Source organism: Erythrobacter sp. QSSC1-22B, assembly GCF_001678665.1.
Taxonomy (GTDB): domain Bacteria; phylum Pseudomonadota; class Alphaproteobacteria; order Sphingomonadales; family Sphingomonadaceae; genus Qipengyuania.
This window is the reverse complement of record NZ_LZRP01000003.1, coordinates 225,512-336,098: the sequence shown is the minus strand read 5'-3', so window position 1 is coordinate 336,098 and position 110,587 is coordinate 225,512. Positions and strand designations below refer to the sequence as shown.

The following is a 110,587-nucleotide window of genomic DNA, read 5'->3' as shown; positions in this document are numbered from 1 at the left end:
CTGGGCACAAGCGTGACAGCGAGCGCAGGCATCGCCCAGTTGCACGACGGCGAATCGCTCGCCAGTGCGATGAAACGCGCCGACCGGGCCCTTTACGCAGCGAAGGATGCAGGGCGCGACCGCTCGCTGGCGATGATCCCCTTCGACGGCTCTCCCTCGGGTGCCAGCGCACCACCTCCCTTGCGCGCCATCGGCTGAACCATCGCTCCAGTAGCGTGGCAAATACAGCCACCTTGTGCACCGAATCCCTTGGCGCACAGGCGCGATCCGCTATGCAGGCCGCAACCAATCGGGAGTTACTCTATGCCGCTATCGCTTCACGCCGCCTTCATCCCCAGCGCCCTGCAGATCATCGACAGCACCAGGGGTCTGGTCGATCGCGGCGAGAGCTGGTGCAGCGAGCAGGAGCACGATCCCGCACATGTCCTTTCGGCCCGTATCTATGAGGACATGCTTCCCTTCACCTATCAAGTGGCGAGTGTGGCCGGGCATACGGCCGGAGCGCTCGCAGGCTTGACGAACGGCGTGTTCCAGCCCGACCTGTCGCCGCCGCCCGAGAGCTTCGACGGCCTGCGCGACAAATTGGCCGGGGCGCGCGACGCGCTCGAGCAGGTTTCCGAGGACGATCTAGAGCAGGCAATCGGGCGCGACATGCGGTTCGAATTCCGCGCCTACAAGCTGGAGTTTACGGCCGACGAATTCCTGCTGAGCTTCAGCCAGCCCAATTTCTACTTCCATGCCGCCACCGCCTACGACATCCTGCGGATGCTGGGCGTTCCGATCGGCAAGCGGGATTTCAACGGTCGGATGCGGCTCAAGCAGGGCTGAAGCTGCCCGCGCCCGTCACGATGCCCGCGCGAACCAGATCGTGTGGTACGGACCCTTGTTGTTGGGCCGCGCGCGGACCCGGCGCTCCTCGACCTCGAAACCGGCATCCTTCAAACGCCCGCGAAACTTCAGATCGGGACCGGCGGACCACACCGCCAGGACTCCGCCTGGTTTGAGCGCATCGCGCGAGCGGGCGATACCGGTACGGGTGTAGAGCCGCTCGTTGCCATCGCGCACGATGCCGTCGGGCCCATTGTCGACATCGAGCAGGATCGCATCGAATTTCGGGCTGGTGCCGTCATTGGCATCGTCGATCAGCGCCGCGACATCGCACAGCACGACTTCGCCGCGCGGATCGTCGAGCGTCGACCCGGTGAGATGCGCCAGCGGGCCGCGCGCCCAGGCGAGGATTTCGGGCACTACCTCGGCGACCACCACCCGGCCAGCCGCCGGGATCGCCGCCAGCGCGGCGCGATAGGTGAAGCCCATGCCGTAGCCGCCGATCAGCACTCGCGGCGCGGGGCCTGTGATCTGCTCGAGCGTTAGCTCGGCGAGCTGCTCCTCGCTGAACTGCATCCGCGTCCCCATCAGCTCGTCGCGGCCGAGCATGATGATGTGATCACGCCCATGGCTGACCAGGGTTAGCGTGTCGCCGCCGGGGATCTCGGCGGTGGCAAGGGTTTCGCGCGGCAGCATCAGGTTCTCCAAACGAAAGGGGCCGCGAATGGATCGCGGCCCCGGTCTTATCGTGAATTCAGCCGGGCTTGAACCCGGTTGAGATGTCGTTCCTTGAGGGATCAATCCTTGAGGAAGTCGGGCACATGCGCGCCGCCATCGCTCGAACCGCCGCCGTCGCTGTCGCGATTGCCGCGGCCGCCACGATCGCCGCCACGGTCACGGCCACCGCCGCCACCACCGCCGCTGCGCGGCCCACGACGATCTCCGCCGCGTTCGCCGCCACGGCCACCGCCACGCTCGCCGCCGCCTTCACGCTTTTCGCGCGGGGGGCGGGTATCTTCGAGCTCTTCACCGGTTTCCTGGTCGACCACACGCATCGACAGGCGCACCTTGCCGCGCTGGTCGATCTCGAGGACCTTGACCTTCACGGCCTGGCCTTCCGACACGACGTCGGTCGGCTTCTCGACGCGCTCGTTCTTCATCTCTGACACGTGGACGAGACCGTCCTTGCCACCCATGAAGTTCACGAAGGCGCCGAAGTCGACGATGTTGACGACCTTGCCGTCGTAGACCTTGCCGACTTCCGCTTCCTCGACGATGCCGAGGATCCATTTGCGAGCAGCCTCGATCTCGTCGACGTTCGAGGAGCTGATCTTGATCATGCCCTCGTCGTCGATGTCGACCTTGGCGCCGGTCTCGGCGACGATCTCGCGGATAACCTTTCCGCCGGTGCCGATAACGTCGCGGATCTTCGACTTGTCGATCTGCAACGTCTCGATGCGCGGGGCATGCTTGCTGACTTCGCCGCGGGCAGTGCCCAGCGCCTTAGTCATTTCGCCGAGGATGTGCGTACGGCCGGCCTTGGCCTGCTCAAGCGCCTTGGCCATGATTTCCTGCGTGATGCCGGCGACCTTGATGTCCATCTGCATGGTGGTGATGCCGGCTTCGGTGCCCGCAACCTTGAAATCCATGTCACCCAGATGGTCTTCGTCACCGAGGATGTCGCTGAGCACGGCGAACTGGTCGCCTTCCAGGATCAGGCCCATCGCGATGCCCGAAACCGGGCGTTCGATCGGAACACCGGCATCCATCATGCTGAGGCAGCCGCCGCAGACCGTCGCCATCGAGCTCGAGCCGTTGGACTCGGTGATGTCGGACAGAACGCGGATCGTGTAGGGGAAATCCTCACGCGACGGCAGCACCGGGTGCAGAGCGCGCCAGGCCAGCTTGCCGTGGCCGATCTCGCGACGGTTCGACCCGCCGAAGCGACCCACTTCGCCGACCGAATAGGGCGGGAAGTTGTAGTGCAGCATGAAGCTTTCGTAGGACAGGCCGCTGAGCCCGTCGATCATCTGCTCGGAATCCTTGGTGCCCAGCGTGGTGGTGCAGATCGCCTGCGTTTCACCGCGGGTGAACAGCGAAGAACCATGGGTGCGCGGCAGGAAGCCGACCATCGCCTCGATCGGGCGAACCTGATCGACTTTGCGGCCGTCGATACGGCGACCGTCCTTGAGGATCGCCTTGCGGACGATATCGCTTTCGAGCTTCTTCACCAGCTTGAGCTTGCCGAGATATTCGGCAGGATCGGAATGATCCAGGCTCTCGTAATGCGCGCGCGCCTTGGCGCGGGCATCGGCGATCGCGTTCTGGCGCTGCTGCTTGTCGGTGAGCTTGTAGGCGGCGTCGATATCGGCGCCGATCAGGCCGCGCAGCTCGTCGAGCGTCGCGGTCTTGTCTTCGACCGGATCGAGATCCCATGGGGTCTTGGCGGCCTGCTCGGCCAGTTCGACGATCGCGTTGATGACCTTGCGGTTCTCGTCATGGGCGAACATCACCGCGCCGAGCATTTCTTCCTCGGTCAGCTCCTTGGCTTCGGATTCGACCATCATCACGGCATCGTGCGTGGCGGCGACGATGAGATCGAGGCGGCCATCCACCAGCGTGGAGGTTTGTGCCGGGTTGAGCGTGTATTCGCCATCGACCATGCCGACGCGACAACCCGAGATCGGGCCCATGAAGGGCAGGCCGGAAATCGTCAGTGCAGCCGACGCGGCAATCATCGCGACGATATCGGGTTCGGTCTCGCCGTCATACGACAGGACCTGGCAGATCACGTTGATTTCGTTGTAGAAGCCTTCGGGGAACAGCGGACGGACCGGACGGTCGATCAACCGGCTGGTGAGCGTTTCCTTCTCGGTGGCGCCGCGTTCGCGCTTGAAGAAGCCACCCGGGATACGACCGGCGGCGGAGAATTTTTCCTGATAGTGGACGGTGAGCGGGAAGAAATCCTGCCCTTCCTTCAGGCTGCGGGCGGCGGTCACGGCGCAGAGCACCACGGTCTCGCCATAGGTGGCCAGCACGGCGCCATCGGCCTGACGGGCGATGTGGCCGGTTTCCAGCGTGAGGGTCTTTCCGCCCCACTCCAGTTCTACTTTCTTGATGTCGAACATTTGAATTCCTTCTGATCCCGCCTGCCACATTGCAGCGCGGGGCCTACATTGTCCGGGGATGCCGTCCCGGTCCGGTTGAGGGCGTTGGTCTGCCCCCGGGGCGCGCGGGCCGGATGCCCTCGCGCCGATAAGCGAAAGGGCGGCCCTTTACGGGAGCCGCCCTTCCACGAAACTCTTACTTTCTCAGACCCAGTTTCTGGATCAGCGAGTTGTACCGCTCGACGTCTTTCCTCTTGAGGTAGGCGAGCAGGTTACGGCGCTTGTTGACCATCATCAGCAGACCACGACGCGAATGATTGTCCTTGTGGTGGCCCTTGAAGTGACCGGTCAGGTTCTTGATGCGCTCGGTCAGGATCGCGACCTGGACTTCCGGCGAACCGGTGTCGCCCTCGGCCTGGGCGTTGTCCTTGATGATTTCCTGTTTCTTTTCGGCGGTAACCGTCATGCATTCTACTCCGCGACATCGGCTGTGTTGAAACCCCGGACGACCTTGGCCGTCCCTCCGACGATCTCCAGCAGCGCGACCGGATTATCCTCCAGCTTTGCAAAATAGAGCCCGTCTTTGTGGGGCAGTCCCGAAATCACCCGGCCCTGGCGGACCGCCTGCGCGCTATCGGGGTCGAGGGAAAGGGCCGGGATGTCGTCCAGCCCCGCCTCCAGCGGCAGAAGCGATTGGTGAAGAGGCGCGCCCTTACCGATTTCGTTCAGAGTGTCCAGTGAAATCGCCTGTTCCTCGGCGAACGGACCGGCTTTCGTGCGCCTGAGATAAGTCACATGGCCGACCGTTCCCAGCGCACGCGCGATGTCCCGCGCCAGCGAGCGGATATAGGTGCCCTTGCTGACATGCGCGACCAGCGTGACGCTGTCCGCCAGCTCCAGCGGTGCGCCCGGATCGTAGGGATCGGGGCGGCCCGTGGTGGTGGCGAAAGTGCTGACAAGATCGACCTGCTCAACATCCTCACAGTCATCCCCCGCATCGCGGAACAGCGACAGTTCGTGGATCGTCACCTGCCGCGGGGTCATCTCGACCTGTTCGCCCGCGCGGGCGCGGTCGTAGGCGCGCCTGCCGTCGATCTTGAGCGCCGAATAGGCGGGCGGCAGTTGCTCGATCTCTCCGGTGAAGTGCTCGAGCACCGCGCCGATCGCCAGCATCGGGGGTCGCCGGTCGGAGCGTTCGACCACCTCGCCCTCGGTGTCGAGCGTGTCGGTCTCCTCGCCGAACTGGATCGTGAATTCATAGACCTTGCTGGCATCGAGCATCCGCCCCGCCAGCTTGGTCGCCTCGCCCAGCGCGATCGGCAGCACGCCCTCGGCGAGCGGGTCGAGTGTCCCGCCATGGCCGACCTTGGTCTTGGCATAGCCCGCCTCGCGCAGCACGCGCTTGACCGCGCCGACCGCCTGGGTCGAGCCCAGCCCGCGCGGCTTGTCGAGCACCAGCCAGCCATCGGGCTTGATCGTGGAATTGGGCGCAGCGGTCATCCCGCGATCCCGCGCGCGATCCAGTCGGCGATGGCGAAATAGATGTCCTGCACCCACAGCACCGGAGGCAGGACGATGTTCTCGACCAGCCCGCTGTCGGGAAAAGCCCAGCTTGCACCGATGAGCACGACAATGAACACCATCCCTAGCGACTGGAGCCGCTGCCAATGGCGCTGGTAGCGCAGCGGGAGCAGCCCACCCAGAATGTGCGAGCCATCGAACGGCGGGATCGGCAGCAGGTTGAACAGCGCCAGAAAGATGTTGATGAGGATGAAATAGGTAAACCCCGTGAACAGCCAGGGGTTGGGTTCGACCCCTGCTGCCTGGCTCGCCCCCATGACGAGGCCGGCCATGACCGCGCCGAGCAGCGCCAGGAGCAGATTGGTCCCCGGCCCCGCCGCAGCCACCGCCATCATCCCGTAACGCGGGTTGTCGAGGCGGTCCTGCCGCACCGGGACCGGCTTGGCCCAGCCGAAGATCGGCCCGCCGAACAGCGCCAGCGCGCCCGGGACCAGCAGCGTGCCGATCGGATCGACATGGCGAATGGGGTTGAGGCTGAGGCGACGCTGCTCCTTGGCGGTCGGGTCGCCCAGCATCAGCGCCACCCAGCCATGCGCGACTTCATGGAAGACGATCGCGACGATCAGGCACGGGATCAGGATCGCCGCGAGGATTAGGGTTTCGAGCATGGGGGCTAGATAGGGGCTCGGCGCTCAGCCCGCCAGCGCCTCGCTGAAATGGCGGCGACACAATGCGAGATAGCGGTCGTTGCCGCCGATCTCGGTCTGCGCGCCTTCGGCAACCGCCCTGCCCTGTCCATCGACGCGCAGATTCATCGTTGCCTTGCGTCCGCAATGGCACACGCCCTTGAGCTCGACGAGCTTGTCGGCGATGCCGAGCAGCGCGGCCGCGCCTTCGAACAGCTCGCCCTTGAAATCGGTTCGCAGCCCATAGCAGACCACCGGCACGCTGCCCTCGTCGGTGAGCTTAGCCAATTGCCAGACCTGCTCGCGGGTGAGGAACTGCGCTTCGTCCACCATCACGCAGTCGATCGGGGTGGCGGCATGGACCTCCATCACCTCCTGCCACAGATCGGTATCGGATTTGAACCGATGGGCACCGGTCTCGAGCCCGATGCGGCTGCGGATCATACCCGACGATCGCGTGTCGAGTGCGGCGGTCCACAGCATGGTGCGCATCCCGCGCTCGCGATAGTTGAAATCTGCCTGCAACAGCGTGGAGCTCTTCCCCGCATTCATGCTGGCATAATAGAAATAGAGCTTGGCCATGACTCTACCGCTAGCGCGGCGCTGCGCCGCGCGCGAGTCCGCAGATCGGCCATTTTTCGACAGTTTCGCGGTTAAGCGGGGCGACAGGTGCAAACCGCAATGTTAGCCCCACGCGCAAGACAGCAACGGTTTCGGGAGAACCATAGGGTGGCAGAGGCAATCGCGGCGGAGTCGACGCAGAAGGGTGTTCTGGGCTGGATCGAACGAAGCGGCAACAAATTGCCCGATCCGGTGTTCCTGTTCTTCTGGCTGATCGCCATTCTGATGGTGATCTCGATCATCGCCAGCATTCTCGGCTGGTCCGCGCTCCACCCGACCGAGATCGACGAGGCAACCGGCGGGGCGCTGGTTATCGAAGCCGCCAGCCTGCTGTCGGCGGAGAATATCCAGCGCTTGTGGGTCGAGATGCCCATGACCTTCACCCATTTCCACCCGCTGGGCTACGTGCTCGTGGTGATGCTGGGCGCAGGCGTGGCCGAGCGTGCCGGACTGTTCGGCACCGCGATGCGCGCCGGCGTACGCAACGCCCCCACGGTGCTGCTGACCCCGATCGTCTGCCTGGTGGGCATGATCGGCAACCTCGCTGCCGATGCCGCCTATGTGGTGCTCATCCCGCTTGCGGGAATCATCTTTCACGCCGCCGGGCGCCATCCGGTAGCCGGGATCGCGGCCGCATTCGCAGGCGTGTCCGGCGGATTTTCCGCCAATTTCGTCCCCGGCCAGCTCGATGCGCTGCTGTTCGGGATCACCGAGGCGGCGGTCGAGACCGTGTTTGGCGAATTCACCGCCAACATCGCGGGCAACTGGTTCTTTATCGCCGCCATGACGGTGGTGTTCCTGCCGGTCATCTGGTTCGTTACCGACCGGATGATCGAACCGCGTCTCGGCACCTGGAACCCGGCCATGGCCGGTCGTGCCGGGACCGAGGAGCAGACCGACCGCGCACTGACCGCCGGGGAGCGCAAGGGGCTGGTTCGCGCCGGACTGGCTGCTCTCGCGGTCATCGCGCTCTGGGCCGGCTTCACCTTCGGCCCAGGCACGCCGCTGATCGACGAGACCGCGAGCCCCGAGGCGCAGCTCAATCCGTTCTATCAGAGCCTGGTGGGCGGCTTCTTCCTGCTCTTCCTGCTCGCCGGCTGGGCCTATGGCGCCGCGGCAGGCACGATCGGCAATCATCGCGATCTGGTGAAGATGATGTCGGGCGCGATGGAAGATCTGGCCTATTATCTCGTGCTGGCCTTCGCCGCGGCGCATTTCGTGGCGATGTTCGCCTGGTCCAATCTGGGGCTGATCCTTGCGGTCGGCGGAGCCGATTTCCTCGGCTCGTCCGGACTGCCCGCCTGGGCGCTGCTCGGAGCGATCGTGCTGGTCTCGGGGCTGCTCAACATCTTCGTCGGCTCGGCAAGCGCCAAATGGGCGCTGCTCGCACCGGTGCTGGTGCCGATGCTGATGCTGCTGGGGATCAGTCCGGAAATGTCCACCGCGGCCTATCGCGTGGGCGACGGGGCCACCAACATCATCACCCCGCTGATGGTCTATTTCCCGCTGATCCTGATTTTCTGCCAGCGTTGGCAAAAGGATTTCGGGCTCGGCAGCCTGGCCGCGACCATGCTGCCCTATTCGATCGGGCTGATGGCAGCCGGTCTCGCCATGACCATAGCCTGGGTCGCTCTCGACCTGCCGCTCGGCCCGGGGGCGAGCGTGTTCATGGAAGTGCCCACCACTATCGACCCGACCGCGCCCGCCACGCCGAGCGCGGCGCAATAGGATGGCGAGACGGCTGGCGTCGCCCCGGTGAAGGCCGGGGTGGCGCCAGCCACTCGGGAATCTCGTCAGGACTATCGCGGCGCGAGGATCACTCCTCGTCGAGGTCGCGCGCCACCTTGGGGTCGTTGAGCAATTGCTCGATCCGGCTCGCCTCGTCGAAGCTCTCGTCGGCGCGGAAGCTCAGCCTGGGGGCGAATTTCAACCCCAGCCGCTTGGCAACCTCGCGCTGGAAGAAGGCGGTGTTGGTGCGCAGAGCCTTGAGCACCACCGCCTCTTCCTCGCCCAGCAGCGGCTTCACATAGGCCTTGGCGTTGCGCAGATCGGGCGACATCCGCACCTCGGTAACCGAGATGGTGGTGGCGCTGAGCACAAGGTCATGCGCCTCTCCGCGCGCGAGCAGTTCGGACAATATATGCCGAACCCGCTCGCCCACCTTGAGCACGCGGACCGATTGCTGTTCGGGTGTGGCGGGATTGCGGGCCATCAGGAGGCTCCCTGCGGACGTGGTGTGTCAGGACGGGGGGTCGGGATCGCGGTGCTGGTGGCGCTGGCGAGCAGCGTGCCGTCCTCGGAGAGCAACTGGCCCTCGAGGAAGATGACCCGGCGCCCGCGCCGCACGACCCTGCCCTTGCCGATCAGCGGCCCGGCAGGGACCGGCCTGAGCAGGCTCATGCTGATCTCCAGATTGAGCGGCGCCTCGGCGTGATCGGTGGCCCAGACATGCGCCCAGCCCATCGCCTCGTCGAGAAAGCCCGCAACCAGCCCGCCCTGCACGCTGCCGCGCGGGGTGATGAAGCTGGCAGGCGCGGTGAAGCGCAGCGTGATCTCCTCGCGTGCCGCGTCGAAGCTGTCGAATTCGACACCCATCAGATCGGCATGCGCGGCGTCCGGATTATGCGGGCGTTCGGCGTTACTCATGATCGACCCGTATCAACCCTTCGTCCACTGGCTGTTCCTCAATACCTCGCCCGGCGCGCGCAGGGCAGGCCCGGTCACCCGGTCTGCACCACGAACAGCAGGTCCCCGGCGAAATAGACCACCCCCAGAGCCACCGCGATCACCGCCCCGACAAGGCCGAGGATGGCGAACCCGCGGCTCGGTCGGTAGGCCATGCCCGGTTCCCGCTACAGCGTGCGTTCGCGCAGCTCTACCTCGAACACCTCGAGCTGGTCGCCCGCCTTGATGTCGTTGGTGTCCTCGAGGACCACGCCGCATTCGAGACCGGCGCGGACTTCGTCCACATCGTCCTTGAAGCGTCGCAGCGACGCGATGGTGGTCGCCGAAACGATGACATCGTCGCGAGTGAGACGGGCAAACAGACCCTTGCGGATGACGCCCTCCTCGACCAGCAGACCGGCGGCCTTGTCCTTCTTGCCCGAACGGAACACTTCCTTGACCAGGGCACGCCCGACGACGGTCTCGATCCGCTCCGGACCAAGCTCGCCCGCCATCTCCTTCGCGACCTCCTCGGTCACGTGATAGATGACGTCGTAATACATCATCCGGACCTTATCGCGCGCGATCAGCTGGCGCGCCTTGGCATTGGGACGCACGTTGAAGCCGATGATCGGCGCGTTGGATGCGGCCGCAAGGCTGACATCGCTCTCGGTGATCGCGCCGGCGCCGGCATGCAGCACGCGGACCTTGATCTCGTCGTTCGAGAGATTGTGCAGCGCGGTGTTGATCGCCTCGACCGAGCCCTGGACGTCCGCCTTGACCACCACCGGCCATTCGATGACGTTCGACTGGAGGTTGGTGAACATGGTGTCGAAGCTGGTCGGCGCGAGCGCAGTGCGGCTCTCGGTGGCTTTTTCCTGACGGTATTCGGCCACTTCGCGAGCGCGCTGCTCGTTCTCGACCACGGTGAGCTGGTCGCCCGCCTTGGGGACGCCGCCCAGACCAAGGACCTCGACCGGCATCGAAGGGCCGGCTTCCTTGATCTGCTTGCCCGTGAAATCGACCACCGCGCGGACCCGGCCGCTCTGGGTGCCGACCACGAAGGCATCGCCGCGCTTGAGCGTGCCGCGCGTCACCAGCACCGTCGCGACGGGGCCGCGGCCCTTGTCGAGCTGCGCTTCGATAACCGTGGCTTCGGCCGGACGATCGGGACGCGCCTTGAGCTCGAGCAGTTCGGCCTGGACCGCGATCGCTTCGAGCAATTCGTCGAGACCTTCCTTCTTGAGCGCGGAAATCTCAACGTCCTGCACTTCGCCCGACATCTTCTCGACGATGACCTCGTGCTCGAGCAGGCGGGTACGGATCTTGTCCGGATCGGCTCCGGGCTTGTCCATCTTGTTGATCGCCACGATCATCGGGACGCCCGCCGCATGGGTATGGCGGATGGCCTCGATGGTCTGCGGCATGATGCCGTCATCGGCGGCTACGACCAGCACCACCAGATCGGTGACATTGGCGCCGCGCTGGCGCATCTCGGTAAAGGCGGCGTGGCCAGGCGTGTCGAGGAAGGTGACCATGTCGCCGTTCTTCGTCTTCACCTGGTAGCTGCCGATGTGCTGGGTGATGCCACCGGCCTCGCCCTTGGTCACATTGGTCCCGCGCAGCGCATCGAGCAGGCTGGTTTTGCCGTGATCGACATGGCCCATGATGGTGACCACCGGCGGGCGCGGACGCAGCGTTTCCTCGGGATCGAGATCCTGCTCGACCGGAATGTCGACATCGGATTCCGACACGCGCTGGATGCGGTGGCCGAATTGCTCGACCAGCAGCTCAGCGGTGTCCTGATCGATAGTCTGGTTGACGGTGACCATCATCCCCAGGTTGAACAGTTCCTTGACCAGCTGGGCGCCCTTTTCGGCCATGCGGTTGGCCAGTTCCTGCACCGTGATCGCCTCGGGGACGATCACATCGCGGGCCTGCTTCTCGCGCGGCGTGGAGGGGCCGCCATGGGTGCGGCGTTCCTTCTCGCGCGCTCGCTTGAGCGCGGCCAGCGAACGGGCGCGGCGGCCCTCGTCCTCGTTGAGCGCGCGGTTGACGGTCAGCTTGCCGCCGCGCCGCTTGTCGGGCTCCTCGCGGACCGGCTTCTCGTCCTTCTTTTCCTTCTTGGGGCGCTTGATCTCGGGGCGCGCTACCGGGGTGAACCGGCGCGGCGCAGGCGCTGCCGCGCCTTCGGCATCGGCTTCGGGCTCGGCGGCAGTCGCTTCGGGACCGGCGTCGGGCGCGGCTTCAGCCTTCGCTTCGGCACTGGCCGCAGCGGGAGCGTCGGGCGCAGCGTCGACTTTGGATTCGGGTGCCGGCTCCTCGGCCGCCTTGGCTTCGGCCTTGCGGTTGTCCTCGGCGCGCTGTTTCTCGTCCTCGGCGGCCTGGCGGGCAGCCTCGTCCTCGCGCTTGCGCGCTTCCTGGCCCTGCAGCAGACGCGCTTCCTCGGCTTCGCGCTGGAGACGCGCAACGCGCTCCTGCGGCGTTTCGCCCGAGGGGTCCTTCTTGACCGGAGCGGCCCGAGCCGTCGGTGCGGGCGTCGGGGCTGGCGCTGGCGCGGGTGCCGGTTCGGGCGTTGCCGGCGGCGGAGGCGGAGGCGCCTCGCCCGGCTTCACGAGCTTGCGGCGCCGCTTCACCTCGACCGCGACCTTGTTGGTGCGGCCATGGCTGAAGGTCTGCTTGACCTCGCCGGATTCGACCGACCGTTTGAGGCCGAGTGGTTTGCGGGCAGGCTTCTGGTCTTCGTCGCTCATCTAGCTCAACTGTCCTTGCAGGTATTCGTATCGTCAATCCGGCGCTCTGCGGAAGCAGGCGCGTCGTCGGTGGAGGCGGCATCGATGCCGCCGGTAAAATGCAACAATCGCTGCAGAAGCCCCGAGACTCGCCCGGCCGCTCCATCGTCGGCAAGCGCCAGATGGACGACGTTCAGGCGGCCCAATGCCACAGACAGAGCCGCCCGGTCCAGTGGCAAGACCGTTCCGCGCAAGGCAGAGCCCTCGCGGTCGGACCCCACGCGCCACGCCTGGTCAAGTTTGCGGCGCCCGCCTTCGCTGGCATCGCTGGCGTGCAGCAGCAGCGAAACCGCGCCGCCCCGCGCCGTCTCGGCGATGCGGTCGGTACCCAATATGAGCGCGCCGGTGCGCATTTCCAACCCCAGCCGGTCGAGCAGCGATCTGGTGAGCGCATCCTCGATCTTGGCCGGGAGGTCCGCTGGGATTTCCAGCTCGCCGGTCTTGAAGGCGCGCGCGAGCGCTCCCTTGAGCCGGCCCTTGGCGAGCGCCTCGGCCAATTCGTCGCGCGTCACCCCGATCCAGGCACCGCGGCCGGGAGCCTTGGCCTGGACGTCGGGCAGCACCAGACCCTCGGGCGAGACCGCCAACCGGATCAGGCCCTCGCGAGGCGAAGTCTCGCCTGCGAGGATGCAGCGGCGTTCCGGACAGCGCTCCTCGCGCCCCGCTCTACGGGGCTGCGTGGCTTCGGCGATGTCGGGCGTCAGGCGCTCATTGGGTGGAGTCCGCATCGGCGGCCTCCTGGGTGTCGGGCTCGCCAGCCGCGGGGGTGTCCGCATCGGCAGGAGCCTCTTCGATGGTTTCGTCTGCGGGCGCTTCCTCGACAGGAGCCTCCTCGGCCGGAGCCTCCTCGGTGGGAGCCTCCTCGGTGGGAGCCTCCTCGGTGGGAGCCTCCTCGACCGGAACGGCCTTGGCCTTCTTCGCAGGCTTGGCCTTGGCGGCGGGCGCCTCGGCCGGAGCAGGCGCAGGTGCAGGCGCCGGGGTCTCGTCCTCGAACCAGTGCGCGCGGGCAGCCATGATGATCTCGTTGCCCTGCTCTTCGCTCAGCCCGAATTCACCCAGCACGCCGCCCTTGTCCTGCTCGCGCTGCGGTGGACGCCGCATCGGCGGGCCGGCAGCGGCGGCATCGGGATTGACGCGACGCCGCGGCGCCTCGCGCTTCTTGGCGATGAGTTCGTCGGTCGCGAGATCGGCGAGATCGTCGAGTTCCTTGATCCCGGCCTTGCCCAGCACGACCAGCATCTGCTCGGAGAGATGCGGAATCTCGGCGAGCGCATCCTCGACGCCGAGCTCCTTGCGCTCCTCGCGAAACTTGGCTTCCTGACGATCGAGCGCCTCGAGCGCGCGGCTCTGGAGCTCCTCGGCCAGTTCCTCGTCGAAACCTTCGATCGCCGCCAGCTCGTCGAGCTGGACATAGGCGACTTCCTCGAGCTCGGCGAAGCCCTCGGCAACGAGCAGCTGCGACAGCGTCTCGTCGACATCGAGTTCTTCCTCGAAGGTCTTGGAGCGTTCGGCGAATTCCTTCTGCCGCTTCTCGCTCGCTTCCTCCTCGGTCATGATATCGATCTGGTTGCCGGTCAGCTGGCTGGCCAGCCGGACGTTCTGGCCGCGGCGGCCGATTGCCAGCGACAACTGGTCGTCGGGCACCACCACTTCGATCCGGCCCTCTTCCTCGTCGAGGACGACGCGGCTGACGGTGGCGGGCTGGAGCGCGTTGACGATAAAGGTCGCCTGATCCTCGCTCCAGGGGATGATGTCGATCTTCTCGCCCTGCAGTTCCTGGACCACCGCCTGGACGCGGCTGCCCTTCATGCCGACGCAGGCGCCGACCGGATCGATCGAGCTGTCGTGGCTGATGACGCCGATTTTCGCGCGCGAACCCGGGTCGCGGGCAGCGGCCTTGATCTCGATGATGCCGTCGTAGATTTCGGGCACTTCCTGCGCGAACAGCTTGCGCATGAAATCGGGGTGGGCGCGCGACAGGAAGATCTGCGGCCCGCGATTGTTGCGCTCCACCTTGGAAATGATAGCGCGGATGCGCTCGCCGACGCGGGCGGCCTCGCGCGGGACCTGCTGATCGCGGCGGATGACGCCCTCGGCGCGGCCGAGGTTGACGATCACATGACCGAATTCGACCGATTTGATCACCCCGGTGATGACTTCACCCGAACGATCCTTGAATTCCTCGAACTGGCGCTCGCGCTCGGCGTCGCGGACCTTCTGGAAGATGACCTGCTTGGCGCTCTGCGCGTCGATGCGACCAAGGTCGATAGCGGGCAGCGGATCGACGATGAAATCGCCGACCTTGGCATCGGCCTCGAGCTTCTGCGCTGCGGCAAGATCGACCTGCTTGAAATAGTCCTCGACCTCCTCGACCACTTCGACGACGCGCCACAGGCGCAGATCGCCGGTGACGGGGTCGAGCTTGGCGCGGATGTCGTTCTCGGCACCGTAGCGGTTGCGCGCGCTCTTCTGGATCGCCTCTTCCATCGCCTCGATGACGATTTCCTTGTCGATCATCTTCTCCGAGGCGACCGCATGCGCGATCGCGAGGAGTTCGGCCTTGTTGGCAGACATGGCACTGGCCATCAGCTGTTACTCTCTTCTTCTTCGGTTTCGATTACGTCCTCGACACCCTGGGTGTCGAGCGGCTGAGTCGCGGCGATAAGCGCGTCGGTAAGGACCAGCTTCGCCGAATGGATGAGCGTGCGCGGGAAGGAAACCTCGTCGGCGCGGTTGTCCGCCACGGTGACGATATCGCCTTCGATCCCCACCAGCGTGCCACGCAGATTGCGGTGGCCCTGGACCTTCTCGGTCAGCGCGATCTTGACTTCGTGTCCGGCCCAGGTGGTGAAATCCTGCACGCGGGTCAGCGGCCGGTCGATCCCGGGGCTCGAGACCTCGAGGTGATAGGCGCCGGGGACCAGCACCGTGCCCGCTTCCTCGAGCGCGTCGAGCCGCTCGGAAACGCGGCGGCTGAGCGCGGCGCATTGCTCGATCACCAGCTGACCCGTCGCCGGGTCCTCGGCCATGATCTGCAGCGCCTGGCCGCCGTCGCCGGCTTCCGAAGCGATCATCTTCACCCGCACGAGCTCGAAACCCAGCGCTTGCGCTTCGGGTTCGATCACTTCGGTCAGGCGGTCGATATCGGCCATTCGGTCTCCATTTGTGCGGTCCAGCGATAACGGGGATGCGACAACAGGGTTTCGCGCCGGCCCCTTGCGGCGCCAGCCCCTCAATGTCGCAACAGTATCGGGATTGACGGTCAGCTAGGCGCAAATGCGCGGCATTGCAAGTGCGATCAGCCGTCGTCGGCGAGGCCATGCTTCTTGATCGCGTGGCGCAGCTGATCGTAGCTCAGCCCCAGCGCCTTGGCGGTCTGGCGCTGGTTCCAGCGGTGCTTGCCCAGCGCGTGCTCGATGATGCTCTTCTCGTGCTCGTCCACCGCAGCGCGCAGATCGTCGACCGAATCGAAATCGCCGGCGGCGGGCGCCGGACCCGGCGTGCGGCTGGCCGACTGCGAGTGTGCATGGGACGGGGTTGCGGGTTTCCAGGGGCTGTCGAAGGGGTCGAACACCGCATGACTGATCGGCTCGTTCCAGTCGTCCCAGCGATAGACCGCGCGCTCGACGACATTGCGCAATTCGCGGACATTGCCTGGCCAGGGATGGTTCTCGAGCTGTTCGGCGACATGCGGGGCGAAACCGGGCCAGCCCTCCCAGCCGATCTCGGCGGCCATCCGGCGCCCGAAATAATCGGCGAGCACCTGGATATCGCCCTCGCGCACGCGCAATGGCGGCAGGGTGATGACCTCGAAACTCAGCCGGTCGAGCAGGTCGGGACGGAAATCCCCGCGCTCGGCCTTGGCCTGAAGATCCTCGTTGGTGGCGCCGACGATGCGGACATCGATCCGCACCGGGCGGCTCGATCCGATCCGCGTAACCTCGCCATATTCGACCGCGCGCAACAATCGCTCCTGCGCCCCCATCGACAGCGTGCCCAGTTCGTCGAGGAACAGCGTTCCCTTGTCGGCTTCCTCGAACCGCCCGACACGGTGCTTGGTCGCGCCGGTGAAGGCGCCCGCCTCGTGGCCGAACAGCTCAGCCTCGATCAGCGTTTCGGGCAATGCCGCGCAGTTCATGATCACCAGCGGCTCGTCCCAGCGGGTGGACAGGCGATGGAGCCGTTCCGCGATCAATTCCTTTCCGGTCCCGCGCTCGCCGACGATCAGCACGGGGCGGCGCATCGGCGCGGCGCGGCTGGTACGCTCCACCGCATCGAGGAAGGCGCCGGACTGGCCGACGAACTGGTTTTCGCGCTCCATCGCCAAGATATAGGGAAATTCCCCAAGGATTGGCAATAGGCACCAAGCACCTGGGAGATGGGGCCCTGAAAACCCGCGCCGTTCTGCCATTTCTTGCGGTTGGCACGCCGCTTGCACAATACCCTGCAACACAGACATTCGTTTCGGGAGGACCACACTATGTACGATCGCAGCTTCTTCGCCACCCGCCTGGGACGCGCTGCCCTCATCAGCATCGGGGCGATGGTGATCTTCGTGGGCTTCAGCAGCCAGATCGCGGTCACCGAACCCCTGCCCGCGTTTGCCATCCACCCGCAGGTGGAACTGGCGTGAGCAAGCCGACCAACCCGTTAGGGCCGGAGCCTCGCTCTCCCGACAGTCCCGACCGCGCCGACCCCAGCGCGGACGAGGCTTCGGCCCGCCCCGGTTCCGGTCGTGGCGCGCGCCCGTCGCGGATCGAGGAGGAGGTCGACCGCCTGCGCCGTTCCCCCCGGCCGCGGCAAACCTCCACCGATGGCAAGCGCGCCGATGCCCGGGTCGACCCCTGGGAAGCCGCCGACAAGATCACCGATTTCTTCTCCAACGGAGCACCTTTGATGGGTATTTTCAGCCGCACGCGCGACATCGTCGCCGCCAATTTCAACGACATGCTCGACAAGGCGGACGACCCCACCAAGATGATCCGCATGATCATCCTCGAGATGGAGGAAACGCTGGTCGAGGTCCGCGCGAGCGCCGCGCGCACCATCGCCGACCAGAAGGAAATGCACCGCAAGACCGTGCAACTCGACCGGTTGCAGGACGATTGGGGCGACAAGGCGCAGCTCGCGCTGTCCAAGGATCGCGAGGATCTGGCCCGCGCCGCGTTGGTCGAGAGGAAGAAGGCGGTCGATATTTCCGATCAGCTCAAGCAGGAGATCGCGGTGCTCGACGATGCGCTGCGCGCCTATGAGCAGGACATCCAGAAATTGCAGAACCGCCTGCGCGAAGCGCGCAGCCGCCAAACCGCAATCGCTGCACGACTCGAGAGCGCCGAGAACCGCGTCAAGCTGCGCACGCTGATGAGCTCGGAACGCACCGACGACGCGCTGGCGCGCTTCGACCAGCTCGAACGCCGGGTCGATTACGCCGAGGGCCGCGCCGAATCGCTGTCGCTTGCCGATGGCGCCAACAAGGCCAGCCTCGCCGACGAGATCTCCGCGCTCGAGGGTGCCGATGCGATCGACGACGAGCTCGAACAGATGAAACGCGCGCTCGGCAAGAGCGGCGACACCAAACAGGGGAATTGAGCCATGGAAGAAGTACTCGCGGTCATTGCAATCTTCGTTTTTCTGCCATGGATCATCCTTCACTATGTAACCAAGTGGAAGACCTCCGCCTCGATCACCACCGACGACGAGGCGCTGCTCGAAGAGCTCTACAGCCTCGCCAAACGGCTCGACGATCGGATGGACACGGTCGAGCGGCTGGTTGCCTCGGACAATCCCGCATTCAAGCCCGCGCGGCTGGTGCATGATGCCGAAGCCGACAACCAGCAGCTGCGCGAACTCGAACAGCTCATCGCCGAGAAAAAAGGAGCGAGCAAATGAACAGCCCCCGCACCACGCTTTACCGCGACAAGCAGAACGCCAAGCTGATGGGGGTCTGCGCCGGCATCGCCGATTACACCGGGGTCAACCCGCTCTGGATCCGGCTCGGCTTTCTGGCAGCGGTGCTCTCGGGCGTACTTAGCCCCATCGTCCTGCCGCTTTATTTCCTCGCCGGCCTGCTGCTCAACAAGAAGCCGGAATATCTCTACCGCGAGAAGCCCGAAGAGCAGAAATACTGGCAGGGCGTGCGCCAGAACCCCAAGCGCACCGCGCGCCAGATCCGCTCGAAGATGAAGGATGTCGATCGCCGGCTGGCCGAGGTCGAGACCTTCTACGTGAGTTCCAATCCGCGGCTCAACGCCGAGATCGAACGGCTGCGCTGAGTAAAACTAAGCAGGGGAGATAGATAATGGAGTGGATGATAGGGTTCGCCCCCTTCGTGATGGTTATCGGGATCGTGTGGATCGTCCAGCGGGGCAAGCTGGAAGAAAAGAAGATCATCGCCACGGCCGAAGCGAGCTCAGAGAAAGCTGCTCAATATGCCAGCAGCGTGACCGAACTCGAAGATCGGATTCGGGTGCTCGAACGCATCGTCACCGACAAGGGTTACGATGTTGCTGCCCAGATTGAGGCGCTGCGTGACCAGCGCCGGGTCGACGAGGCCGGAGCGGGCGTCCCGCTCGACACGAAGCAAAGAGGGGCATCATAATGGATTTTGGTGGACCTGAATTCGTCATCGCGATCATCGCGCTCAGCACGGCGGGCTGGCTGGCCAACAACTGGATCCGCGCCAAGCATGGCTATTCGCTCGAAAACGAATGGGGTGGCACGACCGAGCGCATCGGCGATAGCGCCGACAGCAACGAAACCAAGCAATTGCGCGCCGAGAACGCCGAGCTGCGCACGCTGCTGGGCAAGGTCGACAAGCGGATGCAGGTGCTCGAGCGGATCGTGACCGACAAGGGCTATTCGCTCGCCGACGAGATCGAGGCGCTGCGCGACCGCAGCCCCGCCCTCACCCCGCCCGCCGAGCGCGGCAACATTCTCAGTGACAGCGGCACCCCGCTGAACATCAAGCAGACGGAACAGGCCCGATGAACGAGTTTTCGCAGATCGTCCCCCACCTCCCCTGGATCGTCGGGGCCGCACTGGGGCTGGGCGCGATGACCACGCTGGGCTGGATCCACACCACCAGGCTCAAGATCAAGCACGGCTATCCGCTCGAGGGCATGTGGGGCCAGTCGCTCAAGCCCTCCACCGACGGGCAGACCGCCGACCGGGTTCGGCTGCTGACGCAGGAAAACGCCGAATTGCGCGCCGAGCTTGGCGCGATGAAGGATCGCCTGATCAATGTGGAGCGCATCGTCACCGACAGCGGCTATCAACTCACCGGCGAGATCGACCGCCTGCGCGACCACAGGGATCCGGTACAGTGAACTTCGCCGACGCCATTGCCTTCTGTGCGCTTATGTTCGCCCTCATCGTGGCTGCGGGCATCTGGCTCAATGCCTATGAGGGCAGAATGAAGCATCGACAGAGGCAATTGGAACTGGAAGTGCGCTTGGCAGAAGCCAGCGCGGCGCAGAGGTCCGATGCCGAGGCCGACCGGCTGGAAGAGCGGGTCCGCGTACTCGAGCGCATCGCGACCGACCGCAGCCCCGAACTCGCTGCTCAGATCGAGCAATTGCGCGACCTGCACGAATTGGACGAAACCACCGGCAAGGAACCCGCGCAATGAGCTTTTGGACCGCCGCCGTAATCATCGTGCTGATCTGGGGCATCGTCCAGATCTACACCCGCCGCCACGACCGCGATCTGGGTGTGACGCGCGACGAGGACGGCAACCCGGTGTTCACGCCGCCCAGGGGCAATCCCGACGCCGAAGAGACCCGCCGCGAGATCGAGCAATTGCACGAGCGGATCAGGGTCCTGGAACGCATCACCACCGACGCCAACAGCCATGAGGCGCAGGAACGCCGCCGCATCGCCGAGGAAATCGAAAACCTGCGCGACAAGCAGGCCGAGTAGCAACCGCCAGGTTCCAGGAGGACATGAGGAAATGTTCGAACCATCATTCGTCATCGCCGCCGCCGCGCTGATCGGCCTGGGCATCGTCGCAGCGACGCTGCTGTTGGGCTGGCGAGGCTGGCTGGCACTCAAGCAGCGCGAGCTCGACAGCCACCGCGCCGAACCGCGCGAGTCCGGCTCGACGATGGGCGCCGCGCGGATCGAGATCTCCGATCTCAAGGAGCGCATCCGCAAGCTCGAGGCGATCGCCAACGGTGTCGATCTGTGAGCGCCGTCAGCCACGATGTTACCCGCGTCGGGATCGGGCTCGGTAGCGCGATCGCGGTCGCCATCTCGTGGAGCCTGCACCAGTCGATAATCTGGGCTGCGATCCAGGGCTTCTTCGGCTGGTTCTACGTCCTCTATTACGCGCTGACCCGGCCCGGCGGCCTGTCTGGCTGACCGATCGGCCGATGCCGGGCTCGCTCCGTCCCGTCCCGCGATGGACGCGCGCTTGCGGCGCGGCTAGACGCAGCCCCATGAGAAGCCTCACCGACATCGCCGAAGAATACAACTTCCTCGAAGGCGACGAACGCTATCGCCTGCTGATCGAGCTGGGCCGCGAGCTCGATCCCATCCCCGACGCGCTCAAGACCGATGCCACCCTGGTGCGCGGCTGCTCGGCGCAGGTCTGGGTCTATCCCACCGAACAGGCGGGCCAGCTCCATTTCCTGGCCGACAGCAACGCCGCGATCACCAAGGGCATCGTCGCACTGGTTATCGCCGCGGTGCAGGACCGGCCCGCGACCGAAGTCGCCGCCATGGATGTGACCGCCGCGCTCGCCCCGTTCGATCTCAAGAACCAGCTCTCGTCCAACCGCACGCAAGGCGTACCCAACATGATCGCGCTGGTGCAGCAACACGCGGCGCGAATCGCCGCCGCCTGACATGCGCCTGTTCTATCGCATTGCCGGCCTGCTGTGCGTGGCTCTCGCGGTGGTCGGCGCGGTGCTGCCGCTGATGCCGACGGTGCCCTTCCTGCTGCTGGCGGTCTATCTTTTCGCACGCAGCAATCCCGAATGGGAAAAGCGCATCCTCGACCATCCGCACTGGGGCCCGCAGGTGCGCGACTGGCGCGAACGCCGTGCGATCGGCCGCCGCGCCAAGACGCTGGCGATCTGCGCGATGGCGACCGGCGCGGTCTTCACCTATTTCACGCTCGGCGCTCCGTGGTATTACGTCTCGATCGCGGTGCTTGCGATCGTGGGTGGCTGGATCGCGACACGCAACGAGTGACGGGGTCTGCGCTCGACACCCCCTCTATCGAACGTTTCCGGCGAGCGTTTTCTGCCCGCCTGTCGTCCCCATGCGATACCACGAAATTCATCGCTTCAGGGGCCAGGGTCCTCGCTGTCTTCGGATATGCTCCCGGTCCAGGCGCTTTGCCCGCCACGTCCAAGACCATATTCGAACAATTCGTTCATGTAGGATTGCGAAAATTGTTCCTCGGTTTCCACCTCGAATTCGGGGCCGATAGAACTGAACCGGAACGCGATCCCGTTGTCGCGGGCGAAGTTCTGCACATTGAGAAGAGTGGCCCGGTCGTGAGCCGAAAGCACCGTGGCGAGCGCGCGGCTGATGATCGCGAAAGTGGCTGGTTCGACCAGCTTGAATTCCGGTCGCAGGCGCCCGTTGAGGATGACGAACATCTGGTCCCGGGTCGGCCGGCCCTCGCTGCCGCCGCGTGAAATTATACTTTCGGGAATGGCGAGGAAGCCGGCGGTCGCCGAGCCATCGACATGCATTTCCCGGAAACTCTGCTCGCCTTCGGAGACCTCGATCATGACCGGCGCGAACAGGCCGGGAATGCTGGCGGATGCCAGGAGCACGTTGCGAAAGAGCTCCAGCCGCCGTGGATTGGTGCTGTTCGCGATCGCTCCCATATCCCAGACGACCCCGCGTGCCGCATCGAGGTTGGTCGTCTGGACGAGCAATCGGCGCCCCTCGCGGTGCTCCAGCGCAATCGCTTCGAGCAGGGGCTCGTCGATATTCCGCGCGATCAACTGGGCCAGCGGAGCCGTATCGGCGATACTGGGCTCGGTCAGAAGTCCGAACACGCCGCGCTGGCGATAGATATCCTTGCGCGTGACCCCGGTATAAAAGCCCCGCAAGCGGTCATCGTACTCGGGGCCGAGAAAGGCGAAAGGAGCGATCAGCGCACCGGTGCTGACGCCGGAAACGATCGTGAATTCCGGCCTCTTGCCCGTTCCGCTCCAGCCCTTGAGGAAACCGGCGGCATAGGCGCCGTCGTCAGACCCCCCGGATAGTGCGAGGTATGCGCCGGGGCGGCTCGATTGCGCCTCGTTCGCCATTTCGGCCCGCATGCCGTCGAAGACCGTGGCATCCGCATCGGCCCAGTAGCGGACCGAGGGGAAACCGGGCACGCCGGCCTGCTCCGCCTGGACGCCCGTGTGAACGATCCGCTCGGGCCAGGTCGCGCAGCCACCCAGCGCGAGAGCAAGCGACGCCAGCAGGGCAGTCGTACGGCGCATCAGCGGGGCGTTAGCCGGATCTCGTGGTTCCCGACAGGCAAGCTCCAACGAGCCGGGCTGTGACGAGCGGGTGTGTTGAAAGGCGTGAAGCACGGTCGAGGATACCACTCCGAAGCACGTTGTCGCAACGCCCGGTTCCGGTATCACGCCAATCTGGCCGCGAGAACAGCGAAGCGCACGAGCTTCGCGATCCGATCGTCGGGATGGAACCTGGCCCCTCTGCCGGACAGAGAGCAACGACCTCGACAAGCGCATCGGTTCTTCGAGCGCCGAATCCGATCTCTATGATCGTGATTTCTGGGTAGCAAATTATTTACCAATGTAATGCCCGACTTCGCGTTTCAACCCGCAAATATTCACTGCGAATTAGGGAGGCGGCAGTTGTTCTCGAGCTCGTGGGCACAGAAAAGCCCGCTATATGACTTGGACAACGACACACCGAGTACTGCACCCCGCAGCCGGCTCTTGCTCGGAGATATTGAAATGCAATGGTTTGAGACGAACGCACCCATACGGCAGAAGACCCTGATAGCATTCGGAACGCTGGTCGGAGCAATAGTCATACTCGGTCTCGTGGCCATCATTCGCGGTGATTGGGTCATAGCCGGAACAGCGGCGCTCACGGCTGTTGTTTGCGCGCTGCTTTCGCGGGCCTTTCGCGAGGCGATCTGCACGCCCTATGTCTCCACCGTCGTCCGGATGGAGCAGCTTGCCGCAGGCGATCTTGCCACTCCCTTCGCCTACACCGACTACAAGGATTGCGTCGGCCGGATGACGCGCGCGATGTTCACTTTCCGTGATACCGCCGAGGAGCAGCGGCAGAATGCGATCGAGCAGGCAGAAGTCGTCGCCGCGCTGCGGCTTGGGCTGGCTCAGCTCAAGGAAGGCGATCTGACCGGCGATATCACGATCGAGTTCCCCGAGGCCTATGCGGAACTCAAAACCAACTTCAACGAAGCGCTGGCAAGTCTGCGCGATTTGATCGGTTCCGTGGCCGAAGGCGCCGCGACGATCCGCACCGGTTCGGAAGAAATCGCACAGGCCTCCGAAGATCTTGCGCGCCGCACCGAAGCCAATGCCGCGAGCCTCGAGCAAACCTCGGTGGCAGTTGCGCAGATGGACGAGCGGCTCAAGGCTACCGCCGAAGCCGCCAAAAGCACGGTTCAGCGGGCCGATGGTGCAATCGTGACGGTACGGGGTGGTCGCGAGATCGCCGATGAAGCGGTCCAGGCCATGACCCGCGTGTCGGACAGCGCGAAGGGCATCGGCAGCGTAATCGAGGGCCTCGACAAGATCGCCTTCCAGACCCGCGTACTTGCCATGAACGCGGCGATCGAGGCCGGTCGTGCCGGCGAGGCGGGACGCGGCTTCGCGGTAGTCGCCGATCTGGTCTCCGCGCTTGCCAAGCGCGCCGAAGAGGAAGCCGGGAATGCCAGCGACCAGCTCACCGCCACCCAGTCGGATATTCTCGCCGCGGTCGGCATGGTCCAGAAGGTCGATGGCACCTTCGTCGACATCGCGGGCGACGTGAGCGAAGTCCATGCGCTGCTCAGCCAGATGGCGGACGACAATCGCGCCCAGTCATCCGCTATCGCCGAGATCAATGTGGCGATCCGCGAAATGGACCAGTCGACCCAGCAGAATGCGGCAATGGTCGAAGAGACATCGGCTGCGGCCCGCAATCTGACGGGCGAAGTCGTTACGCTCAGCGAGCAGGCCGGGCAGTTCAGGATCGGAGATGCCAGGCGTTCCGCACCGAACCCCCTGGCCGCCTTCGCCGGATCCGTCGGCGAGAATGCACCCGGTCGTGTCGCACCCGCGAGGCTGGTTTCCGCGGCTGCGGCGGCGACCGATCATCGCGCAGCGGGCGAGTGGGCTTCGTTCTGAAGCGAAAGAGGCCGCACTCACTCGCCCTGCCGGTAAACGACAGGGCGAGACCCAGGCTCGGGGAAATTTTTCGAGCGCTATCGTGAGGACCGCTGGTCTCGTCCGCCGATTGCCTCTTGAGTCCAAGCAATAAACAATGAGACCGGATTGGAGCGCACGATCAACCTAGAACCGGCTATTGTTCACGGAGCGAGCCAACACAAACGGGTGGTCAAAATTGCTTGCTGACCGAAGCGCTTTAAGCCGCTAGGTTGATTTTTCACTGCCTGGCAAGAGTTCTTCAATCGATGCCGACTAGTCCGAGCCCGATGACATGGATTGGCAACCACATAGCCGGTGGGCGAAAAACTGTGCTGCTGGGCCTGGCGTTTTTCGCGATCACTTCGCTGACCATTGCGATGACGCGGTTCGGCGGCGCGCTCGCGCTGGTTTGGCCCGGGACCGCGATCCTCGCCGCTCTGCTGGTGACGCTTCCCAGGGCGCAGTGGGGCCCGATCATCTGGAGCTTTGCAGCGCTGAGCGCGGTGGCGACCAGCCTGTTCGGTTTTGGTCCTAATCTGGCGCTGCAACTGGCCGCCATCAATGTATTCGAAGGCTATGTGATCGCCCGGTTGTTGCTGGCGCTGCGGCCGCAGCGCGACTGGCTCGAGAGCGTGGACGGGCTGATCGTCCTGATTGTCGCGGGCGGGATAGTCGGGCCGGCGCTGGCAGCGATCCCTGGCGGCTTTGTGGTAGCGTGGGTTTCCCCGGGCAGCTGGCTGTCTCACACCGCCAACTGGGTCGCGGGGCACGGGCTGGGTACGCTGCTCGGTTTCCCGATCGCCTACATGGCGGCCTCGGGCGCGCTGTCGAAGGACTATGCGGCAGCCAGCCTGCCAGTCGTCATGGAATGCATCGGCCATGCGCTGGTCATCGGCGCAGTTACCACCTTGGTGTTCCTCCAGGCCGATCTGCCGCTGCTGTTCCTACCCATCGTTCCCTTGCTGTTCGCTGCCTTCCGGCAGGGCCGCATCGGCGCGTCGATCGGATTGATCACGATCGCCGGGATCGCCATCGCCTCGCTCTCGACCGGTCTGGGATTTGCCTCACCGATCCTGAACACCTTCGGCGACAAGGTCCTGTTCCTCCAGTTCTACCTCGCCATCTTGCTGCTGCTCGCGCTGCCGGTGTCGGTGGCGCTCAAGCATCGCCGATTGCTGTTCGTCGCGGTCGAGGAAAAAAGAGCGCTCAAGGGGCTCATTTCCGATCATTCGGACGATGCGCTGCTCAATCTCGATGCTGAGGGTCGGATTCGCTTTGCCTCCCCGGCGAGCGAACGGCTGAGCGGACAGGCCGAGCTGACGGATCAGCCCCTTACGATGTTCTTCGATCCGCTCGACGAGGCGGTCGTGCTCGCCACCCTGGCCGAATCCGCCAGCGAGCCGGGCCTGACCCACGTGCTCGAGCGCCCGGTGCTGCGCGACGACGAGCAGATCTGGCTCGAGGCGCGGATTCGCGCCGTCCCGCTCGCCGAGACCCCGGGCGCAATCTCGGGCTATGCGGTCACGATCCGCGACGTCACCACCAGCAAGAACGCGGAGCTGCGGGCATTGCAAGAGGCGGATACCGACGCGCTCACCGGCCTGCCCAACCGCCGCGCTTTCCTGCGTCACCTCGAGGCACACCTCGATTACTCGGCGGATCGCCCCTTCAACTTTGCCATCATCGATCTCGACCATTTCAAAAGCGTCAATGACACGCACGGTCATGACGCAGGCGACATGGTGCTGCGCCACGTAGCGGCGGCGATGCGCCGACTGAGCGCGCCGGAGCGCTTTTTCGCCCGCCTCGGCGGAGACGAATTCGCGTTCATCGCCGAACGCCTCGAACTGGACGAGGCGGCGGTGCTTTGCGAGGAACTGTGCAGCGCGGTCGCGGCGCTGGATCTGGCCGCACCCGACGGGACCGCCTTCTCGCTTACCGCGAGCGTCGGCCTGGCGGGCATCGGCGCGCCGTGCAGCGCCTCGTTGGCTTTGCAGACTGCCGATGGCCCGCTCTACGCCGCAAAATCGGGCGGCGGCAACCGGGTCGAAATCGCCACCGGCGGAAACCGGGGGCCGCGTCGGCGTTCCGATAGCGAGACGCAGGCCGCCTGACATCTCTGCGGTTTTGGCCGCAGCATCAGCCGCAGTGGCCATTCGACCGGCGATCTGCGCGTTGGCGACCGGCCTGGGCAATTATTGCCCGGAGCTTCCGCTCTCCTGGACCAACTTCGCCTGTTTGAGCGTCATCCGATTCCTGCAGGTTTTCCCGCTCCGTCTCCGGCTCAAACTCGGGCTCCGCTCCCTCGGCTGATGGCCCGTCCTCCCGATGCGCAGGGGCGCTTTCGCAGGGGAAGAAAAGTGCGTCGGATGCGGTTTCGGTGGCCATCGGTTTTTCCGCAGCACAGGCGATCAACGCGAAGCAGCCTCACCCGCGCCCAAGCCGGTCAGGAATCGTTCAGCTCAACTGGTCTTTTGTGCGAAACGCTTCGTCGCGCAACAAGGAGCTTGCCATGTCTCTCAGAAGCTTTCGCAACAGCAATCCCGATCCCTGGTCGGTACCCCGCCCCTACAGCGATGCGAGCCTGCGGCTGATGAAGCACGGCCGCGTCCTGCCAATGCACGACGAACCCGGCCTGCTGCGCCGCCTCCTCGGTCGCTGATCGCAACCTCCGGCGGCTGCTCAGTACTCGGCGCTCAGCAGCACGCGTCCGTCACCCTGGACTGTCCCGGGGGCGGGGGTAGCAGCTGCCAGTTGCGGTCTGAAGCCGTCGTAGATCGCGCGCGCGGCGGTGGCGATCACCGCCGGGCGGTTCTCGCCGCCGCGGGCGAAGAACGCGACCGCGAGACGGCGGCCATCGGGCAGGGTCAGGAAGCCGACATCGGTGGTGTAGCTGTTGAGCGTGCCGGTCTTGTTCTCGACCACCGCGCCATAGGGCATCATTCCGCGGATCCGGTTCGAGCCCGTCGCGCAACGGCGCATCATGTCGATCAGGGTGGCGCGGCTCTGCGCGCTCAGCGCGAGGTTGCCATCGACCAGCCGGAGCAGCTCGAGCATGGCGAGCGGGGTGCTGGAATCGCGCACATCCCAAAGGTCGCGGCGCGCCGCGAGCAGATCGGCGATGTTGCGGTCGACGCGGATCCCGGTGAGTCCATGGCCGCGCAGCCAGCGATCGATCGCCCTGGGTCCGCCGAGCGTGGCGATCAGTTCGTCCGTCGCGCGGTTGTCGCTGCGAACCATCATGCGGTCCATGAGATAATGCGCGCTGGCGCCGCCGATCGTATCGTCGAGCGAGCGGCGTCCGGCATCGACCTCGGCGAGATAGGCCGCCGCGACCGCGATCTTCATCGTGCTGGCCATCGGAAAAGCCCTGTCGGCATTGACCCCGACCACCAGCCCGGTTGTCAGATCGAGCGCGGCGATGCCGTACTCACCCGGGTTTTCCCGCGCGGTCGCAGCGAGCCGCTGCTCGAGATACTGGAGCTCGAGAGCCTGGTTCTCGACCGGCTGCGCGGTGGCCACCGCGGGCTGGATCACCAGCAGCATCGCCAGCCAGGCGCCGAAGCCAAATTTCCACATCGCCGGTTTCTCCCATCAACCCGTTGAAGCGCAAGGCAAGTCCCTGCCCCGCAATGCAATCTCTAGAGCCGCAGCGTTAACATGTGCTGACAGAGGCGATGCCGCGACCACCTCAGAGGTGACAGAGTCACATCGGGATGGCAACTCCCGTCCTGCGTGTCTGTGAACGGAGGGTCGGATGTGAGCGGCATCGTTCTAGGGTGCCGCCCTCCTATCCGCCCCCTTGCGCGCCTCCTTGCCGACCTCCTCGGGCCAGTGGCGTTTCTCGCTGTCGAAAATCCCCACCGTGAGGAAGAACGCGAGGCAGATCATCGCGAATTCGCCCCCGTCCTCGAGCCAGGTCAGCAGTTCAAGCATCGGCTCTGAGTGCGCCCCCCAGACCACGTCCATGTCGACCACCACCCCGAAGAAGGCCGCGCCGACCACGCACCCGGCGAGGATCAAGGCGTGGATCACCGGACGCAGCCGCGCCGCGTGCAGGCTGCTCCCCAGCCCCGCCGCCCACAGCAGACCGACAAAGCCGAACAGCATGGCCTCGCCGATGTCGTTGGCGCGCAGGGGCCAGTCCGCCGGCGTCGTCAGCACCGAGGCGAAGCTGTGGCCGAAGCCCTCGTGAAACTCGAACGCATTGTCCGCGGTCAGCCAGGCGAACAGCAGCGCATTGGCGAGATAGGCCTTGGCCGCTGTCCGCCGCCACAGGACCAGCAGCAATACCGCGATAGTCCCGGTAAAGGCGTATTCGAGGTATTCGCCGAGACTGTGATCCTGCGAAATCTGGAACTGGGCCGGCAGCTCCGCATCGGTCAGCGAGCCGTAATGCCCCGCGACGTCGAGCCCGACGAGCACCCCGATATAGGGCAGCAGCACAAGGGCAACCCGGCGCATCGCCGGGGACCCGGCGATCTCGCGCGCGATCAGCAGCGCTTCGGAAACGAGCGTCCTTGACCAGTCCTGCATCGGATACGCTCCTTGTGGCCGCCGCGGTATCGACTGCGATGAGCCAGCTTGAATGCGCCGGTTTCGACGCGAAACGCCAGCCATACGCGCACCCGACGATTGTGCGAAGCGGCTATGGCCATGACCACGCCCCCGTCCCACTTCGGGTCGGATGCAGCTTGCCGATCTTCATTGTCTCAGTGGGATGGTGGCATGGGCGGAAGCGCCGCTCGGGTGCGTCGCCAGACGCGTTGCGCTTCTTGCCGATCTTTCAGCAAGGCTGCCGCTCCGGAAGGTTTCGGGTTCCGCATGTGAGTTTGCTTAGTTCCGCTCCCCACCCAGAAGCGGATCTTCATACTCCACACGGCGTGGCTCTGGACCGCACCGCCATTGCGCCCGCCCGGTCTCAGGCGGCCGGGCCTTGCGGCGGCAGCAGGTGAAGGCTTGCCCGGGCCGATCCCGGTTTTCGCCGAAACTGGTCGCTTTCCTACACGGGGACTATGCCAAGCTGGCCCTCGCCCAGCCGAACGCCGGCCGAACGCTCTGGCTCAGGCCCCCGCGCTGTCGCGGACCAAGGCGATGCCGGCCTCGCGCTGGCGTTTGAGCTCGGCCTTGAGCTGGGCGGGATCGGCGGCGAAGACGAAGCCGAAGCTCACCCCGCCCTCCTTGCCAACGGTCGCGTGGTGGAGCTTGTGCGCCTGCACCAGCCGCTTGGCGTAGCCGCGCTTGGGCACCCAGCGGAAGTAGCGCTGATGCACCAGCCCGTCGTGGATCACGGTGTAGATCAGCCCATAGAGCGTGATCCCCAGCGCCGCCCACCACAGGGCTTCGGAATAGAGATAGCCGATCAGGAACAGGAAGAAGACGATGGTGCCGAAGGTAACCGCGTAGAGATCGTTCTTTTCAAACACATTGTCGTGCGGTTCGTGGTGGTCGCGGTGCCAGCCCCAGCCCCAGCCGTGCATGATGTATTTGTGCGCCCACCAGGCAAAGGCTTCCATGCCCAGCACCGCCAGCACGACGGTCAGAATGATGGCGGGGACGGTCATGCTGGTCTCATTCGCTCCGGTTGCGGTTGCGGGTTTCGGGCTGCGGCTGGCGCTGCCCGGGCAGCCCCCACCACGGCACATCGGGCGCCCGGTGGTGTTCGTGGTGATAGCCGAAATGGAAACAGGATGCGAGCGAGGCCAGCGTCCCGAAGCGTTCGCTGCGCGCGTTGTGGCGGTCGGCGAAACCCGCCCGGCCGTGGCGGTGCGGGCGGAAGGTGCCGAAATAGAACAATTGCAGCGAGGAAGCGATCGCCGGGAGCCCGTAGAGCAGGACGATCTTTTCGACCGGCACAGCCAGCACCAGCCAGTAGAGCGTGACCACGAAGGAGACGAACAGGATCGAACCCCAGCCGAAATAGCGCCTCAGAAAAGTGGCGTACCAGCGCCAGAAGCGGGTCGGGTTGGCGGCGTCGAAATCGGGGTCGCGCGGCGAGCCGGGGGCCTTGTGATGGGCGAAATGCGCGTCACGCATCCGTTTCCAGCCGAAGCCCGCGTAGAGGAACAGCAGAACTGCGCCGACCGCGCCGTTGAGACGCCCGCCGCCGGGAACCAGCGAGCCGTGCATCGCATCATGACTGACGATGAACAGCCCGACCGAGAGCCAGCATTGCAGCGCCGCCATTGCCAGTGCGAGCGGCAGGCTGCTCCAGGTCAGCGCGAAACCGAACATGGCGTAGAGATGCAGCGAGAGCCAGCTCGCGAAGATCGCCGCGGCGAGCGCAAGGCCGATCGCGGCCTGCGTCGCGCGGCGGCGGCGTATCGGAGGGGTGGCGGGCTGGGCGGACATCGCTTTGCGTCTACCAGCCCGGGCGCCGGACCGGAAGAGCGGCGCTCAAGCCGCCGGTTCCTCGGTGGGGAAGAAGATGCTCCGCATACCATCGTCGATCCGCGCGGGACGGTGCGTGTCGACATGGATGCAGCACCAGGCCGACTGCACTTCGGCGAGCACTTCCTCGCCGCGGCGGATAACCGTGGAGTAGAAGGCGCGCGCCCCCTTGAAGCTTTCGAGCACGGTCTGCGCGATCACATCGTCCTCGAGAAAGGCGGGCTTGCGGTAGGTGATCTCATGCTTGAGCGCGACCCAGGCCTTGCTCGCCACCTCGTCGGCGGGCGCGAGTTTCTGCCAATGGGCGAGCACCGCATCCTGGACCCAGCCCAGATAGCGGGCGTTGTTGACATGACCCATGAAGTCGATGTCTTCGGGAACGACGGTAATCGGAAAGGCGAAAGGCTTTGCTGACATGACTGTCAGTTAGGGGTTGATACCTTACATTTCCATGACCCGGCTATTGCTTTGGCCGGGAAAGATTGCGCCTGTTGCCCGCTTGCCGCAAATATCGCCGCCATGGCGAGCAAACCGCGAACACTCTACGAAAAGATCTGGGACGCTCATGTCGTCGAACGGCGCGACGACGGCACCTGCCTGATCTATATCGACCGACACCTGGTCCACGAGGTGACCAGCCCGCAGGCTTTCGAGGCGCTTCGGCTGGCGGGTCGCAAGGTCCGCCGCCCCGACCTCACCCTGGCGGTACCCGACCACAATCTCCCGACCACGCCGCGGCTTGCGGCTGATGGAACGCGTCTGCCGATCGCCGATCCACAAAGCGCCGCGCAGCTCGCCGCGCTCGAACGCAACGCGCCCGAGTTCGGCGTGCGCTACATCGATGCGAGCGCCGCCGAGCAGGGCATCGTCCATGTCGTCGGGCCAGAGCAGGGCTTTTCGCTGCCCGGCGCCACCATCGTCTGCGGCGACAGCCACACCGCCGCGCATGGCGGGATCGGCGCGCTGGCCTTCGGCATCGGCACCAGCGAGGTCGAGCATGTGCTGGCGACGCAGACGCTGCTGCTGGCGCCTTCCAAGACTATGGAGGTCCGGGTCGAGGGCACGCTGGGTCACGGGGTCACCCCCAAGGATCTGATCCTCCACATCATCGGCCGCATCGGCACTGCCGGCGGGACCGGCCATGTCATCGAGTATCGCGGCGCGGTGTTCGAGACCATGAGCGTCGAGGGTCGGCTGACGGTGTGCAACATGAGCATCGAGGGCGGCGCGCGCGCCGGGTTGATCGCCCCCGACGAGACGGTCTTCGCCTATCTCGAGGGGCGGCCCTATGCGCCAAAGGGCGAGGACTGGGACCGTGCGCTGGCCTGGTGGCGCTCGCTGCGCACCGACGAAGGCGCACGCTTCGACCGCAGTGTGGTGATCGATTCGGACGCGATCGAACCCACGGTGAGCTGGGGCACCAGTCCCGAAGATGTCGTGGCGGTCGGTGGCAATGTGCCCGCGCCCGAAAGCTTCGCCGATCCGGCCAAGCAGGAAGCTGCGCGCAAGAGCCTCGCCTATATGGGGCTCGACCCCGGCACGCCCATCTCCGACATCGCCATCGAGAACGTCTTCATCGGCAGCTGCACCAACAGCCGGATCGAGGATTTGCGCGCCGCGGCGGCGGTGCTCGAAGGGCGCCGCAAGGCCGATGGCGTGCGCTGGGCGATCGTCGTCCCCGGCTCCGGGCTGGTCAAGCGCCAGGCCGAGGCCGAGGGGCTCGACCGGATCTTCACCGCAGCGGGGTTCGAATGGCGCGAGCCGGGCTGTTCGGCCTGTCTCGCTATGAACCCCGACAAGGTCCCACCGGGCGAACGCTGCGCCTCGACCAGCAACCGCAATTTCGTGGGTCGCCAGGGCCCCGGCGCACGCACCCACCTTGTCAGCCCTGCCATGGCGGCCGCCGCGGCGGTTACCGGCCGGCTGACAGATGTTCGCGAACTGCTGGTCGAATCCACCCTTGCCAGCCCCGGCCCCGCTGCCCCATGAGGCACGCATGACACGCAAGCAAACAGGCAAGGCCGCCCTCGCCGGCGCCATCGGTTCCGCCGCCATCGCCGCGGCGATGCTCTATGTATCCAATCGCAAGAAAAACCGTCCCCAGCAGCCCGGTCCCATCCCCCCTTCGGGCGAGAGCCCCGAAACCGATTGATGGAAGCCGTCGCAACGATCGAGGGCCGCGCGATCCCCTACGGCGCGAAGAATGTCGACACCGACATCATCATCCCTGCGCATTGGCTCAAGACGATCACCCGCGAGGGTCTGGCGCAGGGCGCGTTCGAAAGCGTCCGCGCCGAGCCGAGCAACGTCTTCGACCAGCCCGAGAACCTCGGCGCGCCGATCCTGATCGCGGGCGACAATTTCGGCTGCGGATCGAGCCGCGAGCACGCCGCCTGGGCGCTGCTCGATATGGGTATCCGCGCGGTGATCGCCCCGAGCTTCTCAGACATCTTTTCCAGCAACGCCTTCAAGAACGGCATCCTCGCGGTCGAGCTGCCGCAGGAACAGGTCGACCGGCTAATGGAGGTTGCGCGCGAGCACCCGATCGGGATCGATCTCGAAAGCCAGATGGTGACGACCCCGTTCCAGGATCGCTTCGCCTTCGCGATCGATCCGTTCCGCAAGCATTGCCTGCTCGAAGGGATCGACGAGATCGGGATGACCCTGGCGCGCGATGCCGCCATTTCGACATATGAAAGCAGCCGGGCAGCCTCGTTGCCGTGGCTCGACAATCCAAGGGAGAATTCATTGTGAAAGCCGTACTATCCAAAGAAGTCGGTGGACCCGAAACGCTGGTGGTCGAGGAAATCGCCGAGCCCAAGCCGGGCGCGGGCGAAGTGCTGGTCAAGGTCGCCGCCTGCGCGATCAATTTCCCCGACACGCTGATCATCCGCGACCTGTACCAGTTCAAACCGCCCCGCCCCTTCGCGCCGGGTGGCGAGATCTCGGGCACGGTCGAGGCGCTGGGCGAAGGCGTCGAAGGCTTTGCGGTTGGTGAGCGGGTAATGTGCGGGGTCGGCAGTGGCGGGTTGCAGGAGAAGGTCGCAGTCGCCGCGCAGCGCCTGTTCAAGGTTCCCGAGGGCATCGATCTCGTCCAGTCCAGCGCCCTGCTGATGACCTATGGCACCACCATCCACGGGCTCAAGGATCGCGGCGACATCAAGGCCGGCGAGACCGTGCTGATCCTCGGCGCGGCCGGCGGCGTTGGCCTGTCTGCGGTCGAACTCGCCAAGGCCTATGGCTGCCGCGTGGTGGCCGCGGTCTCGACCGAGGAGAAGGGCGAGGTTGCGCGCAAGGCGGGCGCCGACGAGGTGGTGATCTATCCCCGCGCGCCCTTCGACAAGGACCAGTCCAAGAAGCTCGCGAGCGATTTCAAGGCCGCGGTCGGGCCGGATGGCGCGAACATCGTCTACGACATCGTCGGCGGCGACTATTCCGAACCGGCCCTGCGCGCGATTGCCTGGGAGGGACGCTTTCTGGTGATCGGCTTCCCCGCCGGGATCGCCAAGATGCCGCTCAACCTCACCCTGCTCAAGAGCTGCGATATCCGCGGCGTTTTCTGGGGCGCCTGGACCGCACGCGAGCCGCAGAAGAACGCGGCCAATATCGCCGAGCTGTTCGACCTGTGGAAAGCGGGCAAGATCAGCCCGATGGTGAGCGAAACCTATCCTATCGAGCGTGCCCACGAAGCCATCGCCAAGCTGGAAAACCGCGGCGCAATCGGCAAGCTGGTGGTGACGATGGCGGGCTGAGGCCGTTGACAATCCGGTTGCCGGGGCTGGTCGCGAGGCCTATCTCCCGGCAACCGAATTTGCTCAGAGGATCACCATGACCGATTTCAAGGATCGCCAGCGCGGCGAAGAAGCCAAATACGCGATGGACGAGGAAACCGCCTTCAAACTCGCGGCGCGGCGCAACCGCTTGCTTGGTGAATGGGCGGCGGGCATGATGGAGCTGACGCCCGAGGAAACCGACGCCTACAAGAAAGCGGTCGTTCAGGCCGATTTCGAAGAAGCGGGCGACGAGGATGTGATCCGCAAGGTGCTGGGCGATCTGACCGCTGCCGAGCGCGATGTGACCGAAGCCGATATCCGCACCAAGCTGGAGGAATGCACCATCGAGGCGCGCCGCCAGTTCATGACCGAGCAGGGCTGAACCCATGCCGATGCCCGCCGAAGAAATCGAACGCCTGATCAAGGCTGCACTGCCCGAGGCCGAGGTCGAAATCCGCGATCTGGCGGGCGACAACGACCATTTCGCCGCGCATGTCGTCGCGCCCGAGTTCGCGGGCAAAAGTCGCGTCCAGCAGCACAAGCTGGTCTATGAGGCGCTGGGCGGCCGGATGGGCGGCGAGCTCCACGCCTTGCAACTCACCACGCAAGTTCCCACCTGAATCACCTGATCAAATTCGTAATGGAAGGCAGGACACCCCAATGTCCGATGTAAACTCCCGGATCACCGGCATCGTCGGCGAGGCCGACGTCGTTCTCTTCATGAAGGGCACGCCGCTGTTCCCGCAATGCGGCTTCTCGAGCCGCGCAATCGCCATCCTCGATCACTGCGGCGTCGCCTATGAAAGCGTCGATGTCCTGCAGGACATGGAAATCCGCCAGGGCATCAAGGGCTTTTCGGACTGGCCGACCATTCCGCAGCTCTACGTCAAAGGCGATTTCGTCGGCGGCAGCGACATCATGATGGAGATGTTCGAGGCCGGCGAATTGCAGCAGCTGATGGATGAAAAGCAGGTCGCCAAGGCCGAGAGCTGAAGTACGGCGCTGGCAACGGCGCGCAACCACAACGGGAAAGGCCCGCGTGACCGACCAAAGTCACGCGGGCCTTTTTGATTTTTCGATGAGGCGGGGTCGCAAACCAGGAGCGGCCCCGCCTCCGTTCGAAGACCATCAGGGATGCTTACTGTATGCAGCTCCCGTGCCAAAAGCGCTCGGGCGCGGCTCCCGGCGCGTTACGAAGGTTAACACTCCGCCCGCCGGCCTCGCTTGTGTAAAGTATCCCGACATGCGCCGGGGTTTTGCGCGCTTGGCAAGCGCCCGCCTACCATGCACTAAGGCCCGCATGAGTGCATCAGACGACCAGCCTATCCCCGCCGCCACCCTGGTGATCTTTCGCGGCGGGCGTGAACGCCCCGAACCTGAATTGCTGATGGTGGTGCGGTCGCGGAAAATGTCTTTCGCTGGCGGGATGGCGGTATTCCCCGGAGGTCGCGTCGATCCGGCTGACTATATGTTGGCGCAGCAGCTGGCGCGGGACGAAGATCCCGAGGAACTTGCACACCGCATCGCCGCGATCCGCGAGACCCTGGAGGAGACCGGTCTGGCCGTCGGGCTCTCGGGCGCGATCGATGGCCTGCTTGCCCGCGAGGCACGCGCCGACCTCCTCAAGCAAGGCGCACTCGCCCCGGTGCTCGACCGCTTCGGCTGGACGATCGATCGCGATGCCATCATTCCGTTCGCGCGCTGGCTGCCGCTGGGAATGGCGCACAGCCGCATCTTCGACACCCGCTTCTACCTCGCCGATCTGGGGACCGGCGCCGTCGATGTCGAAGTGGATGCCACCGAGAACACCCAGCTGTTCTGGGTCAGCGCGAAAGGCGCGCTGGAGATGGCCGAGCGCGAGGAGATCGCACTGATCTTTCCCACCCGCCGCAATCTGGAACGGCTGGCGCTGTTCGACGATTTTTCCGATGCCCGCGCGCACGCCCAGGCAACCCCGGTGCGGATCATCACCCCGCAGGTCGACGACAGCGGCCCGGCGCCGGTGCTGCGGATTCCGGGTGACGCCGGCTATCCGGTCACCACCGAAGTGCTCGATCGCGCCATGCGCGGCGACTGACCTTCCATCATCACCGGCTCGTCGCAGTTTCGAGCTGCGTCGGAACGGGTGGCGGTTTGAAACCGTTCCTTTGTTGAACTCTCAGACAAAGGACGCATCCCATGGGCACGATCACCACCGTCAATCCGGCCACCGGCAAAGACCTCTCCTCCTACGAACAGATCGATCGCGCCGAGGCGAACCAGAAGGTCGAAGCCTGCCACGCGGCCTTCGAAAAATGGAAACTCGAATCGCTCGAGGAGCGCGCCAAGGTGCTCAAGGGCATCGGTCAGGCACTGCGCGACAACAAGGAAGAGCTCGCGCAGCTGATGACCGACGAGGTCGGCAAGCTGATCAAGGACAGCCGCGACGAGGTCGAGCTGTGCGCCGCGATCTGCGACTACACCGCCGCCAATGGCCCGAGCGAGCTCGCCGATCAGAAGCGCGAACCCTCGAATGCCGGACGCGGGATCGTAACCTTCTCGCCGATTGGCGTGATCTACGGCATCCAGCCGTGGAACTTCCCCTCCTATCAGGTGATCCGCTACGCCATCGCCAATCTGATGACAGGCAATGGCGTGCTGCTCAAGCATGCCAGCAATTGCACCGGCAGCGGGCTCAAGCTCGCCGAGATTTTCCTCAAGGGCGGCCTGCCCGAGAACCTCTTCACCGTGCTGGTGATCGATCACGACACATCGGATGCGATCATCGCGCACGACAAGGTGCGCGGCGTGACGCTGACCGGGTCGGACACGGCAGGCAAATCGATCGCCGAGGCCGCGGGCAAGGTGCTCAAGCCGACCGTGCTCGAACTCGGCTCCAACGACGCCTATATGGTCCTCGAGGACGCCGATCTCGATCTTGCCGCCAAGGTCTGCGCCAATGCGCGGCTCTACAACAACGGCCAGACCTGCATCAACGGCAAGCGCTTCATCGTGACCGAGAAGGTCTACGATGCGTTTCTCGACAAGTTCAAGGCGCGCTTCGAAGCGGTCAGGACCGGCGATCCCAATGCCAAGGATAGCGACATGGGCCCGATGTCGAGAAGCGATCTGCGCGACACGCTTCAGAAGCAGGTCGACCAGAGCATCGAGAAAGGCGCCACCGCTGCCGTGGGGTGCAAAATTCCCGACGGACCGGGCGCCTTCTATCCGGCCTCGATTCTGACCGATGTCGCGCCGGGCCAACCCGCCTATGACGACGAATTGTTCGGCCCGGTCGCCTCGGTGATCAGGGCGAAGGACGACGAGGACGCGATGCGGATTGCCAACGACAGCCGCTATGGGCTGGGAGGCGGAATCCTGTCGAAGAATGTCGACCGGGCGATCGAACTCGCCTCGCGCCATTTCGACACCGGCATGGTGTTCATCAACACCTATGGTGTCGCCGACCCCTCGATGCCCTTCGGCGGGGTGAAGAATTCCGGCTACGGTCGCGAGCACGGCGGCTTCGGCATCAAGGAATTTGCCAATGCCAAGAGCATCTTCGTCGGCAGCGCCTGAGGGGTAGACCTGAGGGGTAGAATGGTGCGCCCGGCAGGACTCGAACCTGCTGCCTCAAGATTAGAAGTCTCGCGCTCTATCCAGATGAGCTACGGGCGCGCACGGCGGGGCAATAGCGCGGGATTGCCTTAACGCCAATCGGAGATAGAACGGGCGGCGATGGAAGATCCCGCGCCGCCCGTCGTTCCCGCTTCCGCCAACGGGCCGCGCTGGCGCTACTACGATCTGGTGATGGCGGCGTTCGTCACCATCCTGATCCTCTCCAACCTGATCGGAGCGGCCAAGCCCTCCTTCATTACCCTACCAGACGGCACCGACTGGTCGTTCGGCGCGGGCGTGCTGTTTTTCCCCATCAGCTACATCATCGGCGACGTGCTGACCGAGGTCTATGGCTACGCGCGCGCGCGGCGCGTGATCTGGACCGGTTTCGCCGCGCTCGCCTTCATGGCTTTCATGGCCTGGATTGTCGTCGCCCTGCCGCCCGCCGCCGGATGGGGCGGACAGGACGCCTATGAGCAGGTGTTCGGCAACACCTGGCGGATCGTCGCCGCCTCGATGATCGCCTTCTGGGTGGGCGAATTCGCCAACAGCTATGTCCTCGCGCGGATGAAGGTCTGGACCAAGGGCAAGGCGCTGTGGACCCGGACGATCGGCTCGACGATCGTCGGTCAGGGACTCGACAGCCTGATCTTCTATCCGCTCGCCTTTTACGGGATCGCCGGATGGCCCCCTGAATTGTTGTGGCAGGTGGTGCTCTCGCAATGGGCGATCAAGACCGCCTGGGAGGCCATGCTGACCCCCTTTACCTATCTGGTGATCGGCTGGCTGAAGAAGCGCGAGGGGGTCGATATTTTCGACACCGCTACCGATTTCTCGCCCTTCGCCCGCACCCAAGGCTGACCGCCCACACCAAAGAAAATGGGGCCGGACAACGCGTCCGACCCCCTCTCTCTCCCTCTCCCAAGGGAACTCAAAGCGTCAGAACGTCACGCCCACCCCGATGCCGTAGCGGCGCGGATCGAGGGTGAAGATGTTCGAGAACAGCCCCGAACTGGCGTCGGTAACATAAAGACCGGTCTCCGAATTGCTGTCGAAGATGTTCTGGACAAAGCCGCGCACGAACCAGCGATTGTTCGGTGCGTTGAGCTGGATCTGGGCATTCGCCTGTACAAAGGGCGCAATGCGATTGACCCGGCCGTTGAACACATTGCCGAACTGCTCGCCGGTAAAGGCCAGATCGAACCGCGGCACCAGCGTCATGCCACTCTCGAATTCGGAAGTGTACTGGACCCCGAGCGAAGCCTTCATCTCGGGCGCCTGCGGCAGCTTGTTGCCCCGCAGGTTCACCTCGACGCCCGGGCTCAGCACCTGAATGCCGCCGAAAGCCGGACCGATCGCCGTGGCCTGCGCCTGAAGCACCGAACAGATCGAGAAGGCGCCGGTCGATGCGATCCCTCCGTCCGACGGGAAACCGGTCGGTCCGCGCAGGCCAAGCGCGGGATTGATCGCCGCGACAAATGCGTTGGCCCCCGCCCCGGTGACCGCGCAGTTCGCGCCGTTGGTGATGTCCTTGATGATCACAGCGCTGGGATCGCCGCCGCCGGGATCGCGCGGGTTGGAGAAGAACTGGTCACCGGCCACCTCGGCCTGGAGGTAGCTGAAGTTCATGTTGATCAGCCAGTTGTAGGATGGCCGGATGATCGATTCCAGTTCGACACCCCAGATGTTGGCATCGATCGTGTCGTTGACCGAGGTCCGCGCGATGATGCGGCTGAGCTGGAGGTCCTTGTATTTGTAGTAGAACGCGGTGGCGTTGAGTTGCAGCGCCCCATTGGCGAGCGTGTTCTTGCTCCCGATCTCGAACGCGTCGATACTTTCGGGAGCGAAGGTGTCGCTGACTTCGAAAATCGGCTGCAGCGGCGGGTTGATGCCACCCGATTTGTAACCTCGCGAATAGGACGCATAGATCAGATTGTCGGGCGTGACCTGCCAGTCGAGGACCGCACGGCCGGTAATCTCGTTGAAGCTGACTTCGCGGAACTGGGTCAGCTGGTTACCCGGAACCCCCGGATCGGCATCGAAACCGCCGACGAAGGGCGATGTGAACGGGTCGTCCGTGTTCGCGAAGGGGTTGAGGAAGCTTGCAAGCGTCGACCGCGCGGTGATGGCCTTGCTGTCGTCATTGTAGCGCAAGCCGCCGGTGAACTTCAGCGTGTCGGAAATATCGAAATAGACCTCGCCGAAAATGCCGAAGCTTTCGAGCTGGAAATCCAGCGTCCGGTTGCGGAAAAACGACGTAGCGAGATACGATGGAGGCGCGCCCGCGGCGAACGCATTGAAGGTTCCAAGAATGCCGGTGACATAGTCGATGGCGAAGCTGTTGACGTAATAGCTGTTCTCGGAGACGCTGGAATCGGCGTAGATCCCGCCGACCAGGAAGTTGAACGGTCCGTCGAAATCGGACGAGAGGATCGCTTCTATCGACCACGCCTTTCGCTCTTCGTTCGAACGGTCGAACTGCAGCGATTCATCCGAACAGGCCGCCGCCCCCTCGTACACGCCGAAATTGCCCGAGCGGTTGTCCGAGGCGCACAATTGCCCATTCGGCCCATTCGGGATGAGCGCCTGTGCAATCGGAGCGAAATAGGCAGCCGACCCGGGAACGAAGGCCGGTCCGGGTGCAGGCAGGCCCGTCGGGATTCCGTTGGCAGCGAAAAAGGCCAGCGTGTTGAGCGCCGGCGCCAGCTGCGAACGATCGGTCACGCCCAGGTTGTAATCCTGGCGCGAATCCACCGACGCTTCCTGATAGGTCCCGGTCAGCGACAGGTTGAACGCTCCGATGCCCTGATCGAGATGCGCCTGGAAGATCATCTCATCGGCAAAATAGGTCGGCGTGAACGCGGTGTTGACCTGCCGTGCATCGGCCGGTTCCTGAAAGTTCGCATAGGCGCCGGGCCCATAGAGGCTGTTCAGCCCGAATGCCGCCGGGATACCCTGGATGGCGAAAAATTCCGATGAGCCGAGCGTGCCGGTGAAATTGGCGTTGGTGTTGTTCTTGGAGAAGTCGCGCCGGTTGTTGAGACAGCCCAGCACGCCGGTCGGGTCGAACTGGCATTTCTGCTTCTGGATGCGAAGCCGGTCGTCGTCTTCGCGGAAATAGTAACCCATCAGGTCGAGAGTGGTGTTGGCGCCGGGTTCGAACCGCAGCGATCCACGCACCGCATACATGTCGCGGCCGTCGATGTCGGTGCCGTCGAAGAGGTTCTCGGTGTAGCCGTCGCGGTTGAGATAGAACCCCGCGACCCGTACGCCGATCGCATCGCCGATGGGCACGTTGATCATGCCCTTGGCCTTGATGCTGTTGTAATTGCCGTACTCGCCCTCGAGCGCGGCCCCGAAGCCCGACAGGTCGGGCTTGGCGGTAATGACGTTGACCACGCCCGAGGTGGCATTGCGTCCGAACAGGGTTCCCTGCGGACCGCGCAGGACCTCGACCCGCTCGAGATCGAAATACTCGGTCTCGAACAGCCGGGTGCCGAACAGTGGTGCGGAATTCATGTGGATCGCGGTGGCGCTGTCGCAGGAAACGCCCACGCAAAGATCGCCGATCCCGCGAATCGTGAAGCTCGAACTGGTGAAGTTCGACTTGGTGAAGGAGACATTGGGCAAGGTCAGCTGAAGATCGCTCGCATTTTCGATCTGCTGCGCATCCAGTGCTGCGGCATCGAAAGCGCTGACCGCGATCGGCACCTCCTGCAGACTCTGGTTCTGGCGCTGAGCGGTGACGATGATCGTCGGTGCGTTGAAACGCTGATCTTCGGGTTCCCCGGTGTCGGTCGATTGCGCGTGCACCGGAACTGCAACTGCACCGGCACAAATGCCGGCCAGAAGGGTGGCCTTAACCCTCATAATTCCCTCTCCTCATCTAGCCGTCTATTTTTGCGGCTTAGACACGGAAAGGTAACAGATCGCAGCTAGCTGGCAAGCCTCTACGCAGCTATGTTGCGCTACAAGCGCCTTACTTGTGATTTTCCGTTGCCGGAGAATGTATTAGACCGGCGATCAGACGAGTTCGCTACTCAGCGATATGTCTGCAATGCCGCGTCCGCCATCCGCATCGCGGCCCAGCTGAACGAGAATGTCGATCACGCTCGAAGCATAGGCGATCGTATCGCTGCGGGTCAGGCCGATCCCAGTCTGCATCACCATTAACGATAGCTGCTCGAGCGCGCCGCTCAGTGAATTGGCGTGGATGGTGGAAAAACTGCCCGGATGGCCGGTGTTGATTGCGCGCAGGAAGCTGACGCTTTCCGCGCCGCGCAACTCGCCCAGCACGATCCGGTCGGGCCGCAGCCGCAGCGCCGCCTGGAGCAGTTCATTGGCGGTGACCTTGGCCTCGCCCAGCTCGCCCTTCACCGCAACGAGACCGACGCCGTTTTCGCCCGGCAAGCGGAGCTCGGGCGTATCCTCGACCAGCACCACCCGCTCGTGTCGCGGAATCTCGCCAAGCATCGCGTTGAGGAAGGTGGTCTTGCCGGTGCTGGTGCCGCCCGAGATCAGGATCGTGCGGCGCTGCCTGATCGCGGCGCGCAGGAACGCGATCGGCTCGGCGTGGGGGTCGGGCAGCGGTTCGTCGCGGCGCGGCTTGAGCGGCCCTTTGTCGTAGGCGTCGAGCGTGAGATCGAGCCGGCGGTGGCGGCGAATCGCCATGGTCCAGTGCTTGCGCGCCGCAGGGGGGCCGCAGAACTGGATCCGCGCACCATCGGGCAATGTCGCGCCGAGCAGCGGATGCTCGCGGTTGATGCCCTGATGGCTGACCCGCGCGACCTGTTCGGCGAGCCTCTGCACCAGCCGGTCGTCGACTTCGGGGACCGCGATCTTCTGCATCCCCGGATGGGCGGAATCCTCGATCCAGACCTCGCCGGGCCGATTGACGAGAATTTCGGTCACCGTGTCGCGGTCGAGCCATTGCCGGAACGGCGCGAGATAGGCGTCGAGATAGACGCTGCGCTCGCTCGCGACGGGTTGCAGCGGCTCGATCTCGCCCGGCTGGAGAGTGTGGATATCCGCGCTCATCTTCGGACGCTCGCTCAGCTGACCTGGGTGAAATCGAGGTCGCGCGCGGTGAAGATGCGGATCGGCTCGCCCTGGCGCACGCGCACCGTAGGGCCGCGCTGGCCATCCTGCTGCGCGGCGACACCGGCGGCGGATTGTCCCGCCCCGCCCAGCACCACAGACGCGCCGCCCGAACCGAGCGCGGAGAGCCCGCCAACGACCGAGAGCAGCATTGCCGATCCGAAGCGCTGGAAGAAGCTGTTGCCGCTGACCCTGCCCTCTAGCCCGGTGGTCCCGTCGAAGCCAACCGCAGGCGAGGCGAGGTTCACCGAGGCGCCATCGGGTCGGATGAGACGGGTCCAGATGACATAGGCGCGCTTCTGCCCGCCCTGCAGGCCGGATTGATACTGGCCGATCAAGCGGCTCGAACGGGGAACCAGGACCCGGGTCCCGTCAAAGCTCTTCACATCCTGGCTGACCACTGCACGAACGAATCCCGGCACGTTGGTGTCGATCGCGGTTTCCAGAACCGCCGGGATCAGCGTGCCTTGCGTCACCGTCGTCGAGGGATTGGTCATCGCCCTTGCCTGCGCCGGAGCGCCGCCGACACCGCCCACGCGGCTGGCGAAATCGCTGGCTGAATCGCCGGTGGCGATCGCTGCGGCAGCCTCGCCCGCGGCGACCGGTCCAGCCTGCAGCGTGGCCGCCGAAGCACCGGAGTCGAACACCAGCGTCGGGCTGGAGTAGGGATTGGTGCTCGGCATCGATTGCGGCGGTGCCGAGTAGACCGGGGATGGCGCGGGGTCTGCATAGGCTGCAACCTGCGCCGTCGTGGCAGGCTGGATTGCTTCGGCTGCTGGCGTTGCGACCGCGGCCGGCTGGGCGGCAGCCGCCTGCTGCGGCGCTGCACTGCCGATTCCCTCCGGCTCGGCGACGCGCGCCGAATTCATACTCCAGAGCGTCACCGCGCCGAGTGCGGCGACCAGCGCGATGCCGGCAACCATCCCGACCCCTTCGCTGCGCCCCTTCTTGGCGGCGACCATCGGGAAGCTGTTGCGTTGCGCCAGATCGATGATTTCGGCATCCGCACCGTCGCGCGGATCGACATCATTGGCAGGTCCGGAGAGACCGCTCTTGGGCGGCATGCGCATGGCCAGTTTCATGATTCCACCTCTCCTGCCGAAACGGAGTTCGTTTCGGCGCGTGTTTCGCGTTGCGGCCGCACCGGACCGGTGTTGACGAGCATGGCTTTCTCCTCGCCCGAGCGCAGCACGATTTCGCGCGGCACGCCGTCGAGCACGATCACATCCTCGCGGACGGTGAAGTTGACCGGGCCCTCGTCGCCCTTGGCATTGGTCGTGAGAATGGCCGGCACGGGGCGGCCTTGCGGCCAGGTCAGGAACACCGCCTCGCCATCGTCGAAGGTGCGCACGGGCAGCAGCGCGGCATCGCCCGAGCCGGCCCAGGCGAAGTTGAGCTCGGCCGGATCGAGCACTGCAAGCGGATCCTGGCTCGCGTCGCGTTCTGCCGCGGTGGTTGCGTCGGCAAGCTGCGCCGGCTCTTCCTCGGGCTCGTCGGGGTAGGTGAAGCTGAGGACGTAGAGCGGTTTCGCGTTCGGGCTGGCCACCAGATCGAACAGATAGGTGCGCTTGTTGGTCACCACGGTCATGTTGGTCGAGGCGCGCGGTTCGAGCGGCTTCACGAACAGCAGGTTCGCGCGCTTGTTGGGAGTGATCTGCCAGGCGGTCGAATCGCCGACCGCCACATTCTCGATCGCCTCGCTGTCATCGAAGCGGATGGTCGCCTGGACCTTCACCTGCCCGTTGACCCGCACGACGCGGCTTTCGTCATAGGGCACTTCGACAAGCCGGTCGTCCTGCGCGGATAGCGGCACGGCCAGCGTTGCGGAAAACAGGGCGACGGCGAGCGCCGTGGCGGTCGGACGGATCATTTCTTGGACTCCAGAGAACTGGTATTGGCCGAGCGGAAGCGGCTGCCGACGCCCTGCGCGCGCGAGATGCGGGCGATGGCGGGCTGCGCCTGACCTGTGCCCGAAGCGGCGTTGAAAACCTTGGTGGTGCGTGTCTGTGCGGCTTGCGCCGCGCCGCCCGAGTCATTGGCCGGCATCGCGACCGGCTGCGCGGCGATATCGATCCGGCGCGCCTGCGCCAGCACCTGAGAGGTGGCCTGCGCCTGCTCGGTGGCGGGTTGCGCAGCAACTGCCGCGGCAGGCGCCTGGACAATGGTCGGCGCATCCTGACGGTCGCTTTCCGAGCGCACCAGACCGAACACCGTCCAGCCGCCGACCATGGTAGCCGCAGTCTTGAGTACCAGCACCATCAGCGCGACATGGACCGCGCCGATCATGAAAAAGCCCATCGCCGCCTGCGCATCGACCTGCCCTGGGTTCGCGACCAGCACGGCCAGGATCGGCACCGCCAGCTCGAGCATCACGCTGCCGCCGATCACCGCGAACAGCGGCGCCAGCGCCAGCATGGTTACGCCCTTGAGCCAGCCGGCGAACAGGCCGCGCGTCCCGTCGAACAACGCCATCACCACGACCACCGGACCCAGCGCCACCAGCACCGCCAACGCGATCCGTGCGGTCACCAGCAGGCCGACCGTGCCCAGCATGAACAGCATGGCGCCCAGCCACATCATGCCCTCCGGAGAGAACGCCGAGATATCCTCGGCCCCGGCGCTCGCCTGTTGGACCGCGAGGAAGACCACATCGATCTTTTGCGCGAAGGTGGTGGTGGCGGACCCGGTCGTGCCGGTCAGGATGCCGGCCAGCCAGTCGGGCGCGCCGATAGCGAGGTTCCAGACCACGCTCTGATAGGCGACCCAGCTGGTTGCGAAGGTCAGCACCAGACCCACGGTGATCATCCGCGGGGTCAGCGCGCGCACCCCGATGCTCGACCTTCCGGTGAGCAGCTGGATACCGAAGATCGCAATGTAGATCGTGAGCAGGATCGTCAGCACCGCGGCCATCGAGCCGCCGGGCGCGAACAGCCGCCCGAACGCCTCTGCGGTGAGATTGCCCGCGGTGCAATCGACCGCGCGCAGCGCTGCCGCCACTCCCGAGCCGACCTCCTGGGCCACCTGCTGGCAATTGACCGTCATTCGGCGGCCAGTCGCTCGGGGATGTCGCCATGGCTGTCGTTGGCGCCGCCGCCCGGCCACGCCGCACCGGTGAGCGAGGGGAACCAGTCCGCGGGATTGTCGCCGACCGCTTCGCGCAGCAGATCGAGCCGCCGCACCGAACCTTCGCGGCCCGAGAGCACGGTGAGCACCTCGGGTGCGCCCGACAGGTCGAGCCGGACCACGACGCTGGCGTCGGGCTGGCGGATCAGGAAGCAGCGGCTGTGTGCAGGCAAGGTGCGGATCAACGCCAGCTCGTGCTGGGTCAGCCCGAAGCCGTCGCAATAGTCCTCGGGACGCGCGCGGCTGTTGGGCATGAAGATCATGGTCGCGGTCTGCTCGACCAATGCGGTGGAAATACGGCTTTCGAGCGCATCGCGCGCGCTCTGGGTCGCGAAACCGACCAGCGCGTTGCGCTTGCGCAGCGTCTTGAGCCAGTCGCGGATCCGCGCGGCAAAGACCTCGTCGTCGAGCGCCTTCCAGCCCTCGTCGATCAGGATCATGGTCGGATCGCCGTCGAGCCGCTCCTCGATCCGGTGGAACAGATACATCATCGTCGGGGTGCGCAGTTTGGGGTTCTCGAGCAGCGCGGTCATATCGAAACCGACCACCCGCGTGGTCAGGTCCAGCCGGTCCTCGGCATTGTCGAACAGCCAGCCGTTTTCGCCCTCACCGATCCAGGCGGCAAGCCGATCGGCGAGATCGCCCGGCTGCGGGCGGCGGGTGCCCGAGAGCAGTTCCTTGAAATGCCGCAGCCGCCGCAGCGAGCCGTCATTGGAATAGGCGGCATCCACCGCAGTTGCGATGGTGGCCGATTCCTCGGGCCCCTCGGCCTTGAGCAGCACGCCCAGCCAGTCGCGCAGAAAGGCGCGGTTGGTGGCGTTGTCGGCCAGCGCCATCGGGTTGAAGCCGGTCGGCTCGCCCGCGCTGATCCGGTCGTAGCGCCCGCCGATCCCGCGGATGAACAGCTCGGCGCCGCGATCCTTGTCGAACAACACCGTGCGCGGCTTGAACTTCTGCGCCTGCGCGGCGAGGAAATTCATCACCACGGTCTTGCCCGAACCCGAAGGGCCGATGACCGAGAAATTGCCCAGATCGCCGTGGTGGAAATTGAAGAAGAACGGGGTCGCGCTGGTGGTCTGCAGCAGCGTCACCGCCTCGCCCCAGTGATTGCCCTCGGCCTTGCCCAGCGCGAAGCCGTGGAACGAGCCGAAGCTGGCCATATTGGCGCTGGAGATCAACGCGCGGCGAACCAGATAGCCTTCGTTGCCGGGGAACTGGCCCCAGAAGGCGGGCTCGAGATTGGTATCCTCGCGCACCGCGATCGCGCCGGTGTCGGCCAGCGCGGCGGCGCAAGCGGCGGTCGCATCGTCGAGCCGGGCGAGATCTCGTTCGCGCACCAGCACGGTCAGGTGATGATCGCCGAAACCCACCGCGCCATTGCCCAGCGCATCGCGCGCCGAGAGCATGTCGGCGCGTTCGGCGGCGGCTTCCTCGTCTGCGGATTTGAGCCGGCGGATCGCCAGATCCATCCGCTCGCGCGCGGTCTGGCGCTCCTGCGGGGCGTAGCTTTCGCTGACCACCATCTCGAACGGCAGCCGCAGCAGCGGGTCGAGCAGGCCCGGGCTGGTCGCCTCGGGATAATCCTTGAGCCCGAGGATCGCGGCAAATTCGGGTGCGCCCGAACCGCGCTGCTCGAGCGCGTCGAGCCCGAACGAGACCCGGCGGTAGGGCAGCATATTGCCGATATCGGCATCGTCAGACGGACGGCGCACCGGGCGCATCTCGCCATTGTAGAGTGCCGAGAGCAGTTCGAGCAGTTCGTTGTTGGTGGCGCCCTGCGGGCTCTCGTAATCGCCCAGCGGCTGCGCGCCATAGGCGGCGAGCGAAGCCATCAGCCCGGTCGCGGCCGATTTGAGCGAGCGCATGTCCTTGGGGTCGGCCTCGACCTCGGTCTGGCCCTTGCGGCGCCATGCCTTGGACGCGCGCTCGACCAGCCCTGCCTTGCCACGCGCTGGGCGGCGGATCAGCGTCACGAACTGGTCGTTAATGAACAGCGAACCCGAACCCAGCCGCTCCTTCCAGCGCTCGGAGATATGGCGGCTCAAATCGTCGGGATAGGTGCCATCGAGATCGACCTCGACCCGGCGGCGCACCACATGATGATACATCACGAAGCGCGCATCCAGCGTCGAGCGCAGCATGATCTCGCGGGTCGCCGCATGGGCGTTGAGCGCCTCGCTGTCCTCGGTCTCGAACAGCAGGCCGGGCACCTGCAGCGCGGTCATCAGCGAGCCGTCGCGCAGCAGCAGTGTGTTGCCGTCGACCAGCCGCGCATAGGGCAGCCGATCGCCCGCGCGCGCTTCCTTGGCGCTCCATGCGGCAGCTCCGATCCAATTGCTCATGCGATAGCGGTCCTTCGTCCGTTACGCGTCAGGCGGCGTAGCTGTTGCAGCCCCAGCGGTTGTAATTCTTCACCCGCGGACATTTCGACACCTTGGTGATCCACAGGTCGAAGATGCGCGGTTCGCGCAGGCAGGCGAAATAGCCGATCCCGTGGATCAGCAACGCAGCGGGCACAGCCCAGAAGCTGCCGGTGATCAGGAACAGCTCGGTCGTCACCATGCCGTTGATGATGAAATAGTTGAACGTCACGCCCGCGAACATCTGCGGGCGGGTGAGCGCGCGATGGACGGGGTGGCGAACAAGCTGTTGCACCTCAGGCTCCCGCCGCTTGCTGGATGCCTGCGACGATCGAGGCGGCACCGAACAGGATGAAGGTGCCCAGGATCACGGTCGCACCGAAGCGCCAGTTGAGGCGACCGGTCAGCATCATGAAACCCACGGCGGCGACCGCCATCACCGCGACCGCGGTGGCGACGTTGCCCAGCAGCGTACCCTGCAACCAGCCGACTGCAGCCACTACCGGGCCCGAACCCGCGGGATCGGTAGCCTGCGCCAGCGCGGCGGTCGGTGCGCCGAACAGCGCCAGTGCAACAAGACGGAACATCGAACGCATCAAGAAACTACTCCCGGGAATGATCGGACAGGCGGCCCATGATGGCCGCGACATAATGCTGGGTCTCGCGAATACGCGGGATGCCGCCGGCGCGGATCACCCGCCCCGGTCCAGCGTTGTAGGCCGCCAGCGCACGCTCGAGATCGCCGTCGAAACGGTCGAGCTGTTCGCGCAGATAGCGCGCGCCGCCTTCGAGATTGGCGAAGGGATCGTCGGGGTCGACGCCGAGGTCGCGGGCCGTCCCGGGCATTAGCTGGGCGAGGCCGCGCGCTCCGACTGACGAAAGCGCGTTGGCACGCCACCGGCTCTCCTGCCAGACCAGCGCCTCGATCAGCGAAGCGCTGAGATCGAAGCGGCGCGCCAGTTCGGCGACCTTGGCCTGGTAAACCTGCGGGACGCCCTGAGCATGCCGCGCGGCGTCGCCGACGATGAATTCAGGATGCGAAACAAGGGCCGAAGACTCGTTTTCGGCATCGGCCGCCTCAAGAAGACCATTGTCGGACTCGACAGTGACAGTGCCGAATTCCGACGCGGACGCAGCAAGACGGCCGGCAATCCAGCGCGCACCGTCATCATCAATTTGTAACACGTCCGCCCTGGCTTGTGTGGCACCAAAGGCCAGGCACATTGCCAGGAGGCTATGCGTGCACGCGGCACGAATCATGGCGCTCTCCACAGTCAGACCCCCCGTTGGGCGCTATACATGACACGCGGGTGACAATGAAATCGTCAGCGCGTCCTGAATGAGCTGAGTTCCAGCCGTTCGTCCCACAAGAGAAACGGCTGATGCCTAAAAGACAGGCCTGACCGGGTTCGCTCGGCTCCTAGCGGGCTGCGATGCGCGCACCCTCGGAAAATTCGCCGCGCTCGAGCATGGCGAGCGCCTGCCGTGCCAGGCGGCGGGAATCGATCCACTCACCCTCCGCAGTCTCCAGTTCGACCCGGTCGCGGTTGTCGCGCGCCGCCTCGAACAATTGCCGGGCGAGTGCCGCGTCACCCTTGCGCGCATAGGCGATACCAAGATTGATCAGCCGCGCCGGGTCGTCATTCGCGATCTGGTCGTTGTCCATGATCGTCGCGATTGCAGCGGTTTCGCGACCTTCTACCAGCGCCTCGTAGCCGTAATTGTCTGTCGCCGGTGCCTGCGCTGCCTGCGCCATGGCCAGAATGGCGATACTCTGGGCGATCCCCAACATGCTCTCTCTCCTTACGCTCTCTGGATGGCTGTTGGAACACATCGCAAAGCCGACTGCAATATATCTGTAACATTGTCATCGTTGAGTCATATCTCCGCGCAGCTTCCTGCCGAAGCGGCTTTCTCGGGCGATTGTCGCGGAAATGTCATGGAGAGACCAAAACTGTCACGTGGCGGGCCTAGCGGATGATTCGCGATCAGAAATTCGCGCCTATCCATCCGGTTTTTGAGGGGACCGTAAACCGTGAAAACAATCACTCGCTCGTTCGTACTTGGCACTTCCGCGCTCGCATTGGCGAGTTGTGGGGCCGATGAAATCGTCTCGCCGGGAACGGGCGGGGACGTCATCATCAACAACCCGCCCCCGACGCCAACCCCGACGCCAACCCCCACGCCGACCAGTTCGCTGGTCACCCCGGCGAGCGGCTGCCCGACCATTTCCAACCCCGACCAGCTGACCGACAGCGGCACGATCACCGGACCGACCGGCGAGTACCGCGTCTGTACGCTGCCAGCGCGCTTCACGGCGTCTTCCACGCTGCCTTACAATCAGGGCATCCTCTACCGGATGAACGGACGCGTCGATGTCGGCAACGACGGTGGCCCCGCCCCCGACGCCAGCGACGGCTCAAGCGACACCAACGCGCTGCTCACCATCGAGCCGGGCGTGATCGTCTACGCCAGCGGCGCCAGCTTCCTCAACGTCAATCGCGGCAGCGATATCCGCGCGGTGGGCACCCAGACCCGACCGATCATCTTTACCAGCCGCGACAACGTTCAGGGCCTCAACAACGCCAATTCCTCGGGCCAGTGGGGGGGTGTAGTGCTCTCCGGTCGCGCGCAGGTCACGGATTGCATCGCCCCGGGCGCCGCCCCCGGATCGGTCAATTGCGAACGTCAGGTCGAAGGGGCGGCGCAGCCTGCCGTCTTCGGCGGCAGCACCAATGACGATGATTCCGGCGATCTCGCATTCGTCCAGATCCGCTATTCGGGCTTCGTCCTGTCGGGCGACAACGAATTGCAGTCGCTCACCACCGGCGGCACCGGAAGGGGCACGACCTTTAATAACATCATGAGCTACAACAGCTCGGACGACGGCGTCGAATTCTTCGGCGGCTACGTCAACGTCAAACGGCTGATCGTCGTCGGTGCGGAAGACGACTCGCTCGACGTCGACACCGGGGCAAAGACCAACGCCCAGTTCGTGATCGTGGCCCAGCGGGCCGCCGGCTCGGATGCCATCATCGAATCGGACTCGGGCAATGCCTTCGAAGAGTCGATCCCGCGTCAGAACCTGCAGATCTCGAATGCCACCTTCATCGCCAACAGCAGCGTGCGCGACCAGGCTATCCGCCTTCGCGGTGGTGCCGATCTCGCGATCGTCAACTCGGTGCTGGTCGATCGGACCGGAGCCACGCCCTGCCTGCGGTTCGACGGTTCGAACACCCTTCGGGCAGCGAATGCCGCGCAGGACGAGGCCGGTCCGCCGGTATTCAACTCCTTCGTACTCGATTGCGCGACCGATTTCCGCAGCGGCGGCGGTGGGGTCACCGCGGCGCAGGTTCAGGCCAATTTCGAGGCCGGCACCAACAACAACGCCAACTTCACAAACACGCTGTCGATGGATTTCCGCAACGGCGCGAACGAGAACGGCGTTGCGGTGTTCAACCCCACCTCGCTGTCGAGCTTCTTCGAAGTTCCGACCAATATCGGTGCGGTCTATCCGGGTAACGACACCTGGATCAACGGCTGGACCTGCAACTCCGCCACGGTGACGTTCGACCCGAACGTCTCTGCGTGCACCTCGCTGCCGGTCTATTCCTAAGACGGAGCCCGGGGAGCGGCCGTATCGGTGCGGCCGCTCCCCTTTTCCTACGCAAGAACCCGTTGGGTTCCTTGAAATTACGACCACAAATGAGGGGGTCAAACCACATGTCGACTGGTAAGCGGCTGGCAGGGTTGCTGCTTTTCACCACGGCGCTGTCCGTTCCGGGATACGCTTTCGCGCAAGGTACGGGCGCGCAAGGTACGGGCGGACCGCCCAGCACCGGTGCGCAGGGCGCCACGCCCGACGAGAATGCGGACGAGGTTCTGACGGATACCGCCCAGGGCACCGCACAAACGCAGCAGCCAGACGAGTCCGAGCAAGAACAGCCCGACGTCTCGATTCCCGGCGGCGGCGGCACCATCATCGTGACCGGTCAACGGCGCACCGACCCCGCGCGCTCCTCGACCCAGGTGGTCTCGGTCCTCAGCGAAGAAGCTATTGCGCGCACCGGCGAAGGCGACATCGCCGGTGCGCTCAGCCGGGTCACCGGACTTTCCACCGGTGCCAACGGCCTGGTCTATGTCCGCGGCCTGGGCGATCGCTACTCGCTCGCGCTGCTCAACGGCCTCCCGCTACCTTCGCCCGAACCGCTCAGCCGTGTGGTCCCGCTCGATATTTTCCCGACCAGCGTGATTGCATCCTCGCTGGTCCAGAAAACCTATTCGGCGAACTTCCCCGGCGAATTCGGCGGCGGCGTGATCAACCTCACGACCAAGGCGATCCCCGACGAAAGCTTCCTCGAGATCAGCGTCAGCGGCAGCGGCGACGAGCAAACCACGTTCTCGACCGGCTACACCTATTACGGCTCGCAATACGACTGGTTCGGCTTCGACGACGGCAGTCGCGATCTTGGCCCCAACCTGCAGAATTTCTTCGACAGCGGTGCCCGTATCAACGACCAGGATGTCGATACCAAAGGCATCCTGCTCGAACTCGGCAATCCCAATCGTATTCTGCTGCAGAAGAACGATTTCCTGCCGATCAACATGTCGGGCGGCATCACCGCAGGCACCGGTTTCGATTTCGGCGACACCGGCAGGTTCGGCGTGATCGCCACGGCCTCGCTCAGCAACAAGTGGCGCAATCGCCGCATAATCTCACAGAGCGCGATCAATGCCGATCTCGATCTCAACAGCGATTTCGTCGATTTCGTCACCGACAACCGGATCACGGTCAATGGCCTGCTCGGCTTCGGTCTCGAGCTCGGCGAACACCAGTTTCGTTTCACCAATCTGTTCATCCGCGATTCGCTCAAGCGTTCAGCGCTCTCTCTGGGCGAGGACCTTCAGGACAATGATACCGATCTGATCCAGAACACGTCGTGGTACGAGCGGCAGCTGCTCGATACGCAATTCGTCGGCGAACTGGAATTTGGAGACCTATCGGTCGATTTACGGGGCGGTTACGCCCAGACCCAGCGCGAAGTGCCGTTCGACTGGGAATTCACCTACAGCCGCGCCAATAATGCCTCCGATATTGGCGACCTGTTCCTGAACACTCTGGATCCCCAACGCGGCGGTGCGATCGTGTCGTTCTCGGATCTCACCGAGGATCTCTATTACGGCGGCATCGACCTCAGCTATTCCGCGACCGACTGGCTGAGCGCAACGGTCGGCTATGCCTATACTGACACCAAGCGTTTCTCGACCCGACGCGAATTCGATATCCGCGCCTCGACCGGCTTCCCCGACGCTTTCGGCGCCTTCCGGCCCGACAATTTGCTTGGAGATGCCCTGATCGAGCTGGGCTTCAACCCCGAGGCGCAAGCGGCCGCCGGGCTCGACCCGTTCGAGTTCAACATCTTCGAAACCACCGAATCCGATCCCGCTTTCGATGCGGGGCTGGAAATCCATGCCGCCTACGGCAAGCTCAACATCAGCCCGATGGCCGGGCTGACGCTCGATATCGGGGTCCGCTACGAGGACGCCGTTCAAACCGTCAATCCAGTCGAGGTCTTTGCCGAAACTCTGGGATCGAACAGTTCGACGCTGATCGCGAACGACTACTTTCTGCCAGCGGCGACGCTCACCTACGAGATCCTGCCCGATCTCCAGGCGCGCCTCAGCGCTTCGAAGACGATCGCCCGACCGCAGTTCCGCGAGTTGATCTTCCAGACCTATTTCGATCCGGAGAGCAACCGCCAGTTCAACGGCAATCCGAGCCTGATCGACACCGAACTGACCAATTACGAAGCACGACTCGAATATTACATGGGCGGCGGCGATCGGATCAGTGTGGCCGGATTTTACAAGGATCTGGAAAACCCGATCGAGATCTTCTCGAGCTTTTCGGACAACGACCAGATCAGCGGTTTTGCCAACGCCCCCGCAGCAACGCTCTATGGTGCCGAACTCGAAGCACAGGTCACTCGGGACCTCTATGATTGGGGCGGATTCTGGGAAACCAAGCAGTTCCTGGTTATCGCCAACTACACCTACACCCAATCCGAACTGAAGGTGGGGCCCGACGATATCGCCCGGGTGTTCCCCTTCGCCGATCAGGCGGCGACCAACTTCTTCCGCGACGGGGTTCCCCTGACCGGCCAGTCGGATCACCTGGTCAATCTCCAGCTCGGGCTGGAAGACCAGGAGACGCTGCAGCAGTTCACCGTCCTGTTCAGCTATGCCAGCGATCGCGTGACCAGCCGCGGCACCGCCTCGCTCCCCGACATCGTCGAGGATCCGGGCTTGCGGGTCGATCTGGTCTATCGTCAGGGACTCGACGCTTTCGGCATCCCGCTCGAACTGAAGCTCGAAGCGCGCAACATCACCGGCCGCGACCATATCGAGTTCCAGGATAACGGCACCACGCGCATCGATATCAACACCTGGGAGGTGGGGCGCAGCTTCGGGGTTGGCCTCTCAGCCGAATTCTGAGCTGATCTGTTCCCGAGCTCACAGAAAGGGCCGGCCTGCGGGTCGGCCCTTTTTCGTTGGTTCGACGAACAGCCGATTCAGGCTGCGTCGTAGACGTAGCCGACCGAACGGACGGTGCGCAGCGGCGGCTCGGCACCCACCGCTTCGAGCGCGCGGCGCAGGCGCCCCACCCAGACGTCGACGGTGCGTTCGTCGATCGGCGAATCCTGCTTGCCCAGCCCGGCGATCAGCGCCTGGCGGGTGAGGACGCGGTTGGGGTTTTCGGCGAGGAAACGCAGCAGCCGAAACTCGTTGGGCCGCAGGCTGAGCGGCTCGCCCTCCCAGCGCGCCTGGAGCGCTCCCAGATCGATGGTCAGTGGACCGAGATCGAGCACCATCGCCATCTGGCGCTGCTCGAGCGGCGAGCGCAGCGCCAGCACGCGGTCGAGCACGCTGCGGCGATCGAGCGGGCCGATCAGATAGTCGTCCGCCCCCGCCTGCAGCGCGCGACGCCGGTCCTCGGCCTCGCCGCTTTCGAGCACCATGGTGACATGCGCATCCTGCAACCGCGGATCGGCGCGAAGCCGGCGGCACAGCTCGAGCCCCGCCATGGTCGGCAGGACCCAGTCGATGAACACCCACACCGCACCTTCGGCCAGCCGGTCGGGCCCGTTCGCGCCCAGCCGCGCAAAAACGAAGCGCGTGCCTTCGTGCTCGAAGGTCTCGAGCATTTCGCCGAGTTCGGCGGTCAGAAATATCGTGACGGTTTCCACCCCGGGGCCCTCCTTGGGAGAGGACCGGCGTGGCGCGCTAGTGTGACCTGATTGTGACGGCGCGGCGCCTTGAATTCAAATGGCGCGCCCGACCACTTCCTTCATGATTTCGCTGGTGCCGCCATAGATCCGCTGGACCCGCGCATCGCGCCACAGCCGGGCGATCGGGTATTCGTTCATATAGCCCGCGCCGCCATGCAATTGCAGCCCCATGTCGCAGCTCTCCCACTGCAGTTCGGTGTGCCACAGCTTGGCAGCGCTGGCCTCGTCGGTGGTGAGGTTACCGGCCAGATGGCGCGTGATCGCCCAGTCGAGATGCGCCCAGCCGACCTGCAGTTTGGCCTTGAGATCGGCGAGGACGAATTTGGTGTTCTGGAACTCGATCACCGTGCGCCCGAACGCCTTGCGATCCTTCACGAAAGCCACAGTCTCGTCGAAGGCGCGCTGCGCACCGGCCTGCGCGCCGACCGCGATCGAGAGCCGTTCCTGCGGCAGTTCTTCCATCAGGTGAATGAAGCCACGCGCCTCCTGCCCAAGCAGGTTATCCTTCGGCACCCGGCAATCCTGGAAAAACAGTTCGGAGGTATCGGCGGAATGCTGGCCGATCTTGTCGAGATTGCGCCCGCGCTCGAACCCCGGGGTGCCGGCGTCGACCAGGATGAGGCTGGTCCCCTTGGCGCCCTGGCTGGGATCGGTCTTGGCGACCACGATCACGCAATCGGCGTTCTGGCCGTTGGTGATGTAGGTCTTGGAGCCATTGATCACCCAGTGGTCGCCATCGAGCGTGGCGGTGGTGCGGATGCCCTGCAGGTCGCTGCCTGCGCCCGGTTCGGTCATGGCGATGGCGGTGATGATGTCGCCCGAGACCATTCCGGGGAGATATTTGGCGCGCTGTTCGTCGGTGCCCAGCCGCTCGAAATAATTGGCGGTGATGTCGTTCTGCAGCGTGAAGCCCGCCGAGCTGCCGAGATAGGCAAGTTCCTCGGTCACCACGCAGTTGAAGCCGAAATCGAGTCCCAGCCCGCCGTTCTCCTCGGCGACGGTCGGGCACAGCATCCCCGCCTCGCCCAGCGCCTTCCACGCCTCGCGCCCGACGATGCCTTCCGCCTCGTGGCGATCGAGGAACGGCGTCATGTGTTCGGCGAAGACCTTGCGGACGGTGCCGCGGAAGGCTTCGTGATCGTCGCTGTAGGCGAAGCGGCTGGCGGTATCGAGCATGGGTAAGGTCCTCAGGCGTTCAGGAAGCCGGTCAGGCGCTGGCGGATGATCTCATCGGCTTCGCGCATGATCGTGTCGATCAGATCCTTGCAGGTGGGGGTGTCGTGAATCAGCCCGGCGACCATGCCGCAGGACCACGCGCCGGCATCCATTTCGCCCTCCATCATGATCCGGGGATAGACGCCCGCGACCTCTTCGATGATGTCCTCGAACTTGAGATCGGCGCCGAGCTTGCGCTCCTTCTCGATCAGGCGATCGACCGCATCATTGGCCATCACCCGCTCGGTGTTGCGCAAGCTGCGCATCACCAGCCGGGTGTCGAGCTCCGAAGCCGCGACGATCGCCTGTTTCACGTTCTCGTGGACCGGCGCTTCCTTGGTCGCGATAAAGCGGGTGCCCATGTTGATCCCCTCGGCCCCCATCGCGAGGCTGGCGACGAGGCTGCGTGCATCGGCTTGCCCGCCGCTGGCGACGAAGGGAATGTCGAGCTCGTCAGCCGCGCGCGGCAGCAGGATCATGTTGGGAATGTCGTCCTCACCCGGATGCCCGCCGCATTCGAAGCCATCGACGCTGACCGCATCGCAGCCGATCGCCTGCGCCTTCAGGCTGTGGCGCACGCTGGTGCATTTGTGGATCACCTTGATACCGGCATCCTTGAGATGCGGCAGCACGGCCTGCGGATTGTTGCCCGCGGTCTCGACCACTTTGACGCCGCCCTCGATGATGACCTTGATGAGGCCGCCGTAGTCGGGCGAATTGACGCTGGGCAGGAAGGTGAGGTTCACGCCGAACGGCTTGTCGGTCAGTTCGCGGCATTTGGCGATCTCGGCGGCGAGTTTCTCGGGCGTACCCTGCGTCAGCCCGGTGATGATCCCCAGCCCGCCGGCGTTGGACACCGCCGCCGCCAGCTCGGCAAAGCCGACATAATGCATGCCGCCCTGGATGATCGGGTGTTCGATACCGAACATTTCGGTGATGCGGGTCTTCATGGCTGCTCTCCCTTTGTGTTTCGTTTTGCAACGCGTATCGGTCGTACGAGAGGCGCGCAAGGGAGAGATGTCGCATGGACGAACGGGACGAGAAGGCGGAACGGACGCCGGTGATCGTAGGGGTGGGCCAGGTCAACGATCGCCCGGATCGCCCCGAAGACGGGCTCGACCCGATCGGGCTGATGGCCGCAGCGCTCCGCCGCGCCGACGCGGATGCGGGGGGCGGGTTGCTGGCGCAGTGCGACTCGCTGGCGGTGGTGAGCCAGCTGGCCTGGCCGCAGCTCAATCCGGTCGACGGCAAGCTCGCGCAAGCGCTGGGCATCGCGCCCGCCCATAGCGAGCAGACCGCCATGCCCAATGGCGACAGCCCGATCCGCCTGCTGCACGAGGCCGCCAACCGGATCGGTGCCGGCGAGGCGCGAATCTGCGCGGTGGTCGGCGCAGAGGCGCTGCGTACCGCCGCGCAACTCGCTGCGGCCAAAGCCAAGGCCGGCGACGACAAGCCCAATGCCCTGCGCGATGCCAGCCACCGGCGGCGCGTGGGCTACGCGCAGAGCCACGGGCTGACGGTGCCGGTCGATGTCTATCCGCTCTACGAGAACGCCGGCCGCGCCGCCTATGGCCAGTCGCTGGATGAGGGCCAAGCGGAGAGCGGCGCGCTGTGGGCGGGGATGAGCGCGGTCGCCGCGCAATGCGAACACGCCTGGATCCGCGAGGCTGTCGCCCCCGAAGCGGTGGTGGCGCCATCGGAGCGCAACCGCCCGCTCGCCTTTCCCTACACCAAGCTCCAGGTCGCCAATTCCTCCGTCAATCAGGGGGCGGGGTTTCTGGTCGCCAGCCTCGCCGAAGCGCGCCGCCGGGGCATCCCCGAGGAGCGGCTGATCCATATCGGCCATGGCGCCGCCGCGCACGAGCATGACGATTTTCTCCAGCGCGACAGCTACGCCGCCTCGCCCGGGCTGACCGTGTCGATCATGCGGACGCTGGAACTGAACGGCGTCACCACCGCCGATCTCGATCATGTCGAGCTCTACAGCTGCTTCCCCTGCGTTCCCAAGATGGCGCGGCGCGTGCTCAACTGGCCGCTGGACCGGCCGATCACCCGGTTTGGCGGGCTGACCTTCGGCGGTGGACCGATCGGCAATTACATGAGCCATGCGCTCGCCTGCATGGTCGAGACCTTGCGCGAGACGCGGGGGCGCGGATTGCTGTTCGCCAATGGCGGCTATGCCACGCACAACCACACCATCCTGCTGTCAGCCGAGCCTACACAGGCGCAGTTTCCGCAGGATTTCGACTATCAGGCCGAGGCCGATGACTTGCGCGGGCCAATTCCGCCGCTCGACGAGAGCTATTGCGGCGAAGCCACGATCGAGACCTACACCGTGCACTACGCGCGCGACGGCGCGCCCCGGCTGGGAACGGTCGTGGCGCGCACCCCTGCGGGCGCGCGGACACTGGCGAGTGTGCCGCCGGGGGACAGGGCGACGCTCGACCTGCTCACCAGTGGGGCGCGCGAACCGGTGGGCAGCGCGGGCATGATCGTCGCCGACGAGAGCCCCGAGGATCTGCGCCGCTGGGTGCCGGACCCGAACTAGTCGGAGTTAGTTGTCGGTGAAGCTGGGTGCGCGCTTCTGCATCCCCGCCATCACCGCCTCGACCTGATTGGGCCGCCGGATGACAGTAGCCTGCTCCTCGCTTTCGGCGAGCAGGATGGACTCGGTGTCGCCCTCCAGCATCGAGTCCGACAGCCGCTTGGCGGCGCGGATCGCTTCGGGGTTGCGGCTGGCGATGGTCTCGGCGATCGCCTGCGCGCGGGCCAGCGGGTCCTCCTCGACGAAGGTCGCCAGCCCATAGGTCGCGGCCTCTTCGCCGGTGAATTCGCGGTTGGTATAGACCAGTTCGCGCAACACATCGTCGCGGATCAACCCGCGCCACAGCGCATAACCGCCCATGTCGGGCACCAGCCCCCATTTCATCTCCATGATTGCCATCCGCGTCTGCGGGTGGACGACGCGGATATCAGCGCCGCTGGCGATCTGCAGCCCGCCGCCGAAGCACACGCCATGCACAGCCGCGATCACCGGGACCGGGCACTTGCGCCAGGTCATCGCGACCTCCTGGAACTTGTTGGCATTGCCATGGGTGCGCTCGGTCAATGGCGCGGCCTCGCCCGATGGCGCGGCGGTAAAGCTCGCCATGTCGAGACCCGCGCAGAACGCCCGCCCCTCGCCCGAGAGCACCACTGCGCGCAGGCCCGCGAGCGTGCGGAGATGCTCGCCCGCTGCGATGATCGCCTCGAACATCGCCGGGTCGAGCGCGTTCATCTTGTCGCCGCGGGTCAGGCGGACATTCGCAACGCCGTTGTCGGCAAGTTCGACGGAAATTCGGTCACTGAACTGCATGGGGGTGGGCTGCATGGGGATCGATCTCCTGAAAGGTTTGCGGCGATGGTGCGCGAGCGATGCGGCGCTGTCCAGTTCGGTCGGTCGCAGGCTGCGCGGTCAAGCCGCTCCCTTGGCGAGGAAGCGCTTGATGTTGCGCGCCGCCTGACGGATGCGTTGCTCGTTCTCGACCATGGCGATGCGGACATGGCCTTCGCCCTCCTCGCCATAGCCGACCCCGGCGGCGACCGCGACATCGGCTTCCTCGATCAGTCGCTTGGAAAATTCGAGACTGCCCATGCCTTCGAACCCCGTTGGCAGCTTCGCCCAAGCGAACATCGAGGCGGCAGGAGAGGGGATGTCCCATCCCGCCCGACCGAAGGATTCGACCAGCACATCGCGCCGTTTCTGGTACAATTGACGGTTGGTCTCGATGATGTCCTGCGGCCCGTTGAGCGCGGCGCAGGCGGCTGCCTGGATCGGGGTGAAGGCGCCATAGTCGAGATAGCTCTTCACCCGCGTCAGCGCGGCGATCAGTTCGCGGTTGCCCACCGCAAACCCCATCCGCCAGCCGGCCATCGAATAGGTCTTGGACATCGAGGTGAATTCCACCGCGACCTCCATCGCGCCCTCGGCCTGCATGATCGAAGGGGTCGGCACCCCGTCGAAATAAAGTTCGGAATAGGCCAGATCCGAGATCACCCAGACCCCGTTCTCGCGCGCCCAGTCGACCACCCGCTGGTAGAAGGCGAGATCGACCACCTCGGCGGTGGGGTTGGAGGGATAATTGACCACCAGCATCGTGGGCCGCGGGACGGTGTATTGCATCGCCCGGTCGAGTTCCTGCCAATACTCCTCGCCGGGCGTCGTCGGGACCGAGCGGATCGTCGCCCCGGCGATGATAAAGCCGAAGGTGTGAATCGGGTAGGACGGGCTCGGCGCCAGCACCACATCGCCCGGCGCGGTGATCGCGGTGGCGAGGCTGGCGAGCCCTTCTTTCGACCCCATCGTCACCACGATCTCGCTCTGTGGGTCGAGTTCGACCCCGAAGCGGCGTTGGTAATAGCTGGCCTGTGCGCGGCGCAGCCCCGGAATGCCCTTCGATTGCGAATAACCATGCGCATTGGGCTTGCGCGCCACTTCGCACAATTTGTCGATCACATGCGGCGGCGGCGGCTGGTCGGGATTGCCCATGCCAAGATCGATAATGTCGCGCCCCGCCTGGCGCGCGGCATGACGCAGCGCGTTCACCTCGGCGATCACATAGGGCGGCAGGCGTTTGATACGGTAAAAGGGTTCGGACATCTGGGTTCCCGGAACACGAGGGGCTCTTGTCACATTGATTACCTATTCATGCGGCACGCGCAAAGACACTCGCTATAGTGGGTGCGCGGATAATCTAGGGTGCTGCATAGGCGTGCTTGCTCGTGGGAGAGAATTGCCAATGACCGACAAACCGGGGACCGATCCCGAATTCGACCCTTTCGCCCAGGCGCTCGAGACGCAGGTGCAGTTTGCGCAAGCGATGTTCGCGCCCATGATGGGGCGTGCGGACGATCGGGCGGTGGCGGCGGAGGATATGCAGCACTGGGCTCAGGTCGGGCAGAAACTGCAAGGCATGTGGCTGCAATACCAGACCGAGCGCATGTCCGATCCGCAGACCATGCTGCCCTATCTCGATCCTTCACGCTGGATGAATCTGGCGCAGGGCTGGTACCGACAAATGCCGCTGGCGCATGCCGAACAGCAGAAAGTGTTGTGGGATGAAGGCTTCCGGCTGTGGGAAGATGTGCTGGGGCAATACGGCATCGGCCCCAAAGCGGACGAAATTGCCGATGGCGACCCGCAGCTGCCGCGCAAGGATCGGCGCTTCGCCGACACGCACTGGCGCGCCCACCCCGCCTTCGCGCTGCTGCATCAGACCTATCTGTTCCTCGCCGAACGTGTCGGGGAAATGGTGGACCGGATCGAGGGCCTGTCCGAGGACAAGCGTGAGCAATTGCGGTTCACCACGAAGGCGATCACCGAGGCCGCGAGCCCGGCGAATTTCCCGCTGACCAACCCGGTGGTGCTCGAACGCACGCTCGAAACGCGCGGCGACAATCTGGTCAAGGGGATGGAGCATCTGCTGGCCGATCTGCGCCGCGGGCAGCTGAGCCACACCGATGCCAATGCCTTCACGCTGGGCGAGAACATCGCGGTCACCCCGGGCAAGGTGGTCCACGAAACCCCGCTCTACCAGCTGATCCAGTATACCCCCACCACCGAGAAAGTGCTCGCCACCCCGCTGGTCATCTTCCCGCCCTGGATCAACCGCTTCTACATCCTCGATCTCAACGCGAAGAAGAGCTTCGTGCGCTGGGCGGTCGCGCAGGGCGTCACCGTGTTCATGGTCAGCTGGAAGTCCGCCGATGCGAGCATGAAGGATGTGGTGTGGGACGATTACGTCCGCGCCCAGATCGATGCGATCGACCATGTCCGCGATCGGCTCGAGGTGCCCGCCGTCAATGCCATCGGCTATTGCGTCGCGGGCACCACGCTGGCCGCAACGTTGGCGGTGCTCCACCGTCGCGGCGAAGAGGACAAGGTAAGGAGCGCGACCTTTTTCACCGCGCAGGTGGATTTTGCAAAGGCCGGCGAGTTGCTCAATCTGATCGACGACCAGCAGCTGGCGGCGATCGAGGGGCTGGCGCCCGAAGGCTATCTCGACGGGCGCTACATGGCGGCGGCGTTCAACATGCTGCGCGGCACCGACCTGATCTGGAACTACGTCGTCAACAATTACATGCTGGGCGAGGACTACCCCGCATTCGACCTGCTCCACTGGAACGGCGACGTCACCAACCTGCCGGCCAAATGGCACAAGCAATATCTGTGCGATCTCTATCGCGACAACCGGCTGGTCGAAAAGGACGCGCTGAGCGTCGACGGGACGCCCATCGACCTCGGCCTGATCCGCACTCCCTCCTATATCCAGGCTGGGCGCGAGGATCACATCGCGCCGGCCCAGAGCGTCTGGCGGATGACCGACCACCTCGCCGGGCCAATCCGTTTCGTCCTTGCGGGATCGGGCCACATCGCGGGCGTCGTCAATCCGCCTGACGCCAACAAGTACCAGTACTGGATCAACGAGGACGAAGCAGGCAGCCTGGATGAGTTCGCGCAAGGCGCGGTCGAGCATCCGGGAAGCTGGTGGCCCGACTGGATCGAATGGTTGCGCGCGCAGGACGGTGAAACGGTGGCGGCGACGGGCAAGCGCAAGCCCGGATCGCGTGGCGACAGGGTAATCGAGGATGCCCCGGGACGCTACGTCATGGCCCGCTAACCGGTATGGTGCAGTGCACAATAAATCCTTGACTTCGCAGTTGCAGCATCCTACTTGTGCATTGCAGCAAGAAGCGAGGACTTTATGGCCGAGAGCCAGACCAAACCCGATACCGCATCCGAAAAGGCCTCCGCCGAGGCGAGCCGGAACGTAGCTGATGTCAAGGACACCAGCGTCGATCTCAAGGCCGTCGAAAAGGCAGTTGAGGCCGCAGCCCCCGATGCTGCCAAGTCCGCACCTGTCAGGCCCGCCCCTGCCAAAGCTGCCGAGGTCGCCAAGGCCGTAGTAGCCAAGAAGAAACCCGTTTCGAAAACCACTCCGAAGACCGCTTCGAAAACCACTGCGGCAAAGAAGAAGGCTCGCGCCGCAAAGCCCGCTTCGCAGAAGCCGGCGCCGGCGAAGAAGCCCGCTCAGCCCCGCAACACCCCGATCACCAAACGCAAGGACACCAACATGGCCACCGCCAACAAAGCTACCGATTTCACCGCCACCGCCAAGGAAGCCGCTTCCGAAATGCAGAACCGCGCCAAGGCAGCCTATGAAAAGGGCACCGCGTTGACCGGCGAAGCCACCGAATTCACCAAGGGCAATGTCGAAGCGCTCGTTGAGACCGGCAAGCTGCTCGCCAGTGGCATGCAGGACATGGGCCGCACCTATATGGAAGATGCTCGGACCGCCGCCGACACGGTAACCGAAGACGTCAAGAAGATGGCCGCGATCAAGTCGCCGACCGAGCTGTTCCAGCTGCAGGGTGAAATTGCCCGTCGCAATTTCGATGCCGCCGTCGCGCAGACCTCGAAGAACACCGAAGCGATGATGAAGCTCGTCACCGAGGCTTTCGCGCCGCTCTCTAACCGTGCCAGCGTCGCGGCCGAGAAGGTCTCGAACGCCGCCTGAGCGGGTTAGGATTTCTGTCGCCGGGCGTCTCTCTCCTCTCTCTCGCGCCCGGAGACAAACGACAGCGGGTCGGATGGTGTGCATGCCGTCCGGCCCGTTTTTCGTTTTCCGCCCGGTAGAACGGGCTAAATTCTCTCTCGAACGGGTTATTTTGTCATGAAACCGGCTCGATCCGCCCGCCATGGGTTGCGAAGCGGCTCGGCCATACGATATTGTAGTTCTCAATGCTTCGACTGATCGCCTCTAGCAGCCAGCTGCCCTTCCCCCCGCGCGCCGCGGACGAGGACGAAGGCGCGGGTTCCGACGATTCCGATACCGAGCGCCGGATCGGTATCGCCACCAAAACTCGCGACAAGCCTAAGAAACCAAGTCAGTACAAGGTCCTGCTGCTTAACGACGATTACACACCGATGGAATTTGTGGTGATCGTGCTCAAGCGGTTCTTCCGGATGGATATGGAGGAAGCGACCCGGGTCATGCTGCATGTCCACCAGAGGGGTGTCGGCGTATGCGGAATCTTCCCCTACGAAGTCGCCGAGACCAAGGTGAACCAGGTCATGGATTTTGCGCGCCAGAACGAGCATCCGTTGCAATGCACGCTTGAGAAGGCTTGAAGCGCGGCTCCCTCAAGGCCCCACGCACTCGTCTCCAGCCAACCATAGGGCATGACCCGGCAGCGTTTTCGCGCTAGGGCCGGTGACCCCTCGATAAGTGACGGCGAGCCTTGTTCAACTTCATCCCCAGCATCGATCGATACATTTTCCGGCTCGTGATCGTGCCGATGCTCGGCGTGTTCGCACTCGCGGCGTCATTGCTGATGCTCGACAAGATGTTGCGGCTGTTCGATTTCGTCGCGGTCGAGGGCGGGCCGGTGGGCGTGGTCTTCAAGATGCTCGGCGCGTTGATCCCGGAATACGCCAGTCTCGCCATTCCGCTTGGCCTGCTGCTCGGGATCCTGTTCGCGTTCCGCAAGCTCGCCACATCGAGCGAACTCGATGTCATGCGCGCCGTGGGCCAGAGCTACGGGCGCCTGCTGCGGGTGCCCTATATCATCACCTTCGTGCTGATGGCGGTGAACATCGCGCTGGTGTTCTACATCCAGCCGATCAGCCGCTACACCTATGAGCAACTCGACTATGAATTGCGCTCGGGTGCGCTGGGTGCCTCGATCAAGGTCGGCGAGTTCAATTCGCTGGCCGATCGCATGGCGCTGCGGATCGAGGAGAGCGAGGACGACGGACGCCAGCTCAAGGGCATTTTCGCCCGCGTCGCCAATGAGCGTGGCCAGGTGCTCTCGATTTCCGCGCGTGAAGGGTCCTTTCTTGCTACCACCGACAGCCCCGACACCATCATCCTGCGCCTGCTCGACGGGACCATCGTCCAGGACACCGGAAGCCAGACGCCCCGCGTCCTGACCTTCAGCCGTCACGACCTGCCGATCGACCTGCCGCGGATGGAGGAATTCCGCAGCCGCGGCGATGCCGAGCGCGAGTTCATCCTTCCCGAACTGTTGCGCGTCGGATGGAGCCAGGAAGAACCGGAGGTCAGACGGACCGCCAGCCAGGCCAGCTTCAATTTCCGCATGGTCGAAGTGGTGATGATGATGATGATGCCGCTGCTCGCTGTCGCGCTCGCCATCCCGCCCAAACGATCGTCCAGCGCGCTGGGCGTCTTCGTGTCGATCGTCATGGTGGTCTCGTACCACAAGGTGAACCAGTACGGAGCGGATGTCGCCGCGTTGGGAAGGATCGACCCCTTCATCGCGTTGTGGGGCCCGTTCGCGATCTTCGCAGCGCTGATCGTCTGGATGTATTATCGCGTGGCTTTCGTGCCCGGTGGCCAGGCCATCGGCGCGCTCGAGACCGGGTTCGCGAAGGTCGCCCGTTGGATCAGCCGACTGTTCGGCCGGCGAGGGCGCGAGTCTCGCGATGCCCAGCTGGCTCCTGCAGAGTAAACGCACGATGCAGCTCGATTTCTTTCCATCGCGAACGCTGACGGTCTATCTCGCCAAGATGTTCATCACTCGCATCCTGGCGGTGCTGGTGATGCTCGTGCTGGTGCTGATGATGCTCGACCTGCTTTCCGCCAGCGGAGGAATCCTCGCGGTCGAGGGCAATGGCCAGGGCGAACTGATCACCTATGCCAGCTTGCGTATCCCGCAGCTGGTGGCGCGCTTCCTGCCCTACTCGGTGCTGCTGGCAACACTCATCACGCTGGTCGGGCTCAACCAGAACAGCGAAGTTGTCGCGATGAAGGCGGCCGGGCTCTCCGCGCATCAGGTCCTGTCGCCGCTGCTGCTGACCGCTGCGCTGGTGGCGGTGATCAGCTTCTCCTTCAACGAACGGGTCGTGACCCGCGCGACCGAGACGCTGAAGGCCTGGGAGGCGACCGAATTCGGCGCGCTGGCGCCCGAATCGGGCGGCAAGGCCAACATCTATTTGACCGATGGGCAAAACGTCCTGTCCGCCGCCTCGATCAGCGGCAGCGGCGAGGCGATCGTGATGGCCGGGGTCACCTGGTATCGTCGCAGTCCCGAGGGCATGATCATCGAGCAGGTCCGCGCGCCGCGTGCCACCTACGCCGCCCCCGGCTGGGAACTGGAGCAGGCAACCCGGTTCGAAGTGTCGAATGCCGGTTCGCAAAACCTCGATCGACTGGTGGTCGGCCAACAGGTGACCCCGTCGCAGATCGACCTCGCGACCGTCGATCCCGACGCCCTGCCGTTCTGGGAGCTGACCGACTCCATTCGCCGCTACGAGGAAGCCGGCAGGCGCACCGACGAACTGCGGGCAAAGTGGTGGCACAAGCTGTCGGGGCCGCTGTCGTCGGTGCTGATGCCGCTGCTGGGATCGATCGCCGCTTTCGGACTGGCGCGATCGGGCCAGCTGTTCGTGCGTGCAATCATCGGGATGGCGCTGGGCTTTGCCTATTTCGTGGTCGACAACGCTGCGCTCGCAATGGGCAATTTTGGCGGCTACCCGCCGTTCCTGGCTGCCTGGGCGCCGTTCCTGCTGTTCCTGCTGGTGGGTGAGACGGTGCTCGTTCGCACTGAGGAATGACGGCCTGGTCGATCAGGCTGGCACGGCGCGATGACGCCGCGGCGCTGCCGGCCATCGAGCGCAGCGCAGCAGAGCTGCTCGCGGGCTATCCCGGGATCGAAGGGATCGATCCGAAGCAGGTCACGTCCGCCGACCGCTATCGCGCGTTGATTGCAAAGGGTCACAGCCTTGTCGCCACCGTAGGGGATCGCGTGGTCGGGTTTCTGGTCACCGAACCCTGCGGGCGCGAACTGCATATCCGCGAGATAAGTGTCACCACCCAATGGCAACGGCAGGGAATCGGGGCCATCATGATCCGCGCCTGCGGTATCGATGCCGGCAACGCAGGATTTTCGGCGCTGACGCTGACCACCTTCCGCGACGTCCCGTGGAATGCGCCGTTCTACGCCCGGCTCGGTTTCGTCGAGGTCGCGGAGCCTGAAGAGCATCTCCGGCTCAGTTCCGAACTCGAAAACGAAGCCTGCGCCGGGCTAAAGCCCGCACAGCGGGTGGCAATGATCCGGTTTCTCGGCTGAGAACCGCCGGGAAAAACCCTCAGCGCACCCGCCCTCAGCGCACCCGCATTGTGCTGCGCGCGATCCGTCCGACCAGCATCATCATGCCCTTGTGGTTGGCGCCGTCATAGGTCGAGCCCTCGCCCAGATTGTCACGCAACCGGCGATGCGCCTCGGGGAGCGAGTGATAGGGCATCGACGGCATCAGGTGGTGCAGCGCATGATAGCGCAGACCGACCGGCGCCCAGATCTCGGCGATGGCGCCGGGCGGCGGGACATTGACCGAATCGAGGAACTGCGCGGTGACCGTCATCGGCTCGCCCTCGTTCTCCCACAGATGCGCGACCAGCGTACGCAGCTGGTTGAGAACCGCGGTGACCGAGACAACCGCCAGCGCGACCAGCAGCGGCTTCCAGCCAAACGCGAACACGCTGCCAAGCAGCAGCCACGACCACAGGAACCCGCCTGATTCCTGGCGAAACACGCGCGGGCCCAGTTCGCCTTCGGGTGGGCGGCGGCGAAAGCGCGGGTTGATCGAGAGCGCGGAAAACCGCTGCCAGACAAGGTTGCGGATGGCGGGCACCAGCGCGCCCAGCGGCACCAGCACGGCAAAGCGGAACAGCAGCGCCACCGGCGCCAGCAGCGCCACCAGTACGAACAGCGGGAGCGACCATGGCTTCATCAGCGCCAGCGGGAGATATTCGGGATCTTCCACCGTGCCGTATTGGGTGCGCTTATGGTGCAGTGTGTGGACGCCCTCGTACATGAAGGACGGCGTCAGCAGCGGAATCCCGACCAGCAGGTTCCAGGCGGTGCGGAAGCCCGGGAGCGCAGTGCGGTGAATATGCGACAATTCGTGGATGAACAGCAGCGCGCGATAGAGCGCCAGCGCCGATACCAGCCCTAGCGCAACCGCGAGCAGCGTGCTGTCCACCAAGATCGCCCCGGCCAACGCGGCGTAACCGATGCCCGCGGAGAGCAGCATGTCGGTCCAGTAGATCGCCGGGATCGCCTCGGCGATATCCTTGGTGAGATCGCGCGCGGCGCGCAGCATGGCCTTGTCGTCGGCAATGGGCGCGCGCACCCGCTGCGCGGCTGGTGCCGGCGCGCCCGTATCCACGTGGATGGTTTGTTGCATGGTCATAATCGGCCTATCCGACGCGGAGCTTACCGCATTTTGTCCGCGTAAAACAGGGCGCGCGGGTTCGCTTGACAAAAGCTCGTCTGCCACCGCAGTGGCGAACCCAGGCTGAACGAGGGATCGCAGGTGGTAGCAGGCGAAATAGGTATCCGACCGGTCGCGGGCAAGCACGGACGCGCCGAATTCGTCGATCTGGGGCGCCGCTTTGCCAAGGGTGTACCGCACAGCGTCCCGCAATTGCGCTCCGAACAGCTCGAACTGATCGATCCCGACCGCAACCCTTTCTTCGGCCATGCCCGCGCGCAATTGTTCATCGCCGAACGCGATGGCGTGGCGGTGGGCCGCATCTCCGGGCATATCGACGAGCTCGCGCTCGAACTGCCCCCCGAACAGGGCATGGGGCCGGGAACGGGCATGTTCGGCTATTTTGATGCTGCCGACGAGCAGGCGGCGCACGCCCTGCTCGCCGCGGCCGAAGACTGGCTGCGCGGACAGGGCATGACCAGGGTTCTGGGACCGATCTCGATGTCGGTCTGGGAAGAACCCGGGCTGCTGGTCAAAGGCCATGATCACGCGCCGATGATCATGATGGGGCACCATCCGGACCATTACCGCAGCTGGATCGAAAGTGCGGGTTACACCACAGCCAAGCTGCTGCGCACCTACGAACTCGACGTGCAGAAGGAATTCCCGCCACTGATCCGCCGGATCGTCGCCTCGGGCGAGCGCAACGAGCGGATCACCGTGCGCTATGTCGACAAGGCGCAGTGGGAACGCGAGGTCCGCATCGTGCTGGAGATCCTCAACGATGCCTGGTCGGACAATTGGGGCTTCGTGCCCTTTACCGATCGCGAAACCGTCTACGCTGGCAAGAAACTGCGCCCGTTGATCCATGAGGAGATCAACATGATCGCCGAACTGGATGGCGAACCGGTGGCCTTTATGTTGACCTTCCCCGATGTGAACGACGTGCTGCGCAAGACAGGTGGCAAGCTGTTCCCCTTCGGCTGGCTGCGACTGCTGCGCTGGGCGCGCAATCCGAGGGGTTCCGGGATGCGGGTGCCGCTGATGGGGGTGCGCAGATCGCTGCACAATTCGCGGCTGGCGAGCCAGCTGGCCTTCATGATGATCAGCCAGATCCGGCACAATGCCGCCGAAAACTGGGATACCGAACGTGGCGAGATCGGCTGGGTGCTCGACGACAACAAGGGCATGGTCGCCATCGCCGAGACGATCGGTGCCAAGGTCAATCGCGAATACGCGGTTCTGGAGAAGACTCTCTGAACGCGTGCTCGCGGGATGTGGCCCGAACGCCACGCCTGACCGGGAGAAATCCGCCTGCGGGAACCATGCCCCCTTCCGATAGGTTTCCACACCGAACCGGGCCCTGCCTGCCCGGATGGGTTGGGGCTGGATGACACTTACGCCACACACGAACGGGACCTGCGCTCCAAGCGCCGAGGGCGTGCTGCCGGGGCGGGTGTTGATCGTGGAAGACGATGCGATCCTGGCAGTGACCATCGAGATGACGCTGCGCGACGCCGGCATCGTCGATATCGAAATGTGTTCGACTACCGAAATGGCGCTGGTCGCGCTGCGCGAGAACCGGCCCGACGCGATCGTTCTCGACGTCCATCTCGCCGACCGCGACGATGGCTGGACCATCGCCGAGCTGGTGCGTTCGCTTGGACCGAACAGCCCACGGATCGTGTTTTCGACTGGCGCTCCGCGGGATATCCCGCCGGAAATCGCCGATTTGGGCTGCGTCCTGGAAAAACCCTACGATCCGCAAACGCTGGTCGATGTGCTGCGCGAACCCAAGCGGCGCGGGATCATCTCGCGATTGCGCAGCGCGCTGACCTGATTCCCTTTTACTGGACATCGCGGGGCCAATCGATGCACCCTGCAAAGGTGTGCGCGATTGCCCGTTTTAAAGCCTGCCCCCTAAAAAATCCGCCGCCTCTCAAAACACGCTTATGAAGCTTCGTGAGAAAGGCGCCGGCCCGAAAAAAGGCCTCCGCTCTTTTCGAGCGAAGGCCTTCGGGATCGTGTCACCAGCCGCTTGGACGGGAGGGGGGTCTCGGCGGTGACATTAGACAAATGGTCGAACTTGAGCTAGGTTCCCGACCTGTGTGAAAATTATTTCGCGGGGTTACCGAACGCGAGACCACCGTATCGCTGCGGCCTGATATTACGGCCAAATACTCCGTCCAAATTCTGCGGCTAATCCCAGCTACTGTGACTAGATAAACGGTCGGACTTGATCGGCCCGGCGGTCGAATTGCGCATATTCGCTCGCTGCATCGAGATCGCCCACGCAAATTTCGCCCGGCTTCCAATCGACCAAGCCGTCGCGCGCCAGGGATTTGATCGTGCGGTTGGTATGCACTAGCGACAGCCCGAGCATGTCGGCGATCTGCGCCTGCTTGATCGGCAGCGCCAGACGGTTGTCCGCGTCGACCATTCCGACCCCGATCGCGCGGTCGAGCAGCCACACGGCGAGATAGGTGACACGTTCTTTCGCCGAGCGCCGACCGAGCGCGACGATATGCTCCTCGAGCGCGGTCTCTTCTTTCGCGGCAAGCCAGGTCAGGTCGTAGCCCAGGCCGGGATGCGTACCGATCAGCTCGGCAAAGCCGCCCTGCCCGAACACGCATAGTCTGGCGGGCAGCAGCGCCTCGACCGAATGCTGGGGGGCTTCGTCGAAGGCGCCCTGCAGGCCGACCAAATCGCCCGGAAACATGAAATTGACGATCTGGCGGCGGCCGTCATCCAGCTCCCGATAGCGCATCAACACCCCCTCCAGAACGGTATAGAGATGATGCGACGCTTCGCCCTGCCGGACGACCGCCCCGAGGCGCTCGACCCTCACTTCTCCGCGCTTGAAGCTTTGCATATAGTCCAGTTGCCGCTGTTCGAGCGGCCGCAGGCCGGGACAGTTCTGGAGCGGGCAGGTCTGACAGGGTAACGGATTGTCGACTGCTATCATTCGTCCATTGCCCCGACATCTTTCATCGACCATTGGCAGTGGCAGAAAGAATGTCAATTCGCCGGGGATGGCCGCCGCTCGGGCGGAACCATCCCATTTGGCCTGCGTTCTAGGCGCGCTAACCTTGGAAGGGGACTTTATGTCGCTTGGTGATCAGATTGCGAAGAATTTGCCGTATTTACGCCGTTACGCGCGTGCCTTGACCGGGTCCCAGGCGACGGGCGATGCCTTCGTCCGGGCGACGCTCGAGGCAGCGCTGGCCGACGAAGACCTCAAGCGGTCGCTGGATGGCGGTCGGGTGCCGCTCTATCGCGCCTTCAACAAGGTCTGGGCGAGCGCCTATCTTGAGACGCCCGAACCCGAAAGCGCATCCGGCGCTCATGAGCAGGCCGCCAGCGGCAGGCTCAAGGCGATCACGCCGATGAACCGCCAGGCGCTGTTGCTGACCACGCTGGAGGATTTCTCGGTCGATCAGGCATCCGAGATCATGGAGGTCGAACCCGACGAGATCGAGAAGCTGGTGCAGGAAGCGGTCGCCGAAATCGACCGCGAGACCTCGACCAGCGTGCTGATCATCGAGGACGAGCCGCTGATTTCGATGCAGCTCGAAGACCTGGTCAAATCGCTCGGCCACGAGATCTGCGGCACCGCAGCAACGCGGACGCAGGCGCAGGAAGTGGTGGCCGAGAAGACCCCCGGTCTGGTCCTCGCCGATATCCAGCTCGCCGACGGCTCTTCGGGTCTCGACGCGGTGGATGACATTCTGGCGATCGACACGGTTCCGGTGATCTTTATCACCGCCTACCCCGAACGCCTGCTGACCGGCGATCGGCCCGAGCCGACCTATCTGGTCACCAAGCCGTTCCAGGAGCAGACGGTTCGCGCCGCGATCAGCCAGGCGCTGTTCTTCGGCTCGAGCCGGCCGCTCGCCTGAGCGCAAGCCGCATCGACCATACCAAGTTGAATGGCGGTCCCTCGGGGCCGCCATTTTTCTTTCCGCCCGTTGTTTTTTCTTGAATCCAGATTTTCCTAAATCTGGATTTTCCCAAGTCTGCCGAATTCGCTTCGGCGCGGGTCCGACTTCTGCGGCCCACACGAGCGCGCGCGCCGTGCCCGACTCCCGATGTCCTCAGCCGTTGTCCGGTGTCTGGCGCTTGGCGCGGATCTCGAAGGCGCTGCGTTCGCGCACCGGCACCAGCAGGATGCAGCGGACGCCCGCGGGCGCGAACTCCAGCTCGACCGGATGGCGCAGTTCATGTGCGACGATCTTCTCGATCAGATCGGTGCCGAACCCGCGCTGGCGCTGCTGCGGGACCGGCGGACCGCCGCTCTCGATCCAGTGCAGCCGCACGAGATTGTCGGCGACCATCTCCCAGGTAACCGAAACCACCCCGCCCTCGGTGCTGAGCGAACCATATTTGGTGGCATTGGTCGCCAGCTCGTGCAGCGCAAGGCCCAGCGACAGCGCGTCGTTGGGCGCCAGTTCCACCATCGGCCCTTCGCTCATTACCCGGTGGGAATCGTCATGCGCATAAGGCGCCAGCTCGGCCCCGACCACTGCCGCGATCGGGGTGGTGCCCCATTCGGATTTGGTCAGCAGGTCGTGGGTGGCCGACAGGGCGCGGATGCGGCCATCGAGCCCGTCGGCGAATTCCTCGACATTGTCGGAGCGGCGACGCGTCAGCGCCACGATCGAGAGCACGTTGGCGAGCGTGTTCTTGACCCGGTGGTTGAGCTCGCGGGTGAGCGAGTTGCGGATCGAGTTCTGCTCGGCGAACCAGTTTAGCGAGCGCTGGTCCTCCAGCGCCTGCTGGGTCAGCAGACGCGACACGATCATCAGCAGGCTGGCCACCGCGAGGCCGAACAGGAATGTGATCAGCGCCATCGCCGACAGCACGCTGCCACCCACCGCCTGGATGACCAGCGTCATGTCGCGATTGGCGACCCTTACCGTCTGCTGCAGCGTCTCCCCGCTGAGCTCCTCGCCACTCAGGCTGCCGAGCAGGGCGGCCTCGGCCGGATCGCCGTCGTAAAGCCGGACACCAAGGCCATTGCGATCGACCAGCTCCGCGGCCGAGGCGAGAAAATCCTGCGCATTGAACGGGCTCATGATGAAACCCTTGAGCCGTCGCTCGCCCGCGACGGTTTCGAACACAGGCATGAAGATCAGGAACCCGGGGGCCGAGCCCTGCCCTTCCTGGACGAGCACCACGCGTCCGCTGGCGGTGGGTCGCATGGTGCGCTCGGCCTCGTCCATTGCTGCGCGCCGGGTGGGTTCGGAATACATATCGAAACCGATCGCGCGGCGGTTGCGAGCGGTGTCGGGCTGCAGCAGCGCGATCGGCACCAGAGTGTCGCGCGGTTCGTCAGCGAGCGAGGGCTGCACCTCCATATCCGCGACGCGGTAACGGCCCAGATCTCTTTCGAACTCGGCCACCTGACCGGCAGTCAGCACCGGCGCCCAGCCATAGCCTTCCGCCCCGCGGTAATCGGCATCGAGCCGCAGCTCAGCTACGAACCGGCCAAAAGTCGTCATGTCGACGCGCCCGACGGTGGAAAACAGTGCCGCGCCCGCCCGCAGATACGAGGCATTCACCGATGCCCGCCGTTCCAGCGCCGACGCCATCGCGATGCCGGTGCGGTTCATCATCACCTGCGCGCGCTGCTCCTCGCCGCGCTCGATGGCAAAGACGCTCAAAACGGTAACCCCGATGACGAGCAAGAAGATCGCCAGCGGGATCGCACGCGGATAGGTGACGAGCCAGCGTCGCGGTCCGGAACTGAGCAAGCTGGCCTTTTGAGACAGGATTTCGTCCCCCGAGAGTTGATTACTTGGCCGGAACGGCTGTAGGAAACCCACGCCATATGCAGCCGGTCTGTGTGTGGGGGAACCAAAATCGGGGGGCTTCGTTCCCTGCTAACCCAAGGGATCGAACAAACCGCGTTACGTCGCAGGACGCGATTTGTGATAAGGACGTGCCAGATCGACTATGACTTCGGATAGAAAAGCCCGCGACGACCGCGGCCCCGGCGAGCCTCGCAAGCCCGGGGCGGGCCAGTCGAACAAACCGCAGTGGGCAAACGGCCTGCGCCAATTGTACGATTCCGTCGTGGAAGAGGACATTCCCGATCAATTCAAGGATCTGCTCTCTAGACTGGACGCAAAGGACTGATGGGGGCTGAGAAACGGACGGCCAGCGAAAAGGCCGCATTCAAACGTGAACTGACCGATGTGGTCCCGCATCTGCGCGCCTTTGCGCGCGGACTGTGCGGTCGTGCCGACATGGCCGACGACCTCGTACAGGAAGCGCTGCTCAAGGCCTGGGCGGCGCAGGAACGGTTCGAGCCTGGCACCTCGATGCGCGCCTGGACCTTCGTGATCCTGCGCAACGCCTATCTCACCGACATGCGCCGCAATCGCTTCCGCGGCGAATACGACGAGAACGTCGCCGAGCGAATCCTGACCGCACCAGCGGGGCAGGAAGAGCCGATCCATCTCTCCGACATGCACCGCGCGCTGCTGACGCTTCCTCCCGAGCGACGCGAGGCGCTGCTGCTGGTCGGTGCGGGCGGCTTCTCCTACGAGGAAGCGGCGAATATTTGCGGTTGCGCCGTGGGGACGATCAAGAGCCGCGTGGGCCGCGCCCGCGCCGCGCTCAACACCATGCTCGCCGATGGCGATATCCCGCGCCGCTCCACCAGCGACGACACCGCCCATCGCGCGATCCTCGAGGAACTGGACGATGTTGCCGCCGGCAATGGCGTCGCATCGCGCAGCTGACCGGGTCGTGCAGCTGAAGTGGGGTCTTGCCGGTTCGAGCCGCTCGGTCCATCCTGCGCCGGCATGACCACACCCGAACCCGAACCGCAGCCCGAACCGCAGACCGCCGCCTCGCTCAAGCGTTCGAGCCAGCGGCTGGCATTCGCCGAACAGGAGCTGCGGCTGATTTCGGCGCTGGTGCTGCTGATCGGCATGGGCCTGTTCCTGGCGCTGCCCTTTGTCCTCTCGATCGGATCGGTGGTGTTCCTGCCGCTGACAGCAGCCGTGGTGCTCACGATCATCCTGTCGCCGATGGCCGACAAGCTGGCGACCTGGGGCTTGCCCAATGTGCTCGCCTCGCTCGTATCGCTGCTGGTGTTCCTGGCGATCGTGATGCTCGCGCTGGCGCTGATCCTCCAGCCGGCCTTCGCGCTGTTCGAACGCCTGCCGGAAATGGTCGACACGGTCGGCATGCGCTTTGCCGAGCTGCGCAACCAGTTTGGCTGGATCGCACAGATCAACGAGGATCTGGCCGAACTGATGGATCGCGGCACCGGGCCGAAGGTCGTGATCGCAAGCCCCAGCCTGCTGCAGGAGATGGCCTTCGCCACCCCCAGCGTGGTGATCGAAATCGTCCTGATGCTGCTGATGGCCTTCTTCATGGTCGAGGCGCGCGTTCGGCTGCGCCAGCATCTGCTGCTCGGCCGCGCTTCGTTCGGTGCCAGTGTGATGGCGGCGCGGGTGCTGCGCGAGGTGCAGGACCGGGTCGCGGCCTATATTCTGACCGTCGGCTGGATCAATCTGTGCGTCGGGGTGATCGTCGGAATCGGCGCCTGGGCGCTGGGCGTCGAGGCGCCGATCATGTGGGGCGGGCTTGCCGCGCTGCTCAATTTCATTCCCTACATTGGCCCGACGATGATGATCGGCCTGCTGGCGCTGTTCGGTATCGGTACCACCGAAACCGTTTTTCTTGGGCTCATACCCGCGGCGGCCTATCTCGGGCTGCACACGATCGAGGCGAACGTGGTGACCCCCTCGATCCTGGGCGCGCGCTTCACCATGAGCCCGGTGATGATCCTGATCGCGCTAAGCTATTTTTCCTGGATCTGGGGAGTCCCCGGAGCGCTGCTCTCGGTGCCGCTGCTGCTCACGCTGACCGCGCTGTTCGAACATATCGGGCGGCCAAACCTGGTTGGCTTCGTCTTTGGCGAACCGCTGTTCGCCAAGAATCTCCTGGCGAACCAGTCCGATGAACGGCTCGATGATAAGCTCGGCGACCATCCCGGGGACCATCCCCTGCGGACCCCCGAGCCGGTCTAGCAAGCCCCGCTACCGGCCCAGGCTCCGGCACCGGCACTGCTCCGACGGACATGAAAAGGCCCGCTCCACCAACTCGATGGAACGGGCCAGATACCTTTGACGATAGTGCGGTCAGCCGGGGTATTTCCAGCATTCGCCGCGCGCCAGATTCTCCGACGCGAAGCTCCAGTTGAGCTTGTTGTCGAGCACGGCATCGAGATATTTCGGCCGCGCGTTCTGGTAGTCCAGATAATAGGCGTGTTCCCAGAGGTCGATCACCAGCAGCGGATTGTAGCCCTGGTCGGCAAGCGTATCGCCATCGTGGGTTTCCTCGATCGACAGCTTGCCATCCTTTTCGGCGACCCAGACCCAGCCGCTGGCAAAATGGCCGGCGCCGCGTTCGGCCAGCTTGCTCTTGAGTTCGGTGATCGAGCCAAAGGCGGCCTCGATCATGCTCTTTAACTCGCCCGATGCCGCCGATTCCTCGCCGGTCAGCGAATGCCAGTAGAAACCGTGGTTCCAGCTCTGCGCAGCGTTGTTGAACAGGCCCTGGTCGCTGCCGCGCGCGGTAGCGACGACTTCTTCCAACGACTTGTCGGCGTGGTCGGTGCCTTCGATCGCCTTGTTGGTCTTGTCGATATAGGCCTGGTGGTGCTTGCCATAGTGATACGACAGCGTCTCGGCCGAAATAGCGGGCTCGAGTTCGGTGTCAGGATACGGCAGGTCGATGAGCTTGAAAGCCATGAGTGGTTCCCTCTGGTTCTGAATTCGTAAAGATCGGTTCACCCATGCAACGCTTGGCGCCGCGATGGGTTGCAAACTGCTAGAGGAAAATTCGGCCCGCTCCCACCAGAGAATACGCCGGGCCGGTGAGCCCTTCCCATTGGCGCGCCAAGCGGGCAGAAGCGCCCCCACAACCGGCCACAAACGGACAATGGAATCAGGATGACACGCAAGTTTTTCGGGACGGACGGGATTCGCGGACGGACCAATTCGGACAAGATGACCGCCTCGACTGCGATGCGCATCGGTCAGGCCGCCGGGGCGCATTTCCGTCGCGGGACGCACCGCAACCGGGTGGTGATCGGCAAGGACACGCGGCTGTCGGGTTATATGGTGGAAAGTGCGCTGGTTGCGGGCTTCACCAGCGTCGGCGTGGACGTGATCATGACCGGGCCATTGCCCACCCCCGCTATCGCCATGCTGACGCACGAGATGCGCGCCGATCTGGGGGTGATGATCTCGGCCAGCCACAATCCTTACGAAGACAATGGCATCAAGCTGTTCGGTCCCGACGGGTTCAAGCTGTCGGACGAGGACGAGATGGCGATCGAGGCGCTGTTAGACGAGAAGCCACAGCTTGCCGAGCCGCAGGATATCGGTCGCGCCCGGCGGATCGAGGATGCGCGCGGGCGCTATATCCATGCGGTCAAGCAGTCGGTCGGGGCCGACGTCCGTTTCGACACCCTCAAGGTCGTTGTCGATTGTGCCAATGGTGCGGCCTATCAGGTCACGCCATCGGCCATCTGGGAACTGGGTGCCGAGGTCGTCACGCTGGGCGTCACGCCCAATGGCACCAATATCAACGACGGCGTCGGTTCCACCTCGCTCGACGCCCTCAAAGCCAAGGTCATCGAGACCGGCGCGGATATCGGCATTGCGCTGGATGGCGATGCCGACCGGCTGATCCTGATCGACGAAAAGGGCCAGACGGTCGATGGCGACCAGATCATGGCGCTGATTGCCACCCGGATGTCGGAAAAGGGACAGCTGCGGGGCGGCGGAGTGGTGGCCACGGTCATGTCCAACCTCGGGCTGGAGCGCTATCTCGAGGGTATCGGACTGACGCTCGAACGAACCAGGGTGGGCGACCGCCATGTGCTCGAGCGCATGAAACAGGGCGGCTTCAATATCGGCGGCGAGCAATCGGGGCACATGATCCTGCTCGATCATGCAACGACCGGCGATGGCACGGTGGCCGCGCTGCGCGTGCTTTCCAGCCTGGTACGATCGGGCCGTCCGGCGAGCGAACTCCTCCGCCTGTTCGATCCGGTCCCGCAACTGCTCAAGAACGTGCGCTTCGATGGCGGCAACCCGCTCGCGGCGGAGGGCGTCAAGCAGGCGATCGTCGCCGGTGAGGCCGAACTGGCCGGCAAGGGGCGCCTGCTGATCCGCGCTTCGGGCACCGAACCGCTGATCCGCGTCATGGCCGAGGGCGACGACGCCGCTCTCGTCGAACGCGTCGTCGACAGCATCTGCGATTCGGTGCGGGCCGCCGTCTGATGCTCGAGATGCGCCCCGATTGCGAGCGCTGCGGCGCGGACCTGCCCGCCGAGGCTCCGGGCGCATTCATCTGCAGTTTCGAGTGCAGCTTCTGCGCGCGCTGCGCCGACGCGCTCGATGACATCTGCCCCAATTGCGGCGGCGAGTTGATGGACCGGCCCACGCGTTCCAATGCGCTGCAGGAGAAATATCCGCCCGGCACCGAGCGCAAGCACCGGTCCGCCTGAGATGGACCGCAAGCCCGCCCGCATCCTGTCCATCGCCGGTTCCGACAGTTCGGGCGGCGCCGGAATCCAGGCCGATATCAAGACCATCACCATGCTGGGCGGTTATGCGATGACCGCCATCACCGCGATAACCGCGCAGAACACGCGCGGCGTGCAGGCGGTCGAGATGCTGCCGGTCGAACTGGTACTGGCGCAGATCGATTCCTGCCTTTCGGACATTGGCGCCGATGCCATCAAGATCGGGATGCTGGGTTCGCCCGAGGTCGCGAACGCGGTGGCCGAGCGGCTCGACAGTTTCGCCGGGCCGATCGTCTTCGACCCGGTCATGGTCGCCACCAGCGGTGCCGAACTGGCGAGCGGCGAAACCATCGCCGCGTTCGATCGCATGCTCGCGATCGCCACGTTGGCGACCCCCAATATCCCCGAACTTGCAGTGCTATCGGGCTTGGATCCCGATACCCCGGATGCGATCCTGGAAGCGGCGATGGCGCTGGCCAAGCGCCACGGGGTGCAGGTGCTCGCCAAGGGCGGGCATCGCAGCGATGCCGAAGTGCTCGACTATATCGCCTCGCCATCGGGCAAATACGCCAGCTTCGGCCATGCGCGGATCGACACGCGGCACACGCATGGCACCGGCTGCACGCTGTCGGCGGCGCTGGCGACATTGCTCGGCTTCGGCCAGCCGCTCACCAATGCGATCCAGCTGGCGCGCAGCTTCACCTACCGCGCGATCGAGCTTGCGCCCGGGTTCGGGGAAGGCAGCGGCCCGCTCGGCCAGCAGGCCGTCCGCAGGCTGGACTAGACCTCGAACTTGTAGAAATCGGCGATGTGACCCCAGGCCTCGTCCGCGGTTTCGCACCAGCGGAACAGCTCAAGATCCTTATGGCCGATCGTCCCCTCGTCCGCGAGCGCCTCGAAATCGATCACCCGGGTCCAGAACTCCTTGCCGAACAGCAGGATCGGCATCGGCTTCATCTTGCCGGTCTGGATCAGCGTCAGCAGCTCGAAGAATTCGTCGAAGGTGCCAAAGCCGCCCGGGAACACCGCCACCGCGCGTGCGCGCAGCAGGAAATGCATCTTGCGCAGCGCGAAATAGTGGAACTGGAAACTGAGGTGCGGGGTGACATAGCTGTTGGGCGCCTGCTCGTGCGGCAGGACGATGTTGAGCCCGATGGTCTCCGCGCCGACATCGTGCGCGCCCTTGTTGGCTGCCTCCATGATCGACGGCCCGCCGCCCGAGCAGACCACGAACTGGCGCTTGCCGTCCTCGACGATGGCCTTCTCGCTCGCGAGCCGCGCGAGGTCGTAGGCCTCCTGATAGTATTTCGCCTTGGCAGCGAGGTTCTTGACCACGCGCCGGTCGCGCTCGGGCAGATCGGACGCGCCCTCGAGCGCGGTCTCGACCGAATGCGGAGGCGGGATGCGCGCCGAACCGTAGATCACCAGCGTCGAACCGACCCCTGCCTCGTCGAGCAGCATTTCCGGCTTGAGCAGCTCGAGCTGGAACCGCACCGGGCGCAATTCCTCGCGCAGCAGGAAGTCGCGGTCCTGGAAGGCCAGCTCATACGCCGGATCCAGCGTCTGGGGAGTGACATGCGGCTGGGACTTGGAGAATTGCGCCTCCTCCTCCGCCGGATAGAAATTGCGGGCGGCGCGATCGTGCTTGCCGGTCTCTGTTTTGGGGGTGTCGGTCATGCGGTGCCGATAGGCAAAGCCGGGCCTTGCGGCAAGCGGTGCCGAAGCCGCGGGCGCTACGACGCAGTGTGCCAATCCCGGGGCGATGCGGAAGCGGTTGGCTTGTTTCGCATCCACCGGTTAGAATGTGCGCATGAACAACCTCAACGAGTTCGAGAGATATCCGAAAACCGGGCGTTTCCTCGCCGGGCGCGCGCGCTCCCAACTGAGCGAAGCCGAGCGTTCACGGATGGAGGCGCTGGTGGCCGAAACCGAGGTGCTCGAACACGGCCACCGGGTGATCGCCCGCGGGCAGACCTCCAAGCATTCGACTATGCTGATCGAAGGCTTCATGCTGCGGACGCTGGAATCGGAAAACCGCCGCCATGCGGTAAGCTTCCACGTGCCCGGCGATTTTGTCGATCTGCACTGCTTCGCGCTTCAGCGGCTCGATCACAACATCGATTGCGTCGGCGTGGCCAAGGTCGGCTACGTCCCACATGATGCCATCGTCCAGGTGATGCGCGACGATCCGGAGCTGGCGCGGCTGTTCTGGTTTTCCACGCTGCTCGATGCCGCCATGCACCGCAGATGGATCATGAAGCTCGAACAGCTCACCGCGCCGTGCCGGATCGCGCATATCTTCGCGGAGATATGGGAGCGGCTCGAGATGGTCGGGCTGGCCCGGACGGACGGCTTCGACACGCCTTTGACGCAGATCGATCTGGCCGACATGTGCGGTGCTACCGCGATTCACGTCAATCGCGCCATCGCCGAACTGCGCAAGACCGGAATCGCCGATTTCCGCCGCGGCCGCGTGATGGTTTCCGACCGCGAGCGGCTGAAGGAATACGGCGATTTCAACCCGGGCTACCTTTATGCCGACGCGCCGTCGGTCGTCGATATCGCTGGCCCGCCCGCATAGGCGCTGCGGGCAAGCCGAGCCCTGGAAGGTGCACAAGTGCGGCACGGTTGCCGGATATCGCCAGAAAATGCTCGGACACTAACATTTCTCAATGGACCGGTCCGTACCCGCTTGCTTAAGCGCAGCGCGACCTGGCGGGGGTAGAAAGACCGAAGCAATGACCTATCCTCTCACCCGAGAATTCCTCGCGGGACGCCTGCGAGAGCATCTCAGCCAGAACGCCCTGACCCATATCGAAGACCTCATCGAAAGTGTCGAAGAGCACGGCGATAATGTGCAGCTCGTCGAAAGCGGTGTCTCGCTCGATGACAGCCACCTGCTCATCGAAGGGTTCGTGCTCCGCACGATCGAGACCGGCGAGCGCCGCTTCATCGTCGGCATTCACGTTCCCGGCGATTTTATCGATCTGCATCGCTTCGCGCTCAAACGGCTCGACCACACTCTGGTCAGCGCAGGATCGGTCAGGCTGGGTGCCGTTCCGCACGAACGGTTGCAGACCGTGATGAACGAGCGTCCGGATATCGCTCGCGCGATGTGGTTTGCGACGCTGCTCGATGCTGCAATCCATCGCAGATGGATCCAGGCGCTCGAACAACTCGATGCCCCGCGCCGGATCGCGCATCTCTACGCCGAGCTGCACGAGCGGCTCACCATGATCGGTCGCCAGGTCCCGCGCGCGCTGCGCACACCCTTCACCCAGCTCGATCTGGCAGATATGTGCGGGGTCAGCGCGGTCCATGCCAATCGCGCGGTGGCCAAATTGCGCGAGCTGGGGATCGGCGAGATCCGCCGCGGCGATCTCTACACCGACGATTGGGACGCGCTCAAACGCTATGCCCGCTTCGATGGCAGCTATCTCTACGGCCACGGCGCGCTCAAGCTCCAGGACGACTGACGCTAGGGTCCCGGAGGATCAGGCCGGCTCGACCGCGTAATCGATCGGCTTGAAGCTGCCGCCGTTCGACGCGTAGGCAGAACAGGCGGTCAGCCCGACGATCAGATCCATAGCAGCGCGCAGCACGATCCGGTCGCCAGCCTTGCTCAGCGGCGGCTTCACCGCGAGCACCCCGGTTTTGCCATCCACCGGCACGGTCATGAACAGGTTGAACGCGGTCGGGATCGCATCGGCGACGATACCATAGGGCGCGAGCGCCGCCTCCAGATTGCCGAAGCAGCCGCGATGCTCGGGCTTGTCGGGATAGAAATGGCGAAAGGTATCGACGCTGCAGGGGGTGAGCAGGAAATCATGCGTCCCCACCGTGTCCTCGACGATCTCCAGCATCACCCGCGACCGGTTGGACCACAAGCGGTTGCCGGTGGTCAGCGCGATGGTCTCTTCGTAATCGAAGGTCCGACCGTTGGAGATGACCTCGCCGATATCGTCCGCGCCGTAGCAGACCAGGTCGGAAACCTGCCCGCCCTCGGGATCGCTCACCACCAGCGTCTCGCCCTTGGGAAGCTTCAAAGCCACGCCGCTGCGCGGTTCTATTCGGGTCATCAGGGGCCGGTTCATTTTGGCAGGCTCCGCTTGTCGCTGAAGGGGCAGGTCCAGTCGGGCGCCACCGCGCGGCCGCTGTATTGCCGCGCTTCGCTGGTTTCGCCGTGGCGGGCAAGCATCGGGTTCGCCGAGCCGGCAAGCTTGGTGTCGCGCGCCAGAATGGCCTCGCGCATCCGCTCGTAGCGGCCCTGCTCGCGCAATTGCTCGAACTGGTCGTGGAGGTTGAACACCAGCGTCGGATAGGCAAACCGTCGCGCCGGGCGCGAGGCATTGGGGTGCAGGCCGACGACGAAGAAGGCCTCGCCGCCGAAGCTGAGCGAGAAATGCGGATCGGAGGGGTCGGGGCTGACGCTGGCGTCATAGGGCTGGGAAAACCAGTCGTCCTTGTCGGCGAGCGATTGCAGCCGTTCCCACAAACGCGCCTCGAACGCGCTCTCGTCCGCATCGACTGGCCCTTCGAACACCACGGCGAGGCTGCGCAGATAGCTGCGATCGTCGCGGTAGCTTTGGGCCCAGTCGAGCAGCGCATCGTGGATCCGCAGATCGTCCCAGCCACTGGTCATGTTCTTGGCGAAGAGCGTCTTCAAGGTTCCGCGCGCCAGCGTGGATTTCGCGCCGACGCAGGGGAATTCGCTGCGCTCGATAAAGGCTTCGAAACGCTCGCGCATCTCGACTTCGCGAGTCTGCGGCACTGTCATCGCGGCGACGGTCATTGCACAGCCCTCGCGCAGGCTGCGATTCCGCTTGCAGCCTCGCTATCGTCCACCCGGCTTTCGCGGGCGTTGAGGGGCACGACTGGCTCCGGGCGGGTAGGCATGGATGGGGTCTTTCAATGGTTCAAGATTCGCAGCGGAGGGGCCAAGCCCTTCCGCGCCGCAAACACCAAACGGCCTGCCGACCCCAAAGCGCCAAGACTCACATGACTTTATTTTCCCCACGCGCAGAACCTTGCGCGGCGGTCCGAGAACACCCGGCCTGCGCATGACCCCGCGAGAATAAACCCTACGGCCGTAAGCGGCCCTTATCGTCGCGAACTGCCGCGTGATGCCCCAAACTGCGTCCCGGACAGTGGGGTGGCGCGATCGCTCGGGCCCGACCGATAGATCCGTGTGGAAATGGATGCCCCGTGAGGATTCGAACCTCAATTGACGGAGTCAGAGTCCGTAAACCACTATTGATATGTTTGGCTTTTTAGGCTGCTTGCTGCGTCCACGCTGCATCGAGATAGCCGATAAGCTCTTTCTCGATCGCACCAGCTGCGCTTCCATCCAGTTCAGCCTTTTCGAAGAGATGGCCATAAGTGTCGAAGGTGACCTGGATTGAGGAGTGCCCCATCCATGTCTGGATGGTCTTCGGAGACACGCTCTTTTCAATCCAAAGAGACGCTGCAGCATGGCGGAGGGCATGTAACGAGTAGCGCTTGATCCACTTTTCCATGCCCTTGGCAGTTTCCTCTATGTCAAAGATGCCAGCATGAATTTGGAGATCGTAGAAGATCCTTCCATTCAATCGAGCATGCGAGACTGGCGAACCTCTTGTGGACGGGAAAACCAAATTCAAAGACGTCGTTGGGCACGCGAGCTTCCAGGCGCGCAAAGCCGTTACAACTCGCATTGGCAGAGGAATTGTTCGATAGCCGGACTTCGATTTTGGATAGCCGATCACATTGCGCGAGTCGGCACGTCGCTCGACCGTCAATGTGCCTTCGCGAAAATCGATAGATTGCCACATAAGGCCGCGCGCTTCTGATGCCCGAATGCCGGTAAACAGAAGCAGCATTACCAGTGGCAGCGTCATCATTTCTGCCATCATCGGCGAGTGCCGCAGCATTGCCATAAGCTCGCCCCTGAGCGGAATCACCACCTTCGGGTTACGTCGCTGTCCACGCTTCGCTTGGACTTTGACGAACACGTTCCCGCCAGTGAGTCCGATACGCTCAGCCTCGGCTCCAATTGCCCTAAGGGAGCGTAAAACCCTTTTAGTCATGGCAGGGCTAAGTTTTGCGATGAGATCGTCACCGATAAGTTCGGCATCAACTCTCGTAACCGAACCGATCCTTTGTCCACCGCAGATCGGATTGATATGTAATCGAACATGTTGTTCGTAAGCAGCGATCGTGGTCGGCTCCAGAGCATTGAGCTTACATTTGGATAACCACGAGCGACCTGCGTCCGCAATCGTTGCCGATCGGACACCTCCCGTTTGTATGCCTCGGCGCGTCTTTTGACTTACGGAGCTTCGATGAGCTTCCGCGTCTCGTTTTAGAGCGAATTGCTTAGACAACCTTTTACCAGAAGCATCCTTCCAGTCGACGACCCAAGCGCATTTTTCGATTCCTCTCGACTTCCATATCCGCTTGCGAACGCTTGCCATTTTAATTTACTCTCACATCCAATAATCGCCTAAGAATGTCCCGATCTTTTCACCACTCTTCTGTTTGCGCCCACACGAATGCACTCTCAGTGCCAGCCTCACGCAGACCGACAGTTAGGCCGAACAGGATTCTGCTCACGTTTATAGTGATGTAACGAGGAGCGCTCAGCATCGCTTGAAGGCTTGAGAGTTCTTCAGGTCTCTCGTTGGCTGTTATCGAGAAGATAAAAGCGCCTTCGTCCGGCTCCCCAATATCCGCTTGACCTGCCTGCAGCGAAAGTCCCGTGAAGTGCGTCTGGAAAAACCCGAGCATAATTTGCTCGTCCGGAGCGCTACGCGCTTGCAAAAAGGCTTTTCGAACGGACTCCCACCACCCCTCAATTAATCGCACGGACCGGTCCGGGCTAATTCCACATTCGAGCAATTCGAGAACGAACGCGAGTTCAAGTAATTGGCGCGCTCCGTATCTAGGGCGTTTGCCACCAGTGTTTACACCGGTGGGCCATCCGGAACGCTGGAGCTGCTTGAGACGGGCTCGAAACTTTTCACGATGTTCCTCTTTTACGTCGAGATTCGAGGCAAGAGCGATTTCAACCTGTGCGAACTTGAGCATCAACTTTCCTTTGGATACGAATATATCCATTGCACACACTCTGCAGAAAAGCTAGCTGTTTAGATACAAACGTATCCACAGGAGTTTCATATGAAAGATTCTCATGACTTGTTAAAGGGCGCGAAAGAAGCTGCGAAGGCTCTCGGCCTAAGCCCGCGCGAGATTTATCACCTGCTCGATCAGGGTCTGATACCGGCGAAAAAATTAGGAGGGCGTTGGTATTTCTACCGAAATGAACTTCTCGACAGCTTCCGGGCCAACGCTCATAAAAGTGATGTTCGGCCTGATTTAGTGTGCGAGCCAGCGGAAGCATTGATGTAGAATCGGTAGTAGTTTGGGTAGTCAAAAGGAGGCTCGCAGTGCAATTTCTGCTGTTGGGCCGTTTGCCGACTGCCCGCTTCTAGCTTGCTGGTATGGAAAGCTGCCATTCCGTTAACGACCGAAAGGCGGTCTAGCGGGAATCCCAGGCGCGCCCAGATTGAAGCATCCCTGGTCCGACTGATTAAGACCAAGCGACATTCTTCCCGGCTTCGGGGTAAAGACGCTTTAACACGGCGCTTATGATCCTGCGCAGCTCCTCACTGATCGCTGGTGGCGCTGTCTCGTTAATGGCGGAGCGGCTAGTAGCGGTAGCGATCATTAAAGCTTCGGCACGTTTGGCGACCTCATCTTCCACGACCTTCTGCCAGAATGCCGGGTGTTCGCCCTCCGAATATTCGCCCCGGCCGCGTCCATAATGGGCCACGGCGAGATAGCGCAGCACGGCAGTCACCGTTAGCCGCTCGAGAAAATCGTTCGCCCAGCGCATTTTCGACCCATTCTCGCCGCGTGCCATGTTGATACCCTTGGCAACCCCGCTGCCGCCTAGTGCGCCCAGAACCGCGCCCACGATCATGCCACCGCCCAGCGTCAGGCCGCCCGACATCACGTCAGCCGCCAGCCCGCCGACCGCACCCGTCATTAACCCGCCTAAGGTCGCCGCCACGCCTTCGGGCGTCTTGGCACCATGCGCGTAATCCTCGCCCACCCGTTCCAGCACTTGTTTCGCGGCCTTGCCCGACAGATTGTGCAATATGATCAGCTCGTCGGTTGAGGCGGCGGTCGCTTCAGCCAGTCGCGCGGCGAGCTGGACCATCGCCTTGCGCGCCGCGCCGTCGCTCTTGCCGCGGCCCGAAACCGCTTCGGCCAATTTCCCCTGCCAGCCGGCGTCCTCGACCTCCTCGTCATCGGCCGCGGCCCGGGCGAGATACCGCGCGAGGACCCCAATCGCCGCTTCGTATCGCGCTAAGTTCAGCAGCTCCCACCGTTCGCGCAAGCGCACCATGGCGGGCTGCTTCGCTTCATTTAATAGGGGCGCCACCGTGTCGAGCAGGGCGCCTTCTTGCACCCACACGCGGGCAAAAGCATCCAGCGGCAGGACCGCTCGCACCTGGCCCGGTGCGCCGATATCCGCCCAGCGCGCCTGCTCGCCCGACACATCCTCGCGCGGGGGGCCCATTTGGTTCAGCAGCACAACCACCGGTTTCCCGATCCAACCCAGCACCTCCATTTCCAGATCGACGTAATTGGCGCTGGCGGGATCCTCTGCCGCGTTGACAAGGTAGAGGATGACGTCTGCTTCTTCGCGCGCGTTCTTGACCGCTTGCTGGCTCGACCATAGCGGGCGTTCGCGCCAGCGGTCCCACACCTGCGACAGGAACCAGCCGATCGGATTGCCGGAACCTTTCAGCCGCCGCAGCAAACGAGCAGTATCGCCGAACCCGGGGGTGTCCCATAGCATCAGCGTATCGGCATCGTTCTGCACCAGTACATACCCGGTGGACAGATCGGTCACATGCGCCGCATCGCGGACCTCGCCCACGTCGCGACCCAGCAGCGTGCGCGCAAGAGTCGTTTTGCCGGCATTGGTGTGGCTGATCAGGCTAAGGTTGACGGTCGCTCCGTCCCCTGCCGGTTCGGTTGCGGGCAAGCCTTCCATACTCATCGCACCAAGTCCAAATCGGCCTGCAAATTCGCTTCGATCCGTTGTGCCAGCCGGTCGTCCGCGATGTCGGAAAGGTCCACGCCGAGGGGAACGATGCCTGCGGGCGCGAAAACCGAGCGCCAGGCAGCCAGTCGCGTCGCGATCCGTTCGTCAAGGCCCGACTGTCCGCCGAAATGCACGCGGTATGGGCTTTCGTCGATCAGCGCCCCCAGCACCGTTCCGTTACCATGGTCCTTAAGTCGCTGCGCCACGATCTGCGCCAGATAGCCGTGGTTTTCTGCCTCTGGCGTGGAGGACAGCGTAAACAGCAGCACGCAGTAATCGTCATCGGGATCGATTGCGCGAGTAGTGATCCAGTTCTCTTCTCCCCCGTATTCGATCGGCTCTTCGATGCGAACCTCGGCCCCATCGCCTAGGACATGTTTCAGCGTAGCGATCAGGCGTCGGCGGGTCTCCTCGCCGGGATGGTAAGCATAGGGGATCACGCGCGCGCGTCCTGGTGCGGCGCCGCTCGCGCGCAGGAGGCGGCGAATGTAAAAATCGTCGCGCCCTGCCACTGACAGGCTGAGCGCAAGCTGAAATGCCCTCAGGCTCTGCCAGCTAGCCAGAGCGAGGCGCGGCACGATGACCAGCCCCGTGATAGTTAGCATGTATAGGTGAATCCAGGGCGCCGCATTGACGCCGGAGATTTCCGCTCCCGTCCAGCGCATGGCGTTGATGTCGGCGAGCGGCGGGATCGCGACGCCCGATACCGAGCTGGCAGGCCCAAGCAAGGCGACCAGCACGGCGCGCACCGCCACAGGGTCCAGGAACGTGCTTTCCCAACCCGCGCGATATTCAATCACCAGCGCTCGCAGATAGATGCCTGCGATCAGCCCGACTGCGAACAGCGCTGCGCTCAGATGCAGCGAACGCCGGGCGCGCGCGGCGTCGATAGGCGAGGTCACGTCCGACCAACGCTCCTCAAAATTGCGCGCGGCACGTTCGATCGCTGAGGAAGGGTCGGAGATGCGCCGCCCCACGCCGCTGAGCCGCGCAATGCCCAGCGCGAGCGGATCAGGCAAGCGGTTGCCGCTGACCAGACCCGCAATCGTGGCCCCGAATATCCATGCATAGACCAGCAGGTTCCAGCCGATCGTCCCCAGCAGGGGTGCGGCCAAAAGATCCATGCGTTGCCCGGTGCCGAACTCATTGGCGGAGAACCCCGCCACCAGCCCCGCTGCCGCGAGCCCAATGCCGATCCAGCCCGACCAGCGCGTGCGCTGCAACAACCGCGCCAGCCCCTTGTGCCGCGTTGTCAGCCGCGCGGTGGCGAAATTAGCGCGCGCGATCAAAAACGCCTTGGCGAAGCGCCCGCTTTTCAACGAACCGGCCGCCTGTCGTCCGCTCGCATCGGCCGCCGCCCGGTCCTCCTTGGTGAAGAGCGTAGCTTCGCGATCTTCGAGCTCGATGGCTCGGACAAACTCGATCCTGCGCGCTTCGTCTTCCGTCATGCAGCCCCCGCGTTGCGATCCACCACCCTATGGCGCGGTATGCGTCGCAATCAAAGCGGACAGCGCATCGGGAACGAACGGCGGTAGGCAATATCGTTCCGGGGCACGAAATCAGCGCCAATCCGGTCCCACGATCCGGAATTCGTGCGCCTTAAGCTGGTCCAGCATGACTTCTATTCGGCAAGCACCCGCAGCGGCACGACCGCGAGCGTGACACCGCTATCGACGGCGGCGGTCGCTATCCTGCCCAGATCGAAGATTGCTGACGCTCCAGCGGTTACCGACATTTACGGTGTTGAAGGAAAAAGCGCGCCATCTCTCGTGAGGCGTCAGGACCACTGGCATCCGTGTAGGATCCGGCTGGCGATCCGCCTGACCACGCATGGCCCGCACCTACGATTTCCCAATTCTCTGCTAAACTGCGGCAATCCGAATTTACTAACGATGTCTTGCGGTAGCGGCGTCCGGCTGAACTGACACCTTGCTCAACCCTTCGTTCGAGCGAAGCAAGATCGGGAGATGAAGCACAATCCGCATGGATCTGCTCGCTGTTTGCCGGATGGACCGTGCTGTCGCGGTCGCCATGAAAGGTGATGACCGGAATATACGGGCTCGCGGAGACCGGTCGGCTTTTTCTTTGACCTCTCATAGCCGCCAACGCACTGGGCAAGTCTCGTGCAGATCCGCATGCGAGCCCTGAATGAATTCCTACGGCAGTGTAGAGCTCTGGGTAGGAAGCCGCCATGATCGCTGCAGCCGCGCCTCCGGCGGAAAGCCCCGCAATATAGACGCGGGAAGAATCGACATCGCAATTTGCCATGATCTCGCGTGTGATGCCGGCGATCATCTCGGGTTCGCCAGCGCCTTTCTTCTGGTCACCGGGACGGAACCAGTTCCAGCATTTCTGGGCGTTTGCGGATTGCCGTTGCTCGGGATAAGCGACGATGAGGCCAAACTCTTTCCCTATTTCGTTCATGTGCGTGCCACGGGCGAAATCATCGGCGGACTGCGTGCAGCCATGAAGCATTATAACGAGCGGAAGCGGTCCATCGACCTGCGCGGGCACATACAGCAGGTAATCAAGGCTGCCACGGGCAGCGTCGTAGCAATGCCGCTTCATTCCTTGTGCTGCGCCGTCCCGAGGCCCGTTGCGTTTGCCCTTGCGCACAATCGCTTGAGATTTGGGAAGAGCACTCATCTCTTTACGAAGATCGACGGGCCTCGCCGGCATCAGACTTGGCTCCGCTTTGACGAAGTTCGTAGCGCTCAGCGTGCGTTGGATTAGAGCAGTAGCGTCACTCAGACTGCCAGCGCGCGTCAAGGCGAGGATATGCTTCATCTGAGCGTTCATTGGGTGAATCATCATCAATATCCTGTTTGGCGGGCCATCATGTTAGGTCAGTCGATCGGCCAGCGCCGATTTTACGGAGGCAGGTGCGCGAAAAGCTCCAAGCACCGAGAGCGACTTGATCGTAGCTAGTGCCAGTTCCGGTTCGACGTCGTTCCCGATGCTGAGCAAGCCAAGCACGTGAAGTTCCAGCATCTCGCCGGCCTCCCGAGCCATTTCGAGATCTTTGCGGCTAAGTTGACTAATACCCAGCACTGGCATTTCACGAGTGCGGACCTGCCGAGATATCTCCTCATGCCGGGCCAGTTCATTTCGGATTGCAGTTCGGATGAAATCAGTGCGGTTGGCAAAGGCGCTTTCCCTCACAAGCAGATCGATCGAGCCGAGATCAACAAACCCGAGATTGATCGTAATCTTTTCGCTATCGCCGGTGGGTCGCGGACTTGAATTAGCAGGCATACCATCCTCCTGGATGGTCAGCAGATGGTGATTTCTGCCGTTCCTTTCAATGGGACCCATCCCCGAAAGTTGCCGTTGGTGGTGTTCGGCGGCCAGTTATATTAGAATTTTGAAGCAGATTTGGTGATCATTCGCTTGCAATTGTGCCTACATCCCGGGAACCTGTGCATCCCGAGTTCCGACGTGATCTAACGATCAGAATAGCCGCCCGTTGGACCGGACTTAGGGCGCGTAGCCGACCGGCGGCTACTGTGCCGATTGGAGACTGTCTGCTTTCCAGCGAGCAAGCTATGAAGGCGGCCATTCCTGCGATACTCACCCCGCGTCTAGGTCGGCCTACTTTCGAGGATGGAGAGCTGGAAAGAAATTTCCGGTTTAAATCGGATTCTCGATCGACGCGGCGGGCTGGCTAAACCAGTTGGGTCCGCTTTCGGTCATATAGATGCAGTCCTCCAGGCGAACACCGAACCGGCCCGGTAGGTAGATGCCGGGTTCGTTCGAGAAGCACATGCCAGGCGCCAGCGGAGTCTCCTCTCCGCGCACCAGATTGATCGGTTCGTGGCCGTCCATGCCGATGCCGTGGCCGGTGCGGTGGGAGAGGCCGGGCAGCGCGTAGCCGGGGCCGTAGCCCATGCTTTCGTAAAAGGCGCGCACCGCATCGTCCACTCTGGCCGCGGGCGTGCCAATCTGCGCCGCGTCGAACACGATGCGCTGTCCGCGCGCTGCCGTCTCCCATACGTGCGCCACGTCTGCACGGATCGATCCGTAGGAAAAGGTGCGCGAGACATCGCTTTCGTAGCCGTGGACCGCACATCCACAATCCATCAGCACCACCTCGCCGTCGGCAATCCTATGGACCTGCCGCGAGCCGTGGGGATAGGCGGACGCCTCGCCGACCAGCGCCAGCGAGAATTGCGGGGTGCCGCCCAGCGCCCGCGTCGCACCGCTCATCAGGGCAGAAATCTGCGCGCCGGTCATTCCGGCCTCGACGCGCGGCCAGGTCCAGCGATAGGCGGCCATCGTCACATCGGTGGCGAGCTGCATCAGAGCGATTTCCGACGCGCTCTTGTGCATCCGCAGCGTGCGCACCACCGGATCGGCGGACACCGTGCGCATCTGCGGCAGGCGGGCTGCCAGACCATTGGCCACGAAGAAGCGCGCGGTCTCCTCGATGCCCAGCCGCCCGCTTGCAAGGTCGCGCTCGTGCAGCCAGGCGGCGATCAGCGCCAGCGGGCTTTCGTCTTCCTGCCAGACGCGCAGCTGGGCCGGAATGTCCAGCGTTTCGCGCACGGAGGGTTCTTCGAAGAAAGGCGTCACGATCAGCGGCTCGCCATCGCGAGGCAGGACCGCGCCTGTCACGCGCTCGCTGCGGCCCCACTCGACGCCGGTGAAATAGGTCAGCGAGGCGCCCGGTTCGATGACCACGGCGGCGATGTCGTTCGCTTCCATCAGCGCCTGCGCACGGGCGATCCGCTCCAGTCGTTCCGCCGACGTGATGGGCTGCGCCCCGCTCGTCATGTCCGACAGCTGCGACAGATCGGACTGCGCGGCGCGCAGGATCGGCGCGTAAGCGAGCGCGGGGATGGCGAGCGAAGCGCCCAGAACGGCGCGGCGGGAAGCGGTGAAGGTCATGTCTGCCGGATGGCCGCTTCATCCGCACCGCGCAACCCGCAACCGCGGCTGAGGTCCGGGCTTGGGCCGTGTCCTCCCTGTCAGGTTCGGGGTATGAAAATGGGTTAAGTTGCCGCTCGTTTGAACCAATGGCCGGATCAGCAGCTATTATCACTCCGCAATCTTAGGAACGCGTTTGCCTTTCGTGCGGCTCGTGAGGTGAATGAAGCGGCAGCGGTCGCAGCGGTAAGTCCGGAGCTGCAAGCCGGAGCGCTGGACAACGAGGACCGCCTCCTCCTCCGAGCGGTAGGAAACCTTCTTCAAACAGATGCTCAATCTTGTTCGCACTCGGCCACCCTACCAAAGCGCGGATCCATTTGTCGCCTGCGAATGGCGTGAGCTGGGCCGACAGCGGACTGGCAACTTCGGGGAAATGTATCTGCATAAGCAGACGTCTGTCGGCATCGTTCTGCAGAGATAGATCGCCTCGGGCAAGCCTGTCTCCATGAGCGAAGGTGACCATCGGCTGTTATGCATTTCATCCGGTGGAGCCCAGGCAAGTTCGTGTCAGCCTGCGATACCCATTCTGACGGCCGGCGGTTGCCAGTCAGGCAAATCTCCTATCCGACCATTGGGTCGCTGACTGATTTTGCGCTGGGTTGTGACTCATAACGATGTGCGACACTCCCATCGGTATGCGCCGAAACCGCGAAGCGAAGTGATCTGATCGAACCCAGGTTCGATGTGGCGAAAGCTATCCCGGGCACGTTGAATGTATTTGGAAATGGTCTGATCGTAGATTTCGCCGCCGATAATGGTTGCGAGGAAGGATCGCGTAAGTCCGCGCCCCTTCGCTCGGACCAATGCCTCGACGATCAGGTGCTGGCATCTGGTCAAAAGCAAGGGCTGACCTTCGAACCAGAGATCACCGCGTTCGTCGATTACGATATTGCCGTAGGCCAGCCTTTCGGACTCGCGCAGATTGCAGCCGCAGTTCGGACAGAAGCAAGCGGTAACATCAGGAATGAAATTGTGGTTGCTCAGCATCGGAATTACTCCTTGCCTCCATTCTTTAAAGAAGTGCGAAACCCTCGCCAAACAGCAGGTTTGAGTGCAGACAATGTCCTGATCGAGATCAAGCTCTCCCCGTAGTTGGTCATGATCTCCACGGATGTTATCACGATGGCCTCCGAGAGAGACCAAACCGTGAAAACCATTGGAAACGGCCGAACCATTTCAGATTTGTCCGCGAGTAAATTCCGAACAAAATCACAATGAAGGCGGTGACGAGCAGATATTGGCTCAATGCCTCTATGGCGGCGTCGGTTGCCTCGACCAGATTGATCGGCAAGCCCACGAGCCGATCGAATGTCCAAAACAATGCCAAAAATGCACAGACAAGTGCCAGACCCACTCGCACCCACGAGTAAAAACGCGTGCTTGCCAGAATTACCAGAGCCGAGACGACAACAGACGCGATTGCTAGTTGCATAAGCTCGATGCCGAGATTGAAGCCGAGCAAGGTGACGATATTCCGCGAAAGTTCGGCATCTGTCGAACTCAAAAAGCCGGCAAAGCCCAATCCGTGAACGAGCCCGAACGCGGTGGCCGCAAACGCTTCACGCTGCGGAAAAATCGGTTTCAGAGCGTGAAGTGCCGCCACCAGGATCGAAAGTGAAATAACCACCTCGACCGGGCCTGATGGCAAGCTCCATCCCCAGAGAGATGCCGCGATTAATGTCGCGCTGTGGCCAACCGTGAAACCGGAGATGAGGATCGCGACGGAACGGATAGACGGCCCCAAATCTTTTCGCGACTGCCATTTCCCTTCCTGAAACAAAAGCGGCGCGGTGAGGACCAGAGCGAGGAGAAACGCGAGATGGTCCAGTCCTTGGAGGATATGGTCTGCCCCGAGCCGCACTGCGTTGGCAAAGCGGGTCCACTCGCTGCTCCTTCCTTGTCTTACCTTAACGACCGTATTTCCGTTGCGCACGGAGCCCAGCACCTCCGATTGAGAGCCGATTTTGCCTCCCCAGTCGCTGCGCAGCATCACCAGGGCGAAATGATCGGGCACTTCGCGGACCACCGCGTTCCACACCAGATCAAAGCTTCGGGCGCCTTCGCCTGCCGGAGGCCGCAGGACTATGCGGCCTCGTAGATCGATCGGGCCGGCATCAGACACAAACCGGGCCTCGTAGATCTCGGTAGTCCAGCGGTTTCCGCTCGGAGATATCAGTCCAATCTGGTTTGACAGATAGGTTTCCGCCAGTTTCAGGGACTGGGCGTCATTCGCGGCGGGGTGCTCGCTCGCAAAACTGTATTCGGCGGCAGGGATGATGACTTCCAGCTCGACCCGGTCGTCGTAAAGGTCGAGCTGGCCCTCGCTGTTTGGCGTCACATGGGCGAGCGCAAGTGCCGAAAAATTGGCGACGACCCAAAAGAACAACAACCGTGCTGCAAGACCTATCCGTGTGCCAGCCATACCATCCTCGTTCGGGCTGCAAAAATTTCCGGGTTCAAGCTGATTGCCTGCTCGCGATAGGTCTCGGCGTTATCTGTGTGGCCGAGCAAATCGGAGGCCTGTGCCTTCGCCGCATATAGAGTAGCAGAACGCCAGCCACTGGCTTCTGCCGCGATTAGCTCATCAAGTGCGATCTCGGGTTGGCCATTCGCGATAAGGGTATTTGCGAGCAGGATCCGCGCTTCGCCATAAGGTCTCGCGCGGCGGTTTTGGATTGCAAGCGCCAGAGCACGGTTCGGGTCACCAAACACAAGTTCGTGCTCGGCTGCGTGAGCGCCATATGCGTTAGGGAATTCCGCAACTCGCTGGCGCCAGATCGCAGATGCTCGGCGTGACCATTCGAGGCTCTTCGCTCGCTGACCTTTGACACGGTAAATAAGCGCCAGCATATCCATCGCCTCCGGGCGCGGAGATTGTTCGACGATACTTTCAAGCTCTGCGATGGCCTGCACGTCTTCCCCGGCCACAAGACGGGCTTCCGCCAAATGCAGGCGCGTTAGCCAATAGCCTGGGAACAACCTTTCTGCCGTCTCATACCAGTTCCTGGCTTTGGCGTAGTTTCCTCTGCTGCTTTCGATCACCCCTGCCTGCAAGGCAATTGAGGCAAGCGTCAGGGGGGTGCGTGAGGTGCTGGTGCTGGCATGCGCAAGTCTCGTAAGCGCGCCATCGAATTCGCCGGTGGAGCGCAACAGAAGAGCTTGGCGAATATGGATGCCGGAACCGGCTGCCAGCCCTTCTGCTTGCGCAAGACGCTGGTGTGCTGCGGCAAGGTCTGCCTTATAAAAGGCAATATCGCTGTGCATCGCGAAGGCTTCTGAGCGTTCGATCGGGGTCGGTGGAACCGCCGACCGGGAAAACACCACGAGCGCAGATTTCGCTGCCGCGATGTCGTGTGTGGCCAGTGCAAAGTCAGCGAGAGCAAGCGGCGCACCCGCCGGTTCGGGAGCCAGCGACTGCACCAGCGAATACTCGCGCCGGGCGATTTCAAGGCTTTCCACCCGGCCGGTGACCCTGAAGTCGGCGAGCAAAGCGCTCGCGAGACTTGCACGCGGTAGCCATTCTCCCGGTGCCCGAGCGACCCGCTCCCGGTCGAGTTCCAGACGATCCTTCAGGGTCTCGCTATGTGCCTGATAGTCTGCGGGTCCGAAGTCGGGCGCAGCGAGTGCAAACTGAACTCTCGCCGGTTCGTCCTCTCGATTGAGAAGATACTCTCCTGCCGCGACAATAAGGAGAGCCGCAAGGACAAGGGCAGGTCCCCGCCAGACTGAACGCGGTCCGTTTTGCCAGCGGAGAGCAGCGAAACGGGTGCGCGCGGAGACGCACCCGTCCTGCATATTTACCAATGGCGGCAGCAAATCGACTAGCTCGGCTTTGCGCAGGGCGTTAGCCCGGCACCGACCAGGTCGTCGGCCAGAGCATTGGTCAACCCAGTCAACTGCTCCACGAGTTCAGGCACGAAAGTGCCCGCCGCATCGTCAGCCGGATTGGCATCATTGTAGGGAATTTTCTGGTCGGAGCCGATCAGAGCTGTTGCCACTGCCGGCATGCCCATCCGGTCTACCCGGACATAGGCAGACGGAGCATTCGTTCTGAACCCGAACGAACTTCCACCCGACGGCTGCGGCGGCGAGCCTTGCGCCTGTGCAAGGAAAGGGAAGCCTGCGCGAAAAGGAACATCGTTGGCGGGGGGATTGAGAGGGAGACCTGCCAATGTCCCTGCTCCGTGCACGGTCAGGTCCAAGAAGATAACCGCGAGCGTCACATCGATAACCGGGTCGGGCAATTTGCGTCCATTGGGGAAGCCCGACGCGGCTGCGAGGTTCAGGGTCAAAGTATCGGGGACGACCGCTTGAGCAACAGTAACGCCGCCGGTTCCCGGCACCACCTGATCAAGACAAGGAGAGACATTGAAACTGGCAGGAGTCGGAGTGGGGGTCGGCACCGGCGTCGGAACCGGTGGCGGCACAGCGGCAAGGCCATCGTCGTCGTTGCCATCAAAACAGGCTGATAGGAGCCCGAGCGAGAGCACAAGCGGTGCAACCACAAACTTACGACGGCGCGCGGGTGTAAAGAGACTGTTCATTAAAGCTGCCCTCCGAAGCGCGAGGTGGTTGCCCAGACGTCAACCAGATTGGCACCATTTTCTATCCGATTCCGCGGGATACTGATCACCACAGCGGTCAAGTTTTGCCCCGCGAAGAAATCGCGATTGGGATTGAAACTCAGCTTCCCGGTCGAAGCTGTCTCGCGAAAGCCCTGAAGATCGAAAAAGAACGGATCGTCGAACAGCCCGGCACGAACACGGACGCCGTCCTTGGTCAAATCCGTTTCGACGGCCCCCTCAATGGTTCCACCAACGCCTGGCAGGCCGCTCACCTGCACGCCAAATTCATCCGCGCCGCTGCCGCGACCGAAACGAATTTGAATCGGGAGATCAGGCGTTGTCCGCGGACCGGAATTTGAGAGGTTGATCGTGTAGAGAACGTCGGGATCGTAGGTGGCAGGTGCAGTCGTCGCCTGTGGTCCGGCAAAGGTGAGGACGAGATTGACTTCAGTGTCAGTGTGCCAAGCGTAGATATCGGCGATGTCCGCTGCCCGGTCGGGAGTGGAGTCCTGAGCCGGGTCAGTCCGGCTTGGCGGGTCAAGGTGATCGGCTGCGGTCAGGCCAATACCAGCCATCCACAATCCGGCCCCTGCTGCCGCGCTGGTCAAAGCGACGGCCAGAGGTATTCTTGTCTTGGATTTCACAGCGCAATCTCGCCGCAAATTCATCACAGACCGAGCATCAACACGCGGCCATGGTGACAATACGGGCGCGGGCAGTCTGCGGATTTGGAAATGCGGAAATTTTTCTCCGGCCTTGCCGCGCGACTGCTTTTGGCCTTAGTGATGGGCATCGCTTAAGGGGTCGAACCTACCATCAGCATGGCACGATCTTCTTGCAATACCGACGTGGTGGCGGCGCTCACGGGGATCGCTGACAGAGACAGCGAGGCCATGCGCCGGCTTTACGAGGCGACGGCGAGCGAGCTCTATGCAATTTGCTTTGCCGTGGTCCGAAACCGCGAGGCGACGGAAGACGTATTGCAAGAAGTGTATACGAAAGTCTGGAACCGCGCCGCCGGATACGATCCCGAGAAGGGTTCGCCTATGGTTTGGCTGAGCTTTATCGCCCGTAACAGTGCGATTGATCGCGTGCGCGCTCGCGGCAGGAGGCCGACGGTAAATGATTACCCCTTGGTTTTGGTAGCCGACGAGGCGGCTCTGACCGACGAGCGGCTGATCCGTGAAGAGGAAGCTGAAAACCTTCGGCGTGAGATTGATGCGCTTTCCGATCCCGAACAGAGCTATATTCGCAGTGCCTATCTGCGTGGCCTCACCTACTCCCAAGTGGCTGACGAGGCAGGTGTCCCCTTGGGAACCGTCAAGACCCGCATCCGGCGGGGCTTGATGGCTTTGCGTGCGCAGGTGACGCGTGACTGAGCGCCCGGACATCACGGAAAAGGATGACCTCCTCGCGGCCGAACTCGCCTTAGGATTTCTCGAGGGTGAGTCCCTTTCTGCTGCGCGCCAACGCCAGGCGGAGGATGCCGGTTTCGCACTTGCCGTCACCCGGTGGCAGGAAGTGGGCGAAGGCTGGTCCAGAACTGAGCAAGATGCCGAGGCGGATACCGCTGACTGGCAGCCGGAGAATTTGTGGCGCCGTGTGGAAGCATCGATTGGTGTATCTGCCGACCTGGCCGACCCGATCAAACCTTCCGCGGCAAACGACCGCGGTCACCCATCGAGAGGCTGGCGGACCGGAACCATCGCCGCCTCGATTGCCGCGATAGTCCTGACTGGTCTGTGGTTGCAGGAACGACGGGATAACGCTGCGCTTGGTTCGCAAATCGCGGCGCTTTCGGGCGACCGGCCACTGAATCCTGAAATGCTGCGGGTTGCACAGGTCAATCGCCCGGATGAGGGGCCGCTACTGACCGCAGTCTATGACGACACTGCCGGCAAGCTCACGGTTCGCATAGATACCATCCCTCCGGGAGAGCTGGTTCCAGAGTTGTGGGTCATCGGACCCGATGGCCGACTGAGATCCCTTGGTCAAAGCTCGGCCAATTCCACAATCGTGCTTGAGCTTTCACCGGAGATGCGTGCCGATATCGCTGCGGGCAGTGCGATTGCTCTTTCGCTTGAACCTCAGGCAGACATACCGAGCGAGCAACCGACGGCCACGACGATCCTGGGCGCCGCGGCATTGGCACCTTTGAGTTAGCCGACCCAAGAGCCACGCTGACAGCTCTCTTATCATCCGAAGGCCGACCCCAATCAGGGCCATGGCTCGAACCAGCGTCGTCCAGATAACCTCCGATGCGGCAATAAATGGCCAATCTGCGATTTGAGCGGCCCCGTCTGGGGCACAAACGGGGCCGCTCTTTCGCCCAGGCATCAGGGGGGGGATCAGCCCGGGTTAAACAACAGTGCCAAGCCATTCAAACAATAGCGTTTGCCGGTCGGCTTCGGCCCATCGTTGAACACGTGTCCGAAGTGTCCGCCGCATCGGCGGCAATGGACTTCGGTGCGCTCGAAAGAGAGTTTGTTGTCCGCGCGCGTGCCAACTGCATTGCGCAAGGGCGCATAGAAGCTGGGCCAGCCAGTGCCGCTGTCATACTTCGCGGTTGAACTGAACACCGGTAGCGAGCATCCGGCACAAGCATAGGTGCCGCGGCGTTTCTCCCGGTCAAGCGGGCTTGAAAAGGGTGGCTCCGTTTTCTCTTCCCGAAGCACCGCATACCGTTGCCTCGAGAGGATGCGCCGCCATTGCTGCGGGGACTTGCTAGTCGGAAAACGCTCTGCCGCTGCCAGACTGCCAAGTGGAAAAGTAAGCGCAACGATCGCGGTGGCGGATGAACCCAGGAAAAGCCTGCGGCTCAGATACTGTTCCATGTTGCCTCCTCAAAAGGTTGGGACGCCGCGGCAAACAGGTACCCGACGTCCCGGTAACTGTGGCTGCTGCATCAGCCTGGAAGCGAGACGCCATCCGTGACGTGGATCACGCCGTTCGATTGCATGACATTGGCTTGCGTCACATGAGACATCCCACCCTTTGCATCGACCAGCATGATCTTGTCGCCCATCATGCGAGCGGTCAGCGTTCCACCTTGGACGGTGGTTAGCTGGGCCTGGCCGCCACCCGCCCTGATCTGGGTCATCAGGTCCGCAGCGGTGAGGCGTCCCGGGACGACATGGTAGGTCAGCACCGACTGCAGCATCGCTCGGTTGGCGGGCTGCAACAGCGTATCGACTGTCCCGGCTGGCAGCTTGGCGAAGGCGTCATTGGTCGGAGCAAAGACCGTAAAGGGTCCGGGCCCGGACAAGGTATCGACGAGCCCCGCCGCCTGCACTGCAGCAACCAGCGTGGTGTGGTCGCGTGAATTCACGGCGTTTTCGACTATTGTGCGGTTGGGGAACATTGCAGCGCCGCCAACCATCACGCTGGCGCCTGCATTGGCAGAAGTCGCCATCATGTCGTCACTCATTGTCGTGCAGGCGGCCAGCGACAGGCCCATTGCCAGCATGGCAGCGCTCGCGCGAAACTTATTCTTGCTCATAATTGCAGTCCTCTGATCTCTCACAACTTGTGTTGCAGGATAAGATACGTCTGCAAGCGCGCCGCGGATGCAGCTGCGAAAGATATTCGGGACCTGCGCAGTGGAATTGGCCGAGCCTGTCAGTCTATCGGTGGGTCAATGGACGGCCAGTTTGGCAGCCGAACGCCGCGTAGTCGAAGGCCCCCAAAGGCGGTCGACCGAATATAATCGGCCGACCGCAATGGTCTCAGATTTCCGTGCGTTCCGCTAACAGCAACGCATCTTCAACATCGACACCGAGATACCGCACCGTGTTTTCGATCTTCGTGTGACCAAGAAGGATCTGGATCGCTCGGATATTGCCCGTGGCGCGATAGATCATCGCGGCCTTGGTCCTTCGAAGCGAATGCGTGCCGTATTCGGCTTTTCGTAAGCCGATGGCGGTGACCCACTCGTCAACCAAGCGTGCGTATTGGCGCGTGCTCATGTGGCCAGCGTGATCGATCCTGCTTGGAAACAAGTAGTCGCTGGGCGAACCACCTCGGCGATCGAGCCATGACGATAATGTTGCACGCACGTCGGCCGTCAGTTCAAACTGAACAGGCCGATTTGTCTTCTGCTGGATTACGATCGCTCTTAACCTGACGTCTCCACCTGCAACGACATCACCAATTTTGATTTTGACCAAGTCACAGCCACGCAGCTTACTGTCGATTGCGAGGTCGAACAGCGCCTTGTCTCGCAGGCGTCCCTCCCGATCAAGATGGAAACGGATCGCCCAAATTTGCTTCTGGGTCAGAGGGCGCTTGGTTCCGACATTTTTACCTGCATTCCACGCTGCACGGGGCTGCAAGGGTCGATCGAATCTAGAATATCCCATCGGTCTTCTCCTAGGCCTTGATTGGCCAATGGGAGAACGAACAAGCTCATCCTGCTAATGAACCGACAGGTGCCATTCTGGCTTCAAAGTCTATTTCAGGTAGGAGCTTAGCATGCCGGTTCGCGTAGCTCCGCTCTGAATCTAACCCAGCAACTACGGCCCTGCGACTTGGCAGCGTATAGCGCGAGATCGGCATCCTTCAGCAATTCAATAGCCGAAGTGTCATCATCCGGATAAATGGCGATGCCGATGCTGGCACAGGTTTTCACGGTCGCGCCGCGAACGGGAAGGGGCTTCGAGAGTTCGTCCAACACTCGCCTGCTGAAATCTTCCGACGATGCGTCGCTCTCGACGTGCGGCATAATCATAGTGAATTCATCGCCGCCAAGACGGGCAACAAAACCGCGCGATCCCACCAGATCCCGCAAGCGTCGCGCAGTTTCAACGAGAAGTTCGTCTCCGACATCGTGACCATGGGTGTCGTTGACCAGCTTGAATCCGTCAAGATCGAGGAGGAAAAGCGCGAATTTCCTGCCCTCGCACCCGATGATTTCGGCCTCCAGCCGATTGCGAAAATGCAACCGGTTGGCAAGGCCGGTGAGCGAGTCATGCGTTGCCATCCAACTCATGCGTTGCTCTGCTAATTTCCGTTCGTGAATGTCCTCAGTGGCGCCATACCAGGCCATCACCTTTCCACCGGATCCCAATCTCGGATAAGCGCGTGCGTGAACCCAGCGATACTCGCCATCTCCCCACTGCATGCGATGTTCGATATCGTATGGCTTGCCGGTTTTGACCGAAAGTTGCCATGCCGCCATGACCTCAGCCCGCTCATCAGGATGAACGAGAGGAGGGTTTGCGACCGCAGATTCGGCCTCGAATGGAACTCCAAATCGAATAGCTGCGGCCGAATTCGCCACCTTGATCCTGCCGGCGGGGTTGGCGGTCCAGAAACAAGCCGGGTTGACCTCGATGAAGTGACGGTGGTGCTCTTCACTTTCAGCCAGCGCAAGTTCGACAAGCTTACGCTCGGTGATGTCCTGCTGAATTCCATAGGCCTGGACCGGACGTCCGTCGGGTCCAATCTCAATGCGGGCTCTGCTTGCCGTCCATCGAACCTCGCCATCAGTCCTGACCACTCTATATTCGAGTCTGGTAAGCTCGGTTCCAGCAGCCAACTGCTTGAGATGCGTAACTACGTTATCCCGATCGTCGGGATGAACTGAAGCGAGCCACTCGTGTTGAGACCAGCTCCCCTGGTCTGGTGGAAGGCCGTAGAGTTCAAAAAATGCGGGAGTCCCAACGCTGGTCCCATCGCGCATGTCGATCTCGAAGCAGCCGATCCGTCCCACCTCCTGCGCCAGTTGCATTCGGCTTTCGACCCGACGGATGGCATCCTCGGAATGCTGCCGTGCGATCTTGCGAATGGCTGCGGCGACGCTGAGGCGATCTTCAGGTTGCAGAGAGCTCACGACCTCATCGATCGCCGCTTCGGTATCAGCATTTCTCTCGTCGAAGACGCCTGATGAATAGAACAAATCGAACAACGGCGGCTTTTCCTCGAGGGCGGCGGAAATTTGATCGTCCGGAGGCTGAAGCTCTATCTCCTGGCTCACAATTTCATATCCTCTGGATCGAGTGCGAGCCGAGGCAGGCCCGGAAAATCGCAGCAATTCCACAAGGGAAGTAAATAGATTGGGTTAAGAAACCATAACGAACGGCTGCTTCCAGGATCACAGCGCAATGGTCGGAATGACCGATGGAGGGCGCAAAGCAGCCGTAGTTCACCCTGCTACGACTAAGTTAGATCCACCCGATGGTCTTTCACCGGTTGCGCCCATCGAAAAAAACTTAAACGGTTCTCATTCTTGCGGAATTTTTATGCTCCGTCATTTTCTAACGAGCGCATTCAACCTGGTGTTTGCACGCTCAACCCCAGCTTCGATATCCGCTGGCACGCTACGAACATGAAGGATCTCGCGTGGAGCAACACGGTAGCTGCCCTTCTTACCGGCAGGGGGGAGAATTACGACTCGACCCTTTTGGCGCCCAGCATGAAGTCGACAACCCGATACGATATAGGTTCCCTCATCTCGCGGCATATAAAGAGTCAGTTCGACGAACTTGTAATCGTCATCGATTCTTTCGAAACCGAGATGAACTGTATCTTCTTCATTCGATTTCGCGAATTTCGCGACTTGCAGAGGATCTTCCGCTGTTCGGCGATCACCTCCTGCGAACGAAAGACCCGATCCGATTTTCTTGCCGTTGAGGAGCATTTCTTCGTCGGCGCTCAGATAGGCGAGAATGATATTATTTTGGGCTTCGATATTCATTTTTCTGTTCCTTTTCATCCCATAAACCAAGGACAAACTTGATCATTAAGATCATTGAAATCGGAACTTACCTGTCGCGATTTCCGCCTCGTGGCAAGCACCGGGTCGAGTCTGCCCGGACACTCCCTCCTCTCAGTTCGCGAAGCCACGATCACGCACACTCTATAGTAAGCCAAACTTCTGCTGGACTTGTCCACATCGATGCTCGCAGCCGACTATCCTCGAAAGTTCGAAGAAACTGGCAGTTGCCGGAACTTAGCGAGCGGATTATCATCTGGCATATGTGATATCTGGAGACATCATATTCTGATCGACGATCTGCGCGCCGCGCGGGAAGCCAAAGGCTGGCTTCAAAGGACACTCGCGGACCGGATCGGCGTAAGCGCCCAAGCCGTTCATCGCCTTGAGCGGGGTATCGGTTCGACTGCTACTCTGGAGGTTGCAATGGTTGCGCTGGATTTTAGGCTGACCGGCGTCGCCTCTGGCAAGTCACTCGCCGAGCAATTGCGCAATCAACGGATTAGAAAGAAGACGTCGGTCGCTGCGCTTGCGAAGCGAACCGGCCTCTCCCCTACCACCATCGCTGCGGTCGAGCAGGGAGGCGATTCGGTGGCCAGTCTGCTACGCATCCTAGAAGCTCTGGCGCCTAAGGCGAAGCGACGAGCACCCGAGCGCGCCTACTGGGGACAGGGCGATAAAGACGACCGGGACAGTCGCTTCACCCCGGATGATTTCATGCAAAGCGTCTATGCCGCTTTCGGCGAGATCGATCTCGATCCCTGCGCTCATCCGCTCAGCCCGGTTGTCGCGAAGCGGAAATTCATTCTCGAACATGGCGATGACGGATTGACCGATCACTGGTTTGGCAAGCTCGCTTACGTCAATCCGCCATTTTCCGAGCAACTGAAGTGGCTTCGACGGGCGCACGAGCAATGGCGAGCGGGAAATATTCGGACAGTGGTTTGCCTGGTACCGGCGCGCACGGACTCGGCCTGGTTTCATGAGACGCTGCGCGTCGATGCCGATGTCTATTTTCTTCAGGGACGTGTTCGGTTTCTCGACACAAGCGGGCGCTCGCAGCCCACGCCGTTCTCGCTGATGGTGGTGGTGTTGGGCGCAAGCGACGAACAGTTAGAAACTTTCGCAGATCTAATTCCGGGCTTTTGGATGCGTCGCAGCTGAGTTTCTGAACAAAGGGGCGTATCCGTTGCCAGTCACGCCCCTTCCCCAGCCTCAGCAATTTGCCGCGATGAATTTTGCCCACCGTTCGGCCAGGATTTCCGCTCCTTCATCGTGCAGAAGCGCTCGATCCAGCCCGCCATACTGAAGTCCGAGGTTCGAACAGGTCCTCGGATTGATTAGAAGATGAACGTGGGGATCGTTCGGTGATGACACTCTCCCCGGCACATGCTGGATCACCAGCACTGCGAGGTTACGCTCATCTGCCAGAACCTTGGCGAACGCCCGCGCGGTTTCCCAGGCTTCATGGATACGGTTCGCATCCGGGAAAGGAACCGTTACGTAAATGAGAATACCAGGATCCACCCGCATCTCGTCGCATCCCTGGAGGAAGGCGAAAGGTTCGACGAAGTGATCCTCTGCACTTTTCGGCAGAACGACGTCTGCTCGCTCGGCCGTGATCGCCTTAGGGAGTTCTCCCGTGGGGGAACAGGCTGCAGTTTTCGCCCTCCGAACTCGACGGCACTGTTGCCCCTGCCCTTGTAACTCTCTCGCAGGACACCAAACGTCAGGTCGTCTTCGTTGATGAGATAGAGCCAGCTCTCGGGCCGGTCGGGGTCGGTTTCGATCGAAACGTTCGAAGTGCTTTTCGGTCGCCTCGCCATCAGATCGTCCCTCGCGAAAGCCGGACGATCTGCGCCGCGGCCCGGCATGCGCCGTCGGCACGCTCTTCCTCACCGAACGGCTGGCGAATATGCAGCCCAAGTCCGCGGCTGCTGACTTCCATGGCAGGCCCCTCGGACCGTTCAGCACAAATCCAGAGCGCTCCGTTTGCTCGCTCGACGAAATGGTATCCGTCGAAGGTGATCACCTCGGCGGGCGTCCGGATCGCGATATCCACGGTCACCGGATTATCGACCTCGGGCGACAGTCCAGCACGAATAAGGACGACGTCGCTGCCGTGCTCGAGAGCGGCCTCGGAGAAGTCCATGAACAAAGGCGGATCTGCCGGCGTCACGCCGATCACCGTCTTGCAGTCCCCGAAGGAGATGCTGCTCGGCGGAAGATAGGCCGATCGGACCGTTCGGATCGGACCGGCCCAGGCCATCGCCACAAGCGGCAGGGCCAGCAGCCGGAGGGCGGGGTTGTATTCTTTTACGAGATTGAGGTTCATCGAGACTTCCTCTTTGCGAACGCCGGATCGGTCGATCCGACGGAAGCCTCGTTCTGATTTTCATCTTCCCGATATGCTTCGCCTCAATTTCAATCTTTCTAGCTACCGCCTTGGCGGAATGCGGCGGATCGCAGCCAAACGGCCGACCAGATGACGTCAGGCGATTTTCGCCGAACCGAAATACTGGTGGTCGTCCGACAGTGGTACGGAAGCTGGCAAATTGTCGCGCGCCGGCCTCCTGCCTTTCAGTCTCGCCCTCGCCCTTTTCCAGAGCCTATCGGCGGTCCATCACTGATCGACGGTCCCTTCGCCATGAGACGCTTTAGCGTAGGAGCAGCTTCGTTGCTCGCTTTCGCATTCTCAGCAGGCTCACGACGAGCGCTGTTGTCTGAGCGGCCAGCTGTCGTAGAATCAGCCAATTCTGACTGATTTGATTCTCTTGCCGCTCGGTCAACTGGTTCTGGTCCATGCCCCGGCTGACGGTTCGCGCTTTCCTGATTTGCCGCCTTGCGGCCGTCGTGATCAACCGGCGCCCCGCCTAAGCCATCTTTTTGATTGCCAATAGCTACGTCGGGCGAAACACCATCCTTCGTAATTCTGCCTTTGGCGCGGACCAAACCAGGGATCGTAGGCACAGACGGGACGGGCTCCGCCCGTTCAGCCGAATGCGATCTGGCCTCTGCGAGCCTCGATGTGCCGCGCATTGCGGACGGCTCTGTTGACCCGGCCCCATCGATCCTATCGATGGCGTTACGAAGATCATGGGAGTGATTCCTCTTGGCGTTAGCGAGATTCGAAATGGGTGACGACAAACCCTTTTCCGAAGCCGGGCGACCGATCGAATGCCCGTCACCTGCTTCATCGATGAACTGCCTCAGATGCTTTCTCTCGGCCAACTTCAAAGCTTTTTGGCGTGCAGCTGCAGAACCGTTGAGGGCAAACTTTCTGTGGAATACGATCGAAGCCATTTGCATCGCAGCGATAAGCACTTCCTCGTCATCATTGCCGGCCACATCAATCCTATCGGACCGAATGATGAAGGCCGGTTCTTCGCGGTCGTTACGCGAATAGTATAGGCCATCATACCTTGCTTGGCACACGAAGCCGGGGGTTTCTGGGAGATCCTTCGTATCGGTTATTGCCGCGCCGGTCAGATAGAGGCCGAGCTCCTCGCTCCTCCGCGCACTCGTTGAAAGAGGTTGGGCTGAACCGGTTACAGCTCGATCGACTTCGGAGACAACGTCACCTCGGACTCGACGCGTCCTGCCTTGGGCATCGTTCGATCCGTCCGAAGGTTGCGGGGGAATCTCAACCCCGCTCGGGTTGGTGCAAAGCAACGAAGCAGTGCGATCAGTAGGCTGGCCGTGTCCTTCGATAACCTGGGAATGAAGTGCAATCCGCTGGTTCTGGTCGGCGGCGCGGTAGAAATCGTGCTCGCCCGCAGTTGCTATATACGGCAACTGCGGAAGCTTCGGCACGGATCCAAGCGCACCGACATCCTTTAGCGTCCCAATAGCTTTCGTCAGACCGGAAACCTCAAGCGATTGAGATAGAACCTTGACCAGCGGGAATTGCAGATTAGCAGCGATAGCTAGCTTTCGGCGTCTCGCCCGCTCGTTCTCATCAGCGCCCTGCTCCTCGCGATTCGGCTGCGAGATAAGGGGCGAGCCATGGATCGCCGGTTGCGAGCTGGCACGTCCAGTGAAGCGGCCAGCGCCGTTATCAATAGTGGGAGTGTCGAGAGCGGCAGGCTGCGGCGCCTTAGACTCTTTGGGTTTCGGCAAAGTGTTTTCAGTTTGCCGAAGGGCCCGCCGGTCCCGTTCGGCAAGAAGGAGCTTCTGAATCTGTCGGTCGGAGAAATACTGCTGCATCAGTGTGTCGATCGAGGGCGGGACCAATCGTCCAAGCCGCACACCGCCAATATCTATAATCAGGAAGTCAGGATCCGCTGCATGCTTCTCAATCCATGCAACCAATCGACCGCGCTTTGCATCGTCGTATTGCGAATGCACTTGTCTTGGCGCCGGGTTGCTTCGATTCGCGCGTGGGACGTAACGTAGCTCTTCCTGTTGCGTGAACTTGACTGCTTGCTCTGCAACCGGGCCGAGCATGCTTTGGAACGCCTCGCGTATCCGATTCTCCAGCCGATCGAGCTTCCTCGTTTCAGCGGCGATCTGCTGCGCAGTCGGACGCAAGCTTTCAACCCAAGCGACATGGGCCTGAGCATCCGCCATCAATTCCTCATCGCCAACACGGGCGTGCACCGGACACCTAGGCGAAGGGGTCAGCGTCCTGATGACCGTGTCAGCCCGCGATCGAACCGCATCGATAGCGACCTTGCCCAGCTCGTTCGAAAGCTGGCGTTCGATTTGCTCTTTCCGTAATTTCAGGAAGCGCTGTGATGCGACGACCGCCTTTCGATTAGCATGAAACAGAGGAAGGAACCTCTCCATCGCACCGACCTCTCTTCTAAACTCGGCAAGCGCTCGCCGTTCAGCGGTCGCAATCTCATCCGATACGATCCGTTGCGCATTGAGCAGCCCAACCTAGGTGATGGCGCCGCGTTTTTCCAGACCGATCGCACGCGATCCCATATGCTCCAGTGGCGTCAGCTCAACGCCGTTCTCCGCGTAGGTCCCCGGCAGATATTCTGCGATCTCTTTGCGACCTGCGCGGACCTGATTGACGATGTCGATGAAGCGCTGGCGAA

At 63.3% G+C, this 110,587-nt stretch carries 115 protein-coding genes and 1 tRNA gene (2 of these 116 cut by a window edge); 54 read left to right on the top strand and 62 right to left on the bottom strand.

Features of this window, described 5'->3' with window-relative positions:
* Both A9995_RS07575 and A9995_RS07570 read left to right on the top strand, forming a co-directional pair.
* Positions 1-198, top strand: partial view of a diguanylate cyclase gene (locus A9995_RS07575; RefSeq protein WP_067610926.1) — the end only. 1,002 nt of this gene lie to the left of the window's left edge; the window shows 198 of its 1,200 coding nt (coding positions 1,003-1,200); the start codon falls outside the window, past its left edge; the stop codon is at positions 196-198.
* A gap of 105 nt (positions 199-303) precedes the next feature.
* Entirely contained in the window at positions 304-828 is a 525-nt protein-coding gene (locus A9995_RS07570; protein ID WP_067610924.1) for a DUF1993 family protein, read from the top strand.
* 15 nt (positions 829-843) lie between these two features.
* Here A9995_RS07570 and A9995_RS07565 read toward each other — a convergent pair whose 3' ends face one another.
* The 6 genes from A9995_RS07565 to A9995_RS07540 all read right to left on the bottom strand — a co-directional run bounded on the left by A9995_RS07565 (position 844) and on the right by A9995_RS07540 (position 6,724).
* Positions 844-1,524: a spermidine synthase gene (locus tag A9995_RS07565; protein ID WP_067611060.1), complete on the bottom strand. Its 681-nt coding sequence runs from the start codon at positions 1,522-1,524 to the stop codon at positions 844-846.
* Between the two features lie 101 nt (positions 1,525-1,625).
* Complete coding sequence (gene pnp / locus A9995_RS07560) at positions 1,626-3,956, bottom strand: polyribonucleotide nucleotidyltransferase (protein ID WP_067610922.1); 2,331 nt, start codon at positions 3,954-3,956, stop codon at positions 1,626-1,628.
* Between the two features lie 175 nt (positions 3,957-4,131).
* On the bottom strand, positions 4,132-4,401 hold the full coding sequence (gene rpsO / locus A9995_RS07555; protein ID WP_067610920.1) for a 30S ribosomal protein S15: 270 nt from the start codon (positions 4,399-4,401) through the stop codon (positions 4,132-4,134).
* A 5-nt stretch (positions 4,402-4,406) separates the two neighbouring features.
* Complete coding sequence (truB, locus tag A9995_RS07550; protein WP_067610918.1) at positions 4,407-5,435, bottom strand: tRNA pseudouridine(55) synthase TruB; 1,029 nt, start codon at positions 5,433-5,435, stop codon at positions 4,407-4,409.
* A complete protein-coding gene (locus tag A9995_RS07545) occupies positions 5,432-6,124 on the bottom strand; it encodes a site-2 protease family protein (protein WP_067610916.1) in 693 nt (230 codons plus the stop codon). Before A9995_RS07545 ends, truB begins: the two co-directional genes overlap by 4 nt.
* A gap of 24 nt (positions 6,125-6,148) precedes the next feature.
* Positions 6,149-6,724: a thymidine kinase gene (locus A9995_RS07540; protein WP_067610914.1), complete on the bottom strand. Its 576-nt coding sequence runs from the start codon at positions 6,722-6,724 to the stop codon at positions 6,149-6,151.
* Between the two features lie 147 nt (positions 6,725-6,871).
* Between A9995_RS07540 and A9995_RS07535 the strand changes: the two genes are divergently transcribed.
* Positions 6,872-8,491 carry an AbgT family transporter gene (locus A9995_RS07535; RefSeq protein ID WP_067610912.1) on the top strand — a complete coding sequence of 540 codons (1,620 nt, stop codon included), beginning with the start codon at positions 6,872-6,874 and terminating at the stop codon, positions 8,489-8,491.
* A gap of 88 nt (positions 8,492-8,579) precedes the next feature.
* Here the strand turns inward: A9995_RS07535 and rbfA are convergent, their stop codons facing one another.
* The 7 genes from rbfA to pspF all read right to left on the bottom strand — a co-directional run bounded on the left by rbfA (position 8,580) and on the right by pspF (position 16,540).
* Positions 8,580-8,975, bottom strand: a complete 396-nt coding sequence (gene rbfA, locus A9995_RS07530) for a 30S ribosome-binding factor RbfA (RefSeq protein ID WP_067610910.1) — start codon at positions 8,973-8,975, stop codon at positions 8,580-8,582.
* Positions 8,975-9,409, bottom strand: a complete 435-nt coding sequence (locus tag A9995_RS07525; RefSeq protein WP_067610908.1) for a PaaI family thioesterase — start codon at positions 9,407-9,409, stop codon at positions 8,975-8,977. Before A9995_RS07525 ends, rbfA begins: the two co-directional genes overlap by 1 nt.
* A gap of 206 nt (positions 9,410-9,615) precedes the next feature.
* Entirely contained in the window at positions 9,616-12,180 is a 2,565-nt protein-coding gene (gene infB, locus A9995_RS07520) for a translation initiation factor IF-2 (RefSeq protein ID WP_067610906.1), read from the bottom strand.
* Positions 12,181-12,185: 5 nt separating this feature from the next.
* Positions 12,186-12,947 carry a DUF448 domain-containing protein gene (locus A9995_RS07515; protein WP_067610905.1) on the bottom strand — a complete coding sequence of 254 codons (762 nt, stop codon included), beginning with the start codon at positions 12,945-12,947 and terminating at the stop codon, positions 12,186-12,188.
* Positions 12,928-14,805 (bottom strand): transcription termination factor NusA, encoded by a 1,878-nt coding sequence (gene nusA, locus A9995_RS07510; protein ID WP_233998127.1) that lies wholly within the window; start codon positions 14,803-14,805, stop codon positions 12,928-12,930. Before nusA ends, A9995_RS07515 begins: the two co-directional genes overlap by 20 nt.
* Positions 14,805-15,371, bottom strand: coding sequence for a ribosome maturation protein RimP (gene rimP / locus A9995_RS07505; RefSeq protein ID WP_067610903.1), 567 nt, complete (start codon positions 15,369-15,371; stop codon positions 14,805-14,807). Before rimP ends, nusA begins: the two co-directional genes overlap by 1 nt.
* A gap of 146 nt (positions 15,372-15,517) precedes the next feature.
* Positions 15,518-16,540, bottom strand: a complete 1,023-nt coding sequence (pspF, locus tag A9995_RS07500; RefSeq protein ID WP_067610901.1) for a phage shock protein operon transcriptional activator — start codon at positions 16,538-16,540, stop codon at positions 15,518-15,520.
* A gap of 159 nt (positions 16,541-16,699) precedes the next feature.
* Between pspF and A9995_RS17020 the strand changes: the two genes are divergently transcribed.
* The 13 genes from A9995_RS17020 to A9995_RS07445 all read left to right on the top strand — a co-directional run bounded on the left by A9995_RS17020 (position 16,700) and on the right by A9995_RS07445 (position 21,411).
* Positions 16,700-16,852, top strand: a complete 153-nt coding sequence (locus tag A9995_RS17020) for a hypothetical protein (RefSeq protein WP_168157355.1) — start codon at positions 16,700-16,702, stop codon at positions 16,850-16,852.
* A complete protein-coding gene (gene pspA, locus A9995_RS07495) occupies positions 16,849-17,808 on the top strand; it encodes a phage shock protein PspA (protein ID WP_369815815.1) in 960 nt (319 codons plus the stop codon). The genes A9995_RS17020 and pspA overlap by 4 nt, the downstream gene beginning before the upstream one ends.
* Before the next feature lie 3 nt (positions 17,809-17,811).
* The gene (pspB, locus tag A9995_RS07490) at positions 17,812-18,108 is read left to right on the top strand and encodes an envelope stress response membrane protein PspB (protein WP_067610898.1); all 297 of its coding nucleotides are present in this window, start codon (positions 17,812-17,814) and stop codon (positions 18,106-18,108) included.
* Complete coding sequence (gene pspC, locus A9995_RS07485; protein WP_067610896.1) at positions 18,105-18,491, top strand: envelope stress response membrane protein PspC; 387 nt, start codon at positions 18,105-18,107, stop codon at positions 18,489-18,491. The genes pspB and pspC overlap by 4 nt, the downstream gene beginning before the upstream one ends.
* A 26-nt stretch (positions 18,492-18,517) precedes the next feature.
* Positions 18,518-18,817, top strand: a complete 300-nt coding sequence (locus tag A9995_RS07480; protein ID WP_168157354.1) for a hypothetical protein — start codon at positions 18,518-18,520, stop codon at positions 18,815-18,817.
* Positions 18,817-19,206, top strand: coding sequence for a hypothetical protein (locus A9995_RS07475; RefSeq protein ID WP_067610894.1), 390 nt, complete (start codon positions 18,817-18,819; stop codon positions 19,204-19,206). The genes A9995_RS07480 and A9995_RS07475 overlap by 1 nt, the downstream gene beginning before the upstream one ends.
* The gene (locus tag A9995_RS07470) at positions 19,203-19,544 is read left to right on the top strand and encodes a hypothetical protein (protein ID WP_067610893.1); all 342 of its coding nucleotides are present in this window, start codon (positions 19,203-19,205) and stop codon (positions 19,542-19,544) included. Before A9995_RS07475 ends, A9995_RS07470 begins: the two co-directional genes overlap by 4 nt.
* Positions 19,541-19,846: a hypothetical protein gene (locus A9995_RS07465; RefSeq protein ID WP_067610891.1), complete on the top strand. Its 306-nt coding sequence runs from the start codon at positions 19,541-19,543 to the stop codon at positions 19,844-19,846. Before A9995_RS07470 ends, A9995_RS07465 begins: the two co-directional genes overlap by 4 nt.
* Entirely contained in the window at positions 19,843-20,136 is a 294-nt protein-coding gene (locus A9995_RS07460; RefSeq protein ID WP_067610889.1) for a hypothetical protein, read from the top strand. Before A9995_RS07465 ends, A9995_RS07460 begins: the two co-directional genes overlap by 4 nt.
* Before the next feature lie 31 nt (positions 20,137-20,167).
* The gene (locus tag A9995_RS07455; protein WP_067610888.1) at positions 20,168-20,404 is read left to right on the top strand and encodes a hypothetical protein; all 237 of its coding nucleotides are present in this window, start codon (positions 20,168-20,170) and stop codon (positions 20,402-20,404) included.
* Positions 20,401-20,577: a hypothetical protein gene (locus A9995_RS17015; protein ID WP_168157353.1), complete on the top strand. Its 177-nt coding sequence runs from the start codon at positions 20,401-20,403 to the stop codon at positions 20,575-20,577. The genes A9995_RS07455 and A9995_RS17015 overlap by 4 nt, the downstream gene beginning before the upstream one ends.
* Before the next feature lie 77 nt (positions 20,578-20,654).
* Positions 20,655-21,062 (top strand): SufE family protein, encoded by a 408-nt coding sequence (locus A9995_RS07450; RefSeq protein ID WP_067610886.1) that lies wholly within the window; start codon positions 20,655-20,657, stop codon positions 21,060-21,062.
* Position 21,063: 1 nt separating this feature from the next.
* The gene (locus A9995_RS07445) at positions 21,064-21,411 is read left to right on the top strand and encodes a YbaN family protein (RefSeq protein ID WP_067610884.1); all 348 of its coding nucleotides are present in this window, start codon (positions 21,064-21,066) and stop codon (positions 21,409-21,411) included.
* Between the two features lie 95 nt (positions 21,412-21,506).
* Here the strand turns inward: A9995_RS07445 and A9995_RS07440 are convergent, their stop codons facing one another.
* Positions 21,507-22,667: a patatin-like phospholipase family protein gene (locus tag A9995_RS07440; protein WP_067610882.1), complete on the bottom strand. Its 1,161-nt coding sequence runs from the start codon at positions 22,665-22,667 to the stop codon at positions 21,507-21,509.
* A 573-nt stretch (positions 22,668-23,240) separates the two neighbouring features.
* On the opposite strand from A9995_RS07440, the gene A9995_RS07435 reads away from it, so the two are divergent.
* The 3 genes from A9995_RS07435 to A9995_RS17010 all read left to right on the top strand — a co-directional run bounded on the left by A9995_RS07435 (position 23,241) and on the right by A9995_RS17010 (position 27,237).
* Positions 23,241-24,554, top strand: a complete 1,314-nt coding sequence (locus tag A9995_RS07435; RefSeq protein ID WP_369815814.1) for a methyl-accepting chemotaxis protein — start codon at positions 23,241-23,243, stop codon at positions 24,552-24,554.
* Positions 24,555-24,862: 308 nt separating this feature from the next.
* The gene (locus A9995_RS07430; protein WP_168157352.1) at positions 24,863-26,689 is read left to right on the top strand and encodes a sensor domain-containing diguanylate cyclase; all 1,827 of its coding nucleotides are present in this window, start codon (positions 24,863-24,865) and stop codon (positions 26,687-26,689) included.
* 398 nt (positions 26,690-27,087) lie between these two features.
* Positions 27,088-27,237: a hypothetical protein gene (locus A9995_RS17010; RefSeq protein WP_168157351.1), complete on the top strand. Its 150-nt coding sequence runs from the start codon at positions 27,088-27,090 to the stop codon at positions 27,235-27,237.
* A 20-nt stretch (positions 27,238-27,257) separates the two neighbouring features.
* On the opposite strand, the gene A9995_RS07420 is transcribed toward A9995_RS17010, so the two are convergent.
* The 5 genes from A9995_RS07420 to A9995_RS07400 form a co-directional block, all read right to left on the bottom strand.
* Positions 27,258-28,154, bottom strand: a complete 897-nt coding sequence (locus A9995_RS07420) for a serine hydrolase (protein ID WP_067610874.1) — start codon at positions 28,152-28,154, stop codon at positions 27,258-27,260.
* A gap of 195 nt (positions 28,155-28,349) precedes the next feature.
* Entirely contained in the window at positions 28,350-29,111 is a 762-nt protein-coding gene (locus tag A9995_RS07415) for a hypothetical protein (RefSeq protein WP_067610872.1), read from the bottom strand.
* 527 nt (positions 29,112-29,638) lie between these two features.
* On the bottom strand, positions 29,639-30,139 hold the full coding sequence (locus A9995_RS07410; protein WP_067610870.1) for a sterol desaturase family protein: 501 nt from the start codon (positions 30,137-30,139) through the stop codon (positions 29,639-29,641).
* A gap of 7 nt (positions 30,140-30,146) precedes the next feature.
* A complete protein-coding gene (locus A9995_RS07405) occupies positions 30,147-30,926 on the bottom strand; it encodes a fatty acid desaturase (protein WP_067610868.1) in 780 nt (259 codons plus the stop codon).
* 45 nt (positions 30,927-30,971) lie between these two features.
* Complete coding sequence (locus tag A9995_RS07400) at positions 30,972-31,382, bottom strand: thioesterase family protein (protein WP_067610866.1); 411 nt, start codon at positions 31,380-31,382, stop codon at positions 30,972-30,974.
* A gap of 102 nt (positions 31,383-31,484) precedes the next feature.
* Here A9995_RS07400 and leuC point away from each other — a divergent pair, with 102 nt between their 5' ends.
* The 9 genes from leuC to A9995_RS07355 all read left to right on the top strand — a co-directional run bounded on the left by leuC (position 31,485) and on the right by A9995_RS07355 (position 38,296).
* Entirely contained in the window at positions 31,485-32,954 is a 1,470-nt protein-coding gene (gene leuC / locus A9995_RS07395; protein ID WP_067610864.1) for a 3-isopropylmalate dehydratase large subunit, read from the top strand.
* A gap of 7 nt (positions 32,955-32,961) precedes the next feature.
* On the top strand, positions 32,962-33,117 hold the full coding sequence (locus tag A9995_RS07390; protein WP_067610862.1) for an isopropylmalate isomerase: 156 nt from the start codon (positions 32,962-32,964) through the stop codon (positions 33,115-33,117).
* Entirely contained in the window at positions 33,117-33,719 is a 603-nt protein-coding gene (gene leuD, locus A9995_RS07385) for a 3-isopropylmalate dehydratase small subunit (protein ID WP_067610860.1), read from the top strand. Before A9995_RS07390 ends, leuD begins: the two co-directional genes overlap by 1 nt.
* The gene (locus A9995_RS07380; RefSeq protein WP_067610858.1) at positions 33,716-34,717 is read left to right on the top strand and encodes an NADPH:quinone oxidoreductase family protein; all 1,002 of its coding nucleotides are present in this window, start codon (positions 33,716-33,718) and stop codon (positions 34,715-34,717) included. Before leuD ends, A9995_RS07380 begins: the two co-directional genes overlap by 4 nt.
* A 76-nt stretch (positions 34,718-34,793) precedes the next feature.
* Entirely contained in the window at positions 34,794-35,120 is a 327-nt protein-coding gene (locus A9995_RS07375; protein WP_067610856.1) for a DUF1476 domain-containing protein, read from the top strand.
* 4 nt (positions 35,121-35,124) lie between these two features.
* Positions 35,125-35,358 carry a BolA family protein gene (locus A9995_RS07370; RefSeq protein ID WP_067610854.1) on the top strand — a complete coding sequence of 78 codons (234 nt, stop codon included), beginning with the start codon at positions 35,125-35,127 and terminating at the stop codon, positions 35,356-35,358.
* A 40-nt stretch (positions 35,359-35,398) separates the two neighbouring features.
* Positions 35,399-35,731, top strand: coding sequence for a Grx4 family monothiol glutaredoxin (gene grxD / locus A9995_RS07365; protein WP_067610852.1), 333 nt, complete (start codon positions 35,399-35,401; stop codon positions 35,729-35,731).
* A 307-nt stretch (positions 35,732-36,038) separates the two neighbouring features.
* A complete protein-coding gene (locus tag A9995_RS07360) occupies positions 36,039-36,815 on the top strand; it encodes an NUDIX domain-containing protein (protein ID WP_145916852.1) in 777 nt (258 codons plus the stop codon).
* A 101-nt stretch (positions 36,816-36,916) separates the two neighbouring features.
* Entirely contained in the window at positions 36,917-38,296 is a 1,380-nt protein-coding gene (locus A9995_RS07355; RefSeq protein WP_067610850.1) for an NAD-dependent succinate-semialdehyde dehydrogenase, read from the top strand.
* 22 nt (positions 38,297-38,318) lie between these two features.
* On the opposite strand, the gene A9995_RS07350 is transcribed toward A9995_RS07355, so the two are convergent.
* Positions 38,319-38,395, bottom strand: a tRNA-Arg gene (locus A9995_RS07350).
* Positions 38,396-38,455: 60 nt separating this feature from the next.
* On the opposite strand from A9995_RS07350, the gene A9995_RS07345 reads away from it, so the two are divergent.
* Positions 38,456-39,196 (top strand): queuosine precursor transporter, encoded by a 741-nt coding sequence (locus A9995_RS07345; protein ID WP_067610848.1) that lies wholly within the window; start codon positions 38,456-38,458, stop codon positions 39,194-39,196.
* 78 nt (positions 39,197-39,274) lie between these two features.
* Here A9995_RS07345 and A9995_RS07340 read toward each other — a convergent pair whose 3' ends face one another.
* From A9995_RS07340 to A9995_RS07295, 10 genes are all read right to left on the bottom strand, one after another.
* Positions 39,275-42,205 (bottom strand): TonB-dependent receptor, encoded by a 2,931-nt coding sequence (locus A9995_RS07340; protein WP_067610845.1) that lies wholly within the window; start codon positions 42,203-42,205, stop codon positions 39,275-39,277.
* A 153-nt stretch (positions 42,206-42,358) separates the two neighbouring features.
* Positions 42,359-43,372, bottom strand: a complete 1,014-nt coding sequence (virB11, locus tag A9995_RS07335; RefSeq protein ID WP_082992553.1) for a P-type DNA transfer ATPase VirB11 — start codon at positions 43,370-43,372, stop codon at positions 42,359-42,361.
* Between the two features lie 14 nt (positions 43,373-43,386).
* A complete protein-coding gene (locus A9995_RS07330) occupies positions 43,387-44,514 on the bottom strand; it encodes a TrbI/VirB10 family protein (RefSeq protein ID WP_233998126.1) in 1,128 nt (375 codons plus the stop codon).
* Positions 44,511-45,302: a TrbG/VirB9 family P-type conjugative transfer protein gene (locus A9995_RS07325; RefSeq protein WP_067610842.1), complete on the bottom strand. Its 792-nt coding sequence runs from the start codon at positions 45,300-45,302 to the stop codon at positions 44,511-44,513. The genes A9995_RS07330 and A9995_RS07325 overlap by 4 nt, the downstream gene beginning before the upstream one ends.
* On the bottom strand, positions 45,299-46,474 hold the full coding sequence (locus A9995_RS07320; protein ID WP_067610839.1) for a type IV secretion system protein: 1,176 nt from the start codon (positions 46,472-46,474) through the stop codon (positions 45,299-45,301). The genes A9995_RS07325 and A9995_RS07320 overlap by 4 nt, the downstream gene beginning before the upstream one ends.
* Positions 46,471-48,897, bottom strand: a complete 2,427-nt coding sequence (locus A9995_RS07315) for a VirB4 family type IV secretion/conjugal transfer ATPase (RefSeq protein ID WP_067610836.1) — start codon at positions 48,895-48,897, stop codon at positions 46,471-46,473. Before A9995_RS07315 ends, A9995_RS07320 begins: the two co-directional genes overlap by 4 nt.
* Positions 48,898-48,925: 28 nt before the next feature.
* Positions 48,926-49,210, bottom strand: a complete 285-nt coding sequence (locus A9995_RS07310) for a type IV secretion system protein VirB3 (RefSeq protein WP_067610834.1) — start codon at positions 49,208-49,210, stop codon at positions 48,926-48,928.
* Between the two features lies 1 nt (position 49,211).
* Positions 49,212-49,511, bottom strand: coding sequence for a TrbC/VirB2 family protein (locus tag A9995_RS07305; RefSeq protein WP_067610832.1), 300 nt, complete (start codon positions 49,509-49,511; stop codon positions 49,212-49,214).
* A gap of 7 nt (positions 49,512-49,518) precedes the next feature.
* Positions 49,519-50,175 carry a lytic transglycosylase domain-containing protein gene (locus A9995_RS07300; protein ID WP_067610830.1) on the bottom strand — a complete coding sequence of 219 codons (657 nt, stop codon included), beginning with the start codon at positions 50,173-50,175 and terminating at the stop codon, positions 49,519-49,521.
* A 160-nt stretch (positions 50,176-50,335) separates the two neighbouring features.
* The gene (locus A9995_RS07295; RefSeq protein WP_145916851.1) at positions 50,336-50,707 is read right to left on the bottom strand and encodes a hypothetical protein; all 372 of its coding nucleotides are present in this window, start codon (positions 50,705-50,707) and stop codon (positions 50,336-50,338) included.
* 243 nt (positions 50,708-50,950) lie between these two features.
* On the opposite strand from A9995_RS07295, the gene A9995_RS07290 reads away from it, so the two are divergent.
* Positions 50,951-52,531 (top strand): hypothetical protein, encoded by a 1,581-nt coding sequence (locus A9995_RS07290; protein WP_067610826.1) that lies wholly within the window; start codon positions 50,951-50,953, stop codon positions 52,529-52,531.
* Positions 52,532-52,638: 107 nt separating this feature from the next.
* Positions 52,639-55,410, top strand: a complete 2,772-nt coding sequence (locus A9995_RS07285) for a TonB-dependent receptor domain-containing protein (protein ID WP_067610824.1) — start codon at positions 52,639-52,641, stop codon at positions 55,408-55,410.
* A gap of 77 nt (positions 55,411-55,487) precedes the next feature.
* On the opposite strand, the gene A9995_RS07280 is transcribed toward A9995_RS07285, so the two are convergent.
* The 3 genes from A9995_RS07280 to A9995_RS07270 form a co-directional block, all read right to left on the bottom strand.
* Positions 55,488-56,162: a response regulator transcription factor gene (locus A9995_RS07280; RefSeq protein WP_233998125.1), complete on the bottom strand. Its 675-nt coding sequence runs from the start codon at positions 56,160-56,162 to the stop codon at positions 55,488-55,490.
* A 75-nt stretch (positions 56,163-56,237) separates the two neighbouring features.
* The gene (locus A9995_RS07275) at positions 56,238-57,380 is read right to left on the bottom strand and encodes an acyl-CoA dehydrogenase family protein (RefSeq protein WP_067610822.1); all 1,143 of its coding nucleotides are present in this window, start codon (positions 57,378-57,380) and stop codon (positions 56,238-56,240) included.
* An 11-nt stretch (positions 57,381-57,391) separates the two neighbouring features.
* Positions 57,392-58,369, bottom strand: coding sequence for a nitronate monooxygenase family protein (locus A9995_RS07270; protein WP_067610820.1), 978 nt, complete (start codon positions 58,367-58,369; stop codon positions 57,392-57,394).
* A gap of 74 nt (positions 58,370-58,443) precedes the next feature.
* Between A9995_RS07270 and A9995_RS07265 the strand changes: the two genes are divergently transcribed.
* A complete protein-coding gene (locus A9995_RS07265; RefSeq protein ID WP_067610818.1) occupies positions 58,444-59,967 on the top strand; it encodes an acetyl-CoA acetyltransferase in 1,524 nt (507 codons plus the stop codon).
* A gap of 6 nt (positions 59,968-59,973) precedes the next feature.
* Here A9995_RS07265 and A9995_RS07260 read toward each other — a convergent pair whose 3' ends face one another.
* Positions 59,974-60,789 carry a crotonase/enoyl-CoA hydratase family protein gene (locus A9995_RS07260; protein ID WP_067610817.1) on the bottom strand — a complete coding sequence of 272 codons (816 nt, stop codon included), beginning with the start codon at positions 60,787-60,789 and terminating at the stop codon, positions 59,974-59,976.
* Between the two features lie 84 nt (positions 60,790-60,873).
* Entirely contained in the window at positions 60,874-62,058 is a 1,185-nt protein-coding gene (locus A9995_RS07255; RefSeq protein WP_067610815.1) for an LL-diaminopimelate aminotransferase, read from the bottom strand.
* A 139-nt stretch (positions 62,059-62,197) separates the two neighbouring features.
* Between A9995_RS07255 and A9995_RS07250 the strand changes: the two genes are divergently transcribed.
* From A9995_RS07250 to A9995_RS07225, 6 genes are all read left to right on the top strand, one after another.
* Complete coding sequence (locus tag A9995_RS07250) at positions 62,198-64,078, top strand: alpha/beta hydrolase (RefSeq protein WP_067610812.1); 1,881 nt, start codon at positions 62,198-62,200, stop codon at positions 64,076-64,078.
* An 84-nt stretch (positions 64,079-64,162) separates the two neighbouring features.
* Positions 64,163-64,975: a phasin family protein gene (locus tag A9995_RS07245; protein ID WP_067610810.1), complete on the top strand. Its 813-nt coding sequence runs from the start codon at positions 64,163-64,165 to the stop codon at positions 64,973-64,975.
* A gap of 224 nt (positions 64,976-65,199) precedes the next feature.
* On the top strand, positions 65,200-65,589 hold the full coding sequence (gene clpS, locus A9995_RS07240) for an ATP-dependent Clp protease adapter ClpS (RefSeq protein ID WP_067610808.1): 390 nt from the start codon (positions 65,200-65,202) through the stop codon (positions 65,587-65,589).
* A gap of 110 nt (positions 65,590-65,699) precedes the next feature.
* Complete coding sequence (locus A9995_RS07235; protein ID WP_082992551.1) at positions 65,700-66,929, top strand: LptF/LptG family permease; 1,230 nt, start codon at positions 65,700-65,702, stop codon at positions 66,927-66,929.
* A gap of 7 nt (positions 66,930-66,936) precedes the next feature.
* Complete coding sequence (lptG, locus tag A9995_RS07230; RefSeq protein ID WP_067610806.1) at positions 66,937-68,034, top strand: LPS export ABC transporter permease LptG; 1,098 nt, start codon at positions 66,937-66,939, stop codon at positions 68,032-68,034.
* Complete coding sequence (locus A9995_RS07225) at positions 68,031-68,549, top strand: GNAT family N-acetyltransferase (RefSeq protein ID WP_067610804.1); 519 nt, start codon at positions 68,031-68,033, stop codon at positions 68,547-68,549. Before lptG ends, A9995_RS07225 begins: the two co-directional genes overlap by 4 nt.
* Before the next feature lie 34 nt (positions 68,550-68,583).
* Here the strand turns inward: A9995_RS07225 and A9995_RS07220 are convergent, their stop codons facing one another.
* Positions 68,584-69,672: a fatty acid desaturase gene (locus A9995_RS07220; protein WP_067610802.1), complete on the bottom strand. Its 1,089-nt coding sequence runs from the start codon at positions 69,670-69,672 to the stop codon at positions 68,584-68,586.
* Between the two features lie 123 nt (positions 69,673-69,795).
* Here A9995_RS07220 and A9995_RS07215 point away from each other — a divergent pair, with 123 nt between their 5' ends.
* Positions 69,796-70,953 (top strand): hypothetical protein, encoded by a 1,158-nt coding sequence (locus tag A9995_RS07215; RefSeq protein WP_067610800.1) that lies wholly within the window; start codon positions 69,796-69,798, stop codon positions 70,951-70,953.
* 130 nt (positions 70,954-71,083) lie between these two features.
* A complete protein-coding gene (locus tag A9995_RS07210; protein ID WP_067611048.1) occupies positions 71,084-71,533 on the top strand; it encodes a response regulator in 450 nt (149 codons plus the stop codon).
* A 378-nt stretch (positions 71,534-71,911) separates the two neighbouring features.
* Here the strand turns inward: A9995_RS07210 and A9995_RS07205 are convergent, their stop codons facing one another.
* Positions 71,912-72,658, bottom strand: coding sequence for a Crp/Fnr family transcriptional regulator (locus A9995_RS07205; RefSeq protein WP_067610798.1), 747 nt, complete (start codon positions 72,656-72,658; stop codon positions 71,912-71,914).
* A 139-nt stretch (positions 72,659-72,797) separates the two neighbouring features.
* Between A9995_RS07205 and A9995_RS07200 the strand changes: the two genes are divergently transcribed.
* A complete protein-coding gene (locus tag A9995_RS07200) occupies positions 72,798-73,592 on the top strand; it encodes a response regulator (RefSeq protein WP_067610797.1) in 795 nt (264 codons plus the stop codon).
* A 195-nt stretch (positions 73,593-73,787) separates the two neighbouring features.
* Here the strand turns inward: A9995_RS07200 and A9995_RS07195 are convergent, their stop codons facing one another.
* A complete protein-coding gene (locus A9995_RS07195) occupies positions 73,788-75,446 on the bottom strand; it encodes a CHASE domain-containing protein (protein WP_067610795.1) in 1,659 nt (552 codons plus the stop codon).
* 202 nt (positions 75,447-75,648) lie between these two features.
* Between A9995_RS07195 and A9995_RS07190 the strand changes: the two genes are divergently transcribed.
* The 3 genes from A9995_RS07190 to A9995_RS07180 all read left to right on the top strand — a co-directional run bounded on the left by A9995_RS07190 (position 75,649) and on the right by A9995_RS07180 (position 77,738).
* Positions 75,649-75,831, top strand: a complete 183-nt coding sequence (locus A9995_RS07190; RefSeq protein ID WP_067610794.1) for a NepR family anti-sigma factor — start codon at positions 75,649-75,651, stop codon at positions 75,829-75,831.
* On the top strand, positions 75,831-76,439 hold the full coding sequence (locus A9995_RS07185) for a sigma-70 family RNA polymerase sigma factor (RefSeq protein ID WP_067610792.1): 609 nt from the start codon (positions 75,831-75,833) through the stop codon (positions 76,437-76,439). Before A9995_RS07190 ends, A9995_RS07185 begins: the two co-directional genes overlap by 1 nt.
* A gap of 63 nt (positions 76,440-76,502) precedes the next feature.
* Positions 76,503-77,738 (top strand): AI-2E family transporter, encoded by a 1,236-nt coding sequence (locus tag A9995_RS07180; RefSeq protein ID WP_082992549.1) that lies wholly within the window; start codon positions 76,503-76,505, stop codon positions 77,736-77,738.
* Positions 77,739-77,849: 111 nt separating this feature from the next.
* Here the strand turns inward: A9995_RS07180 and A9995_RS07175 are convergent, their stop codons facing one another.
* Positions 77,850-78,461, bottom strand: coding sequence for a superoxide dismutase (locus A9995_RS07175; protein ID WP_067610790.1), 612 nt, complete (start codon positions 78,459-78,461; stop codon positions 77,850-77,852).
* Positions 78,462-78,662: 201 nt separating this feature from the next.
* Between A9995_RS07175 and glmM the strand changes: the two genes are divergently transcribed.
* The 3 genes from glmM to thiD are packed head-to-tail and all read left to right on the top strand — an operon-like array spanning position 78,663 to position 81,029.
* Positions 78,663-80,000, top strand: a complete 1,338-nt coding sequence (gene glmM, locus A9995_RS07170) for a phosphoglucosamine mutase (RefSeq protein ID WP_067610788.1) — start codon at positions 78,663-78,665, stop codon at positions 79,998-80,000.
* Entirely contained in the window at positions 80,000-80,227 is a 228-nt protein-coding gene (locus A9995_RS07165) for a DUF1272 domain-containing protein (RefSeq protein WP_067610787.1), read from the top strand. The genes glmM and A9995_RS07165 overlap by 1 nt, the downstream gene beginning before the upstream one ends.
* A gap of 1 nt (position 80,228) precedes the next feature.
* The gene (gene thiD / locus A9995_RS07160) at positions 80,229-81,029 is read left to right on the top strand and encodes a bifunctional hydroxymethylpyrimidine kinase/phosphomethylpyrimidine kinase (protein ID WP_067610785.1); all 801 of its coding nucleotides are present in this window, start codon (positions 80,229-80,231) and stop codon (positions 81,027-81,029) included.
* Here thiD and A9995_RS07155 read toward each other — a convergent pair.
* A complete protein-coding gene (locus A9995_RS07155) occupies positions 81,026-81,922 on the bottom strand; it encodes an LOG family protein (protein ID WP_067610784.1) in 897 nt (298 codons plus the stop codon). The genes thiD and A9995_RS07155 overlap by 4 nt on opposite strands.
* Before the next feature lie 133 nt (positions 81,923-82,055).
* Here A9995_RS07155 and A9995_RS07150 point away from each other — a divergent pair, with 133 nt between their 5' ends.
* Complete coding sequence (locus tag A9995_RS07150; protein ID WP_067610782.1) at positions 82,056-82,826, top strand: Crp/Fnr family transcriptional regulator; 771 nt, start codon at positions 82,056-82,058, stop codon at positions 82,824-82,826.
* Positions 82,827-82,983: 157 nt separating this feature from the next.
* Positions 82,984-83,721, top strand: coding sequence for a Crp/Fnr family transcriptional regulator (locus tag A9995_RS07145; protein WP_067610781.1), 738 nt, complete (start codon positions 82,984-82,986; stop codon positions 83,719-83,721).
* An 18-nt stretch (positions 83,722-83,739) separates the two neighbouring features.
* Here the strand turns inward: A9995_RS07145 and A9995_RS07140 are convergent, their stop codons facing one another.
* The 4 genes from A9995_RS07140 to A9995_RS07125 all read right to left on the bottom strand — a co-directional run bounded on the left by A9995_RS07140 (position 83,740) and on the right by A9995_RS07125 (position 87,310).
* On the bottom strand, positions 83,740-84,339 hold the full coding sequence (locus tag A9995_RS07140) for a DUF1989 domain-containing protein (RefSeq protein WP_067610779.1): 600 nt from the start codon (positions 84,337-84,339) through the stop codon (positions 83,740-83,742).
* Positions 84,336-85,037, bottom strand: a complete 702-nt coding sequence (gene gntA, locus A9995_RS07135; protein ID WP_145916850.1) for a guanitoxin biosynthesis heme-dependent pre-guanitoxin N-hydroxylase GntA — start codon at positions 85,035-85,037, stop codon at positions 84,336-84,338. Before gntA ends, A9995_RS07140 begins: the two co-directional genes overlap by 4 nt.
* Before the next feature lie 478 nt (positions 85,038-85,515).
* On the bottom strand, positions 85,516-86,697 hold the full coding sequence (locus tag A9995_RS07130) for a site-specific integrase (RefSeq protein WP_067610777.1): 1,182 nt from the start codon (positions 86,695-86,697) through the stop codon (positions 85,516-85,518).
* Positions 86,698-86,746: 49 nt separating this feature from the next.
* Complete coding sequence (locus A9995_RS07125; protein WP_145916849.1) at positions 86,747-87,310, bottom strand: hypothetical protein; 564 nt, start codon at positions 87,308-87,310, stop codon at positions 86,747-86,749.
* Positions 87,311-87,400: 90 nt separating this feature from the next.
* Between A9995_RS07125 and A9995_RS15990 the strand changes: the two genes are divergently transcribed.
* Positions 87,401-87,631, top strand: coding sequence for a helix-turn-helix domain-containing protein (locus tag A9995_RS15990; RefSeq protein ID WP_082992548.1), 231 nt, complete (start codon positions 87,401-87,403; stop codon positions 87,629-87,631).
* A gap of 181 nt (positions 87,632-87,812) precedes the next feature.
* Here the strand turns inward: A9995_RS15990 and A9995_RS07120 are convergent, their stop codons facing one another.
* The 5 genes from A9995_RS07120 to A9995_RS07100 all read right to left on the bottom strand — a co-directional run bounded on the left by A9995_RS07120 (position 87,813) and on the right by A9995_RS07100 (position 94,226).
* On the bottom strand, positions 87,813-89,288 hold the full coding sequence (locus A9995_RS07120) for a DUF3482 domain-containing protein (protein WP_067610773.1): 1,476 nt from the start codon (positions 89,286-89,288) through the stop codon (positions 87,813-87,815).
* Positions 89,289-89,290: 2 nt separating this feature from the next.
* Positions 89,291-90,787 carry a DUF2868 domain-containing protein gene (locus A9995_RS07115; RefSeq protein WP_067610771.1) on the bottom strand — a complete coding sequence of 499 codons (1,497 nt, stop codon included), beginning with the start codon at positions 90,785-90,787 and terminating at the stop codon, positions 89,291-89,293.
* A 277-nt stretch (positions 90,788-91,064) separates the two neighbouring features.
* Positions 91,065-92,153, bottom strand: coding sequence for a PHB depolymerase family esterase (locus A9995_RS15985; protein ID WP_199797228.1), 1,089 nt, complete (start codon positions 92,151-92,153; stop codon positions 91,065-91,067).
* Between the two features lie 27 nt (positions 92,154-92,180).
* Entirely contained in the window at positions 92,181-92,654 is a 474-nt protein-coding gene (locus A9995_RS07105; RefSeq protein WP_199797227.1) for a hypothetical protein, read from the bottom strand.
* A 315-nt stretch (positions 92,655-92,969) separates the two neighbouring features.
* Positions 92,970-94,226 (bottom strand): Xaa-Pro peptidase family protein, encoded by a 1,257-nt coding sequence (locus A9995_RS07100; protein WP_067610768.1) that lies wholly within the window; start codon positions 94,224-94,226, stop codon positions 92,970-92,972.
* A gap of 747 nt (positions 94,227-94,973) precedes the next feature.
* Here A9995_RS07100 and A9995_RS16595 point away from each other — a divergent pair.
* Positions 94,974-95,357, top strand: a complete 384-nt coding sequence (locus A9995_RS16595; RefSeq protein ID WP_168157350.1) for a hypothetical protein — start codon at positions 94,974-94,976, stop codon at positions 95,355-95,357.
* Positions 95,358-95,382: 25 nt separating this feature from the next.
* Here A9995_RS16595 and A9995_RS07090 read toward each other — a convergent pair whose 3' ends face one another.
* The 4 genes from A9995_RS07090 to A9995_RS07075 form a co-directional block, all read right to left on the bottom strand.
* A complete protein-coding gene (locus A9995_RS07090; protein ID WP_082992546.1) occupies positions 95,383-96,687 on the bottom strand; it encodes a HupE/UreJ family protein in 1,305 nt (434 codons plus the stop codon).
* Positions 96,669-97,754, bottom strand: a complete 1,086-nt coding sequence (locus A9995_RS07085) for a lipopolysaccharide assembly protein LapB (protein WP_168157349.1) — start codon at positions 97,752-97,754, stop codon at positions 96,669-96,671. The genes A9995_RS07090 and A9995_RS07085 overlap by 19 nt, the downstream gene beginning before the upstream one ends.
* A 332-nt stretch (positions 97,755-98,086) precedes the next feature.
* Positions 98,087-98,809 carry a DUF4331 domain-containing protein gene (locus A9995_RS16590; protein ID WP_145916846.1) on the bottom strand — a complete coding sequence of 241 codons (723 nt, stop codon included), beginning with the start codon at positions 98,807-98,809 and terminating at the stop codon, positions 98,087-98,089.
* Entirely contained in the window at positions 98,809-99,474 is a 666-nt protein-coding gene (locus tag A9995_RS07075; protein WP_233998124.1) for a DUF4331 family protein, read from the bottom strand. Before A9995_RS07075 ends, A9995_RS16590 begins: the two co-directional genes overlap by 1 nt.
* Positions 99,475-99,681: 207 nt before the next feature.
* Here A9995_RS07075 and A9995_RS07070 point away from each other — a divergent pair, with 207 nt between their 5' ends.
* Both A9995_RS07070 and A9995_RS07065 read left to right on the top strand, forming a co-directional pair.
* Positions 99,682-100,209 (top strand): RNA polymerase sigma factor, encoded by a 528-nt coding sequence (locus tag A9995_RS07070; protein ID WP_168157348.1) that lies wholly within the window; start codon positions 99,682-99,684, stop codon positions 100,207-100,209.
* The gene (locus tag A9995_RS07065) at positions 100,202-100,993 is read left to right on the top strand and encodes an anti-sigma factor domain-containing protein (protein WP_067610755.1); all 792 of its coding nucleotides are present in this window, start codon (positions 100,202-100,204) and stop codon (positions 100,991-100,993) included. The genes A9995_RS07070 and A9995_RS07065 overlap by 8 nt, the downstream gene beginning before the upstream one ends.
* 185 nt (positions 100,994-101,178) lie before the next feature.
* Here A9995_RS07065 and msrB read toward each other — a convergent pair whose 3' ends face one another.
* The 5 genes from msrB to A9995_RS16585 form a co-directional block, all read right to left on the bottom strand.
* Positions 101,179-101,664, bottom strand: coding sequence for a peptide-methionine (R)-S-oxide reductase MsrB (msrB, locus tag A9995_RS07060; RefSeq protein ID WP_067610754.1), 486 nt, complete (start codon positions 101,662-101,664; stop codon positions 101,179-101,181).
* Positions 101,665-101,735: 71 nt separating this feature from the next.
* Positions 101,736-102,329 (bottom strand): fasciclin domain-containing protein, encoded by a 594-nt coding sequence (locus A9995_RS07055; protein ID WP_067610753.1) that lies wholly within the window; start codon positions 102,327-102,329, stop codon positions 101,736-101,738.
* Positions 102,330-102,555: 226 nt separating this feature from the next.
* Positions 102,556-103,188 carry a tyrosine-type recombinase/integrase gene (locus A9995_RS07050; RefSeq protein WP_067610752.1) on the bottom strand — a complete coding sequence of 211 codons (633 nt, stop codon included), beginning with the start codon at positions 103,186-103,188 and terminating at the stop codon, positions 102,556-102,558.
* 107 nt (positions 103,189-103,295) lie between these two features.
* Positions 103,296-104,804: a sensor domain-containing diguanylate cyclase gene (locus tag A9995_RS07045; protein WP_067610751.1), complete on the bottom strand. Its 1,509-nt coding sequence runs from the start codon at positions 104,802-104,804 to the stop codon at positions 103,296-103,298.
* Positions 104,805-105,077: 273 nt separating this feature from the next.
* Positions 105,078-105,524 (bottom strand): hypothetical protein, encoded by a 447-nt coding sequence (locus tag A9995_RS16585; protein WP_145916845.1) that lies wholly within the window; start codon positions 105,522-105,524, stop codon positions 105,078-105,080.
* A 201-nt stretch (positions 105,525-105,725) separates the two neighbouring features.
* Here A9995_RS16585 and A9995_RS07035 point away from each other — a divergent pair, with 201 nt between their 5' ends.
* Positions 105,726-106,706: a DNA N-6-adenine-methyltransferase gene (locus A9995_RS07035; RefSeq protein ID WP_082992545.1), complete on the top strand. Its 981-nt coding sequence runs from the start codon at positions 105,726-105,728 to the stop codon at positions 106,704-106,706.
* A gap of 51 nt (positions 106,707-106,757) precedes the next feature.
* Here A9995_RS07035 and A9995_RS16580 read toward each other — a convergent pair whose 3' ends face one another.
* From A9995_RS16580 to A9995_RS07015, 4 genes are all read right to left on the bottom strand, one after another.
* Positions 106,758-107,075, bottom strand: a complete 318-nt coding sequence (locus A9995_RS16580; protein ID WP_145916844.1) for a hypothetical protein — start codon at positions 107,073-107,075, stop codon at positions 106,758-106,760.
* Between the two features lie 292 nt (positions 107,076-107,367).
* Positions 107,368-107,877, bottom strand: coding sequence for a hypothetical protein (locus A9995_RS07025; RefSeq protein ID WP_067610745.1), 510 nt, complete (start codon positions 107,875-107,877; stop codon positions 107,368-107,370).
* Positions 107,878-108,122: 245 nt separating this feature from the next.
* Positions 108,123-110,330 (bottom strand): LPD7 domain-containing protein, encoded by a 2,208-nt coding sequence (locus A9995_RS07020; RefSeq protein ID WP_067610743.1) that lies wholly within the window; start codon positions 110,328-110,330, stop codon positions 108,123-108,125.
* 93 nt (positions 110,331-110,423) lie between these two features.
* A protein-coding gene (locus A9995_RS07015) for a MobA/MobL family protein (protein WP_168157347.1) crosses the window boundary here: on the bottom strand, positions 110,424-110,587 show its 3' portion. Its footprint extends 1,216 nt past the window's final position; only the last 164 of its 1,380 coding nucleotides appear in the window; its start codon lies off the right edge, out of view — the gene reads right to left on this strand; it ends in the stop codon at positions 110,424-110,426.

Excerpts from the sequence above, each read along its gene's own strand:
- A9995_RS07145 (WP_067610781.1), top strand. The coding sequence starts at position 82,984 with ATGACCTATCCTCTCACCCGAGAATTCCTCGCGGGACGCCTGCGAGAG.
- A9995_RS07025 (WP_067610745.1), bottom strand. The coding sequence starts at position 107,877 with ATGAACCTCAATCTCGTAAAAGAATACAACCCCGCCCTCCGGCTGCTG.
- A9995_RS07405 (WP_067610868.1), bottom strand. The coding sequence starts at position 30,926 with ATGTCCGCCCAGCCCGCCACCCCTCCGATACGCCGCCGCCGCGCGACG.
- A9995_RS07300 (WP_067610830.1), bottom strand. The coding sequence starts at position 50,175 with ATGATTCGTGCCGCGTGCACGCATAGCCTCCTGGCAATGTGCCTGGCC.
- A9995_RS07225 (WP_067610804.1), top strand. The coding sequence starts at position 68,031 with ATGACGGCCTGGTCGATCAGGCTGGCACGGCGCGATGACGCCGCGGCG.
- msrB (WP_067610754.1), bottom strand. The coding sequence starts at position 101,664 with ATGGAACAGTATCTGAGCCGCAGGCTTTTCCTGGGTTCATCCGCCACC.
- A9995_RS07525 (WP_067610908.1), bottom strand. The coding sequence starts at position 9,409 with ATGAGTAACGCCGAACGCCCGCATAATCCGGACGCCGCGCATGCCGAT.
- A9995_RS07055 (WP_067610753.1), bottom strand. The coding sequence starts at position 102,329 with ATGAGCAAGAATAAGTTTCGCGCGAGCGCTGCCATGCTGGCAATGGGC.
- A9995_RS07190 (WP_067610794.1), top strand. The coding sequence starts at position 75,649 with ATGACTTCGGATAGAAAAGCCCGCGACGACCGCGGCCCCGGCGAGCCT.
- A9995_RS07120 (WP_067610773.1), bottom strand. The coding sequence starts at position 89,288 with ATGGAAGGCTTGCCCGCAACCGAACCGGCAGGGGACGGAGCGACCGTC.
- A9995_RS07180 (WP_082992549.1), top strand. The coding sequence starts at position 76,503 with ATGACCACACCCGAACCCGAACCGCAGCCCGAACCGCAGACCGCCGCC.
- A9995_RS07570 (WP_067610924.1), top strand. The coding sequence starts at position 304 with ATGCCGCTATCGCTTCACGCCGCCTTCATCCCCAGCGCCCTGCAGATC.
- A9995_RS07130 (WP_067610777.1), bottom strand. The coding sequence starts at position 86,697 with ATGGCAAGCGTTCGCAAGCGGATATGGAAGTCGAGAGGAATCGAAAAA.
- leuD (WP_067610860.1), top strand. The coding sequence starts at position 33,117 with ATGGAAGCCGTCGCAACGATCGAGGGCCGCGCGATCCCCTACGGCGCG.
- A9995_RS15990 (WP_082992548.1), top strand. The coding sequence starts at position 87,401 with ATGAAAGATTCTCATGACTTGTTAAAGGGCGCGAAAGAAGCTGCGAAG.
- infB (WP_067610906.1), bottom strand. The coding sequence starts at position 12,180 with ATGAGCGACGAAGACCAGAAGCCTGCCCGCAAACCACTCGGCCTCAAA.
- A9995_RS07515 (WP_067610905.1), bottom strand. The coding sequence starts at position 12,947 with ATGCGGACTCCACCCAATGAGCGCCTGACGCCCGACATCGCCGAAGCC.
- virB11 (WP_082992553.1), bottom strand. The coding sequence starts at position 43,372 with ATGAGCGCGGATATCCACACTCTCCAGCCGGGCGAGATCGAGCCGCTG.
- A9995_RS07450 (WP_067610886.1), top strand. The coding sequence starts at position 20,655 with ATGAGAAGCCTCACCGACATCGCCGAAGAATACAACTTCCTCGAAGGC.
- A9995_RS07480 (WP_168157354.1), top strand. The coding sequence starts at position 18,518 with ATGGAGTGGATGATAGGGTTCGCCCCCTTCGTGATGGTTATCGGGATC.
- A9995_RS07140 (WP_067610779.1), bottom strand. The coding sequence starts at position 84,339 with ATGAACCGGCCCCTGATGACCCGAATAGAACCGCGCAGCGGCGTGGCT.
- A9995_RS07165 (WP_067610787.1), top strand. The coding sequence starts at position 80,000 with ATGCTCGAGATGCGCCCCGATTGCGAGCGCTGCGGCGCGGACCTGCCC.
- A9995_RS07265 (WP_067610818.1), top strand. The coding sequence starts at position 58,444 with ATGGACGAACGGGACGAGAAGGCGGAACGGACGCCGGTGATCGTAGGG.
- A9995_RS07545 (WP_067610916.1), bottom strand. The coding sequence starts at position 6,124 with ATGCTCGAAACCCTAATCCTCGCGGCGATCCTGATCCCGTGCCTGATC.
- A9995_RS07275 (WP_067610822.1), bottom strand. The coding sequence starts at position 57,380 with ATGCTCGATACCGCCAGCCGCTTCGCCTACAGCGACGATCACGAAGCC.
- A9995_RS07460 (WP_067610889.1), top strand. The coding sequence starts at position 19,843 with ATGAGCTTTTGGACCGCCGCCGTAATCATCGTGCTGATCTGGGGCATC.
- A9995_RS16590 (WP_145916846.1), bottom strand. The coding sequence starts at position 98,809 with ATGAACAGTCTCTTTACACCCGCGCGCCGTCGTAAGTTTGTGGTTGCA.
- A9995_RS07205 (WP_067610798.1), bottom strand. The coding sequence starts at position 72,658 with ATGATAGCAGTCGACAATCCGTTACCCTGTCAGACCTGCCCGCTCCAG.
- A9995_RS15985 (WP_199797228.1), bottom strand. The coding sequence starts at position 92,153 with ATGATGATTCACCCAATGAACGCTCAGATGAAGCATATCCTCGCCTTG.
- A9995_RS07330 (WP_233998126.1), bottom strand. The coding sequence starts at position 44,514 with ATGAAACTGGCCATGCGCATGCCGCCCAAGAGCGGTCTCTCCGGACCT.
- A9995_RS07430 (WP_168157352.1), top strand. The coding sequence starts at position 24,863 with ATGACATGGATTGGCAACCACATAGCCGGTGGGCGAAAAACTGTGCTG.
- A9995_RS17010 (WP_168157351.1), top strand. The coding sequence starts at position 27,088 with ATGTCTCTCAGAAGCTTTCGCAACAGCAATCCCGATCCCTGGTCGGTA.
- nusA (WP_233998127.1), bottom strand. The coding sequence starts at position 14,805 with ATGGCCAGTGCCATGTCTGCCAACAAGGCCGAACTCCTCGCGATCGCG.
- A9995_RS07115 (WP_067610771.1), bottom strand. The coding sequence starts at position 90,787 with ATGACGGAAGACGAAGCGCGCAGGATCGAGTTTGTCCGAGCCATCGAG.
- A9995_RS07270 (WP_067610820.1), bottom strand. The coding sequence starts at position 58,369 with ATGAAGACCCGCATCACCGAAATGTTCGGTATCGAACACCCGATCATC.
- A9995_RS07415 (WP_067610872.1), bottom strand. The coding sequence starts at position 29,111 with ATGCAGGACTGGTCAAGGACGCTCGTTTCCGAAGCGCTGCTGATCGCG.
- rpsO (WP_067610920.1), bottom strand. The coding sequence starts at position 4,401 with ATGACGGTTACCGCCGAAAAGAAACAGGAAATCATCAAGGACAACGCC.
- A9995_RS07400 (WP_067610866.1), bottom strand. The coding sequence starts at position 31,382 with ATGTCAGCAAAGCCTTTCGCCTTTCCGATTACCGTCGTTCCCGAAGAC.
- gntA (WP_145916850.1), bottom strand. The coding sequence starts at position 85,037 with ATGACCGTCGCCGCGATGACAGTGCCGCAGACTCGCGAAGTCGAGATG.
- pnp (WP_067610922.1), bottom strand. The coding sequence starts at position 3,956 with ATGTTCGACATCAAGAAAGTAGAACTGGAGTGGGGCGGAAAGACCCTC.
- A9995_RS07455 (WP_067610888.1), top strand. The coding sequence starts at position 20,168 with ATGTTCGAACCATCATTCGTCATCGCCGCCGCCGCGCTGATCGGCCTG.
- A9995_RS07475 (WP_067610894.1), top strand. The coding sequence starts at position 18,817 with ATGGATTTTGGTGGACCTGAATTCGTCATCGCGATCATCGCGCTCAGC.
- A9995_RS07390 (WP_067610862.1), top strand. The coding sequence starts at position 32,962 with ATGACACGCAAGCAAACAGGCAAGGCCGCCCTCGCCGGCGCCATCGGT.
- A9995_RS17020 (WP_168157355.1), top strand. The coding sequence starts at position 16,700 with ATGTACGATCGCAGCTTCTTCGCCACCCGCCTGGGACGCGCTGCCCTC.
- A9995_RS07260 (WP_067610817.1), bottom strand. The coding sequence starts at position 60,789 with ATGCAGCCCACCCCCATGCAGTTCAGTGACCGAATTTCCGTCGAACTT.
- A9995_RS07305 (WP_067610832.1), bottom strand. The coding sequence starts at position 49,511 with ATGCGTTCGATGTTCCGTCTTGTTGCACTGGCGCTGTTCGGCGCACCG.
- A9995_RS07050 (WP_067610752.1), bottom strand. The coding sequence starts at position 103,188 with ATGGGATATTCTAGATTCGATCGACCCTTGCAGCCCCGTGCAGCGTGG.
- A9995_RS07035 (WP_082992545.1), top strand. The coding sequence starts at position 105,726 with ATGCTCGCAGCCGACTATCCTCGAAAGTTCGAAGAAACTGGCAGTTGC.
- A9995_RS07375 (WP_067610856.1), top strand. The coding sequence starts at position 34,794 with ATGACCGATTTCAAGGATCGCCAGCGCGGCGAAGAAGCCAAATACGCG.
- lptG (WP_067610806.1), top strand. The coding sequence starts at position 66,937 with ATGCAGCTCGATTTCTTTCCATCGCGAACGCTGACGGTCTATCTCGCC.
- A9995_RS07200 (WP_067610797.1), top strand. The coding sequence starts at position 72,798 with ATGTCGCTTGGTGATCAGATTGCGAAGAATTTGCCGTATTTACGCCGT.
- A9995_RS07285 (WP_067610824.1), top strand. The coding sequence starts at position 52,639 with ATGTCGACTGGTAAGCGGCTGGCAGGGTTGCTGCTTTTCACCACGGCG.
- A9995_RS16585 (WP_145916845.1), bottom strand. The coding sequence starts at position 105,524 with ATGAATATCGAAGCCCAAAATAATATCATTCTCGCCTATCTGAGCGCC.
- A9995_RS07020 (WP_067610743.1), bottom strand. The coding sequence starts at position 110,330 with ATGGAGAGGTTCCTTCCTCTGTTTCATGCTAATCGAAAGGCGGTCGTC.
- clpS (WP_067610808.1), top strand. The coding sequence starts at position 65,200 with ATGCTTCGACTGATCGCCTCTAGCAGCCAGCTGCCCTTCCCCCCGCGC.
- A9995_RS07320 (WP_067610839.1), bottom strand. The coding sequence starts at position 46,474 with ATGACGGTCAATTGCCAGCAGGTGGCCCAGGAGGTCGGCTCGGGAGTG.
- A9995_RS07210 (WP_067611048.1), top strand. The coding sequence starts at position 71,084 with ATGACACTTACGCCACACACGAACGGGACCTGCGCTCCAAGCGCCGAG.
- leuC (WP_067610864.1), top strand. The coding sequence starts at position 31,485 with ATGGCGAGCAAACCGCGAACACTCTACGAAAAGATCTGGGACGCTCAT.
- A9995_RS16580 (WP_145916844.1), bottom strand. The coding sequence starts at position 107,075 with ATGCGGGTGGATCCTGGTATTCTCATTTACGTAACGGTTCCTTTCCCG.
- A9995_RS07360 (WP_145916852.1), top strand. The coding sequence starts at position 36,039 with ATGAGTGCATCAGACGACCAGCCTATCCCCGCCGCCACCCTGGTGATC.
- A9995_RS07100 (WP_067610768.1), bottom strand. The coding sequence starts at position 94,226 with ATGACCTTCACCGCTTCCCGCCGCGCCGTTCTGGGCGCTTCGCTCGCC.
- A9995_RS07090 (WP_082992546.1), bottom strand. The coding sequence starts at position 96,687 with ATGGCTGGCACACGGATAGGTCTTGCAGCACGGTTGTTGTTCTTTTGG.
- thiD (WP_067610785.1), top strand. The coding sequence starts at position 80,229 with ATGGACCGCAAGCCCGCCCGCATCCTGTCCATCGCCGGTTCCGACAGT.
- A9995_RS07125 (WP_145916849.1), bottom strand. The coding sequence starts at position 87,310 with ATGCTCAAGTTCGCACAGGTTGAAATCGCTCTTGCCTCGAATCTCGAC.
- grxD (WP_067610852.1), top strand. The coding sequence starts at position 35,399 with ATGTCCGATGTAAACTCCCGGATCACCGGCATCGTCGGCGAGGCCGAC.
- truB (WP_067610918.1), bottom strand. The coding sequence starts at position 5,435 with ATGACCGCTGCGCCCAATTCCACGATCAAGCCCGATGGCTGGCTGGTG.
- A9995_RS07445 (WP_067610884.1), top strand. The coding sequence starts at position 21,064 with ATGCGCCTGTTCTATCGCATTGCCGGCCTGCTGTGCGTGGCTCTCGCG.
- A9995_RS07150 (WP_067610782.1), top strand. The coding sequence starts at position 82,056 with ATGAACAACCTCAACGAGTTCGAGAGATATCCGAAAACCGGGCGTTTC.
- A9995_RS07315 (WP_067610836.1), bottom strand. The coding sequence starts at position 48,897 with ATGAGCAATTGGATCGGAGCTGCCGCATGGAGCGCCAAGGAAGCGCGC.
- A9995_RS07540 (WP_067610914.1), bottom strand. The coding sequence starts at position 6,724 with ATGGCCAAGCTCTATTTCTATTATGCCAGCATGAATGCGGGGAAGAGC.
- A9995_RS07185 (WP_067610792.1), top strand. The coding sequence starts at position 75,831 with ATGGGGGCTGAGAAACGGACGGCCAGCGAAAAGGCCGCATTCAAACGT.
- A9995_RS07370 (WP_067610854.1), top strand. The coding sequence starts at position 35,125 with ATGCCGATGCCCGCCGAAGAAATCGAACGCCTGATCAAGGCTGCACTG.
- A9995_RS07105 (WP_199797227.1), bottom strand. The coding sequence starts at position 92,654 with ATGGGTCCCATTGAAAGGAACGGCAGAAATCACCATCTGCTGACCATC.
- A9995_RS07255 (WP_067610815.1), bottom strand. The coding sequence starts at position 62,058 with ATGTCCGAACCCTTTTACCGTATCAAACGCCTGCCGCCCTATGTGATC.
- A9995_RS07345 (WP_067610848.1), top strand. The coding sequence starts at position 38,456 with ATGGAAGATCCCGCGCCGCCCGTCGTTCCCGCTTCCGCCAACGGGCCG.
- A9995_RS07155 (WP_067610784.1), bottom strand. The coding sequence starts at position 81,922 with ATGACCGACACCCCCAAAACAGAGACCGGCAAGCACGATCGCGCCGCC.
- A9995_RS07410 (WP_067610870.1), bottom strand. The coding sequence starts at position 30,139 with ATGACCGTCCCCGCCATCATTCTGACCGTCGTGCTGGCGGTGCTGGGC.
- A9995_RS07175 (WP_067610790.1), bottom strand. The coding sequence starts at position 78,461 with ATGGCTTTCAAGCTCATCGACCTGCCGTATCCTGACACCGAACTCGAG.
- pspB (WP_067610898.1), top strand. The coding sequence starts at position 17,812 with ATGGAAGAAGTACTCGCGGTCATTGCAATCTTCGTTTTTCTGCCATGG.
- pspC (WP_067610896.1), top strand. The coding sequence starts at position 18,105 with ATGAACAGCCCCCGCACCACGCTTTACCGCGACAAGCAGAACGCCAAG.
- A9995_RS07220 (WP_067610802.1), bottom strand. The coding sequence starts at position 69,672 with ATGACCATGCAACAAACCATCCACGTGGATACGGGCGCGCCGGCACCA.
- A9995_RS07245 (WP_067610810.1), top strand. The coding sequence starts at position 64,163 with ATGGCCGAGAGCCAGACCAAACCCGATACCGCATCCGAAAAGGCCTCC.
- A9995_RS07440 (WP_067610882.1), bottom strand. The coding sequence starts at position 22,667 with ATGCGCCGTACGACTGCCCTGCTGGCGTCGCTTGCTCTCGCGCTGGGT.
- A9995_RS07340 (WP_067610845.1), bottom strand. The coding sequence starts at position 42,205 with ATGAGGGTTAAGGCCACCCTTCTGGCCGGCATTTGTGCCGGTGCAGTT.
- A9995_RS07325 (WP_067610842.1), bottom strand. The coding sequence starts at position 45,302 with ATGATCCGTCCGACCGCCACGGCGCTCGCCGTCGCCCTGTTTTCCGCA.
- glmM (WP_067610788.1), top strand. The coding sequence starts at position 78,663 with ATGACACGCAAGTTTTTCGGGACGGACGGGATTCGCGGACGGACCAAT.
- rimP (WP_067610903.1), bottom strand. The coding sequence starts at position 15,371 with ATGGCCGATATCGACCGCCTGACCGAAGTGATCGAACCCGAAGCGCAA.
- A9995_RS07355 (WP_067610850.1), top strand. The coding sequence starts at position 36,917 with ATGGGCACGATCACCACCGTCAATCCGGCCACCGGCAAAGACCTCTCC.
- A9995_RS07470 (WP_067610893.1), top strand. The coding sequence starts at position 19,203 with ATGAACGAGTTTTCGCAGATCGTCCCCCACCTCCCCTGGATCGTCGGG.
- A9995_RS07295 (WP_145916851.1), bottom strand. The coding sequence starts at position 50,707 with ATGTTGGGGATCGCCCAGAGTATCGCCATTCTGGCCATGGCGCAGGCA.
- A9995_RS07565 (WP_067611060.1), bottom strand. The coding sequence starts at position 1,524 with ATGCTGCCGCGCGAAACCCTTGCCACCGCCGAGATCCCCGGCGGCGAC.
- A9995_RS07420 (WP_067610874.1), bottom strand. The coding sequence starts at position 28,154 with ATGTGGAAATTTGGCTTCGGCGCCTGGCTGGCGATGCTGCTGGTGATC.
- rbfA (WP_067610910.1), bottom strand. The coding sequence starts at position 8,975 with ATGGCCCGCAATCCCGCCACACCCGAACAGCAATCGGTCCGCGTGCTC.
- pspF (WP_067610901.1), bottom strand. The coding sequence starts at position 16,540 with ATGGAGCGCGAAAACCAGTTCGTCGGCCAGTCCGGCGCCTTCCTCGAT.
- A9995_RS07250 (WP_067610812.1), top strand. The coding sequence starts at position 62,198 with ATGACCGACAAACCGGGGACCGATCCCGAATTCGACCCTTTCGCCCAG.